Annotated in this window: 105 protein-coding genes and 4 pseudogenes (1 of these 109 running past the window's edge); 57 read left to right on the forward strand and 52 right to left on the reverse strand. The window is 63.5% G+C overall.

Features of this window, described 5'->3' with window-relative positions; all coding sequences use genetic code 11:
* Positions 1-45 precede the first annotated feature (45 nt).
* Positions 46-1,047, forward strand: coding sequence for a polysaccharide deacetylase family protein (locus tag J6497_RS08785; protein WP_225703860.1), 1,002 nt, complete (start codon positions 46-48; stop codon positions 1,045-1,047).
* A gap of 14 nt (positions 1,048-1,061) precedes the next feature.
* Positions 1,062-1,619 (forward strand): dihydrofolate reductase, encoded by a 558-nt coding sequence (locus J6497_RS08790; protein ID WP_225703861.1) that lies wholly within the window; start codon positions 1,062-1,064, stop codon positions 1,617-1,619.
* A gap of 118 nt (positions 1,620-1,737) precedes the next feature.
* Here J6497_RS08790 and J6497_RS08795 read toward each other — a convergent pair whose 3' ends face one another.
* Both J6497_RS08795 and J6497_RS08800 read right to left on the reverse strand, forming a co-directional pair.
* Complete coding sequence (locus tag J6497_RS08795) at positions 1,738-2,190, reverse strand: DoxX family protein (protein ID WP_225703862.1); 453 nt, start codon at positions 2,188-2,190, stop codon at positions 1,738-1,740.
* A 104-nt stretch (positions 2,191-2,294) separates the two neighbouring features.
* A complete protein-coding gene (locus J6497_RS08800; protein ID WP_225703863.1) occupies positions 2,295-4,604 on the reverse strand; it encodes an NADP-dependent malic enzyme in 2,310 nt (769 codons plus the stop codon).
* A 244-nt stretch (positions 4,605-4,848) separates the two neighbouring features.
* Here J6497_RS08800 and J6497_RS08805 point away from each other — a divergent pair, with 244 nt between their 5' ends.
* On the forward strand, positions 4,849-6,828 hold the full coding sequence (locus tag J6497_RS08805) for an aq_1923 C-terminal domain (RefSeq protein WP_225703864.1): 1,980 nt from the start codon (positions 4,849-4,851) through the stop codon (positions 6,826-6,828).
* A gap of 106 nt (positions 6,829-6,934) precedes the next feature.
* Here J6497_RS08805 and aspS read toward each other — a convergent pair whose 3' ends face one another.
* Complete coding sequence (gene aspS / locus J6497_RS08810; RefSeq protein WP_225703865.1) at positions 6,935-8,707, reverse strand: aspartate--tRNA ligase; 1,773 nt, start codon at positions 8,705-8,707, stop codon at positions 6,935-6,937.
* Between the two features lie 190 nt (positions 8,708-8,897).
* Here aspS and J6497_RS08815 point away from each other — a divergent pair, with 190 nt between their 5' ends.
* From J6497_RS08815 to J6497_RS08845, 7 genes and pseudogenes are all read left to right on the forward strand, one after another.
* A complete protein-coding gene (locus J6497_RS08815; RefSeq protein ID WP_225703866.1) occupies positions 8,898-10,376 on the forward strand; it encodes a protein adenylyltransferase SelO in 1,479 nt (492 codons plus the stop codon).
* An 85-nt stretch (positions 10,377-10,461) separates the two neighbouring features.
* Entirely contained in the window at positions 10,462-10,665 is a 204-nt protein-coding gene (locus J6497_RS08820) for a hypothetical protein (protein WP_225703867.1), read from the forward strand.
* Between the two features lie 71 nt (positions 10,666-10,736).
* Positions 10,737-11,198: pseudogene (locus J6497_RS08825) on the forward strand (NuoB/complex I 20 kDa subunit family protein); the annotation flags it as partial.
* 446 nt (positions 11,199-11,644) lie between these two features.
* The gene (gene chrA / locus J6497_RS08830; RefSeq protein WP_225703869.1) at positions 11,645-12,877 is read left to right on the forward strand and encodes a chromate efflux transporter; all 1,233 of its coding nucleotides are present in this window, start codon (positions 11,645-11,647) and stop codon (positions 12,875-12,877) included.
* A 599-nt stretch (positions 12,878-13,476) separates the two neighbouring features.
* Positions 13,477-14,631 carry a ribonuclease D gene (gene rnd, locus J6497_RS08835; RefSeq protein WP_225703870.1) on the forward strand — a complete coding sequence of 385 codons (1,155 nt, stop codon included), beginning with the start codon at positions 13,477-13,479 and terminating at the stop codon, positions 14,629-14,631.
* Positions 14,632-14,757: 126 nt separating this feature from the next.
* On the forward strand, positions 14,758-15,822 hold the full coding sequence (locus J6497_RS08840) for a LysR family transcriptional regulator (RefSeq protein ID WP_225703871.1): 1,065 nt from the start codon (positions 14,758-14,760) through the stop codon (positions 15,820-15,822).
* 528 nt (positions 15,823-16,350) lie between these two features.
* Positions 16,351-16,554 carry a cold-shock protein gene (locus tag J6497_RS08845; protein ID WP_028165888.1) on the forward strand — a complete coding sequence of 68 codons (204 nt, stop codon included), beginning with the start codon at positions 16,351-16,353 and terminating at the stop codon, positions 16,552-16,554.
* Between the two features lie 87 nt (positions 16,555-16,641).
* Here J6497_RS08845 and purN read toward each other — a convergent pair whose 3' ends face one another.
* Both purN and purM read right to left on the reverse strand, forming a co-directional pair.
* Positions 16,642-17,295 (reverse strand): phosphoribosylglycinamide formyltransferase, encoded by a 654-nt coding sequence (gene purN, locus J6497_RS08850; protein WP_225703872.1) that lies wholly within the window; start codon positions 17,293-17,295, stop codon positions 16,642-16,644.
* Positions 17,292-18,365: a phosphoribosylformylglycinamidine cyclo-ligase gene (purM, locus tag J6497_RS08855; protein WP_225703873.1), complete on the reverse strand. Its 1,074-nt coding sequence runs from the start codon at positions 18,363-18,365 to the stop codon at positions 17,292-17,294. The genes purN and purM overlap by 4 nt, the downstream gene beginning before the upstream one ends.
* Before the next feature lie 156 nt (positions 18,366-18,521).
* On the opposite strand from purM, the gene J6497_RS08860 reads away from it, so the two are divergent.
* The 5 genes from J6497_RS08860 to J6497_RS08880 all read left to right on the forward strand — a co-directional run bounded on the left by J6497_RS08860 (position 18,522) and on the right by J6497_RS08880 (position 24,787).
* Positions 18,522-19,064, forward strand: coding sequence for a CDP-alcohol phosphatidyltransferase family protein (locus tag J6497_RS08860; protein WP_225703874.1), 543 nt, complete (start codon positions 18,522-18,524; stop codon positions 19,062-19,064).
* Positions 19,065-19,082: 18 nt separating this feature from the next.
* Positions 19,083-19,760, forward strand: coding sequence for a P-loop NTPase family protein (locus J6497_RS08865; protein WP_225703875.1), 678 nt, complete (start codon positions 19,083-19,085; stop codon positions 19,758-19,760).
* Positions 19,761-19,991: 231 nt separating this feature from the next.
* Positions 19,992-22,172 (forward strand): RNA degradosome polyphosphate kinase, encoded by a 2,181-nt coding sequence (locus tag J6497_RS08870; RefSeq protein WP_225703876.1) that lies wholly within the window; start codon positions 19,992-19,994, stop codon positions 22,170-22,172.
* 21 nt (positions 22,173-22,193) lie between these two features.
* Positions 22,194-23,696: an exopolyphosphatase gene (ppx, locus tag J6497_RS08875; RefSeq protein ID WP_225703877.1), complete on the forward strand. Its 1,503-nt coding sequence runs from the start codon at positions 22,194-22,196 to the stop codon at positions 23,694-23,696.
* Between the two features lie 257 nt (positions 23,697-23,953).
* Positions 23,954-24,787: a TonB C-terminal domain-containing protein gene (locus tag J6497_RS08880; protein WP_225703878.1), complete on the forward strand. Its 834-nt coding sequence runs from the start codon at positions 23,954-23,956 to the stop codon at positions 24,785-24,787.
* Positions 24,788-24,889: 102 nt separating this feature from the next.
* Here J6497_RS08880 and J6497_RS08885 read toward each other — a convergent pair whose 3' ends face one another.
* Together J6497_RS08885 and ndk are read right to left on the reverse strand one after the other, a co-directional pair.
* Entirely contained in the window at positions 24,890-25,729 is an 840-nt protein-coding gene (locus J6497_RS08885; protein WP_225703879.1) for a TerC family protein, read from the reverse strand.
* A 64-nt stretch (positions 25,730-25,793) separates the two neighbouring features.
* Positions 25,794-26,216, reverse strand: coding sequence for a nucleoside-diphosphate kinase (ndk, locus tag J6497_RS08890; protein ID WP_225703880.1), 423 nt, complete (start codon positions 26,214-26,216; stop codon positions 25,794-25,796).
* Positions 26,217-26,566: 350 nt separating this feature from the next.
* Between ndk and J6497_RS08895 the strand changes: the two genes are divergently transcribed.
* From J6497_RS08895 to J6497_RS08905, 3 genes are all read left to right on the forward strand, one after another.
* A complete protein-coding gene (locus J6497_RS08895; protein ID WP_225703881.1) occupies positions 26,567-26,806 on the forward strand; it encodes a sulfur globule protein precursor in 240 nt (79 codons plus the stop codon).
* A 192-nt stretch (positions 26,807-26,998) separates the two neighbouring features.
* Positions 26,999-27,181: a hypothetical protein gene (locus tag J6497_RS08900; protein WP_225703991.1), complete on the forward strand. Its 183-nt coding sequence runs from the start codon at positions 26,999-27,001 to the stop codon at positions 27,179-27,181.
* Positions 27,182-27,294: 113 nt separating this feature from the next.
* Positions 27,295-29,157, forward strand: coding sequence for an ABC-F family ATP-binding cassette domain-containing protein (locus tag J6497_RS08905; protein WP_225703882.1), 1,863 nt, complete (start codon positions 27,295-27,297; stop codon positions 29,155-29,157).
* 844 nt (positions 29,158-30,001) lie between these two features.
* On the opposite strand, the gene J6497_RS08910 is transcribed toward J6497_RS08905, so the two are convergent.
* From J6497_RS08910 to J6497_RS08920, 3 genes are all read right to left on the reverse strand, one after another.
* The gene (locus tag J6497_RS08910) at positions 30,002-30,553 is read right to left on the reverse strand and encodes a hypothetical protein (protein ID WP_376708182.1); all 552 of its coding nucleotides are present in this window, start codon (positions 30,551-30,553) and stop codon (positions 30,002-30,004) included.
* A 190-nt stretch (positions 30,554-30,743) separates the two neighbouring features.
* Positions 30,744-31,196 carry a DNA polymerase III subunit chi gene (locus J6497_RS08915; protein WP_225703883.1) on the reverse strand — a complete coding sequence of 151 codons (453 nt, stop codon included), beginning with the start codon at positions 31,194-31,196 and terminating at the stop codon, positions 30,744-30,746.
* Positions 31,197-31,201: 5 nt separating this feature from the next.
* Positions 31,202-32,704, reverse strand: a complete 1,503-nt coding sequence (locus tag J6497_RS08920) for a leucyl aminopeptidase (RefSeq protein ID WP_225703884.1) — start codon at positions 32,702-32,704, stop codon at positions 31,202-31,204.
* 352 nt (positions 32,705-33,056) lie between these two features.
* On the opposite strand from J6497_RS08920, the gene lptF reads away from it, so the two are divergent.
* The 8 genes from lptF (at position 33,057) to J6497_RS08960 (ending at position 42,903) form a co-directional block, all read left to right on the forward strand.
* The gene (gene lptF / locus J6497_RS08925; protein ID WP_225703885.1) at positions 33,057-34,223 is read left to right on the forward strand and encodes an LPS export ABC transporter permease LptF; all 1,167 of its coding nucleotides are present in this window, start codon (positions 33,057-33,059) and stop codon (positions 34,221-34,223) included.
* Positions 34,220-35,317 (forward strand): LPS export ABC transporter permease LptG, encoded by a 1,098-nt coding sequence (gene lptG / locus J6497_RS08930; protein ID WP_225703886.1) that lies wholly within the window; start codon positions 34,220-34,222, stop codon positions 35,315-35,317. The genes lptF and lptG overlap by 4 nt, the downstream gene beginning before the upstream one ends.
* A complete protein-coding gene (locus J6497_RS08935; RefSeq protein WP_225703887.1) occupies positions 35,317-37,806 on the forward strand; it encodes an LPS-assembly protein LptD in 2,490 nt (829 codons plus the stop codon). Before lptG ends, J6497_RS08935 begins: the two co-directional genes overlap by 1 nt.
* 68 nt (positions 37,807-37,874) lie before the next feature.
* Positions 37,875-38,807 carry a SurA N-terminal domain-containing protein gene (locus tag J6497_RS08940; RefSeq protein ID WP_376708187.1) on the forward strand — a complete coding sequence of 311 codons (933 nt, stop codon included), beginning with the start codon at positions 37,875-37,877 and terminating at the stop codon, positions 38,805-38,807.
* A 2-nt stretch (positions 38,808-38,809) separates the two neighbouring features.
* Entirely contained in the window at positions 38,810-39,814 is a 1,005-nt protein-coding gene (gene pdxA / locus J6497_RS08945; protein ID WP_225703981.1) for a 4-hydroxythreonine-4-phosphate dehydrogenase PdxA, read from the forward strand.
* Positions 39,811-40,677 carry a 16S rRNA (adenine(1518)-N(6)/adenine(1519)-N(6))-dimethyltransferase RsmA gene (rsmA, locus tag J6497_RS08950; RefSeq protein ID WP_225703889.1) on the forward strand — a complete coding sequence of 289 codons (867 nt, stop codon included), beginning with the start codon at positions 39,811-39,813 and terminating at the stop codon, positions 40,675-40,677. The genes pdxA and rsmA overlap by 4 nt, the downstream gene beginning before the upstream one ends.
* Positions 40,678-40,689: 12 nt before the next feature.
* Positions 40,690-41,748 carry an alcohol dehydrogenase gene (locus J6497_RS08955; RefSeq protein ID WP_225703890.1) on the forward strand — a complete coding sequence of 353 codons (1,059 nt, stop codon included), beginning with the start codon at positions 40,690-40,692 and terminating at the stop codon, positions 41,746-41,748.
* 240 nt (positions 41,749-41,988) lie between these two features.
* Positions 41,989-42,903 carry a hypothetical protein gene (locus tag J6497_RS08960; RefSeq protein WP_225703891.1) on the forward strand — a complete coding sequence of 305 codons (915 nt, stop codon included), beginning with the start codon at positions 41,989-41,991 and terminating at the stop codon, positions 42,901-42,903.
* Positions 42,904-42,909: 6 nt separating this feature from the next.
* Here J6497_RS08960 and gmk read toward each other — a convergent pair whose 3' ends face one another.
* From gmk to J6497_RS09005, 9 genes are all read right to left on the reverse strand, one after another.
* Positions 42,910-43,575, reverse strand: a complete 666-nt coding sequence (gmk, locus tag J6497_RS08965; RefSeq protein WP_225703982.1) for a guanylate kinase — start codon at positions 43,573-43,575, stop codon at positions 42,910-42,912.
* Between the two features lie 6 nt (positions 43,576-43,581).
* Entirely contained in the window at positions 43,582-44,469 is an 888-nt protein-coding gene (locus J6497_RS08970; RefSeq protein WP_225703892.1) for a YicC/YloC family endoribonuclease, read from the reverse strand.
* Between the two features lie 119 nt (positions 44,470-44,588).
* Entirely contained in the window at positions 44,589-45,851 is a 1,263-nt protein-coding gene (gene mltG, locus J6497_RS08975; protein WP_225703893.1) for an endolytic transglycosylase MltG, read from the reverse strand.
* Positions 45,852-46,121: 270 nt separating this feature from the next.
* Positions 46,122-47,387, reverse strand: a complete 1,266-nt coding sequence (gene fabF, locus J6497_RS08980) for a beta-ketoacyl-ACP synthase II (protein WP_225703894.1) — start codon at positions 47,385-47,387, stop codon at positions 46,122-46,124.
* Between the two features lie 96 nt (positions 47,388-47,483).
* Positions 47,484-47,723, reverse strand: a complete 240-nt coding sequence (locus J6497_RS08985; RefSeq protein WP_002716125.1) for an acyl carrier protein — start codon at positions 47,721-47,723, stop codon at positions 47,484-47,486.
* A 293-nt stretch (positions 47,724-48,016) separates the two neighbouring features.
* Entirely contained in the window at positions 48,017-48,754 is a 738-nt protein-coding gene (fabG, locus tag J6497_RS08990; RefSeq protein ID WP_225703895.1) for a 3-oxoacyl-[acyl-carrier-protein] reductase, read from the reverse strand.
* A 39-nt stretch (positions 48,755-48,793) separates the two neighbouring features.
* The gene (gene fabD / locus J6497_RS08995; RefSeq protein WP_225703896.1) at positions 48,794-49,747 is read right to left on the reverse strand and encodes an ACP S-malonyltransferase; all 954 of its coding nucleotides are present in this window, start codon (positions 49,745-49,747) and stop codon (positions 48,794-48,796) included.
* Positions 49,748-49,886: 139 nt separating this feature from the next.
* Positions 49,887-50,912, reverse strand: coding sequence for a fatty acid desaturase family protein (locus J6497_RS09000; protein ID WP_225703897.1), 1,026 nt, complete (start codon positions 50,910-50,912; stop codon positions 49,887-49,889).
* Positions 50,909-51,625 (reverse strand): TetR/AcrR family transcriptional regulator, encoded by a 717-nt coding sequence (locus J6497_RS09005; protein WP_225703898.1) that lies wholly within the window; start codon positions 51,623-51,625, stop codon positions 50,909-50,911. Before J6497_RS09005 ends, J6497_RS09000 begins: the two co-directional genes overlap by 4 nt.
* Before the next feature lie 338 nt (positions 51,626-51,963).
* On the opposite strand from J6497_RS09005, the gene rpsF reads away from it, so the two are divergent.
* The 4 genes from rpsF to rplI all read left to right on the forward strand — a co-directional run bounded on the left by rpsF (position 51,964) and on the right by rplI (position 54,425).
* Positions 51,964-52,437, forward strand: coding sequence for a 30S ribosomal protein S6 (gene rpsF, locus J6497_RS09010; protein ID WP_225703899.1), 474 nt, complete (start codon positions 51,964-51,966; stop codon positions 52,435-52,437).
* Between the two features lie 5 nt (positions 52,438-52,442).
* A complete protein-coding gene (gene rpsR / locus J6497_RS09015) occupies positions 52,443-52,682 on the forward strand; it encodes a 30S ribosomal protein S18 (protein ID WP_027583809.1) in 240 nt (79 codons plus the stop codon).
* Positions 52,683-52,809: 127 nt separating this feature from the next.
* The gene (locus tag J6497_RS09020) at positions 52,810-53,781 is read left to right on the forward strand and encodes a DUF2232 domain-containing protein (RefSeq protein WP_225703900.1); all 972 of its coding nucleotides are present in this window, start codon (positions 52,810-52,812) and stop codon (positions 53,779-53,781) included.
* 41 nt (positions 53,782-53,822) lie between these two features.
* A complete protein-coding gene (gene rplI / locus J6497_RS09025; protein WP_225703901.1) occupies positions 53,823-54,425 on the forward strand; it encodes a 50S ribosomal protein L9 in 603 nt (200 codons plus the stop codon).
* Positions 54,426-54,591: 166 nt separating this feature from the next.
* Here the strand turns inward: rplI and J6497_RS09030 are convergent, their stop codons facing one another.
* Positions 54,592-55,518: a hypothetical protein gene (locus tag J6497_RS09030; protein WP_225703902.1), complete on the reverse strand. Its 927-nt coding sequence runs from the start codon at positions 55,516-55,518 to the stop codon at positions 54,592-54,594.
* Positions 55,519-55,772: 254 nt separating this feature from the next.
* Between J6497_RS09030 and J6497_RS09035 the strand changes: the two genes are divergently transcribed.
* Positions 55,773-57,023, forward strand: a complete 1,251-nt coding sequence (locus J6497_RS09035; protein ID WP_225703903.1) for a cyclopropane fatty acid synthase — start codon at positions 55,773-55,775, stop codon at positions 57,021-57,023.
* 2 nt (positions 57,024-57,025) lie between these two features.
* Here J6497_RS09035 and J6497_RS09040 read toward each other — a convergent pair whose 3' ends face one another.
* The gene (locus J6497_RS09040; RefSeq protein WP_225703904.1) at positions 57,026-57,175 is read right to left on the reverse strand and encodes a hypothetical protein; all 150 of its coding nucleotides are present in this window, start codon (positions 57,173-57,175) and stop codon (positions 57,026-57,028) included.
* A 174-nt stretch (positions 57,176-57,349) separates the two neighbouring features.
* Between J6497_RS09040 and J6497_RS41195 the strand changes: the two genes are divergently transcribed.
* The 11 genes from J6497_RS41195 to J6497_RS09090 all read left to right on the forward strand — a co-directional run bounded on the left by J6497_RS41195 (position 57,350) and on the right by J6497_RS09090 (position 70,324).
* Positions 57,350-57,472 carry a hypothetical protein gene (locus J6497_RS41195; protein ID WP_256378872.1) on the forward strand — a complete coding sequence of 41 codons (123 nt, stop codon included), beginning with the start codon at positions 57,350-57,352 and terminating at the stop codon, positions 57,470-57,472.
* 270 nt (positions 57,473-57,742) lie between these two features.
* Entirely contained in the window at positions 57,743-59,242 is a 1,500-nt protein-coding gene (locus tag J6497_RS09045; protein ID WP_225703905.1) for a replicative DNA helicase, read from the forward strand.
* A gap of 42 nt (positions 59,243-59,284) precedes the next feature.
* Positions 59,285-60,514 carry an alanine racemase gene (gene alr, locus J6497_RS09050; protein ID WP_225703906.1) on the forward strand — a complete coding sequence of 410 codons (1,230 nt, stop codon included), beginning with the start codon at positions 59,285-59,287 and terminating at the stop codon, positions 60,512-60,514.
* Between the two features lie 33 nt (positions 60,515-60,547).
* The gene (locus J6497_RS09055; RefSeq protein WP_225703907.1) at positions 60,548-61,318 is read left to right on the forward strand and encodes an exodeoxyribonuclease III; all 771 of its coding nucleotides are present in this window, start codon (positions 60,548-60,550) and stop codon (positions 61,316-61,318) included.
* 962 nt (positions 61,319-62,280) lie between these two features.
* A complete protein-coding gene (locus tag J6497_RS09060; RefSeq protein ID WP_225703908.1) occupies positions 62,281-63,006 on the forward strand; it encodes a sulfite exporter TauE/SafE family protein in 726 nt (241 codons plus the stop codon).
* A gap of 92 nt (positions 63,007-63,098) precedes the next feature.
* Positions 63,099-64,556 carry a DNA repair protein RadA gene (gene radA, locus J6497_RS09065; protein WP_225703909.1) on the forward strand — a complete coding sequence of 486 codons (1,458 nt, stop codon included), beginning with the start codon at positions 63,099-63,101 and terminating at the stop codon, positions 64,554-64,556.
* 172 nt (positions 64,557-64,728) lie between these two features.
* Positions 64,729-65,358 (forward strand): CvpA family protein, encoded by a 630-nt coding sequence (locus J6497_RS09070; protein ID WP_225703910.1) that lies wholly within the window; start codon positions 64,729-64,731, stop codon positions 65,356-65,358.
* A 62-nt stretch (positions 65,359-65,420) separates the two neighbouring features.
* Positions 65,421-66,932, forward strand: a complete 1,512-nt coding sequence (gene purF, locus J6497_RS09075; protein WP_225703983.1) for an amidophosphoribosyltransferase — start codon at positions 65,421-65,423, stop codon at positions 66,930-66,932.
* 44 nt (positions 66,933-66,976) lie between these two features.
* A complete protein-coding gene (locus tag J6497_RS09080; RefSeq protein WP_225703911.1) occupies positions 66,977-67,717 on the forward strand; it encodes an SDR family NAD(P)-dependent oxidoreductase in 741 nt (246 codons plus the stop codon).
* A gap of 124 nt (positions 67,718-67,841) precedes the next feature.
* On the forward strand, positions 67,842-68,969 hold the full coding sequence (locus J6497_RS09085) for an NHL repeat-containing protein (RefSeq protein ID WP_225703912.1): 1,128 nt from the start codon (positions 67,842-67,844) through the stop codon (positions 68,967-68,969).
* 116 nt (positions 68,970-69,085) lie between these two features.
* Positions 69,086-70,324 carry an ABC transporter substrate-binding protein gene (locus J6497_RS09090; RefSeq protein ID WP_225703913.1) on the forward strand — a complete coding sequence of 413 codons (1,239 nt, stop codon included), beginning with the start codon at positions 69,086-69,088 and terminating at the stop codon, positions 70,322-70,324.
* A gap of 74 nt (positions 70,325-70,398) precedes the next feature.
* Here the strand turns inward: J6497_RS09090 and J6497_RS09095 are convergent.
* The 4 genes and pseudogenes from J6497_RS09095 to J6497_RS09110 form a co-directional block, all read right to left on the reverse strand.
* Positions 70,399-71,644 (reverse strand): annotated as a pseudogene (locus J6497_RS09095) (TCR/Tet family MFS transporter).
* Positions 71,641-73,020, reverse strand: coding sequence for a ribosome biogenesis GTPase Der (gene der / locus J6497_RS09100; protein WP_225703914.1), 1,380 nt, complete (start codon positions 73,018-73,020; stop codon positions 71,641-71,643). Before der ends, J6497_RS09095 begins: the two are co-directional and overlap by 4 nt.
* A gap of 244 nt (positions 73,021-73,264) precedes the next feature.
* Complete coding sequence (locus J6497_RS09105; RefSeq protein ID WP_225703915.1) at positions 73,265-73,858, reverse strand: hypothetical protein; 594 nt, start codon at positions 73,856-73,858, stop codon at positions 73,265-73,267.
* A gap of 22 nt (positions 73,859-73,880) precedes the next feature.
* Positions 73,881-74,534: a tetratricopeptide repeat protein gene (locus tag J6497_RS09110; protein WP_225703916.1), complete on the reverse strand. Its 654-nt coding sequence runs from the start codon at positions 74,532-74,534 to the stop codon at positions 73,881-73,883.
* 213 nt (positions 74,535-74,747) lie between these two features.
* Between J6497_RS09110 and J6497_RS09115 the strand changes: the two genes are divergently transcribed.
* Entirely contained in the window at positions 74,748-75,170 is a 423-nt protein-coding gene (locus J6497_RS09115; RefSeq protein ID WP_225703917.1) for an ester cyclase, read from the forward strand.
* A gap of 21 nt (positions 75,171-75,191) precedes the next feature.
* Here the strand turns inward: J6497_RS09115 and J6497_RS09120 are convergent, their stop codons facing one another.
* From J6497_RS09120 to J6497_RS09145, 6 genes are all read right to left on the reverse strand, one after another.
* Positions 75,192-75,527 carry a hypothetical protein gene (locus J6497_RS09120; protein WP_225703918.1) on the reverse strand — a complete coding sequence of 112 codons (336 nt, stop codon included), beginning with the start codon at positions 75,525-75,527 and terminating at the stop codon, positions 75,192-75,194.
* 1,903 nt (positions 75,528-77,430) lie between these two features.
* Positions 77,431-79,035, reverse strand: a complete 1,605-nt coding sequence (locus J6497_RS09125; protein ID WP_225703919.1) for a class I adenylate-forming enzyme family protein — start codon at positions 79,033-79,035, stop codon at positions 77,431-77,433.
* A 3-nt stretch (positions 79,036-79,038) separates the two neighbouring features.
* Entirely contained in the window at positions 79,039-79,860 is an 822-nt protein-coding gene (panB, locus tag J6497_RS09130) for a 3-methyl-2-oxobutanoate hydroxymethyltransferase (protein WP_225703920.1), read from the reverse strand.
* Between the two features lies 1 nt (position 79,861).
* Positions 79,862-80,446, reverse strand: coding sequence for an NnrU family protein (locus J6497_RS09135; protein WP_225703921.1), 585 nt, complete (start codon positions 80,444-80,446; stop codon positions 79,862-79,864).
* A gap of 395 nt (positions 80,447-80,841) precedes the next feature.
* Positions 80,842-81,447, reverse strand: coding sequence for a UCP034077 family protein (locus tag J6497_RS09140; protein WP_225703922.1), 606 nt, complete (start codon positions 81,445-81,447; stop codon positions 80,842-80,844).
* Between the two features lie 229 nt (positions 81,448-81,676).
* Positions 81,677-83,296, reverse strand: a complete 1,620-nt coding sequence (locus tag J6497_RS09145; RefSeq protein ID WP_225703923.1) for a peptide chain release factor 3 — start codon at positions 83,294-83,296, stop codon at positions 81,677-81,679.
* Between the two features lie 153 nt (positions 83,297-83,449).
* Here J6497_RS09145 and sugE point away from each other — a divergent pair, with 153 nt between their 5' ends.
* Positions 83,450-83,764, forward strand: a complete 315-nt coding sequence (gene sugE / locus J6497_RS09150; RefSeq protein WP_225703924.1) for a quaternary ammonium compound efflux SMR transporter SugE — start codon at positions 83,450-83,452, stop codon at positions 83,762-83,764.
* Between the two features lie 5 nt (positions 83,765-83,769).
* Here sugE and J6497_RS09155 read toward each other — a convergent pair whose 3' ends face one another.
* The 7 genes from J6497_RS09155 to J6497_RS09185 all read right to left on the reverse strand — a co-directional run bounded on the left by J6497_RS09155 (position 83,770) and on the right by J6497_RS09185 (position 90,287).
* Complete coding sequence (locus J6497_RS09155; RefSeq protein ID WP_225703925.1) at positions 83,770-84,774, reverse strand: inorganic phosphate transporter; 1,005 nt, start codon at positions 84,772-84,774, stop codon at positions 83,770-83,772.
* Between the two features lie 9 nt (positions 84,775-84,783).
* On the reverse strand, positions 84,784-85,428 hold the full coding sequence (locus J6497_RS09160; protein ID WP_225703926.1) for a DUF47 domain-containing protein: 645 nt from the start codon (positions 85,426-85,428) through the stop codon (positions 84,784-84,786).
* A gap of 201 nt (positions 85,429-85,629) precedes the next feature.
* Positions 85,630-86,598: a branched-chain amino acid ABC transporter permease gene (locus J6497_RS09165; RefSeq protein WP_225703927.1), complete on the reverse strand. Its 969-nt coding sequence runs from the start codon at positions 86,596-86,598 to the stop codon at positions 85,630-85,632.
* Between the two features lies 1 nt (position 86,599).
* Positions 86,600-87,463 carry a branched-chain amino acid ABC transporter permease gene (locus J6497_RS09170; protein ID WP_225703928.1) on the reverse strand — a complete coding sequence of 288 codons (864 nt, stop codon included), beginning with the start codon at positions 87,461-87,463 and terminating at the stop codon, positions 86,600-86,602.
* Between the two features lie 68 nt (positions 87,464-87,531).
* On the reverse strand, positions 87,532-88,752 hold the full coding sequence (locus tag J6497_RS09175) for an ABC transporter substrate-binding protein (RefSeq protein WP_225703929.1): 1,221 nt from the start codon (positions 88,750-88,752) through the stop codon (positions 87,532-87,534).
* A gap of 40 nt (positions 88,753-88,792) precedes the next feature.
* Positions 88,793-89,539, reverse strand: a complete 747-nt coding sequence (locus tag J6497_RS09180; RefSeq protein ID WP_225703930.1) for an ABC transporter ATP-binding protein — start codon at positions 89,537-89,539, stop codon at positions 88,793-88,795.
* On the reverse strand, positions 89,532-90,287 hold the full coding sequence (locus J6497_RS09185) for an ABC transporter ATP-binding protein (protein ID WP_225703931.1): 756 nt from the start codon (positions 90,285-90,287) through the stop codon (positions 89,532-89,534). Before J6497_RS09185 ends, J6497_RS09180 begins: the two co-directional genes overlap by 8 nt.
* Before the next feature lie 335 nt (positions 90,288-90,622).
* Here J6497_RS09185 and J6497_RS09190 point away from each other — a divergent pair, with 335 nt between their 5' ends.
* Together J6497_RS09190 and J6497_RS09195 are read left to right on the forward strand one after the other, a co-directional pair.
* A complete protein-coding gene (locus tag J6497_RS09190; protein WP_225703932.1) occupies positions 90,623-91,225 on the forward strand; it encodes a PAS domain-containing protein in 603 nt (200 codons plus the stop codon).
* A gap of 123 nt (positions 91,226-91,348) precedes the next feature.
* On the forward strand, positions 91,349-91,483 hold the full coding sequence (locus J6497_RS09195; protein WP_376708188.1) for a hypothetical protein: 135 nt from the start codon (positions 91,349-91,351) through the stop codon (positions 91,481-91,483).
* Here the strand turns inward: J6497_RS09195 and J6497_RS09200 are convergent.
* The 4 genes and pseudogenes from J6497_RS09200 to J6497_RS09215 form a co-directional block, all read right to left on the reverse strand.
* Positions 91,419-91,685: pseudogene (locus J6497_RS09200) on the reverse strand (sigma factor); the annotation flags it as partial. The gene J6497_RS09195 and the pseudogene J6497_RS09200 sit on opposite strands and share 65 nt — an antisense overlap.
* 81 nt (positions 91,686-91,766) lie before the next feature.
* Positions 91,767-92,147, reverse strand: coding sequence for an ArsC family reductase (locus J6497_RS09205; protein ID WP_376708183.1), 381 nt, complete (start codon positions 92,145-92,147; stop codon positions 91,767-91,769).
* Between the two features lie 70 nt (positions 92,148-92,217).
* Positions 92,218-92,721, reverse strand: coding sequence for a cytochrome P460 family protein (locus J6497_RS09210; RefSeq protein ID WP_376708184.1), 504 nt, complete (start codon positions 92,719-92,721; stop codon positions 92,218-92,220).
* Between the two features lie 17 nt (positions 92,722-92,738).
* Positions 92,739-93,786: pseudogene (locus J6497_RS09215) on the reverse strand (alpha/beta fold hydrolase).
* A gap of 157 nt (positions 93,787-93,943) precedes the next feature.
* On the opposite strand from J6497_RS09215, the gene J6497_RS09220 reads away from it, so the two are divergent.
* Positions 93,944-95,485 carry a winged helix-turn-helix domain-containing tetratricopeptide repeat protein gene (locus J6497_RS09220; RefSeq protein ID WP_225703985.1) on the forward strand — a complete coding sequence of 514 codons (1,542 nt, stop codon included), beginning with the start codon at positions 93,944-93,946 and terminating at the stop codon, positions 95,483-95,485.
* Between the two features lie 20 nt (positions 95,486-95,505).
* Here J6497_RS09220 and J6497_RS09225 read toward each other — a convergent pair whose 3' ends face one another.
* The 5 genes from J6497_RS09225 to J6497_RS09245 form a co-directional block, all read right to left on the reverse strand.
* Positions 95,506-95,937 carry a DUF1801 domain-containing protein gene (locus tag J6497_RS09225; RefSeq protein WP_225703935.1) on the reverse strand — a complete coding sequence of 144 codons (432 nt, stop codon included), beginning with the start codon at positions 95,935-95,937 and terminating at the stop codon, positions 95,506-95,508.
* Positions 95,938-95,968: 31 nt separating this feature from the next.
* On the reverse strand, positions 95,969-96,448 hold the full coding sequence (locus tag J6497_RS09230) for a DUF1801 domain-containing protein (protein WP_225703936.1): 480 nt from the start codon (positions 96,446-96,448) through the stop codon (positions 95,969-95,971).
* A gap of 17 nt (positions 96,449-96,465) precedes the next feature.
* The gene (locus tag J6497_RS09235) at positions 96,466-96,897 is read right to left on the reverse strand and encodes an SRPBCC family protein (protein ID WP_225703937.1); all 432 of its coding nucleotides are present in this window, start codon (positions 96,895-96,897) and stop codon (positions 96,466-96,468) included.
* Positions 96,894-97,217 carry an ArsR/SmtB family transcription factor gene (locus J6497_RS09240; RefSeq protein WP_225703938.1) on the reverse strand — a complete coding sequence of 108 codons (324 nt, stop codon included), beginning with the start codon at positions 97,215-97,217 and terminating at the stop codon, positions 96,894-96,896. Before J6497_RS09240 ends, J6497_RS09235 begins: the two co-directional genes overlap by 4 nt.
* A 178-nt stretch (positions 97,218-97,395) precedes the next feature.
* Positions 97,396-98,718, reverse strand: coding sequence for a dicarboxylate/amino acid:cation symporter (locus J6497_RS09245; RefSeq protein WP_225703939.1), 1,323 nt, complete (start codon positions 98,716-98,718; stop codon positions 97,396-97,398).
* A 221-nt stretch (positions 98,719-98,939) separates the two neighbouring features.
* Between J6497_RS09245 and J6497_RS09250 the strand changes: the two genes are divergently transcribed.
* The 4 genes from J6497_RS09250 (at position 98,940) to J6497_RS09260 (ending at position 102,480) form a co-directional block, all read left to right on the forward strand.
* Positions 98,940-99,809 (forward strand): SDR family oxidoreductase, encoded by an 870-nt coding sequence (locus tag J6497_RS09250; protein ID WP_225703940.1) that lies wholly within the window; start codon positions 98,940-98,942, stop codon positions 99,807-99,809.
* A 409-nt stretch (positions 99,810-100,218) separates the two neighbouring features.
* Positions 100,219-101,331 (forward strand): MFS transporter, encoded by a 1,113-nt coding sequence (locus J6497_RS09255; protein ID WP_283844406.1) that lies wholly within the window; start codon positions 100,219-100,221, stop codon positions 101,329-101,331.
* On the forward strand, positions 101,226-101,624 hold the full coding sequence (locus J6497_RS41200; RefSeq protein ID WP_312010254.1) for an MFS transporter: 399 nt from the start codon (positions 101,226-101,228) through the stop codon (positions 101,622-101,624). The genes J6497_RS09255 and J6497_RS41200 overlap by 106 nt, the downstream gene beginning before the upstream one ends.
* Positions 101,625-101,724: 100 nt before the next feature.
* Positions 101,725-102,480, forward strand: coding sequence for a GntR family transcriptional regulator (locus tag J6497_RS09260; protein WP_225703941.1), 756 nt, complete (start codon positions 101,725-101,727; stop codon positions 102,478-102,480).
* Between the two features lie 59 nt (positions 102,481-102,539).
* On the opposite strand, the gene J6497_RS09265 is transcribed toward J6497_RS09260, so the two are convergent.
* Both J6497_RS09265 and J6497_RS09270 read right to left on the reverse strand, forming a co-directional pair.
* Positions 102,540-103,649, reverse strand: coding sequence for a Zn-dependent alcohol dehydrogenase (locus J6497_RS09265; protein ID WP_225703942.1), 1,110 nt, complete (start codon positions 103,647-103,649; stop codon positions 102,540-102,542).
* A gap of 26 nt (positions 103,650-103,675) precedes the next feature.
* Positions 103,676-103,999, reverse strand: a complete 324-nt coding sequence (locus J6497_RS09270; RefSeq protein ID WP_225703943.1) for a DUF6166 domain-containing protein — start codon at positions 103,997-103,999, stop codon at positions 103,676-103,678.
* 194 nt (positions 104,000-104,193) lie between these two features.
* On the opposite strand from J6497_RS09270, the gene J6497_RS09275 reads away from it, so the two are divergent.
* The 3 genes from J6497_RS09275 to J6497_RS09285 are packed head-to-tail and all read left to right on the forward strand — an operon-like array spanning position 104,194 to position 105,566.
* Complete coding sequence (locus J6497_RS09275) at positions 104,194-104,985, forward strand: sterol desaturase family protein (protein WP_225703944.1); 792 nt, start codon at positions 104,194-104,196, stop codon at positions 104,983-104,985.
* Between the two features lie 5 nt (positions 104,986-104,990).
* Positions 104,991-105,383 (forward strand): hypothetical protein, encoded by a 393-nt coding sequence (locus tag J6497_RS09280; protein WP_225703945.1) that lies wholly within the window; start codon positions 104,991-104,993, stop codon positions 105,381-105,383.
* A 12-nt stretch (positions 105,384-105,395) separates the two neighbouring features.
* Positions 105,396-105,566, forward strand: a complete 171-nt coding sequence (locus tag J6497_RS09285; protein ID WP_225703946.1) for a hypothetical protein — start codon at positions 105,396-105,398, stop codon at positions 105,564-105,566.
* A 26-nt stretch (positions 105,567-105,592) separates the two neighbouring features.
* Here J6497_RS09285 and J6497_RS09290 read toward each other — a convergent pair whose 3' ends face one another.
* A complete protein-coding gene (locus tag J6497_RS09290; RefSeq protein ID WP_225703947.1) occupies positions 105,593-106,258 on the reverse strand; it encodes a DUF429 domain-containing protein in 666 nt (221 codons plus the stop codon).
* A 164-nt stretch (positions 106,259-106,422) separates the two neighbouring features.
* Here J6497_RS09290 and J6497_RS09295 point away from each other — a divergent pair, with 164 nt between their 5' ends.
* Positions 106,423-107,310, forward strand: a complete 888-nt coding sequence (locus tag J6497_RS09295) for a LysR family transcriptional regulator (protein ID WP_225703948.1) — start codon at positions 106,423-106,425, stop codon at positions 107,308-107,310.
* Between the two features lie 141 nt (positions 107,311-107,451).
* Complete coding sequence (locus J6497_RS09300; protein WP_225703949.1) at positions 107,452-108,894, forward strand: FAD-binding protein; 1,443 nt, start codon at positions 107,452-107,454, stop codon at positions 108,892-108,894.
* Between the two features lie 19 nt (positions 108,895-108,913).
* Here J6497_RS09300 and J6497_RS09305 read toward each other — a convergent pair whose 3' ends face one another.
* The gene (locus tag J6497_RS09305; protein ID WP_225703950.1) at positions 108,914-109,870 is read right to left on the reverse strand and encodes a LysR family transcriptional regulator; all 957 of its coding nucleotides are present in this window, start codon (positions 109,868-109,870) and stop codon (positions 108,914-108,916) included.
* A 92-nt stretch (positions 109,871-109,962) separates the two neighbouring features.
* Here J6497_RS09305 and J6497_RS09310 point away from each other — a divergent pair, with 92 nt between their 5' ends.
* Positions 109,963-110,829 carry an NAD(P)H-dependent oxidoreductase gene (locus J6497_RS09310; protein WP_225703951.1) on the forward strand — a complete coding sequence of 289 codons (867 nt, stop codon included), beginning with the start codon at positions 109,963-109,965 and terminating at the stop codon, positions 110,827-110,829.
* Positions 110,830-110,859: 30 nt separating this feature from the next.
* On the opposite strand, the gene J6497_RS09315 is transcribed toward J6497_RS09310, so the two are convergent.
* Positions 110,860-113,831, reverse strand: partial view of a DEAD/DEAH box helicase gene (locus J6497_RS09315; protein WP_225703952.1) — the 3' portion only. Its footprint extends 364 nt past the window's final position; 2,972 of the gene's 3,336 nt are visible here — the last part of the coding sequence; the start codon falls outside the window, past its right edge; it ends in the stop codon at positions 110,860-110,862.

Genomic DNA, 113,831 nt, shown 5'->3' on the forward strand with positions numbered 1-113,831 from the left:
GTGTTGGATACCTCTATCCGCACGATAGCTCTAGGGAACACAACCATGCGCATTGCGGCAGGTCTGATTTTTGCGGGTGCGGTTTCGCTGCTTTCGTCGACTGCGGCTTGGTCGCAGACTCCACCCGCCGCCAAAGCTGCTCCCCCCACCAAGGGCGCGAACGCCGCTCCGCCTCCTGCACAGCAGGCGGCCGCTCCGCAGGCGGCACCTGCGCCGGTTCCTGCCGCAGCCCCCGCCCAGCCACCGCAGCCCGCGCGCGCTCCTTGCAACAATCCGAATGCACTCGGCGTCGGTCGCACAGTCGAGATCGACACCACGGGCGGCCCCGGCTTCGGCTTCGAGCATTTCAAGCAGCTCGACTTCCTGCGCGACCACGAAGTGGTCCTCACCTTCGACGACGGCCCGTGGCCGACCAACACGCCTGCCGTGCTGAAGGCGCTGGCGGACGAATGCACCACCGGCATCTTCTTCCCGATCGGCAAACACGCGACCTACCATCCCGAGATCCTCAAGCAGGTTTACAACGCCGGACACACCGTCGGCGCCCACACCTGGTCGCATGCCAACCTGAACAACAAGAAGCTGACCGAGGACCAGCGCAAGGATGAGATCGAGAAGGGTTTCTCCGCGGTCAAATGGGCGCTCGGCGTCTCGCCGGCACCGTTCTTCCGCTTCCCGGCGCTGCAGCATCCGCCGGAAATGGTGACCTATCTCGGCACCCGCAACATCGCCATGTTCTCTTGTGACCTCGACTCATTCGACTTCAGGGCGAGCAAGCCGCAGGCGGTGATCGACACCGTGATGAAGAAGGTCGACAAGCTCGGCAAGGGCATCATCCTGATGCACGACTTCCAGAAGCACACCGCGGAAGCCCTGCCCGAACTGTTGAGTCGCCTGAAGGCTGGCGGCTACAAGGTCGTCGCGATGCGCGCCAAATTCCCGGTGCAGACGCTGCCGCAATATGACCAGGAGCTCATCAAGGACGCCAAGCTGCCGACGGTGACCGCGCGGCCGGTCAACAGTGTCGTAACGACGGTCCCCGAATAGCGTCACGCGTCATCGTGCCGGCGTTGCGTTTCGAAGGCTATGTCATCGTCTCCGCCGATGGACGGCTGGCCAACGCCGATAACGTGATGCCGAACGAATTGAAGTTCGAGGGCGACAAGAAGTTCTTCTCGGCCGCGCTCGATCGCGCCGACTTGATCGTGCATGGCCGCAATTCATACGAGGACCAGCCGAACTCGCCGCAGCGAAAGCGCATCATCGTAACGCGCAAGGTGCGCGCCACCGCGTCCGATTCCGCAAATCCGATGGCCACGCTCTGGAATCCTGCCGGCGCCTCGTTCGAGACGACGAGCACGAAAGCGGGCGTCACCTCCGGGACCGTCGCGATCATCGGCGGCCCTTCGGTGTTCGATATGTTCATGGACCGCTACGACACCTTCTGGCTGTCGCAGGCGCCGCGGGTGAGGCTGCCCGACGGCGAGCCCTGTTTTCCCGGCGTCCCTGCCCGCTCGCCGCAGCAAATCCTCGCATCCCACGGCCTGCAGCCCGGCGAGCCAAAGCTGCTGGAGCCGGATCAGGATGTCACCGTCACGCCGTGGCGGCGCGACGCTTAGGTATCCTAGCCCGTGTGAAGCGCCAGCGTAACCCGGGACCGCTCGCAACACGGACAGAGCGTCCCGGGTTATGCGTTCCGCTCCACCCGGGCTACAAGCTCTCTTCACCTCTCTCTAGTTAGACGTCGCCGTAGGCAGCCTCGGCGTTGCGGGGTGTTCGGCCGTAGCCGGCGAGGATGAACAGCGCGCCGATGATCGACAGGTTCTTCAGCGCCTCCATCAGCGTATGGGCATTGTCTGGCGCAGGCTGATTCCAGAAATCGTGGAAGTAGTAGGTCGCGCCGATCACGAGGATGATGAGCAGGATCGAGAAGAAGCGTACCAGCCAGTTCAGCGCGATCATCAGGCCGGCGATGATCTCGAACGCCCCGACCGAGATCGCAATCAATTGCATGATCGGCATTCCCGCCATGCTTTCGAGCTGCTGCGCATAGGATACTGCAAATTCGGGAATGGTGACCTTGGCTGCGAAGGAATCCGCGGTCGCCTGGATCGCCAGCAGCTTGCTTGCTCCCGAATAGATGAACAGCACGGCGAACAAGACTCGTCCGAAAGCAATGAACCCCGGCATGGTCGTCCCCATTGATCGCAGTCATGAACCAAGCGCGGAACGATTATGGTCGTTCCGCCCGCTGCGAGCAATCGAATCCGACTGTACCGAATGCTCCTTGCCTTCTAGCCGAACAAGGTCGGCTGTGCGCGGCCCGCGCGCTCCTGCGCCTCGACGGCGGCGACCGCCGTCATATTGAGGACACCTCGCGCCGTCACCGACGGCGTGAGGATATGCGCCGGCCGGGCCGGGCCGATCAGGATCGGGCCGACGGGAAGCGCGTCGCCCAGCGACTTGATCATCTGGTAGGCGATATTGGCCGCATCGAGGTTCGGCATGATCAGGATATTGGCCTCGCCTTCCAGTTTCGAGCCCGGCAGCACCAGATCGCGCATGGTCTGCGACAGCGCGGTGTCGCCCTGCATCTCGCCGTCGGCCTCGATCTCCGGATGCTTCTCCTTCAGGAACTGCGTGGCGCGCCGCATCTTGCGCGAGGATTCGGTGTCGTAGCTGCCGAAATCGGAATGCGACACGAACGCGACCTTGGGCTTTAGACTGAAGCGCTGGACATGGATCGCCGCGAGCGATGCCATCTCCGAGAGCTCTTCCGGGCTTGGATTCGGCCGTACCTGCGTATCGGCGATGAAATAGGCGCCCTTGGTCGAGATCATCAGCGCCAGCGCCGCATAGTCGCTGACGCCAGGCAGGAAGCCGATGATCTCGCGCACGTGGCGCAGATGGCTCATGTAGCGGCCCTCGACGCCGCACAGCATGGCATCGGCCTCGCCGCGCACCACCGCGAGCGCCGCAATCACCGTGTTGTTGGTACGCACCACCGTGCGCGCGGCATCCGGTGTCACGCCACGCCGTCCGGCAGCCTCGATATAGGACTGCACATAGGAACGGTAGCGCGGGTCGTCCTCGGGATTGACGAGGTCGAAATCCTTGCCGGCCTTGATGGCAAGGCCAAACCGCTTGATGCGGGTTTCGACCACCGAGGGCCGCCCGACCAGGATCGGCCGCGCCAGCTTCTCTTCCAGCACCACCTGCGTGGCGCGCAGCACGCGCTCATCCTCGCCTTCGGCATAGATTACGCGCACAGGCTGCGTCTTGGCCTTGGCGAACACCGGCTTCATGACAAGACCAGAGCGGAAGGCGAAGCGCTCGAGCAGCGCGGTATATTCATCGAAGTTCTTGATCGGCCGCGTCGCCACGCCCGATTCCATCGCTGCCCTCGCCACCGCCGGCGCGATGCGCAGGATCAGGCGCGGGTCGAATGGGCTCGGGATCAGCGAGCCCGGCCCAAAGCCCTGCGCCTCGCCGCTGTCGAAGCGCGATGCCACCGCATCGGACGGCGGATCGCGCGCGAGCTGCGCGATCGCGTCCACCGCCGCATGCTTCATCGCCTCATTGATCGCGGTCGCGCCGACGTCGAGCGCGCCGCGGAAGATGAAGGGAAAGCACAGGACGTTGTTGACCTGGTTCGGAAAGTCCGAACGTCCCGTGCAGATCATGGCGTCGGGGCGCGCTTTCCGCGCCTCGTCCGGCATGATCTCGGGCACCGGGTTGGCGAGCGCCATGATCAGCGGCTGCTCCGCCATCTGCTTTGCCATTTCCGGCTTCAGCACATTCGGCGCCGAGAGCCCTAAGAAGATGTCGGCGCCGCCGATCACGTCCGCCAGCACCCGCGCATCGGTCTTCTGCGCGTAGACAGCCTTCCAGCGGTCCATCAAGGTGTTACGACCCTCATGCACGACGCCGTCGATGTCGCAGACCCAGATGTTCTTGCGCTGCGCCCCCATCGACACCAGCAGATTGAGGCAGGCGATCGCGGCCGCACCGGCGCCGGAGCAGACGATCTTCACCTCGGAGAGCTTCTTGCCGTTCAGCAGCAACGCGTTGACGATGGCAGCGCCCACGATGATGGCCGTGCCGTGCTGGTCGTCGTGGAAGACCGGGATCTTCATCCGCTCCTTGAGCTGCGTCTCGATCTCGAAGCATTCAGGCCCGCGGATGTCCTCCAGATTGATGCCGCCGAAGGTCGGCTCCAGCGCCGCCACCGTCTCGACCACGCGCTCGATCGTGTCGGCCTTGATCTCGATGTCGAACACGTCGATGCCGGCGAATTTCTTGAACAGCACCGCCTTGCCTTCCATGACCGGCTTCGAGGCCAGCGGGCCGATATTGCCGAGCCCGAGCACTGCAGTACCGTTACTGACCACCGCGACCAGATTCGCGCGCGCCGTCAGCGAGGCGGCTTCGGCGGGGTTGTTCGCGATCTCCGTGCAGGCTGCGGCCACGCCAGGCGAATAGGCGAGCGCGAGGTCGCGCTGGTTGGCGAGCGGCTTGATCGCCTGAATCTCAAGTTTGCCCGGTCGCGGCAGCCGGTGATAGGCCAGCGCCGCGGAATGAAGATCTTCAGAAGAGGATGACATCGTACTCTCGCGTTTCCGGCCTCAAGCTCTTATTCTGTGCGGGTCTAACAAGGCCAGTTGTCCGGTAGATAGAGCCCGGATGTGAAGCACGCCGAGCCCCCTTGATGCAACATCGGATAGCACCCCCGTCAACAACCGTCCGGCGGCGCAATATTTGAAGCCTTATCGCCCTTTCCTTCCCGGGTCATCTCCTTGAGAACATGGCAATTTGTTCCCCGCATGATCGAAATTCGGAGCTGAGTGGATGATACGGATTTTGATCGGCCTGATCGCCGCGGTCGTGGTCGCCGCGGCCAGCCTGCTCGGCTTCAATCTCTACGTGCAGCATCGCATGACCAGCGGCATCGAGGCGGCCTTCGCGCAGGTCCGCGCCGCCGGCGGCAAGGCCAGTCACGGCAAGGTGACGGTGGATATGTTGGCGCGCACCGTCACAGTCGTGGACATCATAGCCGAATCTGCGGCGCAACCACCGGCGCGGCTGAAGATCGCAAGCCTGATCGCCACCGGCATCCGCCAGCCCGATCGGGCGCGCGTCTCCGCCGAAAGCATCGAACTGGCCGACATCGAGCTGGCAACGGAGGTGACCGACCAGGTACCGGCCAAGGTCACCTACAAGGTGCCGCGCTTCGCAGTGAAGGATTATTCCGGCCCCTCCAGCCCGGCGCAACTGCCGGCCTCGGAATCCCTGATCGACATCTATCGCTTTGCGCTCCAGCAATTCACCGTCGTCGCCGCCTCGTCGGTCACAATCCCCTCGCTGAGCGGCACGATCAATGACGGCGCGGGGACGCTAGGCGGCGGCGAGTTCGCCTATTCGGGCATTGCGCTGCAGGACATTAAGGATGGCAAGGTCGCCAGCACCAAAGTGGACGGGTTCACCTTCGCGGTGAACGCGCCACAGGCGGGCCGGCGCGAGAAGCTGACCGGCACTCTCTCCAATCTCGTCGCGCATGATTTCGACGCGACAGCGGCCGGCACTGTGCTCGATCCCGAGAGGTCGAACGACGACAGCTATCACCGCGTCTACCGGCAAGTCTCGGCCGGCCCCTATGTGCTGACCTCCGACAAGGGCATGAGGGCGCAGATCGACAGCATCACGATCGACGATATCGCGGTACGCCCCTCAAGGCTGCAATTGGGGGCGATCTTCGCGCTCATGCCGCAGCCCGGAGCCGGCCCTCCGACCCAGGCCCAGGCGCGCGAGGTCATGGAGAAGATGGCCGGCCTCTATGAGGGCATTCGCATCGGCAATGCGGAATTGCGCGGACACGCGATGCGGACGCCGCAAGGACCTTTCAAGCTGGCGGCGATCCGCGCCAATTTGGAAGATGGCCGCGGCCAATTAGCGCTTGAGGGACTGGAGGTCGAGACGCCAAAGGGGCCGTTCAGGTTCGACCGTTTTGCGTTGAACTCTTTCGACATCCCGCAACTGATGCGTTTCGCGGCGCGCGCCAACGCAGGGTCGAAGCCCACGCCGGAGGAGATCTTTAGGTTATTCGGGGTGTTCGAAGGCGTCGAGATCAAGGGCGCCGCCACGCCCTTCCGCAATACCAACAAGCTCATCAACATCGACACCATCAGCCTGGGCTGGGGCCAGTTCGTCGGCCCCGTCCCCAGCAAGGCGCATCTGGTCGCGAAGCTGAACGTTCCGATCGATGCGACCGATCCGGCGATGCAGCCGCTTGCGGCGGCCGGCATCGACCGGGCGGCCATCGACATCGATCTCGGCGCAGGCTGGACCGAGCAGTCAGGCGCCTTCGTGCTCGCGCCCGCGAGGCTCGAGATCGGCAACCTCGTGAAAGCATCGGCCCGCGTTGCGCTCACCAATGTGCCGCGTGGTGTGTTCTCCACCGATCCGGCACAAGCCGCAAACATGGCAACCCAGATCGAAGCAGGAGCCATCGAGTTCACCTTGCGCGACAGCGGCTGCGTCGATCTTGCGGTCGCGCAATATGCCGGCGCTCGGAACGTCAGTCGCGAGGCCGCGAGAGGCGCCATCACCGACCAGATCAAGGCGTTTGGCCAAACCATCGCCGCCGCCAACCCCGACGCCGCCGCCGCGGTAGACGCCGTGATCCGCTTTGTCGAGACCCCGGGACAAACGCTGATCATCAAGCTGACGCCACTCGGCAAGGTGCCGGGACTCCAACTCGTTCAGCTCCTCAAGACCGACCCGCTGATCGCGCTCGCGCAATTCCGCATCGAGGCGTCGACCGGGCTCTGAGCCGAGTGCCGTAGCCTGGGTGGAGCGCCAGCGTAACCGGGACCGCTCGTAAACTCTGACGCAGATGCCCCGGGTTACGCGTTCCACTCCACCCGGGCTACGAGCATCACTTGTTCGGCAGGTTGACCCTGATGTGAAGCTCGCGGAGCTGCTTGGTCGTCGCTTCCGACGGCGCGCCCATCAGGAGATCGACCGCCTGCTGGTTCATTGGGAACAGCGAGATCTCGCGCAGATTCGTGGTGCCGCACAACAGCATCACGATGCGATCGAGCCCTGCTGCCATGCCGCCATGCGGCGGCGCGCCGTACTGGAAGGCCCGGTACATGCCGCCGAAGCGCTCGACCACGTCCTCTTCGCCATAGCCCGCGATCTGGAACGCCTTCACCATCGCTTCCGGCTTGTGGTTACGGATGCCGCCGGAGGCGATCTCGTAGCCGTTGCAGGCGATGTCGTACTGGAACGCCTTGATCGTCAGCGGATCCTGCGTCTGCAGCGCTTCCAATCCGCCCTGCGGCATCGAGAACGGGTTGTGCGAGAAGTCGATCTTCTTGTCTTCCTCGTTGTACTCGTACATCGGGAAGTCGACAATCCAGGCGAGCTCGAACCGGTCCTTGTCGATCAGGTTCAGCTCCTCGCCAAGTTTGGTCCGCGCAAGGCCGGCGAACTTCCAGAACTTGTCGGGCTCGCCGGCGACGAAGAATGCCGCGTCGCCTTCCTGAAGGCCGAGCTGTTCACGAACCGCAGCGGTCCGTTCGGGGCCGATATTGTTGGCAAGCGGACCGGCGCCCTCGCCGCCTTCGCGCCAGAAGATGTAGCCGAGTCCCGGCTGGCCTTCGCCCTGCGCCCAGGAGTTCATGCGGTCCGCGAAGGCACGGCTGCCGCCACCCTTCGCCGGGATCGCCCACACCTGGTTCTTCGGGTCCTCCAGCATCCGCGCGAACACCTTGAAGCCGGAGCCGCGGAAATGCTCGGAGACCTCCTGCATCACGATCGGGTTGCGCAAATCGGGCTTGTCGGTGCCGTATTTGCGGATTGCTTCGGCAAACGGAATGCGCGGCCAGTTCTTCGTCACCGGCTTGCCTTTGGCAAAATCTTCGAACACGCCAGTGATGACGGGCTCCATCGCTGCGAATACGTCGTCCTGGGTCACAAAACTCATTTCGACGTCGAGCTGGTAGAACTCGCCCGGCAGGCGGTCGGCGCGCGGGTCCTCGTCGCGGAAGCAGGGCGCGATCTGGAAATAGCGATCGAAGCCCGACATCATGATGAGCTGCTTGTACTGCTGCGGCGCCTGCGGCAGCGCGTAGAACTTGCCAGGATGGATGCGCGAGGGCACCAGGAAATCGCGCGCGCCCTCTGGCGAGGATGCCGTCAGGATCGGCGTCTGGAATTCGAAGAAGCCCTGCTCCTTCATCCGCTTGCGCATGGAATCGACGATCGCGCCGCGGGTCATGATGTTCTGGTGCAGCTTCTCGCGACGCAGGTCGAGGAAACGGTACTTAAGCCTTATGTCCTCAGGATATTCCTGCTCGCCGAACACCGGCAGCGGCAGCTCGGCGGCGGGGCCGAGCACCTCGATCTCGCTGACATAGATCTCGACCTGCCCGGTCGGAAGTTCCGGATTATCGGTACCTTCAGGGCGGCGGCGGACCTTGCCGTCCATCCGCACCACCCATTCGGAGCGCAGCTTCTCGGCATCGTGGAACGCTGCCGAATCCGGGTCCGCCACGCATTGGGTGATGCCGTAATGGTCGCGCAGGTCGATGAACAGCACGCCGCCATGGTCGCGAACGCGATGGACCCAGCCGGAAAGGCGGACCGTCTCGCCGATATGGCTCTCGCGGAGCGCGCCGCATGTATGTGACCGGTAGCGATGCATGGACTTCCCAAACAGATGTCGGAGGGTTCGAATCGGGCGGCCAATGGCCTGCCTGAATTTGCGCAGGGTTTACCCGAGGCCGCGAGGGGCGGCAACCGAGGGAACGCCCTGTTTTGCGCCCGAACCGGACATTTTCGGCCCCTTGGCGCGAAGTGTTTGCCTATTGGCGGCCCGAGCCTATCTTTAGGCTATGACGGTGCATTTCCCCTTCCAGAACACCTATGCGGCGCTGCCGGCGAACTTTTTCGCCCGCGTTGCGCCCACCCCGGTTGCCGCTCCGCGCCTGATCAAGCTCAACCGGCTGCTTGCGGTTCAACTCGGGCTTGATCCGGATCTGCTGGAAACCCCGGAGGGTGCGGAAATCCTCGCAGGCAAGCGCCTGCCCGAAGGCGCCGATCCCATCGCGATGGCCTATGCCGGCCACCAATTCGGCCATTTCGTTCCGCAACTCGGCGACGGCCGCGCCATCCTGCTCGGCGAGGTCATCGACCGCGACGGCGTCCGCCGCGACATCCAGCTCAAGGGTTCCGGCCCGACCCCATTCTCCCGCCGTGGCGACGGCCGTGCGGCGCTCGGTCCGGTCCTGCGCGAATACATTGTCAGCGAAGCGATGTTCGCGCTGGATATTCCGACCACGCGTTCGCTCGCCGCCGTCATCACCGGCGAACAAGTGATCCGCGAGACCGCGCTTCCCGGCGCGGTGCTGACGCGTGTGGCAGCGAGCCATGTCCGCGTCGGCACCTTCCAGTTCTTCGCCGCCCGCGGCGATGCTGATGGCGTGCGCGCCCTCGCCGACCACGTGATCAACAGGCACTATCCGGACCTGGCCAAAGCCGATCGCCCCTATCACGCGCTGCTCGAAGGCGTCGTTGCCCGCCAGGCCGAACTCATCGCGCGCTGGCTCCTGGTCGGCTTCATCCACGGCGTGATGAACACCGACAACACCTCGATCTCAGGCGAGACCATCGACTACGGCCCGTGCGCCTTCATGGACGACTACAATCCCGCGCAGGTCTATAGCTCGATCGACGAGATGGGCCGCTACGCCTATGCCAACCAGCCGCGGATCGCGCTCTGGAATCTGACGCGTCTGGCCGAATGCCTGCTGCCGCTGTTCTCTGACGACAAGGAGAAGGCGGTCGAGCAGGCGCAGTCCATCCTTGGTGATTTCTCCGAGAAGTTCAGCGCGGCCTACGTGGCCGGTCTACGCAGGAAGGTCGGCCTCTTCACCGAGCGCGACGGCGACGAGGCGCTGATCCAGGACTTCCTCGAAGCCATGGCAAAAAACCAGGCCGACTTCACCCTCACCTTCCGCCGCCTCGGCGACGCCGCTCTGGATGCATCAGCAGATGAGAAGGTCCGCGCGCAGTTCATGGATCCGCAAGCCTTCGACGAATGGGCCAAGCGCTGGCGCGACCGCCTCGCACTTGAGCCGCAATCGCCGTCCAAGCGCCAGTCCGCCATGCACGCCGTCAACCCCGCCTTCATCCCGCGCAATCACCGCGTCGAAGCGGTGATTGCGGCTGCGACGAACGATGACAACTACGCACCGTTCGAGGAACTGTTGACGGTGCTGTCAAAACCCTACGACGACCAGCCGCAATATGCTGCCTACGCTGACCCGCCGCTGCCCGGTCAACGCGTGCTGCAAACCTTCTGCGGAACGTGAGATAGCTTGGTCGCATTCCTGTTTAGCAACAATTCGCCCCTTCAGTCGTTGGCCGGACTCTGACCGGCCAGCGATGGAGCATGGCATGAACAAGCGCGATCACGATCCGGGAACTCCGATAAAGCGCGTCGAGCCGAACGGCGTCGAGCCTGAGTTCTCCGAGGATGATCTTCAAAGGCAGCAATTCGGGCCGCGCGGCGTGCCCGGGCAACCTGACCCGGCAACGATGACGCCGCAACGGGCCAAGAAGACGCCGGAGAACGCCGATTCAGGCGGCCATACCGCCTGAGTGTTGGAAGTGCCTTTGGGAGACCACTTATGCTGGACACCCAGCCGCTTCTGGAAAACGTACAGTACAACCTCGATGACCGCGGCTACTTTGTCGCGCCGCTCGACGATCTCGTGACATGGGCAAGGTCGGGTTCGTTGATGTGGATGACCTTCGGCCTTGCCTGCTGCGCAATCGAGCAGATGCAGGTGTCGATGCCGCGCTATGACGTCGAGCGCTTTGGCGCCGCGCCACGGGCTTCGCCGCGACAATCCGATGTCATGATCGTCTCGGGAACCCTCTGCAACAAGATGGCTCCCGCCTTGCGCAAGGTCTATGACCAGATGCCGGAGCCGCGCTACGTGATCTCGATGGGTTCCTGTGCCAATGGCGGCGGCTATTATCACTATTCCTATTCGGTTGTCCGCGGCTGCGACCGCATCGTTCCGGTGGACATCTACGTTCCGGGTTGTCCGCCGACCGCGGAGGCCCTGCTCTACGGCATCCTGCTGTTGCAGAAGAAAATCCGGCGCACCGGCAGGATCGAGCGATGATGATTGCTCGAGTCACGAATGAATGGAACGGGGCCCGGTGTGCCTAGGAGTCCGAGCCCCATAACCTCAACAACCTGGCCGCCAAGCTGTTCGGCTACGTGCGTACGCTAGCGCAACGGGCACACTCGGTATTGATCTGCCGCAACTGCCGCGGCGAGCTTTTCACCGCGTCGCCAAGGCTGATGCTCTTTCCGCTAGATACTCGGCCATCCCATTGAACTCATGCGCGGAGACAAGGCGCCGGAACTGCGGGAGAGGTCGGAGTCTGCGCGAGCGGCACGCGGACGATACATGGCAATCAGTTCACTTCAATACCAAGCAAATTTCTCAGTCCCCCCAGTTTTCGGAAAACGATATCGTGAACCGATAGCGCGGCACGAATTTGTCCTGGTATTGTCGCGCCTGTTTCGGATCATGCGCGCCTCGGGCGATGGGAATTCTGGGCGATGAACATTGAACGGACTGCAGATAGCGAAGCTAAGCCTTCGCCCCAGCGCGCGGGTTCGCCGCTCGAAGTGCTCCTGGTCTTCCTCAAGCTCGGGCTGACGTCCTTTGGCGGCCCGATCGCCCATATCGGTTATTTTCGCAGCGAGTTCGTCGAGCGCCGCAAATGGCTCGACGAACAATCCTACGCGGATCTCGTGGCGCTCTGCCAATTCCTGCCGGGTCCGGCGAGCAGCCAGGTCGGATTTTCGCTCGGATTGATGCGTGCCGGCTATCGCGGTGCGCTGGCGGCGTGGACGGGTTTCACGCTGCCATCCGCTATCGCGCTCCTGCTATTTGCCTATGGCGCCAGCGCATTGAGCGGACCGGTCGGAACAGGGCTGGTGCACGGCCTGAAACTCGTGGCGGTCGCGATTGTCGCTCAAGCGGTATGGGGCATGGCGCGCACGCTGTGCCCCGACCGGGAGCAGGCCTCGATCGCGACGATCGCTGCGGTCATCATCCTGTCCAGCACGTCATCGGTGGCACAGATCGGCGCCATTCTGCTCGGCGGCATCGCCGGATTGTGGCTCTGCCGCGCAGCGCAGCCGAGCGGCGAAAGCCATTTCGCCGTGCCGGTGTCGCGCGCCGCCGCGCTTGCCGCGCTGGCAGCATTCCTGATCCTGCTCCTTGGCGTACCGATCCTTTCGCGGTTATGGCCTTCTTCGGGCATGGCCTTGTTCGACGCATTCTATCGCTCCGGCGCCCTCGTCTTTGGCGGCGGTCATGTCGTGCTGCCGCTGTTGCGCGAGGCAGTAGTGACGCCGGGTTGGGTCGGCGACGACGTGTTTCTGACCGGCTATGGCGCGGCCCAGGCCGTCCCCGGACCGCTCTTCACCTTCGCGGCCTATCTCGGTGCCGTCGTCAAGACGTCGCCGCACGGCGTCGCCGGCGCCATCATTGGCTTGCTCGGCATATTCCTTCCGGGCGTCTTGGTCCTCCTCGCGGCGCTGCCGTACTGGGATAGTTTTCGCAAGCGCGCCGGCGCCCAGGCAATGATGCGCGGCGTGAACGCCGCGGTCGTCGGCGTCCTCGGCGCGGCGCTCTACAATCCGGTGTGGACCAGCACGGTCCAGACACCTGCGGACTTCGCGATCGCCCTCGTCGGATTTGTGCTGCTGATCGCCTGGCGCGCACCGCCGCTCGTGGTCGTCGCCTTCAGTGCCATCGCCGGCATAGGCGCGGCGGTCCTGTGACGCTCCTGTCGGCGCCGGCTGGGCTCCCGACCAGCGCGTTCCGTCCCTGGCCCGTGTTTTCCCGGATAGGGCTCCGCTCGCCTTCGGGTTTAGGGTGAAGCGTTCATGTAGGCATATTCACGTTCGCCCGGCAGCCAACGCTGCCGGGCTTTTCGTTTGAATACGTCGAGCAGCGCGGTTGGCCGCCCCGCGGGATAAGCACGCAGACCCGCCATTAACCCCTCGTCCACCATCTCGGCGGCCGGCGTCCGGTAACCAAATCCCTTAACAGACCGTCAATCCGATCCCGACAAGTCTAGCGACTTTATTAGGGAGATTGCCGATGGAAGCCTTTGCTCTTGAATTCGTGGGAATAGCGATGGTGGCGCTCTGCCTGGTCGTGCTCGCAATGCCGGCCGCACGGCGGCCCTCCAAGCACGGGCGTCGCGAGTAAGGCAGCGCCCGACCACCGTTTTGTGCGCCGCGCCGCCTACCTGACGCGCTCGTAATCTGTTCCCCGCCGTATGGCCTGAGCCTATGCGGGGCCAGAATTGCAGCCAAGCCCCTTGACATACCTGCACTTTCGGCAGAACGCGTGTCGGAAGCGTCATGGACTGTTCATGGATCTGATTACTACCACCTGGGAACTGCAGGCGGCCTGCGACCGCTTGGCCGCCCACCCCGTCATCACCGTCGACACCGAGTTCCTGCGGGAGACGACCTACTACCCCCTGCTCTGCGTGCTGCAAATGGCGAGCCCGGACGAGGCGGTCGTGATCGACGCGCTCGCTCCCGGCATCGACCTGACACCGTTCTTCGAGTTGATGGCCAACGAGAAGGTGCTGAAGGTCTTCCACGCCGCGCGGCAGGACATCGAGATCGTCTGGCACCGCGCCAACACCATCCCGCACCCGATCTTCGACACGCAAGTTGCGGCCATGGTGCTCGGCTATGGCGACAGCATCGCCTATGACCAGCTCGTCGAGCGCATCACCGGCCATCGGCCGGACAAGACCCACCGCTTCACCGACTGGTCGCGCCGGCCGCTCAGCGCCGAGCAGATCCAATACGCGGTCTCCGACGTCACTCACTTGCGCGACGTCTTCACCGCGCTCGATGCCGACCTGAAGAAACGCGGCCGCAACGATTGGGTCAGCGAGGAGATGGAGATCCTGACTTCTCCGCGTACCTATGACTTCCATCCGGAGCGCGCCTGGGAGCGGCTGAAGACCAGGGTGCGCAAGCCGCGCGAACTCGCGGTGCTGATCGAGGTCGCCGCCTGGCGCGAGCAGGAGGCGCAGAGCCGCGACGTGCCGCGCTCGCGCGTGCTGAAGGACGAGGCGGTCGGTGATATCGCAACGCATGCGCCGACGACGCTGGAGAAGCTTGCCAACCTGCGCTCGCTGCCGAAAGGATTCGAGCGCTCGAAATGGGGCGCGGACATCATCGCCGCCGTGCAACGCGGCCTCGCCCGCGATTTCGCGAAACTGCCGAAGATCGAGAAGCCGCGCAACAATACCAATGGCGCAGCGATCGTCGAACTCTTGAAGGTGCTGCTCAGGATGACCTCCGAGCGTCACGCGGTTGCAAGCAAGGTGATCGCGACCGTTGACGATCTCGAGCAGATCGCCGGCGACGATCATGCCGACGTTGCCGCCCTGCACGGCTGGCGGCGCGAATTGTTCGGCGAGTCCGCGCTCAAGCTCAAGCACGGCCGCCTCGCGCTTGCGATCGACAAAGGGCGTGTCGTTAAGGTGGAGCGCAGCAAGGAGTAGCCGGGTAGTTGTCGCCTTGCGCAGACCCGGCGGACTTATGTTGAAATTCCAGGTCGCAAGCAACACTTTGTGCACGTTCATCCCATAGGTTGCGGCATCATCCCTCTACACGGGACAAGAAACGGTATGCCGCACGATCTGGCCGGCAGCGCTGCGCCCATGCAGCGCAAGAAACTTGAAGATGCGCTTCGCCCTGCGTGGGGAGATTTGCGGGTATTCCTGCTGTGCGCGCGGAACCGCAGCTTCGGACGCGCCGCCGACCTGCTCGGTGTGCCAGCGACCGCCGTGATGCGCAAGATCGACAAGCTCGAGGACGATCTCGGCTGTAAGTTGTTCTCGCGCGACGAGGCACAACTGACGCTGACCGGCGAAGGACGCGCGCTGCTGTTCGACGTCGAGCAGATGGAGCGTCTCAGCCTCAACATCGCCAGGCGTGCGCGAGCACCGGGAGAGGTGAGCGGCAGCGTGCGGATCGCCGTGACCGAAGGACCCGGGAACTTCTGGGTGCTGCCGCGGCTGATCACGTTCGAGCGGACCTACCGCAACATCATCGTCGACCTGCGCTGTGTGTCCGGCTGCGCCGAAGTTCCGCGGCAGGAGGCAGACATCTCGCTTCGGATCGAGCGGCCGAACGATCCTGAATTGATCGCCACAAAGATCGGCCGGTTGCACATCTGCGCCTTCGCCTCGAAGGCCTATCGCGATGCCTATGGCCTGCCGACATCGCTCGACGAGCTGAAACACCACCGCACCGTCAAGCAGGACGGCGTGCCGCATGGCGATGGCACCTATAAGCGCATCCTTGGCGTGGACTCGCTGGAGGGCATCGTTGGCATCTCCACCAATTCCAGCGTGGCCGTGCTCTACGCCGTCGAACAGGGCGCGGGAATTGGCTTCCTGCCGAGTTCGGTGATTGCGCTGGGGGCACCGGTGGTCGCGGTCGACCTCGGCATCAACCATCAATTGGATCTATGGCTCTGCTATCATCGCCAGTTCCGCCACTCGGACCGCCACAGGCTGATGATCGAATGGCTGAAGAGCATCTTCGATCCCAAAGTTTATGCCTGCTTCCGCGACGAATTCATCCATCCCGACGCACTGACGCCGTTGATGGTGGGATCGCGCGAGCATTTTGGATTGCAGAACTACGTGGCGCCAAGGCCCTTCCCGATCGAGGCAACTACCACTTGAATTCCACGCCGACGGTCCCCTGCCGAGGCTGACGGTGATGTCGCCAAAGTTCTGCGCGATGTTGTCGGCGAATTTGCCATAAGCCGCCCCAAATGCCCATGTCAGGCCGCGGCTGCCTCTGACGAAGCTTGCTCGCGACGGCGCCATGAGCAGCCCATGCATTTAATTCCCGACGCGCGCCTGAAAAATGCGCAAAAAAAGCCATCAATATCGGCCGATTTGCCCCGACCTCGCCGCGAGCGGCAATTGGGCGGCCTTGCGCGCTTCGTCCTAAGCACCGGCATTGTTGTGCATCGGCCATAGGGGTTGCCGCGGCGCACTGATTTTCCGTGGCGCACCAGAGGCTTGCTAACTCGCGATTTTCGTGTTGCAATCTCAGGCACAATCGGATTTGGCCGCTCGACTGTGCGTTTCGTGACCTCGAAGTCTAAGAATCGGAATTTGATCAGACTGCCGGAAGCCGGTTTGTGGCGTGGCACGCACAATGCGTGGCCGCGTCTTTTTTGTGTCTAGACGAGGAGACAGGCGATGCCGAAGGGTACCGTCAAGTGGTTCAACCCGACCAAGGGTTATGGGTTCATCAAGCCGGCCGTCGGCGACAAGGACGTCTTCGTCCACATCTCGGCGGTTGAGCGTGCGGGACTCTCTACGCTCAACGAAAACCAAACCATCGAGTACGACCTGGTGGAGAACCGCGGCAAGGCATCCGCGGAAAACCTCAAGGTCTCCTAGACTTCAGTCACGATCCGCTCAGGCAATCTTGATTGCTACCCCCGGCATCACCCCGGGGGGATTTCTTTGACGGACGCGGACGTCGTACTACGTCGCCGCGGGCGAAATCAGCGTGCCGCCTGACGCTGTGCTTCCCGCTGTCTTGCAGACATCGCCCTCGAGCCTGAGCCTGTCGCTCGCAAGCAGCCGCAGTGCTTCCGGATAGATTTGGTGCTCGATCTGGATGACGCGGGCCGCCAGCGTCTCCGGCGTATCGTCATCGGCCACCGCAACCGCGCCCTGTACCACGATCGGCCCGGCATCGGTCTCCGGGATCACGAAATGCACGGTGGCGCCTGAGATCTTCACCCCGGCTTTGAGCGCCTGGCCATGCGGATCGAGGCCGGGGAAGCACGGCAACAGTGAGGGATGGATGTTGAGCATCTTCCCGTACCAGCGCTGCACGAATTCCGCCGTGAACAGCCGCATGAAACCGCCGAGGCAGATCAGCTCCACGTTCTTCTCGTCGAGCGCGCGCTGCAGCATCGCCTCGAAGGCGGCGCGATCCTTGCCGAACGGCTTGCTCTCGATGACGATGGTCGGGATGCCGCTTGCGCTTGCCTTGGCGAGGCCCGCGGCATCGGCGCGGTTGGAAATCACCACGGCGATCTCGGCCGGGAAGTCCTGCGCCTTCGCAGCCTCGATCAGCGCGACCATGTTCGATCCGCGCCCGGAAATCAGGATGGCGACGCGGCGCTTCATTGCGAAAGATCGAGGTGGCCGTTGTAAACAACGCGATGCTCGCCCGCCGCGTGGATCACCTCGCCGAGCAATGTCGCGGTCTCGCCGCTGGCGGTGAAGACCTCCATGACCTTATCGACCGCATCTGCCTTCACGATCGCGATCATGCCGATGCCGCAATTGAAGGTGCGGAGCAGTTCCAGCTCGGCGATGCCGCCCTGCTCGGCCAGCCATTTGAACACCGGCAGGACCGGCAGGCGGGCGAGATCAATGCCGACACCCAGATGCTTCGGCAGCACGCGCGGAATGTTGTCGGTGAAGCCGCCGCCGGTGATGTGGGCCAGCCCCTTGATCGCCCCGCTCTCGCGGATCGCACGCAGGCAGGATTTGACATAGAGCCGGGTCGGCGTCAGCAACGCTGCCCCAAGCGTCATAACCGGCGAGAACGGCGCCGGCGCATCGAAGCTGACGCGCGACTGCTCGACGATCTTGCGTACCAGCGAAAATCCGTTGGAATGGACGCCCGAGGAAGCAAGCCCGATCACGGCATCGCCGATGGCGATCTCCGGCCGCGGCAACAGCGTGCCGCGCTCGGCGGCGCCGACCGCAAACCCCGCGAGGTCGTAATCGCCATCCTTGTAGAGCCCCGGCATCTCGGCGGTTTCGCCGCCGATCAGCGCGCAGCCGGATTCGCGGCAGCCTTCGGCGATCCCGGCGACGATGGCGGCGGCCACCTCCGGATCGAGCTTGCCGCAGGCAAAGTAGTCGAGGAAGAACAGCGGCTCCGCCCCCTGCACGACGAGGTCGTTGACCGACATCGCCACCAGGTCGATGCCGATCCCGTCATGCAGCCCTGTCTCGATCGCGATCTTGACCTTGGTGCCGACACCATCGGTCGCTGCGACCAGCACGGGGTCCTTGAAGCCGGCCGCTTTCAGGTCGAACAGGCCGCCGAAGCCGCCGATCTCGGCGTCCGCGCCGGCGCGCGCCGTGGCGCGGACCATCGGCTTGATCAGATCGACCAGCCGGTTGCCGGCATCGATGTCGACGCCGGAATCCGCGTAAGTGAGGCCGTTCTTGCGCTCGGTCATGCAAATTTCCAGTTGAAGACGGCTGGTTACGAGGAATTCCGGCCCCGCGCAATGGCTCGCAAGACAGGCGGCGGTATACTATGTAGATAACCGGCTCAGCCCCCAAAAGGGCCGAATCTTCCGTGAATTCAGGCCGGTAGCCGGGAAGCGACCGAGTTGAGCATTCCGAATATCATCACCCTGGGCCGCATCATCCTGGTGCCGGTCATTGTCTGGGCGATCGTCTCCAGCCAGATGGAAATCGCCTTCGCGATCTTCGTGATTGCCGGTGTCAGCGACGCCGTCGACGGGTTCCTCGCCAAGCGGTTCAACATGACGAGCGAACTCGGCGCCCTGCTCGATCCGCTGGCCGACAAGGCGCTGTTGGTGTCGATCTATGTGGCGCTCGGGATCTGGGGCGCGGTGCCGCGCTGGCTTGTCATTCTCGTGGTGTCCCGCGACATCATGATCGTGGCGGCCGTGATCGTGTCCTGGTTGTTCGACAAGCCGGTCGAGATAAAGCCGCTGATGGTCTCCAAACTCAACACGGTGGCTCAGGTCGCGTTCGCGGCGCTGGTGCTGGCCTCGCTCGGTTTCGGTTTCCAGCCAAGGCCTTACGATCTGATCCTGATGGGATTTGTCACCATCTTTACTTTGGTTTCCGTCTCCCTCTATCTCGTAGAGTGGGTGCGGCACATGAGCACGATCGAAGCGCGCTAAACCCTGGAGAGTTTTTGCGTGGCAGGTAGCGTTCATCCTCGTCAGCTCGCGTTGGCGCTACCGCACGCGGAGAGCCTGACCCGCGACGACTTCCTCGAGGGAGCGGCCAATGAGGCGGGCCTCGCTCTGATCGAGAGCTGGCCGGACTGGCCGAACCGCATCATGCTGCTGGTCGGCCCGGAAGGATCAGGGAAAAGCCACCTCGCCGCGATCTGGGCCGAGCGTGCCGGCGCACGCTCGACATCGGCGCACGCGCTATCGGCCGAGAGCGTGCCGGCGGATCTCGCAACCGGTGCACTCGTGGTCGAAGACTTGAAACCGTACGGCTTTGACGAGCGCGCGATGTTTCACCTGCTCAATCTCGCCCGCCAGGACGAAGCCTTCGTGCTGATGACCGCTCGCATTCCGCCGTCGGCGTTCGAGATCGAATTGCGCGACCTCCGGTCGCGGCTGCGTGCAGTGCCGACCGTGTCATTGTTGCCGCCAGACGATCTCCTGTTTCGCGGGCTGATCATCAAATACTGTACCGACCGCCAGATGACCGTGGACGAATCATTGGTGAGCTATCTCGCCAGCCGGATCGAGCGCTCCTACGCCGCCGCCCGTCAGGCGGTGGAGCTGCTTGATACCGAGGCGCTGCGGCTCGGCCGCCCCGTGACGCGGGCGCTAGCGGCGGAACTGTGGCGCAACGCCTGATGCGTGCGGCGGCTTGACGATGCCGGTTTCCGGAACGTCAATGTCATCGAGACGTCATCCACTTATCACATGGCTTGCGCTGCATTTGTTTAGGAGCATGATCCGGAAAAGTGGAAACCGGTTTCCGAAAAGATCATGCTCAAACAAAGAGATAAGATCATGATCCGATTTCGTTTAATCGAATCATGATCTGGCGGCTCCGGCCCTGACCTCGAATGGATCGAGAACTTCATGGAATCGGCACAACCTATTGAAGCACAAGAGAAAGAACGGGTTTCTGAAAGTCTGCCGGCGATCGCGACAAGCCCCGAACGCTTCATCAATCGCGAGCTTTCCTGGCTGCATTTTAACCGTCGGGTGCTGGAGGAGGCCGTCAATTCCGGCCATCCCGCGCTCGAGCGGGTGAGATTCCTGTCGATATCCGCCAATAACCTCGACGAGTTCTTCATGGTCCGCGTCGCCGGCATCAAGGCGCAGGTTCGTGAAGGCATCCCCGAGCGCAGCCCCGACGGTCTGACGCCATCCGAACAGCTCGTCCTGATCAACCAAAGCGTTTCCAAGCTCGCCTCCGATCAGCAAGCGATCTGGAGCAACCTGCGCACGATGCTCGCGGAAGTCGGCATCGACCTCGTCGACGGGCGAGACGTCACCAAGACGGAGCGGGCCTGGATCGAGGATTATTTCCTGCACAGCATCTTCCCGCTGCTGACGCCGCTCGCGATCGATCCGGCGCATCCCTTTCCGTTCATTCCCAACCTGGGCTTCACGGTAGCACTGCAATTGTTTCGGATCTCAGACGGCAAGGCGATGAACGCGCTGATCCGTATGCCCGGCAAGATCGACCGCTTCATCCGCATCCCCAGCGAAGGGCGGCTGCGCCTGATCACGCTGGAGCAGGCCACCGGACTCTTCATCGGACGTCTGTTCCCGGGCTACACGGTCAATGGCCAGGGCGCCTTCCGTGTCATCCGCGACTCCGAAATCGAGATCGAAGAAGAAGCCGAGGATCTGGTCCGCACGTTCGAGACCGCGCTGAAGCGGCGCCGGCGCGGATCGGTGATCCGGCTGGAGATCGAGGCCAAGATGCCGGAAGAGCTGCGCCTGTTCGTGCAGCACGCGCTCAACGCCGCCGACGACGAGGTTTTCCTGGTCGACGGCGTGCTAGCCATGAACGAGCTGTCGCAACTCACCCGGCTCGACCGGCCCGATCTCGAATTCACCCCCTATGTGCCGCGCCATCCCGAGCGGGTGCGCGACCATGGCGGCGATATCTTTGCCGCGATCCGGCAGAAGGACCTGATCGTCCACCACCCCTACGAGTCCTTCGACGTCGTGGTGCAGTTCCTGCAGCAGGCCGCCCGCGACCCCGACGTCGTCGCCATCAAGCAGACGCTCTATCGCACCTCGCAGAATTCGCCGATCGTGCGCGCGCTCGCCGAAGCGGCCGAGGCCGGCAAGTCGGTCACGGCGCTGATCGAGCTGAAGGCTCGCTTCGATGAGGAAGCCAACATCCGCTGGGCGCGCGACCTCGAACGCGCCGGCGTGCAGGTCGTCTACGGCTTCATCGAACTCAAGACCCACGCAAAACTATCGATGGTGGTGCGCCGCGAGGGCAGCAATCTCACGACCTATGTCCACACCGGCACCGGCAACTACCATCCGGTGACCGCGCGCATCTACACCGATCTCTCCTACTTCACCTGCGACCCGATCATCGGCCGCGACGCTGCGCGCGTGTTCAATTACGTCACCGGCTATGCCGAGCCGAGCGACATCGAAAAGATGGCGGTGTCGCCGCTCACGCTGCGCAAGCGTATCATCGAGCACATCCAGGGCGAGATCAGTCACGCGCGCCACGGCCGACCCGCCGCGATCTGGATGAAGATGAACTCGCTCGTCGACCCCGACATCATCGACGCGCTCTATGAAGCATCGCAAGCGGGAGTGCCGATCGAGCTCGTGGTGCGCGGCATCTGCTGCCTCAGGCCGGGCATGCCAGGACTTTCCGAGAACATCCGCGTCAAATCGGTGATCGGCCGATTCCTCGAGCACGGCCGAATCTATTGCTTCGGCATGGGATACGGCCTGCCGAGCGCAAAAGCGGCTGTGTATATCTCATCCGCCGACATGATGCCGCGGAACCTCGACCGCCGCGTCGAAGTCCTGTGCCCGCTGCAAAATCCCACGGTTCATCAGCAGGTTCTCGAACAGATCATGGTCGCGAATCTGAAGGATACCGAGCAGAGCTGGCGATTGTTGCCCGATGGATCGTCAACGCGTATGAAGGCCGCGAAGGGCGAAGAGCCTTTCAACCTTCATAACTACTTCATGACGAATCCGAGTCTGTCGGGCCGTGGAAAGTCTCTCAAGGAATCTTCGCCGCGCCGGCTTACTCGCCGCAACGAGCGCTAGCCGCCACAAGGGGACTTTCCGGTGAAGCGACCGCGCAAGCGCGCTACCAGCGTCGCTGTCATCGATATTGGCTCGAACTCGGTGCGTCTCGTGGTCTACGAGTCGCTGTCGCGCAGCCTCATCACGTTGTTCAACGAGAAGGCGCTGTGCGGGCTCGGCCGCGAGGTGCAGAGCACAGGGCTTCTCGCGGAGGATGCGGTCGCAAAGGCGCTGACGGCGTTGCGGCGGTTTCGCGCGCTGTGCCGGATCCAGAGGGTCGGCCGCGTCTATGCGATCGCGACGGCCGCCTGTCGCGACGCCAAGAACGGTTCCGATTTCATAGCCGAGGCTGAACGCATCTGTGGAACCCGAATCGAAATTCTGTCGGGTCCGCGGGAGGCGAAACTCTCCGCTTTGGGCGTCGTCTCCGGCGTGCACAAGCCTGACGGCATCGTCGGCGATCTCGGCGGCGGCTCGGTCGAACTGATCGACGTCAAGGGCAATCGCGTCCACAGCGGCGTGACGCTGCCGCTCGGCAGCCTCGCGCTGCAGGATCTCTCGGACAAATCGCTGAAGCGCGCCGAACGCATCGTGCGCAACGAACTGTCTGAGGTTCCGCAGCTCAAGGCAGGCCGCGCCCGGACGTTTTACGCAGTCGGCGGCACCTGGCGCGCGCTGGCGCGCATCCACATCATCCAGAGCGGCTATCCGCTGAAGGTGATGCACGGCTATTCGATTCCCGCCGCCGACGCGCTCGATTTCGCACAGCGCTTGCGGCGCCTGGCGGCAACCAACATGCTCGCCAACATCGAGGCTGTGGCCGACGCACGGCGCCCGCTGCTCGCCTACGCCGCGCTGGTTCTTGAATACGTCATCCGGGTGGCGAAACCGAAGACGATCGTGTTCTCAACCTTCGGCGTGCGCGAAGGCCTGTTCTACGAAATGCTGCCGCCATCCGAGCGCGCCAAGGATGGCCTGATCTGCGCGGCGCAGACGATGAACGGCCTGCTCTCGCGGTCGGCGCGCCACGCCGAGGAATTGATCGCATGGACCGATCGGCTGGTGCGCGTCGTGAGGCTGCGCGAGAGCGACGAGGACCGCAGGCTGCGCCATGCCGCCTGCCTGTTGTCGGACATCGGCTGGCGGGTGCATCCCGATCACCGCGGCGAGGAGACGCTCAGCCTCATCACTAACGGCAATTTCGGCTCCATCACCCATCAGGGACGCACCTTCGTCGCGCTGTCGGTGTTCTACCGCTACGCGGGCTTGAGCCTTGAGAACGAGCCGCCGGAAATCGTGCAGGAGATGGTGCCGCATACGATGCTCGAACGCGCCCGCCTGCTTGGCGCCGCATTTCGCGTCGCCCACCTGATCTCGGCGGCACGGCCTGGCGTGCTGCCCGCAACACATTTCCGCACCGACGGACGTAAACTCATGCTGGTGTTCGAGCACCAGATGGTCGATCTCGTCGCCGACCGCGTCGGCAGCCGCTTCAAGCAGTTGGCGCGTCTGGTTGGACGTTCGGGTTCGATCGTACGGCGCTAGAGCATGATCCGGAAAAGTGTGAAGCGGTTTTCCGAAAAGATCATGCTCAAACAATAACCTAGAGCGCGATGATTCATACTCATCTCATCGCGCTTTAGACCGTACAGCATTTGCTTGAATTGGCGGTGCCGTAGCCCGGATGAAGCGCGAGCGTAATCCGGGGTTCGCTCGCAACGCAGACGCAGGTGTCCCGGGTTACGCGTTCCGCTCCAACCGGGCTACATGCTGTCCGCCCATCGCGGCATGGTGGAGGAGCGATGCAGGACGTCCAGACTTTTCAGCGATACGCCGCGCTCGAGGATTGGCGCGAGCGCTGGTCGGCCGTGGCGACGATTGTCGTCGCTCTGCTGCTGGCGCTCAGCCTGTTCGCGCTGATCTGGATGGCCCTCCATAGCCCGGAGCCGGCGCGGCGCGAGCCGACGATCATCCAGCTTCTGTTTGTTCCTCCGACGCCTCCGCAGCGGCCTCCGGAGCCGGCCAAGGAGACCGTGCAACGCACTCTGCAGGCGCCACCACCCGTCCCGGTCCCCCCGAAGAAAGTGGTCAACAATCGTCGGGATTCGGTCGCGGCGGCGCCGATACCGAAGCCCGGGCCGCCGCAGCCGAAAACAAAACTGCCCGCAGTGGCCGATCCCTTGAGCCTGGACGCGCCTCCCGATTGGAGGCAGGCCTCTCTGCCGAAGGGAGCCAACGCCGGCAATACCATCGGCGGGGACGGTGAGAACGGCGGAGGCAGCGGCTGCGGCAGCGCCGGCCCCTATCTCACCATCATCACGTCGCAACTCCGCAACGTCGTCACCCGCAACGAGAGAACGGATAGCCGCAGGTACCAGGCTCAGGCCCAACTCTGGTTCGACGAGCTGGGAAATGTGCAGCGAAGCCAGCTCGTGCGATCAACTGGCACTGCGGATATCGATGCCACCGTCACAAAGCTGCTGAAGGGCATCAATATAGGCAGGGGGATGCCGCAGTGCGTCCAGCCGATTACAGTCTGGATCAGCCAGCCCTGGACGGGCGTCTTCAATGGCGCCGACAACAATCCGGTCACGCCAAGCCATGTCGAGGTGTGGCGAACGTTTCGCCGTCCCTAAAGCACGATCCCCTCCACCTCACCTCTCCCGCGCTCGCGGGAGAGGTCGCTGCGCTCGAAGAGCGCAGCGGGTGAAGGGGCTCTCTCCTCGCGGTCGGACAGATCAGGCCGCCTTGGCGGCCCGCTCGGCGTGATGCAGCGCGCGCCGGCGCCAGATCGATCCCGCGATCAGCACCACGATGACGCCAAGCAACGCCAGCGCGATCTCGCCGCCATGGCCGCCGCTGGCAAAATGCGGACCGATGCCGAGCGCGCCCAGCCAGGAATCGAGCTTGTCGCCGACCGGTCCGATAAACAGCGCATCGAGCTTCGGATCGACCGCCGGATCGGTCGCGATCACATCGCCGGCGATCCACCCGAGCAGCGCCGCGCCGGCCCAGACCAGCACCGGCAGCCTGGTGAGCAGCGCCATGATCAATGCCGCGCCTGCGACGATCAGGGGCACACTGATCGCAAGGCCCAAGACTAGAAGCGGCACGCTGCCATTGGCGGCGGCGGCAACCGCGATCACGTTGTCGAGGCTCATGACGATGTCGGCGATGACGACGATCTGCACCGCCGCCCACAGATGCGCGGCCGCATCCACGCTGTCCTCATCCTCCTGTTCGGGGACGAGCAGCTTTGCCGCGATCACGATCAACGCCAGGCCGCCGACGAGCTTGAGGTAAGGGAATTCCATCAAGGTCGCGACGATGCCGGTGAAGATGATGCGCAGAATCACCGCGGCCGCCGCGCCGAAGATCATGCCCCACAGCCGCTGCCGCGGCGCCAGGCCCCGACAGGCGAGCGCGATCACCAATGCGTTGTCGCCCGACAACAGCACATTGATCCAGATGATCTTGCCGACGGCGACCCAGAAGGTCGTGGTCGCCATCTCGCTCTTGAACTGCGTGAAGAAAGCCGCGAGATTCGCAGGATCAGTAATCTGCCACAGCCAGTCCACAGCGCTTCCCTTTCGGCCTTGCGGCCGCCCCTCACGCGGCGCTCAGCCCGCGATCTTGTTCCGTTTAGCCGACGATCTCGTTGCCGGAGAAGAATTGCACGATCTCGATCGCGGCCGTCTCCGGAGCGTCGGACCCATGCACGGAATTCTCGCCGATTGATTTCGCATGGAGCTTGCGGATCGTGCCTTCGGCGGCCTTGGACGGGTCGGTCGCGCCCATCACGTCGCGATACTTGGCGATCGCTCCCTCGCCTTCCAGCACCTGGACCACGACCGGGCCGGAGGTCATGAACTCGACCAGCTCGCCGAAGAACGGGCGCGCCTTGTGGACGGCATAGAAGGTCTCAGCCTGCTCGCGGGTCATGCGAATCCGCTTCTGGGCCACGATCCGGAGCCCGGCCTTCTCGATCAGCGCGTTGATCGCGCCGGTCAGGTTACGCGCCGTCGCGTCGGGCTTGATGATCGAGAAAGTGCGTTCAATCGCCATGCTATCGTCCTTGCAAACGCTGGTTAACGAGTTGCGGGGCTTATATCGGCGTGATCCCGCGACGGCAAGCGACCCGGTGTCGCCCCGGCGTTTGGTTTGGGCGCAATCCGGTGATCAGGATCAGCGTCGGTCCCGAGGCCCCGCAGGGCAACCGGCTCGGATTACGACAATTTCACGAACGTGAACCCATTCTGTAGCCGCCATCGCGCTTCCGTTCAGATCGCGCGGCCTAAGCTACTCATCAATCGGACGCCTTCGAAGCTCATCCGCACGGCCAATGCGAAGGCGTCACGGGAGACATTGTCACTGCCGGGCGCTTCCGATGGGCGCCGCAACTCGAGGAGATGACCATGCTACGCAAATTCTCGCTTGTCGCTCTTGCCGCAGCCTCGCTTGGCGCTGCTGTGCTGGCGCCGACCGCCGCCACCGCGCGGGACGGTTGGCATGGCGGCTGGCGTCACGGCTGGGGCTGGGGTCCGCGCGTCGTTGTCGGTGGCCCCGCTTACTACGGCCATGGCGGCTGCTATGTGCGGCGCCTGGTGCCGACCCCCTGGGGTCCCCGCTGGCGCCTGATCAACCGATGCTATTGACCTGACCTGCACTCCCCCCAGACTTGAGCGCCCCGGCCACAACGCCGGGGCTTTTTTTGCGTATGGAACCCGCGGGCTTGCTACCTGCGAGCGAGGGCACGCAGGCGCAACGAACCGGAAACAAATTCGGCCTTTGGGACTTGACCTTGCGAGATTTCATTCAAGCAAGGCGAGGCGGAACTCGCCGAGAGATTGATCATGAATAGCCGAAGCCACGCTGATTTTGAGCTGCTCGATCACAAGACCTGCCGGTCGATTTGCGACGCGGTCGGCGAACGGCTGCAGCAAAGCTTGCGCCCGGAAACATCGCTGACCTCTCAATTGCAGCAGCTGCTGGACGAGATGCGCCGGCGCGAGGAGGACAGCCTGCATTGAAAGAGGCGTCCCTCGCGGCTGGGCCCGGACAACTTCTGCGAAGCTGAGAAGCTGGAGCATAATTTACCGAGGTGGTGGGTTGCGTTTGGCGGCCGCTCCGGTGACAACGCCGCATGCTCACCATCTCCGACATCTCCGTCCGGATCGCCGGGCGGCTTCTGATCGAGAACAGCTCGGTACAGATCATTCCCGGCGCCCGTGTCGGCTTTGTCGGCCGCAATGGCGTCGGCAAGTCGACGCTGTTTCATGCCATCCGCGGCGATATTCCGCTTGAAGCCGGCAGCATCACCATCCCCCCGCGCTGGCGGATCGGCAGCCTGGCGCAGGAGGCGCCCAATGGTCCGGAAAGCCTGATCGAGATCGTGCTGAAGGCAGATCTCGAACGCGATGCGCTGCTGCGCGAAGCCGAGACTGCGCAGGATCCGCACCGGATCGCCGAAATCCAGACCCGGCTTGTCGATATCGATGCCCATTCCGCCCCTGCCCGCGCGGCTGCAATTCTCAGCGGCCTCGGATTTTCGGCGGCCGACCAGGCGCGGCCATGCGCCGAATTTTCCGGCGGCTGGCGCATGCGGGTCGCGCTCGCTGCGACGCTGTTTGCGGCACCGGACCTGTTGCTGCTGGACGAGCCGACCAACTATCTCGACCTCGAAGGCACGCTGTGGCTGGAGGACCATCTTGCGCATTATCCGCGTACCGTGATCGTGATCAGCCATGACCGCGATCTGCTCGATACTTCGGTGGACCAGATCCTGCATCTCGATCACGGCAGGCTGACGCTCTACAAGGGAAGCTATTCGTCGTTCGAGGAACAGCGCGACGCGCGCGAAATGCTCGATGCAAAACACGCCAAGCGGCAGGCCGAGGAGCGCAAGCGGCTGCAGGCTTTCGTCGACCGCTTCAAGGCCAAGGCTTCAAAGGCGCGCCAGGCGCAATCGCGCATGAAGATGCTGGAGCGGATGAAGCCGGTCACCGCCCTGGTGACACAGGACGTGCACGAGATCTCATTCCCAGTCCCAGAGAGGACACTGTCGCCGCCGATCATCGCCGCCGATGACGTCGCCGTCGGCTATGATCCGAACAGGCCGGTGCTGAACCGGGTGACGCTGCGCATCGATACCGACGACCGCATCGCGCTGTTAGGTGCCAACGGCAACGGCAAGTCGACCTTGGTGAAGCTGCTCGCGGGCCGGCTCGCGCCGTTCTCCGGCAGGATCACGCGCGCCGAAAAGCTCTCGGTCGGCTATTTCGCGCAACATCAGGTCGATGAGCTCAATCTCGACGGCTCGCCTTACGACCATATCCGCAAGCTGATGCTGGATATGCCGGAGAGCAAGGTGCGCGCCCGCGTCGGCGCGATCGGCTTTTCCGGCAAGGCGGGCGATACGCTGGTGAGGAGCCTGTCGGGCGGCGAGAAGGCGCGGCTGCTGCTTGGCCTTGCCACCTTTGCCGCTCCCAACATGATCATCCTGGACGAGCCGACCAACCATCTCGACATCGACAGCCGCGCCGCGCTCGCCGAAGCGATCAATGATTTTCCTGGCGCCGTGCTGATGGTCTCGCACGACCGCTACCTGATCGAGGCTTGCGCCGAGCGGCTTTGGGTCGTCGCCAACCACACCGTGACGAGCTATGACGGCGATCTCGACGACTACCGCAGGACGGTGCTGTCAGCGAATGAGACGCGCCCCGCTTCGCGCGAACGCGGCAGGGAGAGCCCCAAGCCCGAGCGTCCGAAAGGCGAGAAGCGTATCCCGCTGAAGCAGCGGATCGCGCAGGCCGAGGCCGAGATCGAACGCATCACCGGCATCATTGCCAAGATCGACGCGGCGCTCGCGCTGCCGGACCTGTTCACGCGCGATCCGAAGCAGGCGGCGCAACTCGCCAAGGCGCGCGCGGGCGCAGAAAGCGCGCTGCAGCGCGCCGAGGAAGAATGGCTCGACGCCAGCTCACTCTCGGATGAAGCGGCGGGTTAGCCTAGCCCATGCGTCCTCATCCCGAGGAGCCGCGAAGCGGTATCTCGAGGGATGGGCCACGAGCTCCTCACTCTCCGTCATTCCGGGGCACGCGAAGCGCGAGCCCGGAATCCATTTCACCGCATGCTCCGCGGTTGGATGGATTCCGGGTTCGTCCTTCGGACGCCCCGGAATGACGGAAGAGAAAAATTCACCAGCGATTCCAACGTGATTTGCCCCGTCCAGCCCTCGCACGAAAAACATTCCGCTTCCGCCGTCGGGCAAATCAGCACTATGACTCCGCGCGTCTCATCCGATTGAGGGGCGGCTCGCGATCGTCACGAACGTTGCGGTGAGATGCGGTGGACGGGAGTGTTGCGACTGACGAGCGCGGCACTCACGGACGGCGAAGTCGTGTGGTTCTGGCGCCCCGACGCTGGCGCTAAGCTTTGTGGATCGAGTGTCCGCAGAGTGACGGTGGCAAGAAAGCCCGGTCACCGGGAAGAGCACGAAGTAAGCCGTAAACCACTGCGCAGGGAAAGCCGGTGTTGCTCCGGTTGACCTGTGGTCCTACCCCGTGCTTTTTGTTGCACGGGGCCCACGGGTGCGACCGGCACCCGGCTTTCCCTGCGCCCTCACTTCGATGCGAGGGTGGAAAGTGCAGCAAAGCTCGGGCAATGCGTCGCGAGAACGCGAACGCACATCCTCACCGCTGTTTGAAATTCAAATCAGATATCTCCCGTCGTCCTGGCTACCCATAACCACCGTCGTGTGTTCCGCTGCAACCGCTTGCTCGCACCACAATAACCCCCGTGGTTATGGGTCCCCGCTTTCGCGGGACGACAGCGGATAGCCCTCGCCAGCCTTACGTCGCCGGCGGCTTCCTCGCCCTGGACTTGCCGGCCTTCGGCTGCGGCGCGGGCTCTTCAACGCGCTCGATCGACGACAAGCGGCCGGCTCTGAACGTGTAGATGCCGGCGCGCGGCCCGTGCGTATAGGTGATGACGGCGAGGCGATCGCCGCGCGCATTGTTGGAGACGTTGACATTGTCGGGCGCGCCGATGCCGCGCACCACATCGCACTCGGTATGTCCAAGCGCGACCGACCCGACGTTCTGCGGCGGTGGTGCACCGGCTGCGCCGTCGGCGAGCGCATTGGCATTCGCAGGTCCCGCTCCCGCTGGCGCCATCCCAGGGCATCCACCCTCGGCGCTGACCATGTCTTCGGCGGTGACCGGCTTGGTCGGCGTCAACGGCGGCGTCTCGATCGAAACGTTGCGGATGAACGTCCGGCCGGGCCGCGAGAACCACTCGGCATCCTTTGAGAAGATATCCGAGCCGCTGGAACAGCCAGAGACGACCGGCGCAAGCAGAAGGAGGGCCAGCAGCGGTTTCCGAGTAAGTGTTCCGTCTCGCACGATCGATTGGGCTCCCGTCTCTACCCTCTTGTCCCGCCGCGCCTTCTTTGCGCGAAGCGGTATCCAAGTGTCACGCGCGGTGCGCGTCTTTGCCCGAAAAGGCTTGTCCCAACATCCCTTTGCGGCATGACCGTGGCTGCCTGCCGACTCCGGGACACAAGTTGCAAATTATCATTAATTTCGCAACCTTCTATTGCCGGCGCTGCCAGCGGCCGCGCTCGTCGGTCTGCCAGTAGGTCACCTCGAACCCGCGTGCCTTGCAGGCGGTCCAGCTCTCCCGCGCCGCCGCCACCGCCTCAGTATCGTCGCCGTTGAACACCAGCACCACCCGCTCGTAGCTGTCGCAGTCTTCGGGAAGCGCCGCGTTGTCGACCAGGAAGCGCACATTGGCGCGGTTCGGATTACCGTCATCGATTGCGAGGATGATCGGTTGGTCCGATGCATCGGCGACACGCCAGGTGGCGTGCGGCAGGAAGGAATCGTCGCTATAGGTCCACAGATGCGCATCGAGCGCCTCGGCCCGCTCCAGCGAAGTCGATTGCACGACCACGCGCCAGCCGCGCTCCAGCGATTTCTCGAGCAGCGGCGGCAGCACGCTCTCCAGCGACATCCCCTGCAGATGATAGAACAGGACGTCGGTCATCCCTGCTATTTCTTTGCCTCGTAATAGTCCGCGACCAGGCGTTCCAGCAGGCGAACGCCGTAGCCCGAGCCCCAACTTTGATTGATGTCGGTCTTCGGCGCGCCCATCGCGGTTCCCGCGATGTCGAGATGCGCCCAGGGCGTGCCGTCGACGAAGCGCTGCAGGAACTGCGCCGCAGTGACCGAGCCGCCGTGGCGGCCGCCGGTATTTTTCATGTCGGCGAATTGCGAATCGATCAGCTTGTCGTATTCGGGGCCGAGCGGCATGCGCCACACGCGCTCGCCGGTCTCTTGCCCAACCTTGATGAGCCGATCGGCCAGTTCGTCATCGTTGGAGAACAGGCCGGCATGCTCGGTGCCGAGCGCGACCATGATCGCGCCGGTGAGCGTCGCCAGGTCAACCATGAATTTCGGCTTGAACTTCTTGGCCACGTACCAGAGCACATCGGCAAGCACGAGCCGGCCTTCGGCGTCGGTGTTGATGATCTCGATGGTCTGGCCCGACATCGACTTGACGATATCGCCGGGACGCTGTGCGTTACCATCGGGCATGTTCTCGACAAGGCCGATGGCGCCGACCGCGTTGACCCTGGCTTTGCGCGCGGCAAGCGCATGCATCAGCCCGACCACGCAGGCCGCGCCGCCCATGTCGCCTTTCATGTCCTCCATGCTTCCGGCCGGCTTGATCGAGATGCCGCCGGTGTCGAAGCAGACGCCCTTGCCGACGAAAGCCACCGGCTGTTCGCTCTTCTTGCCGCCGTTCCAGCGCATGATGACCACGCGGCCGGGCCGCGCCGAGCCCTGCGCGACGCCGAGCAGCGCGCCCATGCCGAGCTTGGTCATCGCCTTGACGTCGAGCACCTCGACATTGACGCCGATCTTGCGGAGTTGGCTGGCGCGGCGCGCGAACTCCTCGGGATAGAGCACATTCGGCGGCTCGTTGACGAGGTCGCGCGCGATGACGACGCCCTCGACAACGGAGGCGTCAGGCGCAAACGCTTTCCGCGCGGCGGCGACATCGTCAGTCGCGATCGAGACGTCGGCGCGCACCGGTTCGTTCTCGCCGTCCTTCTTCTTGGTCTTGTAGCGATCGAATTTATAGGCCCGGAGCCGGATACCGGTGGCGATGGCGGCCGCCTGCCCCACCTTCATCGCGCCATCCGGCAACTCGGCGATCACCGTGACGGTATTGGTCGCCGCGTTCAGCTTGCCGGCAGCGACGCCACCGAACTTGAGAAAATCCTTCTCCTTCAGCGCCGAGGTCTTACCGGTTCCGATGACGATCATGCGCTCGGCTTTGATCCCCTCTGGCGCCAGGATGTCGAGAGCGGCGCCGCTCTTGCCCTTGAACCGGTTGGCCGCCGCCGCCCGCTTGACCGTGTCCATCGCCTTCCCGAGCGCCTTCTCAGTCGCCGCGCCGAATTTCAGTGCCTCGTCGCAAAACACCACCATCAAGCCCCGGACGGGCGCGGAAAACGGGACAAAGCCGACCTTTACGGCGTCGGACATAGGAAAATCCTCCAGAATCAGGGCTGTCGCGGGCGGGGAGCCGGCATGGGCATGGTAGTACGTGGAATGTCGGTTCGCGGCGGTCCAGATCGGTCAGCCGCGGGGTTGATCAACACTATGGCCTGCCAGCCGCCGCACTGCCAAGCGCGGCGTGGCGGGAAGGCCACAAAGGGGAATAATTAACCATATGGAAGGAGTGCCTTGGCTCAGCCATTTTGTTGACGGATCAAAGGGATGGTAATGAGAGAGTGACGGCTGGACGGATAAGCGGCACGGCCAAAGGGGAGCCCTTATAAAGGGATTGGTCGGGAAGCTGCGCGTTTTGGCGCGCCAAGTGGGACTTGCGGCATCGATGGGGTCGATTGACAGGTATATTTTCCGCACGACGCTCGCGTCGTTTGCGGTAGTCCTGATCAGCCTCACCGGCGTGATCTGGATTACCCAGGCGTTGCGCGGCATCGACCTGATGACCAGCCAGGGTCAGACCATCGTCACCTTCCTCGGCATCACTGGCCTGGTGATTCCGGCGCTCATCCTGATCATCGCGCCGATCGCCCTGATGATCGCGGTCTCGCACACGCTGAACAAGCTCGCGACCGATTCCGAGATCATCGTGATGAACGCCGCGGGCTTTTCGCCATTCCGCCTGTTCCGTCCATTCTTCTACGCAACCTGCGTGGTCGCCGCGATGGTCGCCTTCATCGGCGCCTATCTCGCCCCCGACGGCATGCGGCGCATCAAGCAATGGGACGCCGAGATCACTGCCGACGTGCTCACCAACATCCTGCAGCCCGGCCGCTTTGCCCAGCTCGACCAGAACCTGACGATTCGGATCCGTGAACGCCTGCCCGGCGGCGTGCTCGGCGGCATCTTTGTCGACGATCGCCGCGACCCCAAGGAGCGCGTCACCATCATCGCCGACCATGGCACGGTGCTGAAGAACGAGAATGGTTCGTATCTGGTGCTTGAGGACGGCAACCTGCAGCGGTTCGAAGCTGGCAAGCGCGACCCGGCCCTCGTCGCCTTCGGCCGTTACGCCTTCGACATGTCGAAATTCTCGAGCCAGCGCGACGTCACGCTGGGGATTCGCGAGCGATATCTTTGGGAGTTGATCTGGCCCGCAGCTGATGATCCGACCTTTGATCAACTGTCCGGCCAGTTCCGCGCCGAATTGCATGATCGCTTCATGGCGCCGATCTATCCGTTCGCGTTTGCCGCACTCACATTTGCCTTCCTGGGCGCACCCCGAACCACGCGCCAGAGTCGTAATTTCTCGATCGGCGGCTCGGTTCTGGCCGTGCTCGGCCTACGCATGGCCGGATTCGCCTGCTCGGTGATGGCAGTGAAATCGTCGCTCGCCGTCGGCGCACAATACCTGATGCTGCTGTGCGGCATCGGTGTTGGACTCTGGATGATCATCGGCGGCGTGGTGGTGGAGCCCCCTGCCGGATTGATCGAGGCCATCAACAAGTCGAATGCGCGGCTCGCGCGCCTGTTCGGAAGGCCGGCCACCGCATGAGCATGGTCACCAACACGCTCGGGCGCTATTTCGCCGGCCGCTTCGTGATCTCGGCCGTCGGCGTGTTCGTCGGCATTTTCGTGCTGCTCGTCCTGGTCGATTACATCGAGATGGTGCGCAAGACCTCCGGACTGGTCACGGCTTCCGCGATCACGGTCGCCGAGACCTCGCTATTCCGCGTGCCGCAGCTGCTCGAGAAGCTGATGCCGTTCTGCGTGCTGATCGGGGCCATGACCTGCTATCTTGCGCTGTCGCGCCGGCTCGAGCTCGTGGTTGCGCGCGCCGCCGGCGTTTCGGCCTGGCAGTTCATCGCACCCGCGCTGGCGAGCGCGATCGTGCTCGGGATCGCAGCGACCACCGCCTACAATCCGATGTCGGCAAACCTGCGCGAACTCTCCAAGCAGATGGAGGCGGAGCTGTTCGGCTCGGCGCCCGGCGGCGGCATCCAGGACGCCTCCGGCTTCTGGCTCAACCAAGTCAACAGTGACGGCCAGTCGATCATCAACGCGGCCCGCAGCGAGCAGCAAGGCGTGCGGCTGACCGGGCTGACCGTATTCCGATTCGATACCGAGCTGCAGTTCAAGGAGCGAATCGAAGCGCGCGAGGCCTCGCTCGAAGAGGGCCGCTGGGTGTTCAAAGGGGTACGACGATACTCTCTCGACAGACCTCCGGTGGATCAGGACACCTTCTACCTGACAACGACGCTGACGCCGGCCCAGGTCCGCAACAGCTTTTCCACTCCGGAAACTGTGTCGTTTTGGCAACTACCAAACTACATCCGTTCGTCGGAGAGCTCGGGCTTCGCGACCGCAGGCTACCGGCTGCAGTACCACAAGCTCATTGCACAGCCGTTTTTGCTGGCTGCAATGGTGCTTTTGGCCGCTTCGGTGAGCTTGCGCTTCTTCCGGTTCGGCGGCGTGCAAAAGATGGTTTTGAGTGGCGTGGGTGCGGGCTTTCTGCTCTACGTGCTCTCGAAAGTAACTGAGGATTTGAGCAAGGCTGAGTTGATGCATCCCATCGCTGCGGCGTGGTTGCCCGTGTGCGTAGGCGGCCTCACCGGTTTCTTGGCCTTGCTGTATCAGGAGGACGGGTAGTGGCCGTTGTCGCCGCCCGCCAGTTGAGATCGCCTGTGTTCAGGCGGCGCAGTCTCGTGCGCCGTCAGCGAACCCGCTTGGCCGGCTTCCTGCTAACACTGACCGTCGGGTTCATTCTTACGGGGACGATCAGTGCTGGCCTGACCACGCCTGCGGCCGCGCAAAGCTTCACCTACAATCCGCGGCCACCGAGGCCGACCCCGCCCCCGCCCCGCAATGACGGGCAGATGCTCGTGCAGGCGACCGAGGTCGATTACGACTACAACAATCAGCGCGTCTCCGCGGTAGGCAACGTGCAGATGTTCTACAACGGCACCAGCGTCGAGGCCGACAAGGTCATCTACGACCAGAAGACCAAGCGCCTCCATGCCGAGGGCAACATCCGCTTCACGGATGCGCAGGGCAAGATCACCTACGCCAACATCATGGATCTCAGCGACGACTACCGGGATGGTTTCGTCGATTCCCTGCGCGTCGACACCGAAGATCAGACGCGCATGGCGGCGACCCGCGCCGATCGCTCCAGCGGCAACTACACGGTATTCGAGAACGGCGTCTATACGGCCTGCGCGCCGTGTAAGGACGATCCGAAGAAGCCGCCGCTGTGGCAGGTCAAGGGTGCCCGCATCATCCATAACCAGACCGAGAAGATGCTCTATTTCGAGAACGCCCAGCTCGAATTCTTCGGCGTTCCGATGGCGTATATGCCCTATTTCTCGACCCCTGATCCGACCGTGAAGCGCAAGAGCGGCTTCCTGATGCCAGGCGTCAGCCAGGCCTCGACCTATGGCTACGCCGTCGAGGTCCCCTATTATTTCGCGCTCGCGCCGGACTATGACGCGACCTTCAACCCGCGCTTCACCTCGCGCCAAGGCGTCTTGTTCCAGGGCGAATTCCGCCAGCGCCTGTTGGACGGGTCTTACTCGATCCGCGCTTACGGCATCGACCAGCTCGACCAAGGCGCCTTCGCCGGCCAGCCGGGCGACCGCCAATTCCGCGGTGGCATCGATACCAAGGGCCAGTTCGCGATCAACGACAAGTGGGTCTGGGGCTGGGACGGCGTGCTCCTGTCCGACTACTTCTTCTTCTCGGACTATCGGCTCGCCCAGTATCGGGACCCGTTCGCATCGTTCCTGAGCCTGCCGACAGAAGCGATCTCGCAGCTCTATCTGACCGGCGTTGGCAGTCGCAGCTTCTTCGATGCGCGCACGATCCATTACCTGAGTTTCTCCGGCAACCAGAGCCAGGTGCCGGTGATCCATCCGGTGATCGACTATAACAACGTCATCAACAGCCCGATCTTCGGCGGCGAGTTCAGCTACAAGGTGAACTTCACGAGCCTGACGCGGGACGAGGCGGTCTTCGACCCGATCACGACGCTCGCCAATACCAACGGCCTGTGCCTCACGGCATCCGCCGATCCACTGGCCCGCCTGCCCTCGCAATGCCTGTTGCGCGGTTTCCCGGGCACCTACACCCGCCTGACGGCCGAAGCGCAATGGCGGCGATCGTACACCGACCCAATCGGCCAGATCTGGACGCCGTTCGCGATCCTTCGCGCCGACGCGATCGATGCCTCGGTCTCGAACCAGCCCGGCGTCTCGAACTTCCTTCCGGTCGGCGATACGCAGGCGCTGCGCCTGATGCCGACCGTCGGCCTCGAATATCGCTACCCGTTCATCAACGTGCAGCCGTGGGGCACCACCACGCTCGAGCCGATCGCACAGGTCATCATCCGCCCGAACGAGACCTACGCCGGCAAGCTGCCGAACGAGGACGCGCAGAGCCTGGTGTTCGACACCAGCAACCTGTTCTCGGTCGACAAGTTCTCCGGCTATGACCGCGTCGAGGGCGGCGGCCGCGCGAATGTTGGCGTGCAGGCGACCACGCAGTTCGATCGCGGCGGCGCCGTCAAGGTGCTGTTCGGACAGTCCTACCAACTGTTCGGCATGAACTCGTTCGCTGTCGCCGACGTGACCAATACCGGCCTCGATTCCGGCCTGCAGAATCCGCGTTCCGACTATGTCGGCAGCGTCAGCTATTCGCCCAACCGAACCTACACATTCAGCGTCCGCTCGCGCATGGACGAGGCGACCTGGAACATCAACCGGTTCGAGGCCGAGGGACGCGCAAATTTCGATCGTTGGTCGGTCAGCCTGCTGTATGGTAACTACGCGGCCCAACCGGAACTCGGCTATCTCACCCGTCGCGAAGGCATCCTGACCAGCGCCTCGGTCAAAGTCGCGTCGAACTGGGTGGTATCGGGTTCGGCCCGTTGGGACCTTGAAGCGAACAAAATCAACCAGTACGTGATCGGTGCGGGCTATGTGGACGACTGCTTCGTGCTGGCCGCGAACTATATCACCTCCTACACCTATTCCGCCGGCACAACGCCGCCGGTCCTCAGCCACGCGTTCATGCTGCAAATCGGGCTGCGGACCATCGCGAACTCGACGACGTCGTCGAGCAGCGCGAGCGGCCTTCAGTAGAGTGTGATCCGCACCTCCGAAATTCGGTGCGAATTGGTTGATATGGCTGAGATGACCATATGGCTGAGATGACCATGACGACGTTGCCCCTCCGCCTTTTGGCCTTGGCTCCTGTTTGCGCGCTCGCGCTGATGCTCTGCGGCACTTCGCCGCTGAAGGCGCAGACCGTAGCCGTCATGGTCAATGGCGAGCCGATCACCAACTACGACATCGAGCAGCGCACCAAACTGAACTTCCTGACCACCCACAAGCACTCGGCGCGGCAGGACGTGATCGAGGAACTGATCGACGAAAAGGTGAAGATCAAGGAAGCCAAGAAATTCGGCGTCGACCCCTCCTCCTCCGACATCGATCAATCCTACGCCGCGATGAGCGCGCGGATGCGGATCTCGCCGGAGCAATTGACCAAGTCGCTGGAGAGCCAGGGCATCCGCGCCGATACGCTTAAGGCCCGCATCAGGGCCGACATGGTTTGGACCAGCCTGGTGCGTGGTCGCTATAAGGAAAGCCTCCAGGTCGGCGAAAAAGACGTTGCCGCCGCCGCGCAGGAAGGCGGCGAAAAGACCGAGATCGAAGCCTTCGAATACAAGATGCAGCCGATCGTGCTGATCGTGCCGCGCGGCTCCACACCGGCACTGGTCGAAGCGCGCAAGAAGGAAGCAGAGGGGCTACGCGAACGCATCACGAGCTGCGACGAAGCCAACTCCTATTTCAAGACCATACCGAACGCGGCGATCCGCGACACCGTGACCAAGACAACGGCCGACCTGCCGCCGCCCATTCGCGAGGTGCTCGACAAGACGCCGATCGGCCATCTCACGCCGCCTGAGATCACCAAGCAGGGCGTCGAGATGGTCGTGCTGTGCGGTCGCAAGACCACGATGATCGACTCGCCGAAGAAGAAAGAAATTCGCGAGAAGATGTACGCCCAGAAATATGAGGCGAAATCGAAGGCCTATCTGCAGGAAGTCCGCAAATCGGCCATGATCGAATATCGCTGATGATGTCGAAGCCCCTTGCGCTGACATCCGGCGAGCCCGCAGGTATCGGCCCCGACATTGCGCTCGCCGCATGGTTGCGACGCGACCAACTGAAGCTTCCGCCGTTCTATCTGCTCGGTGACCGCGATTTCCTCGCCGATCGCGCCCACCGTCTTGGCATTGCGGTCGAGCTTGCCAACGCCTGCCCCGAGGAGGCGCTCAGCACGTTTGCAAGAGCCTTGCCTGTCGTACCGACCGGCAGGTCGGCGACGGCGCGGCCGGGCACGCCGGATGCAGCCAGCGCGGATGCCGCGCTATCCTCGATCCGTTGCGCGGTCGCCGACGTCATGGCCGGCAAGGCCGCCGCTGTGGTCACCAACCCGATCGCCAAGAACGTGCTCTATCGCGCCGGCTTCGGTCACCCCGGCCACACCGAATTCCTGGCTGAGCTCGCGGCCAAGGACGGGATCGCGCCACAGCCTGTGATGATGCTGTGGTCGCCCGAACTCGCCGTCGTACCCGTGACGATCCACCTTTCGCTGCGCGAAGCGCTTGCATTGCTCACGACCGACCTGATCGTCTCGACGGCCCGCATTGTGGTGGCCGACTTGAAGGCCCGGTTCGGGCTTGCCCGTCCACGGCTCGCGGTGTCGGGCCTCAATCCGCATGCCGGCGAAGATGGTACGCTCGGTAGTGAAGATATCGAGATCGTGGCATCGGCTGTGGAAATCCTGCGCAGCGAAGGTATCGACGTCCGCGGACCGCTGCCGGCGGATACGCTGTTCCACAAGGCGGCGCGCGCCACCTATGACTGCGCGATCTGCATGTATCACGACCAGGCACTGATCCCGATCAAGACCATCGCTTTCGAGGACGCGGTCAATGTCACGCTGGGCCTGCCGTTCGTCCGGACCTCGCCGGATCACGGCACGGCATTCGACATCGCCGGCACCGGCCGTGCCAATCCGTCGAGCCTGATCGCGGCACTGCAGCTGGCCGCGAGGATGGCCGCGACGACGCCTGAATGAGCGCAATCGACGATCTGCCGCCGCTGCGCGACATCATTCGCGAACACTCTCTGTCGGCGCGCAAGTCGCTGGGTCAGAATTTCCTTCTCGACCTCAATCTCACCGCGCGGATCGCGCGCGCTGCGGGTCCGCTCGAAGATTCGACAGTGATCGAGGTCGGCCCCGGCCCAGGCGGCTTGACCCGGGCACTGCTCGCGCTCGGCGCAAGACGCGTGATCGCCATCGAGCGCGACGAACGGGCGCTGGCAGCGCTTGATTACATCGTCAAGCGATACCCGGGACGGCTCGATATCGTGCATGCCGACGCGCAGCAGTTCGATCCCCGTCCCCTGCTCGATGGCGGCAAGGCAAAGATCGTCGCCAACCTGCCCTACAACATCGCGACCCAGCTTCTGGTCGACTGGCTGTCGATCGAACCGTGGCCGCCCTGGTACGACATGATGGTGCTGATGTTCCAGCGCGAGGTCGCCGAGAGGATCGTCGCGCAGGAGAACGATGAAGCCTATGGCCGGCTTGCCGTGCTCGCCAACTGGCGCACTGAGACAAAGATCCTGTTCGACATCTCGCCCGCGGCATTCGTGCCGCAGCCGAAGGTCACCTCGTCGCTGGTACGATTGATACCACGCGCCACGCCTGAGCCCTGCGACCGCCGCGCGCTGGAACAGGTAGCCGCCGCGGCCTTCGGCCAGCGCCGCAAGATGCTGCGCCAGAGTCTGAAGTCACTCTCGGTCGATCCGGCTCGACTCGCTGCGGCGGCACATATCGATACCACCCGCCGCGCCGAAACTATTCCCATCTCCGGCTTTGTTGCCATGGCCCGTGAATTGGCCAATATACGAAACACAACATCGAACGTTGCCTAAGGAGTGAACGCCATGGCGCAAATGGTACGCCAGTCCCTCGTCAAATTTGATGCGCCATTGTGCGAGACCATCGTTGAGACGCCGAAGCCGCAGGGACGCGAAGTCCTGGTCCGCATCGAGCGTTGCGGGCTCTGCCATTCCGACCTGCATATCCAGGATGGTTACGCCGATCTCGGCGGCGGCAAAAAGCTCGACACCACACGCGGCATGACGCTGCCCTTCACGCTCGGCCACGAAATCGCAGGTGTCGTCGACGAGGTCGGCTCCGATGTTTCCTCCGATCTGATCGGGAAGAAGAAAGCCGTCTTTCCCTGGATCGGCTGCGGCCAATGCCGCGACTGCCTGAACGGCGATGAGAACCTCTGCGTCAAGCAGCGTTTCCTCGGCGTCTCCATCGATGGCGGCTTCGCCAGCCACGTGCTGGTGCCCGACGCAAAATACCTGCTCGACTACGATCCGCTGCCCGTCAATCAGGCAGCCACGCTGATGTGCTCGGGCGTCACCGCCTACGGCGCGCTGAAACGACTGGTCGACCGGCCGCGGCAGCGCAACCTCCTGCTGATCGGCCTCGGCGGCGTCGGCATGATGGGTCTTTCGTTCGCGCAGGCGATGTTCAAGCAACCGATCTCGGTCGCCGACCTCAGCCCGGCCGCGCGCGAGACGGCACTGCAGAACGGCGCAGCGCTCGCTTACGACCCGGCCGAGCCCGACGTCGTCAAACGTATCCTGAAGGAAACCGAAGGCGGCTTTGACGAGGTGGTCGATTTCGCCGGCAACGAGAAATCCATGGCATTCGCAGTCTCTGTGCTGGCGCGCGGCGGCAAGATCGTGGTCTCGGGCCTGATGGGCGGCAATTTCAACCTGCCGATGGTGCAATGGGTCTATAAGCGCATGACCATCGAAGGCTTCATGGTGGGAACGCTGGCCGAGGGCCAGGAATTGATGGCGCTCGCGCGTGCCGGCAAGATCAAGCCGACGCCGATGCGAGAGGAACCGATGGCCGACGTCCAGAAGTGGATCGACCAGTTGCGCGCCGGCAAGGTCGTCGGACGCATCGTGCTGAAGAACTGACCGTCCTCTCGGACCGTTCCGGCTTGGAGACTTTCGGCGGCCCGACGGCTGCGTCGGCCGCTGGACCGCGTCCAAGCACTAGCGAGATCTGCCCATCTTCTTCAGCCCCGATTTGCCGCAATTGAGGTGACCGGCAAGCCCCAATTAAGCCCTGCCCGCTCCGGATTTGCGGCGCATTGCGACCCAACTTCCTACCGAGAGTTAGGAGTTAAAGGGTAGCGGATGTTACCGGGGAAGTAGATGTCAAAGCGTACCGCGAAATTTGTCTCAGCGCTCTTTGCCACGGTTCTGGCGGGCGCCAGTCTTACTGCGAGCGCGGAGAACGGCGCAGAAACCGTCGACAACACCAAGACCGCCGACAATTGCCTATCAGCCCCGAAGGGACCGACACCGACGGGCGGCCATTGGTATTACCGGCTCGATCGCGCCAATAAGCGAAAATGCTGGTATGTGCGCCAAGAGACCGACAAGGCGCCAAAGGCCGCGTCCGCACAGCAGGAATCGCCGCCGCCGGCCGAAACCGCCACCCCGCCCCAGCCAGCCGCCAGCATGAGCCCGTCGGTCGCAGATGCACGCGCTGAGCTAACTTCACCGCAGGCGGACACGAAGCAGAAGCCAACTTCCGCATTCGACAATGCGCCATCAACTGTCAGCTCACCCGGTTCCGGCTCGCTGGTCTCGGCGCGCTGGCTTGACCAGTCGAGCATGGCTTCGCCCGGTGGCACCAAGGTTGCCGCTACCGATACGGCCGCAAGCCCGCCCGATGAGCCCGAGGCAGCACCACAATCGCCGCCGGCGGCCGCCGCTCCCGCGCATTCGACGGCTGAGAAGCCATCGACCTCAACGCAGACGCTGTTGTTCATCATGGCGGGCACGCTTGCACTCGCAGGCCTGGTCGGCGGCCTGATCTTCCGGCTCAACCGAGCGAGCACGCCCCCCTACGAGGTCGACAATGAATGGCGAGCACCGTGGGACCGCGACCACGGCGAGCGCGCGCCGCAGCTCGCTGCCCAGCATAACGAGATCCCGCCGCGTCCGGTCGAACCGCCGCGCCCGCGTCACGTCGAAGCGGCGCAGCCGGAGCCTTCATTCGAAGATACGCAGCGGCAGATCAAGGAAATGCTGGCGCGTCTCGCGAAAAGCGCGACGGCCTAGGTTCAATTACTTCTCGAGCTGACGCTGCAGGTTGCGAACGAACTCGGTCAGGCCGGTGCGGCGCTCGCGCTTCAGCCGCTCCGCCTTCAGGATCGACTGCACTTCGGCGAACGCGTGATCGACATCCTGATTGATGACGATGTAGTCGTACTCGGCCCAATGGCTGAGTTCGTGGGTGGCGCGATTCATCCGCTCGCGGATCACCTCTGCGGCATCCTGCGCGCGGGTGTGCAGCCGCTTCTCGAGATCGGCCGCCGACGGCGGCAGGATGAAGACGCTGACCACATCGGCGCGCGCCTTCTCGCGCAGCTGCTGGGTGCCCTGCCAGTCGATGTCGAACAGCACGTCCTGTCCGGCCGATAGCGCTGCCTCGACCGGTCGGCGCGGCGTGCCGTAGCGATTGTCGAAGACCGTCGCCCATTCGAGCAATTCGCCCTGCTCGACCATTTTCTCGAATTTCGCCTTGTCGACGAAGAAGTAATCGCGCCCCTCAACCTCGCCCGGCCGCATCGGCCGGGTCGTCGCCGATACCGACATTTTCAGGCCGGGCATCCGCTCGATCAACAGCCGCGACAGCGTGGTCTTGCCGGCGCCGGACGGCGATGACAGCACGAACATCAGCCCGCGCCGCTCGACCCCGTCAAACCCGTGGGCCTCTCCTTGGGCCACCATCATGCCTCACTCCAGATTCTGAACCTGCTCGCGGAACTGCTCGACCACGTTCTTCATCTCGAGCCCGGTGTTGGTCAGCTCGATATCGTTCGATTTCGAGCAGCAGGTGTTGACCTCCCTATTGAACTCCTGCGCCAGGAAATCGAGCCGGCGTCCGATCGATCCACCTTTGCCGATCATTTCACGCGCTTGCGCGATGTGGGACGCGATGCGGTCGAGTTCCTCGCGGATGTCGGCCTTGGTCGCGATCAGGATCGCCTCCTGGCTCAGCCGATCCGCATCGAACCGGTCGGAGGTTTCAAGCAGCACCGCGACCTGTTCGGTGAGCCGCGCGCGGATCGCCTCCGGCTTGCGGCCCGGCGCCGCCTCCGCCTTCTTGGCGAGCCGCTCGATCTCATCCATACGCTGGCTCAGCACTTGCCCGAGCGCTGTGCCCTCGCGGCGGCGCATCTCGACGAGATGGGCAAGCGCCTGCTCGAAGGCGAGCGCGGCGGCCTCTCTTGCCGCCTTGTCCTCGGCTTCGTCGCTTTCCGGCTCGACCACCTCGATCACGCCCTTGATGCCGAGCAGCCCGTCGATGCTCGGCGCCACCGCGTCGATTTTCTGTGCCAGCGTACCCGCGACCTTCACGATCGAGGCCAGCACGTCTTCGTTGATGCGCACCGCCGACACCGCATTGGCGCGCTTGACATTGAGATTGGCATAGACGGTCCCGCGCGACAGCACTTCGCTCGCGCGCTTCTTCACGACCGATTCAAGCTCGTCCCAGCCCGGCGGCAGCCGCAGCCGGAGGTCAAAGCCCTTGGCATTGACCGACTTCAGTTCCCATTCGAATGTGTAGGGACCGCTCGCGCCATGGCTTCGGGCAAAACCGGTCATGCTCGATAGGGCCATCGCATAAGACTTTCTTGCAAGAGATGTGAGACTCGCTGAAACGCGATCGACCTTAAGCCGATCTACTTGAAAGTGGAACTAGGTTCGCGCCGTCGCGCCCGTCCCAACTTGACGTTGGATCAGCGCTGGACCACAGGCGGCGACGTCGTCGACTGTGCCGCGCCCTGGCGCGGGGGCCTTGCCGGCTTCTTCGAGTTCGTCGGCGGCTTCGGCGTGGTCGTAGTAGCGGTCGGATTGGTGTCGGCCGGCGCAGCGGCGGCGGGCGGCGGCGGATCGTCTGCCGGTTCGACCGTGTCGTTCTGGATCTGCTTTTCCATCGAACGCAGCTTCGCCACGTTCTTTTGGTGCTGATCGTAGGTCTCGGTGAAGGCATGCCCGCCGCTGCCGTCGGCAACGAAGAAGAGATCGCGGGTGCGCGCCGGATTGGCTGCTGCTTCCAGCGAGGCGCGGCCGGGATTGGCGATCGGGCCTGGCGGCAGGCCGTCGATGACGTAGGTGTTGTAGGGCGATGGCTGGGCGATCTCGCTGCGCTTGATCGGCCGCCCCAGCGTTCCCTTGCCGCCGACCAGGCCGTAAATGATGGTCGGGTCCGACTGCAGCTTGATCTTCTGCCGGAGACGATTGACGAACACCGCCGCGACGCGGCTGCGTTCATCGGCCCTGCCGGTCTCCTTCTCAACGATCGACGCCAGCGTCACGAGCTGCTCCGGCGTCCTGACCGGAATGTCCGGATTGCGGCGTTCCCAGATTTCCGCCAGCACGCGCCTCTGGGTCTGCTGCATGCGCTGGATCACCTGCTCGCGCGTGGTGCCGCGCGGGAATTTATAGGTCTCCGGCAACAGCGTGCCCTCGCGCGGTATCTCGCGCACCGAACCCGTGAAGATGTCGTTGTCCGAGAGCCGCGTCACGATCTGCTCGGAGGTCAGGCCTTCGGGAATGGTAACTGCATGCTGCACCACCTTGCCTTCGACGATGGTGCCGATGACGTCGCGCAGGCTTGCGCTCTTCTGGAACGAATATTCGCCGGGCTTGAGATCGGAACTTGCCTTCATCGCAAACACGCTGCCGATGAAGACCCAGGGATTGACGTCGATCACGCCCTCACGCTGCAGGATGTCGGCGATATCGCGCTTGCCCGCCCGCTGCGGAATGTTGACGATCTTGTCCTCCGGCAGCGGCCCCGCCGCTTCCAGGGTCTGCTTTCCGTAGTAATAGGCGGTGCCGGCCCCGATCATCAGAAGGATCAGGAGAGTGATGATGGCGTTGCCGACCACGACGAATGGATTGCGGGCACGGTCCGACCGTTTCGGCGGCGGCGGGACCTGTTCAGGCTCCAGCGCGGCGCGCGGGCTTCGCGGTGAAATGGGCGGCCTCTCACTCATCGATTCGACCTGAATCCTGCCGGTTCAATCGTGGCCTGACAAATCTAAAATCCTGCCAATATGATCGATATTATACGAGTATGCGCCCGCGCCTAGAAGTCATAGGCGATTGCGGCAAAACGGTGAAGTGGCTGCCATCCGCCTGTCGGAGGATGATCCGGAAAAGTGGAAACTGGTTTTCCCTCGCGACAAGCTTGCAGCGTTTGCGTGGAGATCATGCTCGAACAAAGAGATCAGATCATGGCCCGATTCGATCAATCGGATCATGATCTAGTTGATCACACGCTGCAGGATCACGGAAGCGTTAGTGCCTCCGAAGCCGAACGAGTTGGACAACGCGACATTGATCTCGCGCTTGCGCGGCGCGTGCGGCACGAGATCGATCGCCGTCTCCACCGACGGATTGGCGAGATTGATGGTCGGCGGCGCCACGTTGTCGCGAATCGCGAGGATACTGAAGATCGCCTCGATCGCGCCGGCGGCGCCGAGCAGATGTCCGGTCGACGACTTCGTCGACGACATCGACACTTTCGATGCCGCGTTGCCGAGCAGCCGCTCGACTGCGCCAAGTTCGATCTCGTCGCCGACCAGCGTCGAGGTGCCATGGGCGTTGATGTAATCGATATCGGACGGCGTCATGCCGGCGCGCTTCAATGCCGCCGACATGCTGCGGAAACCTCCGTCTCCGTCCGGCGAGGGCGAGGTTATGTGGTAGGCATCGCCCGAGAGCCCGTAGCCAACGACCTCCGCATAGATCTTCGCGTCGCGCTTTTTCGCGTGTTCATATTCCTCGAGCACGACGATGCCGGCACCTTCGCCCATCACGAAGCCGTCGCGGTCCTTGTCGTAGGGACGCGACGCCTTGGTCGGCGTCCCGTTGAAGGCGGTGGACAGCGCGCGCGCCGCGCAAAAGCCGGCCATGCCGATCCGGCAGATCGGCGACTCCGCGCCGCCCGCCACCATGACCTCGGCATCTCCCAGCGCGATCAGCCGCGCGGCATCGCCGATCGCATGCGCGCCCGTCGAACAGGCAGTGACGACCGAATGGTTCGGCCCCTTCAGGCCGTGCTCGATCGAGACATAACCGGATGCCAGATTGATCAGCCGGCCCGGAATGAAGAACGGCGACACCTTTCGTGGACCGCGCTCCTTGAGCAGCACCGCCGTGTCGGCGATGCCCGAGAGGCCGCCGATGCCGGAGCCGATCAAGGTGCCCGTCGCGCACTTGTCCTCTTCGCTCTCCGGATGCCAGGCGGCATCGTCGAGCGCCTGCTTCGCCGCGCACATCGCGAAGATGATGAAGTCATCGACCTTGCGCTGGTCCTTCGGCTCCATCCACTGGTCGGGATTGAAGGTGCCCTCGCTGCCATCGCCGCGTGGCACCACGCAGGCGACCTGGCTCGGCAGGTCGGAGACATCGAAGGTCTCGATCCTGCGCGCCCCACTGCGGCCCTCAAGGATACGTGCCCAGCTGGTGTCGACGCCACAGCCGAGGGGTGTAACCATGCCCAGCCCCGTGACGACAACACGTCTCATATCAAGACCTCCGTCCCGAAATGCGCGGCGAATAGCAAGAAACCGGGGGACCGCCTGACAACGGTCCGTCCGGCTTCGTCGGCACCGCGAAGGGCGTCAGCTTTTCGCGTTCTTCTCGAGAAACTTGGTCGCGTCGCCGACCGTCAGGATCGTCTCCGCGGCGTCGTCGGGAATCTCGCAACCAAATTCTTCTTCAAATGCCATGACGAGCTCGACGGTGTCGAGACTGTCAGCGCCGAGGTCATCAATGAAACTTGCACTGTCGACCACCTTCTCCGGCTCAACGCCAAGGTGCTCGACCACAATCTTCTTTACCCGCTCGCCAATCTCACTCATCGTTCACCCTCGTGCTTGTTCCATTGGACCCGACCCCAAGACGATACGAGCCATCGTGGTCGTGTAGTTTCCCTAAGCTGTCGCGCATAGTCTTGATTCGGCGGTCGTGGCCGACTAAGTCCCGGCGAACGGCAGGCGTCGCCACGCCAATATACAGGGTTTCAACATCCTGCAATGGCGTTCTTTGCCCATCCGCGGCTGGTTCGGTTATCATAAATCCCTCACCTTGACTATAAGCCCCGCCCATCCCCCGGTAGGGCATTCCGCCACGCAAAAACGCTCCGGTAACCCGCTCAAAACATGGCCATTCCGCCATTGACGTGAATCGTCTGTCCGGTCACGTAGGCGGCCTCGTTGGAAGCGAGATAGACGGCTGCGGCGGCGATGTCTTCGGGCGTCCCGAGTCGCGCCGCAGGAACCTTAGCCAGGATGGCCTCGCGCTGCTTGTCATTCAATGCATCCGTCATCGGCGTCTTGATGAAGCCCGGCGCAATGCAATTGGCAGTCACGCCACGCTTGGCATATTCGGCGCCCAGCGTCTTGATCAGGCCGATGATACCGGCCTTCGACGCGGTGTAGTTGGCCTGGCCAGGATTGCCGGTGACGCCGACGATCGAGGTGAGGGCGATGATGCGGCCGAAGCGCTTGCGCATCATCAATTTGGTCGCGGCGCGCGCGAGGCGGAACGTCGCGGTCAGGTTGATCGCGATCACCTCGTCCCAATCCTCGTCGCGCAACTGCACGAACAGATTGTCGCGCGTGATCCCGGCATTGGCGACCAGGATGTCGAGCTGCCCCAGCGCAGTTTCCGCCGCGGGCACCAGTGCCTCGACTTCGGCACTATTTGAGAGATTGCATGGCAGGACGTGAACACGCTCACCGAGCTTGGCCGCGAAAGCATCCAGCACCTCGCGCCGCGTGCCCGAGATCGCAACCGTCGCGCCCTGCGCATGCAGCGCCTGCGCGATTGCGCCGCCGATGCCGCCGGTCGCGCCGGTGACCAGCGCGGTCCTACCCGTCAAATCGAACATTATTATCTCCTCTCGGCTCTCCTGGAGCCGGATCATGCTTCAGGCCGAAGCGGCCAACGCATCCTTGGCGGCGGCGATATCGCCGGGCCCGCTGACGGAAATCCCGACCGCGCCGTCGGCGATGCGCTTGACCAGACCGGTCAAGACCTTGCCAGCGCCGATCTCGAAGAAGCGCGTCACGCCATTGCTTGCCATATAGGCGACCGACTCGCGCCAGCGCACCGTGCCGGTGACCTGTTCGACCAGCCGGCGGCGGATCTCGTTGGGATCGGTGATGGCGCTCGCCAGCACGTTGGAGACCAACGGCGCAGCCGGCGCCTTGATGGTGATACCGGACAACGCCTCGGCCATGGCGTCAGCTGCTGGCTGCATCAACTTGCAATGGAAGGGAGCCGACACCGGTAGCAGCATCGCGCGTTTGGCGCCCCTGCTCTTGGCGATCTCGACCGCACGATCGACGGCGGCCTTGTCGCCGGAAACCACAACTTGTCCGCCGCCATTGTCATTGGCAGCCTGGCACACCTGGCCCTGGGCGGCCTCGTTGGCGACCGCCATCGCCGCTTCATAGTCTAGGCCGAGCAGCGCGGCCATGGCGCCGACGCCAACGGGCACCGCCTTCTGCATCGCTAGGCCACGGGTGCGCAGCAGGCGCGCGGTATCGCTGACGCTGAGGCTGCCGGCAGTGGCCAGCGCGGAATACTCGCCGAGCGAATGGCCCGCGACAAAGGCAGCGTCGCGACCGACCGAGAACCCGGCCTCGGTCTCCAGCACCCGCAGAGTCGCGACCGAGACCGCCATCAGCGCCGGCTGCGCATTCTCGGTGAGCTGCAGGGTTTCGGCCGGACCATCCCAGATGATCCCGGTCAGCTTCTCTCCCAGCGCGGCGTCGACCTCGTCGAACACCGCCCGGGCCACTGGAAAGGCATCGGCGAGGGCCTTGCCCATGCCGACCGCCTGCGACCCCTGCCCCGGAAAAGTGAATGCTGCCGTCATGGCGCTCCCAACCTGTTTGGGCACGACCTCCGGGAAAGCTGACTTCCGCTCTCCGGATCATGCTCTGGACGGGCGCGTAAGACACTGTCCGGGGCTCAGATGTCAAGCCGCGTTGCGGCATTGGGACAAGGACTGTCCCCTAGAACCCGCCGGCCCTCTGGTCCGCGCCCGCTTCCGCGCCAGTCCTCGCCCGGCGTGCGCTGCTCACCAATTGCCCCGGCCGATCCTCATGGTCCGGCTTCGCGGTCGCCAGTCTCAGCACCGCGAGATAACCTGGCTGCACCTCCATCTGGCCGGCATGCCGGCTTTCGCTGAGAATGCGGTGAACCCGTGGCAGGTTGTAGCACGGCACATAGAACAGCAGATGATGCTCGAGATGATAGTTCACGTTATAGGGGGCGATGAACAGTCGCTCGAGGAAGCCGGCGTGCGTGGTCCGGGTGTTGCGCAAGGGATCACCGCTATCGGGAACAACGGCGTGCTCGGCGATATTGCGGATCCGGGTGATCACCATCATCCAGGTGAGCAGCGGAACCAGCCATAGCAGTGGATAAGCCCACCACACGCCGGCAGCCCCAAGCCCCGCAAACAGGAGCCCGTTGACGATGAACTGCGGCCCGAGCTTTTCCCAGAAATGCGCGGCGCGCCGCCGCCATGGCCATTGCTTTGGCCCGAGCGCATTGAGCAGTTGCGCCCTGCGCTGCTGATAGCCGGTCTGACCGGTGATGTCGCGAATGAACTTGCGCCGGTAGCTCAGCTTGGTGATCGGAAACGGCGCCGACAGCACGAGGTCGGGATCATCCTCCTGCTGCGTCCGCGCGTGATGTTGCAGATGATAGCGGCGATAGGCCCGCGTCTCAGCAAAGATCGGATAGGCGCAGAACCATTGGCTCAATGTCAGGTTGGTCTTCTCGTCAGCGGAAAGGCATCCGTGCGCGCCGTCATGCATCAGGATTGCAAGCCCGAGCTGGCGCGAGCCGATGATCGCGACGGCGAGGAGATATGTCAGCGGATTGGGCCACCACGCCACCAGCGCGATCGCGCCAAATATCAGCGCCCAGGCATGCGCAATCAGTGCGATGCCCTTCAACGTTGAGCGCTGGCGGACCGCGATCAACTGATCTTCGGTCAGGAAGTCGCGGGCACGGATCCGAAGCGCGGTCATGACGAAGCCTCCTCGTCGCGTGAGGTGGGAGTGGACGTGCTGGGATCGCCGACCAGGCGCAGGCGCCTGTTGTCGCCGTCGGATATGGCGGTGGCCTGCTCGCCCAGCACGCGCAGCATTTCGCTGCACAGTTCCTCCGCCGAGCGGCCCATCGCATAGCCTTCGAGGATGACACCGATCGCAACCGCCCAGAACCGCCGCGAGGTCGCAGCGGGATCGCGCAGCGTGCGCCAGCCGTGCCGCTCGATCTGCCCCGCATAGGCGCGCAGCCCTTCGCTGTGCAGTCGCTCGATGGTGCGCTCCACCAGCGGCGCCAGATCCTGCCGGCGTCGCGTCAGGGTCAGCGCTTCCGCAAAGAAGGCGACCGAATCGGTCGCCGTTACCGTCTCGACCAGCGCCCGCGTGTAGTCCCGCGGTGTCTCTGCCCGCAGTGCAGCCTCCTCCGCCGCACGCGCCACATAGAGCATGTCGCGGCAGGCGGCCTCGACGAAGAGCGCTTCCTTGGTGCGGAAGTAGTAGGTGATTTGGCTCGGAAAGGCGTCCGCAGCCGCAGCGATATCGGTGATCGAGGCGCCGGCGAGCCCCTGTTCCTTGAACAAGCGGCTTGCGGCGTCGAGCAGCAACGAACGCATCTTGCGCCCGGCCGCACGCGTGGCTCGGACGGCATGTCTTGGATCGCTGGCCGACGATTCGGAAGTCGGTCTGGCCGCCATTGGACGTCTCCGTGATTTATTTGTATGATATACAAACAAATAAATCAAGACCGAACTGGACGAACCGATCCGGTCGCAGATAGCCCTGCCAATGCGCCAAAAACCTCGCCCGGCAACCTTGCCAAGACGCGCAAAATCCTTATAAAGCCCGCCATCCGTGGTCCCTGGCCGGGAGCTGAACGGACGGTCTCAGCAATCTCACTCGTTGATTTTGATGTGGCAGGGCCAGTCGGCCCGTCGTCCCGTGCTTCCGCCTTCTGAGCAACGTCGAGTCCTTTCCGAAGGTCTCGAAGGGCTTGTCGCCGGGAACCGCGCCAACGACTTTAGAAAGGACATCCATGCCTCTTTACGAGCATGTTTTTCTCGCGCGCCAGGACGCGAGCACCCAGCAGGTTGACGAGTTGACCGCGCAGATGACCGGCATCGTCGAACAGGCGGGCGGCAAGGTCACCAAGACCGAGAGCTGGGGCGTGCGCTCCCTCACCTACCGCATGAACAAGAACCGCAAGGCGCATTTCGTGTTGATGAACCTCGACGCGCCGTCTTCCGCGATCAGCGAGATCGAGCGGCAGGAGCGGATCAGCGAGGACGTCATCCGCTATCTTACCGTGCGTGTCGAGGAACTCGAGGAAGGTCCGTCGGCGATGATGCGCAAGGCCGACCGTGACCGTGAGCGCGATGATCGCGGCGGCTTCCGCGGTGACCGCGAGGGCGGCGGCTTCCGTGGCGATCGCGACGGCGGCGGCTTCCGGGGCGACCGTGGCCCGCGCCGGCCGCGTGACGAAGAAGCAGCAGCAGCGACCGAGGAGTAAGAATCATGGCCGAAGCCGGTGCCCGCCGTCCATTTTTCCGTCGCCGCAAGTCCTGCCCGTTCACGGGTCCGAATGCGCCGAAGATCGACTACAAGGATTCCAAGCTGCTGATGCGTTATGTTTCCGAGCGCGGCAAGATCGTGCCGAGCCGCATCACGGCCGTGTCCGCCAAGAAGCAGCGTGAACTCGCCCGCGCCATCAAGCGCGCACGCTTCCTCGGCCTCTTGCCCTACGTGATTCGCTAATCGATCGGGTCCGCAGCACCTCGCGCGCTGCGGACCATTTACTCATAAGGCTTCCGGGTCGTCCGGTCGCCGATGGTTGGGGTTCTCGAGCAGAACCCCTAACCGCTCGAAAGGAGCGGGACAGCTGATGATCGCGACGTTGTTGATTGCTATCGCTGCCGGCTGCACGTCGGCGTTGATGTTCGCCTCGCTGGTTTCGGGCGCGCTGATCTCGCTATTGCTGTTTTGGCTGGCGCCGCTGCCATTGATGATGGCCGGGCTCGGCTGGGGTCCCCTCACCGCAAGCGTTGGCGGGATTGCGGCCGCGCTGGGGCTCGGCGCGATCTTCGGCCTGCCCTATTGCATCACCTTCGTCATCATGGTTGCGCTGCCGGCCTGGTGGCTCGGGCACCTCGCGCTGTTGGGACGCCCGATTGCCGACCCGAACCCGGATAGCGGACCTGCGCCGTCGTCCGCCAAACTCGAATGGTATCCAGTCGGCCGCAACCTGCTGTGGATCGCGGGCTTTGCCGTGCTCACCACGATGGCGGCCCTGCTCACGCTGGGCACCGACGCCGCCGGCATCGCGGCCGCCATGAAACGCGGCTTGATGCGGGTTCTGGACTCGCGGACGGTGACGGCGAACGGCGATATGGAACGCGTGGTCGACGCAATGGTGGCGGTCGCGCCGCTCGCCGCGGTCATCGTCACGATGATATCGCTGACGATCAATCTCTGGCTGGCTGCCCTGATCACGGCGACCTCGGGCCGCCTGCGACGTCCATGGCCCGACCTGCGGGCCACGGCGCTGCCGGCGATGACACTGGTGGCCTCGTGCGTCGCCATCGCCCTCTGCTTCACCAGCGGACTATTGGCCATCCTCGCACAGGTCATAACCACCGCCCTCATGGTGGCTTATGCGCTCACCGGTTTTGCCGTCCTGCACACGGTAACGCAATCGCTCAATAGCCGCGCATTCTGGCTGAGCTGCGCCTATGTCGTGGTCGTGATCTTCACCTGGCCTGTGGTGGCGATGGTGATGCTCGGGATAGCGGATGCGCTGTTCGGATTGCGCCAACGCTATCTGCGGAGCAGGCCGCCACCGCTCCCTGCATCCTGAACTCAACCGATCACCCAAACCAAGATTGAAGGAGAATCAATATGGAAGTCATTCTTTTGGAACGTGTCGCCAAGCTCGGTCAGATGGGCGAGGTCGTGAAGGTGCGCGACGGCTTTGCGCGTAATTTCCTCTTGAAGCGCGGCAAGGCGCTGCGGGCCACCGCCGATAACCGCGCCAAGTTCGAGGGCATGAAGGCCGACCTCGAGGCAAACAACATCAAGGCTAAGTCCGAAGCCGGCAAGGTTGCCGAGAAGATCGACGGCCGCGAGATCGTGATCATTCGCCAGGCCTCCGAAAGCGGTCAGCTGTTCGGCTCGGTCTCGGTGCGCGACATCGTCGCCGCGCTGGCGACCGACGGCATTATTGTCAGCCGGCCGCAAGTCTGGCTGGACTCGCCGATCAAAGTCATCGGCCAGCAGAAGGTGACGATCGCCGTCCACCCCGAGGTCGAGACCAGCGTCACCATCATCATCGCGCGAAGCGCTGACGAGGCCGAGCGCATCAAGCGCGGCGAAGACATCTCGACCCGCCAGGAAGACCAGGACGCCGCAGCCGAGGCCCTTGCCGCCGCCGGCGAGTTCTTCGATCCGGAAGCGCAGCACGAGGAGCCGGCGGAGCCGGCACCGGCTGCCGAGGAGAAATAAGCCTCTATTTACGGCAAGACAAAAGCCCGGCCTCGATCAGGCCGGGCTTTCGGATCGGGGCTGCCGCCCTTGAACAGGTCTGCCGCGGAACTGCGTTTTTATCGCGAGGTCGGAGGTTTCGGCGAGCTGGTCGGCGCAGCCGACCTGGAAGGCGACGTGGACGCCGTCACTGCTGAGTTGCAGGCGGCGCCGGAGCAGCAGCGGACGGGTTTCCCGACGGCTCAGGCGCGCTCGGAGCTGCAGCAGGCGACGCGGGCGTGGTCGGCGGAGCAGGCGTCAGCTCGCCGCCGCCGTTCTCCTTCGGCGCATCCACCCTGGCCGTATCCGGCTTGCTCTCCGAAGCAGGCTTGGCGCTTTCGGATGGCTTGTCGACGTCGCCCTTGCTGCCGTCGACCTTGCCAGCGTCGATCTTGGCGGCATCGTCTTTCGGCGTCGCGTCCGTGGCCGGCTCGGATTGCTTAGCAGGCTCAGGCTTGATTTCCTCGCTGGGCTTACCCCGCTTGCCCAGCTTCTGCTTTGCACCCGGCTTAGGCTCGGTGGCCTGCTCCAGGTCGGCCGCGTCAGGAGCCGCCTCGCTCGGCCGCGGTGACCGCTTGGAATTGCGCTTGTGCCGCCTGCCCTCGCCTTGTGGGTTGAGGCCGTCGGCGTCGGGCTTGGCGGCCTGCTGCGCATCGGGTGCAGGCTCAGGCGTACTCCACGGGAACAAGAATCTGCGGCTGGGCCGCTCCGGTTCCGGAGGATTGGCCGGGCGCGCGGCTTCCTGGTGCTTCGCATCCTTGCCGTGCTTGGCCTGATCCTGCCGGCCCTGATGTCGCGTATCGGAGGCGCCGTTGGAAACGAGGTAGGACGCAAGCAGCGAGGCCATATCGCTGCTGGTGGTGTAGTGCTGACGGAGGAACCCCGGCAGCCCCGAAGCGCTGACGCTCTTGAGCAGGCCGCGCGCGGACTTGTGGCAGGCGCTGCAGGTACCGGCAAAGATCTGCGAGGGACTTTTGCCTGCCTCAAGGTTGGTCGGCTGGGCGTGCGCCGAGTTGGCCGCAACGCCGGCGACAAGAACAATCACCGTCGCGAAAATGAGCGCTCGGCCCGACATCCCCCATTCTCCTGATCCTGGAAGCGCCTCCGGCCCTGCTCGACCCGGTCGCGGCGGGCTTCTTTTAGCCGATTATCGGGCGAATGGAAGCACAGTTGTGACGCATCCACGCAATTGTCACATTCGGGAATATCCGCTTTGACTACAACGCAATAGCGCTTCCCCCCGATCACACCTATCGTGATGTTGACTCACATTGGAACCATTTGTTCCACTGCGCGTCAGGGGTAACGGCCGGTCGCTATGGTGGTTCGATGGACCGTTTGTTGCGTTATTTCTTGGGGCAGTTCATTCGCCGTGGCGCGCTTACGGTCACGACCGCAAGCGGAGCGAAGATAACCTGCGGCGACCGCGCCACGCAGCCGGTCTCGGTGCGGTTCATGACCGCAGCTGCGGAGCGACGTGTGTTGCTCGATCCCGAACTCAGTCTCGGCGAAGCCTACATGGATGGCAGCTTCGTCGTCGAGAATGGCTCGATTGCGGATGCGCTTGCGATCCTGATGGATCAGCCGGACATGCTGCCGCGCTGGGCCAAGCCGCAATGGTTCCTGCGCTACCTCGGAAGGCACCTTTGGCAATTCAATCTGCGCGGCCGGTCGCGGCGCAACGTCGCTCACCACTATGACCTCGACGGCCGGCTCTATTCCCTCTTCCTCGACGCCGACAAGCAATATAGCTGCGCCTATTTCGAGACGCCGGATGCGACGCTGGATGACGCCCAGCTCGCCAAGAAGCGCCATCTTGCCGCCAAGCTCGTGGTGCGGCCGGGCCAGCGCGTGCTTGATATCGGTTCCGGCTGGGGCGGGCTTGGCCTCTACCTCGCCGAAATGACGGGCGCCGACGTCACCGGCGTCACGCTCTCCACCGAGCAGCTCCAGGTCTCGAACGCGCGGGCAGCGGAGAAGAACCTGTCGCAGTCGGCGCGCTTCCTGCTCCAGGACTATCGCGACATCCCCGGCCCGTTTGACCGCATCGTCTCGGTCGGCATGTTCGAACATGTGGGCGTCGACTTCTACGAAACCTATTTCCGCCGCTGCGCCGAACTGCTGACCGACGACGGCGTAATGGTGCTGCACTCGATCGGCCGGTCCACGGGGCCTGACGTGACGAGCCCCTGGATCGAGAAGTACATCTTCCCCGGCGGCTATATCCCGGCGCTCTCCGAAGTCATGCCCGCGATCGAGAAGGCCGGGCTCCTGGTCTGCGACATGGAGATCCTCCGCCTGCACTACGCGGAGACCTTGAAGGCCTGGCGCGAGCGCTTTATGGCGCGGCGCGAAGAAGCCGTCCGCCTTTATGACGAGCGGTTTGCGCGGATGTGGGAGTTCTACCTGGCGGCGTCCGAAATGTCGTTCCGCAAGCAGAACATGATGAACTTCCAGCTCCAGCTCACCAAGCGGCAGGGCGTCGTGCCGATCACGCGCGACTATATCGGCCAGGAAGAGGCCAGGTTGCGCGGACTCGAGCAGCGCGCGCGGCCGCGGCTGCAACTGGCTGGCGAATAAGTTCAATTGCGGAAGCTGAAGACCGAGCCGTAACAGGGAGAGAGTACGGCCGGACGCGCGAGCTGCGCCTCGACGGCGGCGAGCACATGCTTGTCGCAGGGAACATTGCGGATTTCCGGGCGCGATGTCTCTTCCATGGCGTCGATCAGCATCGACAGCCACCGCCGGTCGCCCTGTTCCGATTGTCGGATATGAAACCGCTGGCTCATCGCTTTAACTAACCCGAAACCCTTTGGTCCGTTCCCGCCTACCCTGCCGCAATAAAAATCATTCCCATGTGATCTGGTTCACAAGGTGGAGGGGCGGTTTGGGCGTAGATCACCGCCATGTCCCACGAGACCTACAGATCCTTGTTCGATCCGCCGCGCGACCTGAAAACGGACTACGCCCTGATCGCAGTGGGCATCGTCGCCGCTTTGGTTGCGTTCGCCTATCTCATCCTCACCTGAGATAGCGGGCCGAACACGCGCCGTTCCCTTGGACGTTGGTCCGTCCAGGGAGAATTAGGTTCAGCCTGCCCAAAAACTTTCCTCACGACTCGCCGCCCGATCCTGAAATCCGTCAAGCGTCATGCCGCCTTACTGCGTGATTCACACTTCGCTTGTGTGAATCGTGAATAAGGCGCATGGGCACTTCCGCTTCCGGCAGCGGTGGCGCTTTATCGCCGCCCCTGATCGGGGAATCCCAATAGCGGCGAAATCCGAAGCATAATCCCGTCCATGGCAACTGATTCGAACGTCCTCAAGCTCGCGCCCGAGCCGGGAAACCCGGCCTATCGCAGCGCACCGCACAATATCGAAGCGGAACAGGGCCTGTTGGGCGCCGTCCTGGTCAACAACGACGCCTTTTACCGCGTCTCGGATTTCCTCGAGCCGAAGCACTTCTTCGAGCCGCTGCACCAGACGATCTATGAGACCGCCGGTAGCCTGATCCGCATGGGCAAGGTCGCCACCCCCGTGACCCTGAAGACCTTCCTGCCGGCGGAGACCGACATTGGCGGCATGACGGTCGCCCAATACCTCGCCCGCCTCGCGGCCGAAGCGACCACGATCATCAATGCCCAGGATTATGGCCGGACCGTCTATGATCTGTCGCTGCGGCGCGACCTGATCCGGATCGGCGAGGACATGGTCAACGTCGCCTTCGACGCACCGGTGGATTTCGCGCCGCGCGCCCAGATCGAGGACGCCGAGCGGCAGCTTTACGAACTTGCGGAAACCGGCCGCTATGACGGCGGCTTTCAGCGCTTCGCCCAGGCGCTGACGGTGGCGGTCGACATGGCCGCGAAAGCGTTCCAGCGCGACGGCAAACTGTCGGGCATATCCACCGGCCTGCGCGACCTCGACGCCAAGATGGGCGGCCTGCAGTCGTCGGACCTCATCATCGTCGCCGGCCGCCCCGGCATGGGCAAGACCTCGCTCGCGACCAACATCGCCTACAACATCGCCAAGGCCTATGAGGGCGAGGTGCAGGCCGACGGCACCATCAAGGCGGTCCACGGCGGCGCAGTCGGCTTCTTCTCCTGCGAAATGTCGGGCGAGCAGCTCGCCACCCGTATTCTCGCCGAGCGCACCGGCATTCCTTCGAGCCACATCCGCCGCGGCGGCATCACCGAGATGGATTTCGAGAAGATCCGCGAGTGCTCGATCGAACTGCAGTCCCTGCCCTTCTATGTCGACGAGACCGGCGGCCTGTCGATCTCGCAGCTCACCGCACGGGCGCGGCGGCTGAAGCGGCAGAAGGGTCTCGACCTCATCGTCATCGACTACATCCAGCTCTTGCAGGGATCGGGCAAACGCGGCACCGACAACCGCGTCCAGGAAATCACGGAGATCACGACCAGCCTGAAGGCGCTGGCCAAGGAATTGAACGTTCCGGTGATCGCGTTGTCGCAGCTGTCGCGCCAGGTGGAAAACCGCGACGACAAGCGTCCGCAGCTTTCTGACCTGCGTGAATCCGGCTCGATCGAGCAGGACGCCGACGTGGTGCTGTTCGTGTACCGCGAGGAATACTACCTCGCGAACAAGGAACCGCGCGCCGGCACGCCGGAATACGAGAAGTGGCAGCTTGACATGGACCTCGCCCACGGCAAGGCCGAAGTCATCATCGGCAAGCAGCGCCACGGCCCGACCGGCACGGTCGAACTGCACTTCGAAGCCAGCGTGACGCGGTTCGGCGATCTCGCCCATGACGGTCAATTGCCGGACCGGTCCTATTGATGCGCGGTTGAACCGATGCGGCCGCCCGCGTAAAACGGCTTCATGAACGTCGCCTCCGATCCGAAATCGATCCCGCTGAGCTCGCCACTTACGCCCGACGCAAACCAGCTCGCGGTGCCGCCGACTGCCACTGGTGTCCTGACCGTTGATCTCGACGCCATCATCGCCAACTGGCGCAAGCTCGAGAAGACCGCGGTTCCGGCCGAATGCGGCGCCGTCGTGAAGGCGGACGGCTATGGTTGCGGCGCGGCACAGGTTTCGCGGGCATTGGCCGGCGCCGGCTGCAAGACCTTCTTCGTCGCCAATGTCGAAGAGGCGCGCGCCGTCCGCGAGGCGGCGCCGTCTGCCACCATCTATGCGCTCGGCGGCTTCTTCCAGAACACCGGCGACAGCTACGCCAAGATCGACTGCCAGCCCGTGATCGGTGACCTCAACGAACTCGCCGAATGGGACGTGTTCTGCCGCCGCTCCGGCTGGTCGGGCGGTGCCGCTGTCCACATCGACACCGGCATGAACCGGCTCGGGCTTACGATCAACGAAGCGCAGGGCATTATCCCGCGCATCAATGCCGGCGATCACGGCATCACGCTGGTGATGAGCCACCTCGTCGCAGCCGAGCAGCTCCACAATCCGATCAACGCCAGGCAGCTCACGACCTTCCGCGAGATTGCGAGCCTGTTCACCGGCGTGCCGGCATCGCTTGCGAACTCCTCCGGCATTTTCCTTGGCCCCCAATTCCAGTTCGATCTGGCACGGCCGGGAGCTGCACTTTACGGCGTCAACCCGACGCCCGAGGCCGACAACCCCATGCGGCCGGTGGTCGATCTCAAGGCCCGCATCGTGCAGATCCGCAACATCGATCGCGGCGAGACCGTCGGCTATGGCGGCACCTGGACCGCGCGGCGGCCGACGCGATTGGCGGTCATCTCGGTCGGCTATGCCGACGGCTATTTCCGTGCGGCAGGCTCGAACGACGGCACGCGCGGCGCCGAGGTGGTGGTCGCTGGCAAGCGCTGTCCGATCGCCGGCCGCATTTCCATGGACCTGATTGCCGTCGACGTCACCGAACTCGACAAGAATGCCGTGCGGCGCGGCCACATGGTCACCCTGATCGGCGAAGGCATCACGGTCGACGAACTCGCGCATCATTTCGGCACCATCGGCTACGAGGTGCTGACCAGCCTCGGTCCGCGTTATGCGCGCATCTACACGGGCGGCAATCCCACGGAGGAGGCGGCGCCGCCTGCCGATTCCGGCAATGCGCCCACCTGATCGGGCCGGCACGGATCGCGGTCGCCTCGACGCATGAAGATCGCGACCTTCAACATCAACAATATCAACCGCCGTCTGCCGAACCTGCTGCGCTGGCTGCGCGCGGCAAAGCCTGATGTCGTCAGCCTGCAGGAACTGAGGGCGGCCGATACCGAGTTTCCGTTTCGCGCAATCGAGGAGGCCGGCTATGGCGCGGTTTGGCGCGGGCAGAAGACTTGGAACGGCGTTGCGATCCTTTCGCGACAAGCCGAGCCGGTGTTGATCCGCACCGCCCTGCCCGGCGACCGCACGGACAACGAGGCGCGCTATATCGAGGCCGCGGTCAAGGGCATCATCGTCACCAGCCTCTATTTGCCGAACGGCAATCCGCAACCGGGACCAAAATTCGACTACAAGCTCGCTTGGTTCAGGCGGCTGCGCGCGCACGCCGCGAAGTTCCTCAAAGAAGATATTCCGGTCGTGCTCGCCGGCGACTACAACGTCGCGCCGACGGAGCTCGACATCTATCCGACGCGGTCCTGGGACAAGGATGCATTAATCCAGCCGAAGAGCCGCGCGGCGTATAAGGCGCTCGTCGACCAGGGCTGGTGCGACGCGATCCGCACGCTGCATCCGGCAAAGCCGATGTTCACCTTCTGGGACTACAAGCGCAACCGCTGGCCGCGCGATGCGGGGCTGAGACTCGATCATCTGCTGCTCAGCCCCACACTCGCACCGCGCCTGACGAAGGCCGGCGTCGACCGCGATATCCGAGGTGAAGAAGGCGCGAGCGACCATGCTCCGGCGTGGATCGTGCTGCGGTGATTATGCCGTAGGATGGGTAGAGCGCAGCGAAACCCATCGCGATGAAGCAAGCCGCACGAATGATGGGTTTCGCTGCGCTCTACCCATCCTACGATTGTCGTCCCGTCGAAAGACGGGACCCATAACCGCAGGCCTTCGTGATGTGCTCCGCTGCAACCGCTTGCTTGGACCACAACGACTCCCTGTGGTTATGGGTCCTGGCCTTCGCCAGGACGACGGGGTTGGTTCTGATTCAACTGTCAAACAGCGGAGGGGATGTGAGTCTATATTCTCGCGGCATGAAGTGCCCGAGTTTTGCGTCTCGTTTCACCCTCTCATCGAGTAGAGGGCGCAGGGAAAGCCGGGTGCCGGTTGCACCCGTGGGCCCCGTGCGACAAAAAGCACGGGGGTAGGACCACAGGTCAACCGGAGCAACACCGGCTTTCCCTGCGCAGTGGTTTACGGCTTACTTCGTGCTCTTCCCGGTGACCGGGCTTTCTTGCCACCGTCACTCTGCGGACACTTGATCCACAGAACTTAGCGCCAGCGTCGGGGCGCCAGAACCACACGACTTCGCCGTCCACGGATAGTCACGCTCGTCAGTCGCAACACCCGCGTCCACCGCATCCCACCGCAACGTTCGTGACGATCGCGAGCCGCCCCTCATTCGGGTGAGACGCGCGGAGTCATAGCGGTGATTTGCCCGACGACGGAAGCGGAATGTTTTTCGCGTGAAGGGTGGACGGGGCAAATCACGTTGGAATCGCTGATGAATTTTCCTCCGTCATTCCGGGGCATCGCGAAGCGATGAGCCCGGAATCCATTTCGCCACCTGCGCCTGAGGCCCGATGGATTCTCTGATGTGCAATTGCACATCATAGCTCGCGCTTCGCGCGCCCCGGAATGACGGAGAGTGTTCAGGACGCGACATCCCGAAAGTTGCTAGGCTGTCTTCCCCCTGAACGAGTCGCGGACACTATCTCGTGGGCTACCTCTTCGTCCTCATCGTCGGTCTGATCGCCGGCACCCTTTCGGGCATCGTCGGCACGGGATCGTCGATCATGCTGATGCCGGTGCTGATCTATGAGTTCGGGCCGAAGCAAGCGGTGCCGATCATGGCGGTCGCCGCGGTGATGGCGAATCTTTCGCGCATCCTTGCCTGGTGGCGCGACGTTGATTGGCGGGCCTGCGCCGCCTACTCCATCACCGGCATCCCGGCCGCGGCGCTTGGTGCGCGCACGCTGCTGGCGCTGCCCTCTCGCGCGGTCGATATCGCGATCGGCCTGTTCCTGATCGCGATGGTGCCGGTGCGGCACTGGCTGGCGCGGCATCAACTGAAAGCGCAGTTGTGGCATCTCGCGCTGGGCGGCGCCATCATCGGCTATCTCACGGGCATCGTGGTCTCGACCGGGCCTTTGAGCGTGCCGCTCTTCCTGTTCTATGGCCTCACCAGGGGCGCATTTCTTGCCACCGAGGCCGCAAGCTCGCTCGGCCTTTATTTGAGCAAGTCGGTGACGTTCGAACGTTTCGGCGCACTCACTGCGGACGTCGCCCTGAAAGGCCTGATCGCCGGCTCGTCGCTGATGGCGGGAGCTTTCGTCGCCAAGCGCTTCGTGCTGCGGCTCGAACCGGATGTCTTCCGCGTAATCATGGACGGCATCATGCTTCTCGCCGGCGCATCGCTGTTGTGGTCGGCGGCAAGTCACTAAATCGGCGCCCACTCATCCCCGCGATCTCGGCATCGTCGGGCTTCATTCCATGCTATGGGAAGATTGATTCGAACCTCACGCCCTCCACCAGCATGGCCAAAAGCACCCTCTCCTTTGTCTGCCAGAATTGCGGCGCGGCGTATAATCGCTGGCAGGGCAAGTGTGAGTCCTGCAGTGAGTGGAACACGCTGGCGGAGGAGGACTCGACCGGCAACGTGCCGGTGTCGATCCGCTCCAAGCGCAAGGGACGGACGTTTGCGCTGGAGTCGCTCTCCGGCAAGAGCCACGACGCTCCCCGCCTCTCCTCCGGGATGGTCGAGCTCGATCGCGTCACCGGCGGCGGTTTCGTGCGCGGGTCGGTGCTGCTGGTGGGCGGCGATCCCGGCATCGGCAAGTCGACGCTGCTGACGCAGGCGACCAGCATGCTGGCGCGTGCCGGGCACCGCGCGGTCTACATATCAGGCGAGGAAGCGGTGGCGCAGGTGCGGCTGCGCGCCGAGCGGCTGGGGCTTGCGAATGCGCCGGTGCAGCTCGCTTCCGAAACCTCGGTCGAGGATATCGTCTCGACGCTGTCCGAAGGCACCGTGCCGCGCCTGATCGTGATCGACTCGATCCAGACCATGTGGACCGACACGGTCGAATCCGCGCCCGGCACGGTGACCCAGGTCCGCGCCTCGGCGCAGGCTCTGATTCGCTTCGCCAAGAAGACCGGCGCGGCCATCATCCTGGTCGGGCATGTCACCAAGGACGGCCAGATCGCGGGCCCTCGCGTGGTCGAGCACATGGTCGACGCGGTGCTGTCATTCGAGGGCGAAGGCTCGCAGCAGTTCCGCATCCTGCGCGCGGTCAAGAACCGCTTCGGCCCGACCGACGAGATCGGGGTGTTCGAGATGACGGGGCTGGGCCTGCGCGAGGTCTCCAACCCTTCCGAATTGTTCCTTTCCGAACGCGATCTCGGCAGTCCCGGCACCGCCGTCTTTGCCGGGATCGAGGGCACCCGCCCGGTGCTGGTGGAATTGCAGGCATTGGTGGCGCCGACCTCGCTCGGCACGCCGCGGCGCGCGGTCGTTGGCTGGGACCCGAGCCGGCTCTCAATGGTGCTGGCGGTGCTGGAGGCGCATTGCGGCGTGAAACTCTCCGGCCACGACGTCTACCTGAACGTCGCGGGCGGCCTGCGCATCCAGGAACCCGCCGCCGACCTTGCCGCGGCTGCCGCGCTGGTATCCTCGCTCGTCAACGCTCCCCTGCCAACGGATGCGGTCTATTTCGGCGAAGTTTCGCTGTCCGGCGCCATCCGGCCGGTGGCGCAGACCTCGGCCCGGCTGAAAGAGGCGGCAAAACTCGGCTTCGGCCGCGCCGTGCTGCCCGAATCGGCCCGTGGCGATGTCAGCGATGCCGGCCTTGCCCTGAATAGCGTCGGCGGACTGACCACGCTGGTGGCCGAGATCGCCGCCCGCGGCACGCCGAGGGGCAATCACCAGACCCAGCGAGACGCCGAACCCGTTGAGAAAAATGCCACACCGGCCCGATTCCGTCGCGAGAAGGGCTAAAGCAGGGTGACCTTGATCGCCCTCGCCGCTATACATCGCGCCGCGCGGGGTAGGTGCTTTCCGGCCTTGCCGGAGCTGCCATAACCCCGTCAGCTAGGACGGAACCGAAACGCCGATTCGCCGGCAGCTGAGCCTTGCAGACCTAAGAAGAACGAGCGGACCTGACCAGCCGATGCCGATAACGATCCTCGATCTCGTCCTGCTCGCGGTGATGCTGATCTCGGGCCTGCTTGCGATGGTGCGCGGCTTCATGCGCGAGATCCTGTCGATCGCGGCCTGGGGCGCGGCGGCGCTGGTCACGCTTTATGCTTTCTCGAAGCTTTTGCCGACTGCCAAAACTTACTTCAACAACGACACGGTCGCAGCCGTCGTAGTGGTCGCCGGCACGTTCATTGGTACCCTGATTGTGGTGTCCATCATCACGGTGCGGATCTCCGACATGATCCTGGATTCGCGCATCGGCGCGCTCGACCGCACGCTCGGCTTCCTGTTCGGGCTGGCGCGCGGGCTCCTGATCGTGGTCGTCGCCTTCCTGTTCTTCAGTTGGCTGGTTCCTGACAAGCAACGGCCGGACTGGGTGACGGGCGCAAAATCCCGCGTGGTGCTGCAAGGAACCGGGGATTGGCTGATGTCGCTCTTGCCTGACGACCCCGAGAACACCATCTTAAAGCGGTTCAAGAAAAACAAACCGGAAGACGACCAGACTGACGCCGAACCTGCCGCGCCGGCGTCGAGCGATGGCTATAGTAAACCTGCCCGCGACAGCCTGAAAAAGCTGATCGAAAAACCTGCGGGCCGTTAAACCTTGACTTAGGCTTGCTGGACTAAACCCAGCGCAGGCCACAAAGAAAGGCGATGAACGCGATGCAATCCCCTTCCGATCACGCCGAGCAACTTGATCCCGCTTCCGGGCCCATCGAATTGCAGGATGATCTCGAAGGCGACACGCTACGCGAGGAGTGCGGCGTGTTCGGCATTTTCGGCCACCCCGAAGCCGCCGCCATCGCGGCGCTCGGATTGCACGCCCTCCAGCATCGCGGCCAGGAAGCCTGCGGCATCGTCACCTTCGATGGCAGCCGCTTCCATTCCGAGCGCCGGCTCGGCCTGGTCGGCGACACCTTCTCCCGCCGCGAAGTGATCGAGCGCCTGCCCGGCACAGTCGCGGTCGGCCATGTACGCTATTCCACCACCGGCGCCACCATCCTGCGCAACGTGCAGCCGCTGTTCGCCGAACTCAACGCCGGCGGCTTCGCGGTCGGCCATAACGGCAACCTCACCAACGGGCTGTCACTGCGCCGCGAGCTCGTGAAGAACGGCGCCATGATGCAGTCGACCACCGATACCGAGGTGATCCTGCATCTGGTCGCGCAATCCAAGCGCAGCCATTTCATCGACCGCTTCATCGAGGCGCTGCGCGCGATCGAAGGCGCCTATTCGCTGGTCGCCCTGACCAACAAGAAGCTGGTCGGCGCGCGCGATCCGCTCGGCATCCGCCCCTTGGTGCTCGGCGACCTCGACGGCCGGCCGATCCTGACCTCGGAGACCTGCGCGCTCGACATGATCGGCGCCAAATATGTCCGCGACATCGAACCCGGCGAGATCATCGTGTTCGACGAGAACGGCGCCCACAGTCACAAGCCGTTCCCGCCGAAGCCGCCGCGGCCGTGCATCTTCGAATACATCTATTTCTCGCGGCCCGACTCTATCGTCGGCGGCCGTTCGGTCTATGAGGTGCGCAAGGCGTTCGGTGCGCAGCTTGCCCGCGAGAGCCATCCGGACATCGACGTCGTGGTGCCGGTGCCGGACTCCGGCGTGCCTGCCGCAGTCGGCTACAGCCAGTATTCCGGCGTGCCGTTCGAGCTCGGCATCATCCGCAACCACTATGTCGGCCGCACCTTCATCCAGCCGACCCAGAGCGTGCGCGAGCTTGGCGTGCGCATGAAGCATTCGGCCAACCGCGCCGCGATCGAAGGCAAGCGCATCATCCTGATCGACGACTCGCTGGTGCGCGGCACCACCTCGAAGAAGATCGTGCGCATGATGCGCGACGCCGGCGCCCGCGAGGTGCATTTCCGCCTTGCCTCCCCGCCGATCCTCTATCCCGACTATTACGGCATCGACCTGCCCGACCGCGGCGGCCTGCTCGCGGCGACGCACACGCTGGAGGAGATGCGCGAGATCATCGGCGCGGACTCGCTCGCCTTCCTATCGATCGACGGCATGTATCGCGCCATGGGCTATCCCGCCGGCCGCGATCCCGCCAACCCGAAATTCGCCGACCACTGTTTCACGGGCACCTATCCGACGAACCTCACCGACCACAGCGAATCCGAGCCGCAGCCGCGGCAATTGTCGCTGCTGGCGGAGGCGAGCTAGTTGTCGTCCCGGCGAAGGCCGGGACGACGTAAGAGACTACTCGAATGACAAAGCCCCTCGCCTTCCGCATCGCCCTCGTCACCGGCGCCTCACGCGGCATCGGCTATGCCACCGCGCTCGCGCTGGCGAAGGCCGGCGCGCACATCGTTGCGGTGGCGCGGACCCAAGGCGGGTTGGAGGAACTCGACGACGAGATCCGGCAAAGCGGCGGCAGCGCCACGCTGGTGCCGCTCAGCCTGACCGATTCCGACGGCATCGCACGCCTCGGCGCCGCGCTGCATGAGCGCCACGGCAAGCTCGACATCCTTGTCGGCAATGCCGGCGTCGCCGGGCCCTCCTCGCCGCTCGGCCATATCGACCTGAAATCGTGGAACGATGTGATGGCGATCAACGTGACCGCCAACTTCCAGCTCATCCGCTGCATGGAGCCGCTGCTCAAAGTATCCGATGCGGGACGCGCGGTGTTCATCACCTCGGGCGCGGCCAACAAGGCGCTCGCCTATCTCGGCCCGTACGCCGCGTCGAAGGCCGCGCTGGAAACGCTGGCGCGCGTCTGGGCCAACGAGACGGTGAGCACCAAGCTGCGCGTCAACCTGTTCAACCCCGGCCCGATCCGCACCCGCATGCGTGCCGCCGTGTTTCCCGGTGAGGACCCGATGGATCTCGACACGCCGGAACAGGCGGCGGAATTCATCGTGCCGATGTGCATGCCTGAGTGGAACGAGACCGGCAGGTTCTTCGACTACCCGACGCGCAAGCTGATGAGCTTTCATCCGCCGGCGTAGTTCTTCCGTCGTTGCGAGCGAAGAGAAGCAATGACAGCGGCTGACAGTTGACACCCTTCCCGCCCCGCGATTGACTGCTACCTGAGCGGGCAAACCGCGAACAAGAAAATCACGGGAGGCAGTCATGACGCCGAGGCTCAATCGCGCGCGCTTCACCCTTTTCGCATTCGTCTCAACCTGTATCGCCTGCTTCTGCGTGTCGGCGCCGTCGCATGCCGGCGACATTCCGACCTTCGCGGTCGATGCGACCTGGCCAAAGCCGCTGCCGAACAATTGGATCCTCGGACAGGTCGGCGGCATCACCGTCGACTGGCAGGGCCACATCTGGGTGATCCAGCGCCCGCGCTCGCTGACCGATGACGAGAAAGGCGCAACGCTCAATCCGCCGCGTTCGAAATGCTGTGTCCCGGCGCCGCCGGTGCTCGAGTTCGACGCCGACGGCAATCTCTTGCGCGCCTGGGGCGGGCCCGGCGACGGCTATGAATGGGTCGGCCGCGAGCACGGCATCGAGGTCGACGAGCGCGGCTTCGTCTGGGTAGGCGGCAATGCCGACAATGACAACGCGATCCTGAAATTCACGCTCGACGGCAAGTTCGTCTCCCAGATCGGCAAGATCGCGCCGAGCAAAGGCAGTAGTGATACCACCCAGCTCGGCAAGCCTGCGGAGACCGCGATCGACAAGGAGGCCAACGAGATCTTCGTCGCCGACGGCTACGGCAACCGCCGCGTGATCGTGTTCGATGCCACCACCGGCGCGTACAAGCGGCATTGGGGCGCCTACGGTCATCCGCCCACCGACGACAAGCAGCCGCCCTATGATCCGAAGGCACCGGTCGCCCAACAATTCGGCAATCCCGTGCATTGCGTGAAGCTCGCCAATGACGGGCTGGTCTATGTCTGCGACCGCATCAACAACCGTATCCAAGTGTTCAAGAAGGATGGGACTTTCGTCAAGGAGTGGGTCTTTGAAAAGAATACGCTCGGCAACGGCGCGGTGTGGGATATCGCGCTCTGGCCCGATCCGAAACAAATGTATCTCTTGAGCGCCGACGGCGAGAACAACGAGATCCGGGTCATCAGGCGCGACGATGGCACCGTGGTCGGCAGTTTCGGCCGCAGCGGTCGCAATGCCGGGCAATTCCACTGGGTCCACGCCATGGCCGTCGACGCCAAGGGGAACGTCTATACTGCCGAGGTCGACAACGCCAAGCGCATCCAGAAATTCAAACTGACCTCCGATGCGCTACGATAAGCGCATTGCCGGACGGCGCGAGACAGGATAAGCGGAACCTGAGATCGTCCCATCGATCGCGCCGCTGGCGAAAGGCCCCGAAAGAGGGCCATGCCGGCATTAACAGGAGGGAACACATGAAAACGACGCTCGCGCGGCGCTACGCCGCGCTATTGGCTTGTGCCGGATTGGGTCTTGCGACCCCGGCCTTCGCCCAGAACAAGGCTCAGGACAAAACCGTCAAGATCGGCGTGTTGAACGACATGTCGAGCCTTTACGCCGACATCGGCGGCGCCAACTCGGTCGCCGCGGTCAATCTCGCAGTCGAGGATTCCGGCCTGCGCGCCAAGGGCTGGAAGATCGAGGTGCTGAGCGGCGATCACCAGAACAAGCCGGACGTCGGCGTCAACATCGCCCGGCAATGGATCGACAACGAGAAGGTCGACGTCATCGTCGATACGCCGAACTCGGGCGTCGCGCTGGCAGTCAGCAACCTCGTCAAAGAGAAGAACGCGGTGCTGCTCAACTCGGGTGCGGCCACCGCCGATCTCACCGGCAAGGCCTGCACGCCGAACACGATCTCCTACACCTACGACACCTACATGCTCGCCAACGGCACCGGCAAGGCGCTGACCAAGGCCGGCGGCAATAGCTGGTTCTTCCTGACCTCCGACTATGCCTTCGGCCATGCGCTGGAGCGCGACACGGCCGCGGTCGTCTTAGCCAATGGCGGCAAGGTGCTGGGCGGCGTGAAGCATCCGCTCAATACATCGGACTTCTCTTCGTTCCTGCTGCAGGCGCAGTCGTCGAAGGCAAAGGTGGTCGGGCTTGCGAACGCCGGCGGCGACACCACCAACTCGATCAAGCAGGCATCGGAATTCGGCATCGTCGCCGGCGGCCAGAAGCTCGCAGCGCTCTTGCTCTTCATCACCGACGTGCATTCGCTCGGCCTGAAGACGGCGCAGGGCCTGACGTTTACGGAATCCTTCTACTGGGACATGAACGACAAGACCCGCGAATGGTCGAAGCGTTTCGCCAAGGTGTCGCCGAAGGGCATGATGCCGTCGATGACGGTCGCCGGCAATTACGCCGCCGTGCTGCATTACCTCAAGGTGCTCGACGCGATGGGCGGCAACACGCATGATGGCGCCAAGACCGTTGCCAAGATGAAGGAACTGCCGACCGACGATCCCCTGTTCGGCAAGGGCCCGCTGCGCGCCGACGGCCGCCGCATCATCCCGGCCTATCTGTTCGAGGTGAAGAAGCCGGAAGAGTCCAAATATCCGTGGGACTATTACAAGCTGGTCGCCACCATCCCGCCGGAAGACGCGGCCAAGCCGCTGGAAGCCAGCGAATGCCCGCTGGTGAAGAAGTAAGAGTCCGTAGGGTGGGTTAGCCGCAAGGCGTAACCCACCTTTTCTCTCGCAAGCAGATGGCGGGCTACGCTACGCTAACCCGCCCTGCTTCTTAACGTCAGCGACGCCACCGCGAGCGCCAATAACAGCAGCGCTGCTGCGAGGAAGAACGGCGCGCCCGGCAGTTTGAACGGCGCGCTCGCGCCGATGAAATAGGCGAAGGTCAGCGTGAACAGGAACGGTCCGACGAGCTGGGACACGCTCTGCACGCTGTTGGTGGCGCCCTGGAGCTGGCCCTGCTGCTCGGGCGCGACGAGCTGGGTCATCAACGCCTGGACCGCCGCGCCCGCGACACCCCATAGCGCCATCACGGGAATGCCGAACCAGGACAATGTCCCCGTCGGGGCGCTCGCGAAGATCAGGAAGCCGACCGCCCCGCAGGCGAGCCCGAACAGCAGCGCCCGCCGCTCGCCGAAGCGGCTCACGATCGGTCCGATCGCCGCGCCCTGCACGATCATCTGGCAGAGGCCGACCAGCGCAAGCGTTGCGCCGACGGTCGCGGTGTCCCAGCCGTAGCGATAGGTCGCATAGAGCACGTAGGTCGAGGGCAGCACGACGTGCGCGAGCTGGGCGAAGAAGTTCGCCAGCGAGAGCCCTGCGAGCACGCGGTCCGAGCCGAGCAGATGCAGCGCGCCGATCGGATTGGCGCTCTTCCAGCGGAATGGCGAGCGCCGCTCGCGCGGCAGCGACTCCGGCAGGATCAAGAGACCATAGAGCCCGTTGGCAAAGCTCAGGCCGGCAGCGACCCAGAACGGCAATCGCGGATCGATGCCGCCGAGCAGACCACCGAGCGCCGGCCCCAGGATGAAACCAGCACCGAAGGCGACGCCGATCTTGCCGAACATCGTGGCGCGCCGCTCCGGCGCGGTGACGTCGGTGATATAGGCAAAGGCGGTCGAGACGCTCGCCGAGGTGATGCCCGAAATCACGCGGCCGATAAACAGCCAGACCAGCGACGGCGCCGCAGCCATCAGCACATAGTCCGCGGCGAGGCCGAAGTTCGACAGCAGCACCACCGGACGGCGCCCGAACCTATCGGACAATCCGCCGAGGATCGGCGAGAAGAAGAGCTGCATCAACCGCCCAGGCGGTGCCGAACAGCCCAAAGATCCGCGCCGCGCTCGCCGTATCGTTGTCGACGAAGCCCTCGATCAGTTTCGGCAGGATCGGAATGACGATGCCGAGCGCCAGCATGTCGAGCAGGACGGTGCCGAAGATGAAGATCGCGGCGCCGCTGCGCCTTTGCGGTGCGTCGACGATGGCGGCCGCCTCTTCGCTCATGACAGGCGCTTGCGCTTGTGGGCGAAGGGGTTGGCCTTTTCGCGCAGCGTGATGCGCACCGGCGTGCCCGGCAGGTCGAAGGTTTCGCGCAGCGAGTTGGTGAGATAGCGCAAATAGGATTGCGGCACGGCGTCGGCGCGCGAGCAGAACAGCACGAAGCTCGGCGGCCGCGCCTTGTTCTGGGTGATGTAGTTCAGCTTCAACCGGCGGCCGGAGACGGCAGGCGGCGGGTTGGCCGCGATCGCCTGCTCGAACCAGCGGTTGAGCGCGGCGGTCGAAACGCGCTTGTTCCAGGTGGCATAGGCCTCCTCGATCGCCTTCATCAGGCGATCGACGCCCTCGCCCGTCAGCCCGGACACCGCGACAATCGGCACGCCCTTCACCTGCGGCAGCCAATGATCGGCATCGGCGCGCAAGGCCGAAATCAGGTTCGGCTTGCGCTCGACCAGGTCCCATTTGTTGACCGCGAGCACGATCGCGCGGCCCTCGCGCTCGACCAGATCGGCGATGCGCAGGTCCTGCTCCTCGAACTTGTTCTGCGTGTCCATCATCAGCACGACGACTTCGGCGAAGCGCACCGCGCGCAGCGCATCCGCAACCGAGAGCTTTTCCAGCTTCTCCTCGATCCGCGACCGCCGCCGCAAGCCCGCGGTATCGAACAGGCGGAAGTCGCGGCCCTGCCACTTGATTTCGACCGCGATGGAGTCCCGCGTGGTGCCGGCTTCCGGGCTGGTCAACAGGCGCTCCTCACCGACGAGGTGATTGATCAGGGTCGACTTGCCGGCATTCGGGCGGCCAATAATGGCGACGCGGATCGGGCGCTGGCCGACGTCCTCATCCGATTCCGGCTCCTCATCTTCGGCGCCTTCGTCTTCGGTACGCTCGGGCATCAACGCGCTCAGCGCGTCGTAGAGCTCGCCCATGCCCTCACCGTGCTCGGCGGAGATCTGGACGGGATCGCCGAGCCCCAGCGCATAGGATTCCATCGCGCCAAGCTCGCCATGCTTGCCCTCGGCCTTGTTGGCGATGAGCACCACCGGCTTGTTGGCGCGGCGGGCGAAATCGGCGAAGGCGCGGTCGGTCGGCGTCACCCCGACCCGCGCGTCGATCACGAACATCAGCGCGTCGGCAAGGCCGATCGCGATTTCCGTCTGCTCCTGCATGCGCGCGGTCAGCGAGCCCTTGGCGCCCTCGTCGAGACCTGCGGTATCGATGATGGTGAATTCGAGATCGCCGAGCCGCGCCTGCCCCTCGCGGCGGTCGCGCGTTACGCCGGGCTCGTCATCGACCAGCGCGAGCTTCTGCCCGATCAGCCGGTTGAACAGCGTCGATTTTCCGACATTGGGCCGGCCGATGATGGCGATCGTGAAGGACATGGATCATCAAAGCGCTGTTCGCGGAAATGCGTGTCAACGAAGTCTAGCAGGAACTAGGTGGTCTCCCTCTCCCCGCTCTTGCGGGGAGAGGGTTGGGGTGAGGGGCTGTCTCCGCGAATACGGTAGGCGCCGAATTCGTGGAGGCCCCCTCACCGGGAATTCAAGCTGCGCTTGAATTCCGACCTCTCCACGCAAGCGGGGCGAGGTGAAATCGGGGCTGACCTGACGCGAAAGGTCATCACACCTAACGCGTAAAACCGCCGCTCGGCAACGGGGCCGGGAATGGCGCAGCGGATTGCTGTGTGGGCTGTGCAGGTGCAGGTGCAGGTTGAGCGGCCGGTTGAGCCGTCTGATCGGGCGGCGGCGCGGTGGTGCGCTTGCGCACCATCCTCTTCGGCTTCGGCTCCGGTGGCAGCGCTGCGGCCGCGCCCTCCTCGGACGGCGCGGCGTCGGATTCGGCGGCGGCCGGCTCGGCCGCAGGTGCCGTGCTGGTGGTGGCGGCCCTGCCCTTGCCCGTGGCCGACCGCTTCGACTTCGCCTGCTCCGGCGGAGGCTCGGGTGGCGGAGCAGCAGCAGCGGCGGCAGCCTGCGCGTTCTGCTCATCGATCTGCTCTTGCCGCGAGCCCTTGTACAATTCCTTCGGCACCCCCTGCTCTAAGCCCGGCACGCCATCGGGGAACACCGGCTTGCGCTCGCCCGGCAGCTTCTTCTTGGTGTCCAGAAAGTCGAGCAGGTCCGACGGATCGAAACTGGACAAGCCGCCGCCCCCGCAGCCGGCCAGCACGCTGCAAAGCGCGATGGCCACAGTGGCTGCGATCAGGCGTTGCGAGCGGCGCATGGGCGATCCCTCACTCAACTCGTTAGCTCTTGGCGACCGGCGGCAGCAGGGCCTGCAACGCCTCGGCACGCGAACGCAGGCTCGGCGGCGTCTCGGCATCGTTGGCGATCAGGTCGAGCCACTGCCGCGCCGCGGCCGCATCATTGGCGCGGTAGGCCGACAATGCCAACAACTCGCGCGCCGTGTGACGGAAGGTCGAGTTCGCTGCCGTGGCGGGCTCGAGCCGCTGCAGCATGTTCTGATAGGTTGTGCTTTCCAGCAGCAATTGCGCGGCGCGAATCCGCGCCAGATCCTGCTCCGCCACACCAACGCTGCGGTCGGCTGCGATCTCGTCATACATCTTTGCGGCCGCCTGCGGATTGCGGTTTGCGACCTCGGCAGCCAGACGCAGCCGCGCCAGCATGCGGTAGCCGGCCGGCGCCTTGGCGGCCAGATCAGCGAACGCGGCCTCCGCCTCGGTGTGCTTGTTCTGTTCGGAAAGCTCGACGGCCCGGTCGAAGGCAGCCCCCGCCTCGGCTGCCTTCTGGCCCTGGAGGTATTCGTAGCCGCGCCAGCCGCCCACCCCGGCGACGATCAGAATCGCGAGCGCAATGATCAGAAGGGAATACTTGTCCCACAGCTTCTTGAGCTGTTCGCGACGCAGTTCCTCGTCGACTTCATTAAATAATTCAGACACTTAAGGCTATCCCATCCCCGAAGGGCGAAGCAAAACGCCGGCGCGGCAGGCGCGCCCGATCCCCACATCGCGGCGGCGTTACCCTAATGATATGGCGGTGGCAAGGCAAAGCGAGGCAGATCAAAGCGTTAACGGTGGAAGGTTGCCTGCCCTCTTCGGGGATAGCGTAGGAACCGATTGCCCCCAGATGTCTGTGCGCAGAAGGAGGCCGTCGTGACGCCGCAACATCTCTCCAAGGTTTATCGAGGCTACATCATCTGTCTGAACGCGCAGGACTGGAAGAGCCTGGGGCGGTTCGTGCACCACGATGTACGCCACAATGGTCGGCAGATCGGATTATCGGGTTATCGCGAGATGCTGGAGAATGACTTTCGCCAGATCCCGGACCTCTCCTTCAATATCCAGCTCTTGATCTCGGATCCGCCTTACGTGTCGAGCCGGCTGCTCTTTGACTGCACGCCGACGGGAGAGTTTCTCGGTCTCAAGATCGACGGGAAGCAGGTCTCTTTCACCGAGAACGTCATCTATGAATTTCGAGAAGCCAAAATCGTGGAGGTTTGGTCGGTAATCGACAAGCCGGCCATCGAAGCCCAGCTTCGATTTTCCATTAACCAGCAGCAAGACGCTGCGCAATGAAATGACAGCACTCCAATGAGGCTAAGAGGGCGGCTGCGTCTCGGAGAACATGTCGACAATCTTGTTGGTCATGCCATTCACGATCAGCACCTGGTCTTTCATTTTCACGTACATGTAGTCCCGCAATTCGGGTATTTGCGAAAGAACCGGTGTTGGCAGCGATTGCGCCTTCACGCCTTTTGGTAGTTTCGCGCCGATAGTTGGGGTGAAGTCCTTAGCGGATTTGGTGGCCGCCAGCCGAAATTGGACCTCGTTCTGCTCGGTCAGCACGGCCTTGCGAATGTTCTCGCGCTGCTGGTTTGTGAGATTGAGTTTCGGTAGCGATGGATTCTGCGGCACTTTTGTGCCGTTGCTCAATTCGACCGCCCCTTGCGCTCTCGATTGCGCCGGCGAAAGCGCGATAACGCCGAGTATGATCGCGAGCAGGGCGACTACACTGGGAGCTCTCATGGCGTGACATCCTTTCCGGATACGCCGCCCCTCAAGGTAACGGACAGATTGTTTGTCCGTTCCGCGCCAGGCCCCGGTGATGCTCTTGCGGCAACTTCGTCACGGTGCGGTGCAGTTCGACCGGGCCACGACGGCAAGTGGCGCTCCACGCGACCGAATGCGTCGTAGTACCAGTCGAGTCCCCCATCCGGCTTAGATGGCCCGTCCCGCAATAGTGGCCTGATAGCTATGGATCTGCTTGGCCGTTGTGAGCGCCGCAAAAGTCGCGGCCAAAATGAATGCTATTGAAAAAGCGATGAAAACAAAACGTGGTGTCATTGAATGGGCTCCCTTTCAGGATACCCCCACGCCAAATCTAACGTGAATTCCCAGGCCTTCAAGGCGTGCACGGGTGAGGGCCACGCCTGTCGCTAAGGGCAGAGCGTCGGCTTCTCTCGCAAAGCGTGGGATGGTCACGCCGTGCGCTTGCCGTTTGCCCTTAGGTCAGCTGTGTTCCAGCGGGGCGATGGAGTTGTCAGTGCGATTTGTGACGACGCCTTACGAGACGATAGACGCCATACCCGACTGCAATAAGAGCAAGAGGAAGTCCAGCGCCAGCGACAGGCCCCGGAGCGCCCTGGACGACACCAGGAGCGCCATGGACGCCACCATCGGTCCAATTGGTAGGGCTGCCACCTCCGTTGACGACGTAACCGGTGGTGGTCGCGATCCCTAACACAGCCAGTCCGCCAAGAACGCTTTTGAGAGACCCAAAGCGTGTGAATTTCGACATCCAAGAAAACATGAGTATTAATCTCCTCGGCCCGCGATTTAATTAATTAACATTTCGTGATAATAATAGCAATATTAAATCAGCATAATAATATCAATATTAAATCCGCTACGCAGCCGCGACATTGCAAAGCAACACAGCCTCCAATTGATCGGTGGCTGAGTGCTCGCCCCCATCAACCCCATGGTCGGGGCGACGCCCAGGCGTAAATCCCCGATTTTGCGCCGCAGCTGGCCAATATCACTTGGTGCGCCGCTTCAGTGCGGCGTCCACGCTCGGGCGAAATGTTGCGAGGGAATCGGTTGGCGTCGGGAAGTCGCGTTCGTCCGCTCTCCGACGGCGGGAAATCGCTTCTGACATCTCGATTGCTGGCAGGGTGGTCGGCCGAGACAGTCGGTCTAGTTCTGCCCTGAGGCGGACGACCTGCCCGTGACGAGTTGCCAAGTCGTGGCTTATGCGGAGCAGCGCAATGAGAAGATCGCATTCTTCCATGGCGTTGAATCCTGGCTATCAGTCGTTAAGCGGCCGCTGCCGCAATCTCTGGTCCATTGTCAGCGTTCAAGCGAACAGGACGTCCTCGAGTCCCTCACGGTCGTTCAGCCGCACGTAGACGTCGACGATATGCTGCATGGCGTTTGACATCGCACTCGCTCAAGAAATTCGATTGAACCTTGAAGGTGACGGGAAATGCCGTCGGTCCTGTAGAGTAATTAAATAGCGGTGGCGCCGGGCGCGCTTGCCTCGACCTAGCGCCCAGCTGATCGGACGTCGGACGGTAGGCAAGGAGTATACCCCATAAAAGCCTGTTCGAGGAAGTAGCGCAACTGCGATGACACCTTCGGCCGGCATCTGGATTCCACGTACGCATCAGCCAAGGTCGGCATTTTCTGCCTCACGAGGCTAGAGCATGATGAGATTAGATCGGGTTGCCTCCCCGATGCATGCTGCGCTCCCTCTCCCGCTTGCGGGGGAGGTGAAGCGAGCTCGCGGACACGCCGATTCAACCAAGTGGCATCATGCTCTAGGAGGCTCCCCGCCTCACGCCGGCGCTGTCATGCTTGCGAGGACCTCGCGCAACTGCCGCTTGATCACCTTGCCGTTGGCGTTGCGCGGCAGCGGGTCGCGTGTGATCGCCATCGTCTCCGGCACCTTATAATCGGATAGCCGCTCGGCGCACCAGGCACGCAAAATTTCGGCGCCGACGTCGTCACGGGTAACGACCACCGCATGCACGCGCTCGCCCAGCACCGGACAGGGCTTTGCGATGATCGCGCTCTCCACGACCGCGGGATGGCCTGCCAGCACCGACTCAACCTCGGCCGAATAGATCTTCAGGCCACCGCGGTTGATCATGTCCTTTGCGCGGTCGAACACCCGGACGAAATCGTACGCGTCGATCGAGCCGAGATCGCCGGAGTGCCAGAAGCCTGCGGTGAAGCTCTCCGCGGTCGCGTTCGGATTGTTCCAGTAGCCCTTGATGACCGAGCCACTACGGATCCAGATCTCGCCAATCTCGCCGCGCGGCAACTCGCGGTGATTGCTGTCCATCACGATGATTTCGGCGCCGGGGCACGGCAGGCCGACGCTGTCGATATGCGCGGTGGTCAACTCGCCGGGCATCAGCGTCGAGGGTGATGTGGTCTCAGTGGCGCCGTAACAATTCGCGAGCTTCAGCCCGGGAATTTTCGCGTTCAATCGCTCGATCGTCGCGACCGGCATCGGCGCGCCGCCGAAGCCGCCGATGCGCCAGTTCGAGAGATCGTAGCTGTCGAAATCCGGCTGCAGCAGACAGAGATTGTACATCGCCGGCACCATCACCGTGTAGGTGACGCGCTCGCGGGAGGCGACCTTCAGATATTCCGCTGCCTTGAACTCGGGCATGATGATCAGCGCGCCGGCGCAGCACGCCATGGTCGTGATATTGGCGACCGCACCGGTGACATGCGCCAGCGGCACCGCCGCGATCGAGCGATCCGCCGCCGTGAGTTTCAGGGTGGACACGAACACCATCGACGAATGGACGATGTTGCAATGGGCGAGAAGCGCGCCTTTCGGCTTCCCCGTGGTGCCGGACGTGTAGAGGATCATCGCCGTATCCTCTTCGCCGACCACGGCGGGCGCCTCTGATGGCGCATTGTCAAGCAGCGCGGCGAATTGCGATGCGCTATCGTCGCTGACCGAAATCCGATGCTTCAGGTCGGGGACGTCGGCCGCGTCGGGCACGCGCTGGGCAAGCGTCGCCTCGTGGATCAAAAGCTTGGCGCCGCAGTCACTGAGGACATAAGCGATCTCCGGCTTCTGCTGCCGCGTCGATAGCAGCACGGTGACGAGGCCCGCATGCGCGGCTGCGAACATCGTCAGCACGAATTCGATGCGATTGCCGAGCAGCACCGCAACACGATCGCCGGCGCGCAAGCCGAGCTTCTGCAATCCGGCCGCAACCTGCGCGGATTGCTGCACGACCTGGCGCCAGGTCATCCGCCTGTCGCCGCAAATCAGCGCCTCGCCGTCAGGGTTGTTGGCGGCAGCCTCCGCTATCATCGCCCAGATGCTCTTTGACCGCTCGCAAAACACCGGTACGACGCGATCGCCGAAGCGCGCTTCGAGCCGCATGTCCGGAATCGAATGCCCTGACCAGTCCATCGGCTAGCTCTTCTTCATCTCGTAGACATGCTCTGGCCCAGGGAATTTGCGCGAGCGGACGTCGGCGGCATAGCCCTCGATGGCGGCTTCGATCGAGGGGCCGAGATTGCCGTAGCGACGAACGAATTTCGGCGTGCGCGGCGACAGCCCGAGCATGTCCTCGAGCACCAGAACCTGGCCATCGCAGGCGGCGCTCGCACCGATGCCGATGGTGGGAATGGCGATCTCTTGCGTGATCTTGCGCGCCAGCGGCTCGGCCACCGCCTCGATCACGACCGAGAAGGCGCCGGCTTCCGCAATCGCCTTGGCGTCGCTCTCGATCGGCGCCCAATTCCTCTCGTCGCGCCCCTGCGCACGGAACGAGCCGAGCGTGTTGATCGACTGCGGCGTCAGCCCGATATGGCCCATCACGGGAATGCCGCGCTCGGTCAGGAATGCCACCGTCTCGGCCATGCGCGCGCCGCCCTCGAGCTTCACCGCGCCGCACTCCGTTTCCTTCAAAATCCGCACCGCGGAATGAAACGCCTGCTCCTTTGACGCCTCATAGGAGCCGAACGGCATGTCCACCACCACGAGCGCGCGCTGCGAGCCGCGCATCACCGCGCGTCCCTGCAGGATCATCATCTCCAGCGTGACCGGCACGGTGGTCTCGAGCCCATGCATGACGTTGCCAAGGGAGTCGCCGACCAGGATGACGTCGCAGTAGCGGTCGACCAGCGCGGCCGTGTGCGCATGATACGAGGTCAGCATCACGATCGGCTCGCCGTTCTTGCGGGCGAGGATATCGGGTGCGGTCTTGCGCTTGATGGCTGATTGCACGGACATTTTAAGCTCCAACGACGGGGACGCCAATCACGACCGGATGGAACGCGAAGGCCAGTGCGACATAGGCGATGGCGCCAACGGCGACCGCGATCGCATCATTGCCGGCGCCGCCGACCGGAATCGGCGGGCCGCCGGCGTCGGCGCGATGTTTCAGTGAGATGCGGTCAAACACCGCCCAGGCCAGGAACGAGCCGAACAGGATGATCGAGCCGAGATCGCCATTGGCGAGCAGATGCGCCGCGGCCCATAATTTGATGCCGGCGAGCATCGGATGTTTCAGCGTCGTGTAGATGCGGCCGCGGATGTAGGAGGCCACCACCAGGATCACCGCCGGCAGCATCAGCGCGATGGTGATGTGCTTCAGAAACGTCGGCGGGTACCAGACATCGATCCAACCCGTCGCGCGATAACGGGCAAATCCCCAGATGATCAGCGCGAGCCCGACCGCGGAAACCAGGGAATAGGCGACCTTGTAGCCACCCTCGCCCATCGCATCGGTGAACCGCGCGCGCAAGTCGCGCTGGGTCGTGAGCGTATGGACGGCGAAGAACAGGACCAGTCCCAGGATCATCACCAGCAGTCCCACGATCACCCTCCCTCGGCGTGGTGCAAATTTATTGAGCTTCGCGTATCATCTTAGAGGCAGGTTGTGCAATGCGTCAGGCGGTATCGCGCCGTCGACATTACCTCCTGCTTTCGAGGGAGGTCGCGCAGCGGTCTTGAGAGTCACCTCTCCCGCTTGCTTGCGGGAGAGGTCGGCGCACCCGGATCGGCGCTTCGCGCCGTCCGAGTACAGGCTCCGCGCCGGGTGGGCTCTCTCCGCACGAAGAGTCCCGCCGTGGAGAGAGCCCCCTCCCCGGCCCTCCTCCGCAAGCGGCGCAAGCGGGAGAGGGAGCGCAGTGTCCATCGCAGATAAAGCTGGATCCTTCAAATTGCCGTTCGCGAACTTTGCCCGCGCCACGGAATGACGCCGCACGGGAGCTACGGCTTTTCCGCCTGCTTGCTCAATTCGCGATTGTCGACATAGCGGATGGCAATCGGACGGCCGGCGAGCGCGCCGCCGAGGCCGTTGCTGAATTTGAGCGGCAGGCAGGCCTTCAGCGATGCGTCGATCGCGTTCAGGTAGATGGTGCGGGTATCTGCGGGAACGCCAGCAGTGGCAAAGGTCATGCGGGGCGTCGCGATCATTTCGCCGGAGCGCTTGAAGCTGAAACGGACCGACATCTGCATGCCCTCGCGCGCGTCGTCGGCCGGCGGCGGAGTCCAGCAGGAACGCAGCGCCGCGAAGAGATCGCCAATGTTATCGAGATCGTGATCGGGCTTCTTGTATTTCTCGGCCTGGTTCTGCGGCGGCACGGTCAGGATCGTGACCTGCAGGTTCTGGCCATAGGGATAGTCCATCTCTGGTATGCACGGCCCATGGTTGAGCACGCTGCAATAGGACGGCGTGCAGGGGCCCTCGTCCAGCACGCTGCAGGGCGTATGCGCGAACGGCACCGGATTGGTCTGCTGCCGACGCTCCGCAGCGTGGCTTCCAGAAATTCCGAGCGCGATGAATGCGAGGCAGATCATGACGCGTCGCAGCATGAAGCAGAGACCCTTTGGATGCCGCCATCACAAAAATGAGGGCAGCAATCGGGGCTATCAAGCTGGCGAACGTTCACTTCCTTGCGTTCGGAGGTTCCGCCCGCACTGCGGTCATCGCCCGACTTGATCGGGCGATCCAGTATTCCGGAGACGGTCGTGTCACACCGAGAGGCCACCGCGTACTGGATCCCCCGCCTTCGCGGGGGATGACTGCCGCAGCAAGCGGCCCTTACCCCTTCCGCTTGACGTCCTTGACGTTGGAGAAGGTGATGCCCTCGGCGCGCTCCTGGGTGTAGCCGAGATAGAATTCGTTCCTGGCCATGAACACGGGATCGCCGTCGACATCGTCGGCGATACCGGAACTGTTGGAAGCGATGAACGCATCGAGCTTCTTGCGGTCGTCGGAGGAGATCCAGCGCGCGAGCTGGAATTCCGACACCTCGAACTCGACCGGCAGCGAATATTCCGCATCGAGCCGCGCCTTCAAGACATCGAGCTGCAGCGGGCCGACCACGCCGACCAGCGCCGGCGCGCCGTCGCGCGGGCGGAACACCTGCACGACGCCCTCCTCCGACATCTGCTGCAAGGCTTCCTTCAGCTTCTTCGCCTTCATCGCGTCCGTCAGCCGTACGCGACGGACGATTTCCGGCGCGAAGCTCGGCACGCCGACGAACGTCAAATCCTCGCCTTCGGTGAGCGTATCGCCGATCCGCAGCGTGCCGTGGTTGGGAATGCCGACGACGTCGCCGGCAAAGGCTTCGTCTGCCACCGAGCGGTCCTGGGCGAAGAAGAATTGCGGGCTCGACAGGCTCATGTTCTTGCCGGTGCGCACCAGCTTCGCCTTCATGCCGCGGCTGAGCTTGCCCGAGCAGAGCCGCGCGAATGCGATGCGGTCGCGGTGGTTCGGATCCATGTTGGCCTGGATCTTGAAGACAAAGGCGCTCATTCGCGGCTCTGCAGCTTCCACCTTGCGCAGATCGGAATCCTGCGCGCGCGGCGCCGGCGCGAATTGCCCGAGCCCTTCCAGGAGATCGCCGACGCCGAAATTGCGCAGCGCGCTGCCGAAATAGACCGGCGTCAGATGTCCCTCGCGGAAGGCATCGAGCTCGAACGGCTTGCAGGCCTCCGACACCAGCGCGAGCTCGTCCTTGATCTCGGCGACATCGAGATTGGGATTGCGGCTGGCGAGATCGGCGATGTCGATCTGCTCGGCCTGCCCCGTCTTGGCGCCGCCGCCTTCGAGGAGGCGCACGCCGCCGTTCCTGATATCATAGGTGCCCATGAAATCGCGGCCGCGGCCGACCGGCCAGGTCATCGGCGTGGTGTCGAGCGCCAGCGTCTTTTCGATCTCGTCCAAGAGATCGAAGGTGTCGCGGCTCTCGCGGTCCATCTTGTTGATGAAGGTGATGATCGGGATGTCCCGCAGGCGGCAAACTTCGAACAGCTTGCGCGTGCGCGCCTCGATGCCCTTGGCGGCGTCGATCACCATGACGGCGGAATCGACCGCGGTCAGCGTACGATACGTGTCTTCCGAAAAGTCCTCATGGCCCGGCGTGTCCAGAAGGTTGAACACATGGCCCTGGAACTCGAAGGTCATCACCGAGGTGACCACCGAGATGCCGCGCTCGCGCTCGATCTTCATCCAGTCGGAACGCGTGTTCCGCTGTTCGCCCTTGGCCTTGACCTGGCCGGCGAGATTGATGGCGCCGCCGAACAGCAGCAGCTTTTCGGTCAGGGTGGTCTTGCCGGCGTCCGGGTGGGAGATGATCGCAAACGTGCGCCGCCGCGCCACTTCTTCGGCAAGCGCGGAACGGGACGGCGATTCGGCTGTCAGGGCAAGGTCGGACATGGCGGGAGCGTTTGGCAGGGAAACCAGTGTCAATCAAGCCCATATGGTGATTGCAGAACGCCAAGGCCAGCCCCACATGGGCGCACGGAAGGACGACCTTCCTGTTCACCATGTCAGCCGCGGGGACGACCCTGCCTTATTCGGAGGGTCGTCATGGCCTGGACCATCCTGTTCGTCGCCGGTCTGATGGAGATCGGTTGGGCGATCGGGCTCAAATATACCGAAGGTTTCACGCGGCTCGTTCCATCGGTGCTGACGCTTCTGAGCATGGCCAGCAGCATCGTCCTGCTCGGGCTGGCGCTGAAGACGCTCCCGATCGGAACCGCCTATGCGGTGTGGACCGGCATCGGGGCGGTGGGAACGGCAATGCTCGGCATCGTCCTGTTCGGCGAACCGGCCACAGCGCTTCGGCTTTCGAGCATCGGACTGATCGTGGCGGGCATCATCGGCCTCAAGCTGGTAACCTGATCGGATCAACGCAGCACCAGAACCGCCCAATAGGTCACGGCCGCAACCGTGGCGGCGGCCGGAATGGTGATGACCCAGGCATAGACGATCGAGCTTGCGACGTTCCAGCGCACCGCCGAGACCCGGCGCGCCGCACCGACGCCGACGATGGCGCCGGTGATGGTGTGGGTGGTGGAAACGGGAACCCCGAGAAAGGTCGCCATGAACAGGGTGGCCGCGCCGCCGGTCTCCGCGCAAAAGCCCTGCATCGGCGTCAGCTTGGTGATGCGCAGGCCCATGGTGCGGACGATGCGCCAGCCGCCCATCAGGGTGCCCAGCGCCATCGCCGCCTGGCAGGCCAGCACCACCCAAAACGGAATGTGAAACTCTTCGCCGAGATGCCCCTGCGAATAGAGCAGCACGCCGATGATGCCCATGGTCTTCTGCGCGTCATTGCCGCCATGGCCGAGCGAATAGAGCGAGGCGGAGGCGAATTGCAGGATGCGGAAGGCGCGGTCGACCGCGAACGGCGTCGAGCGCACCGACAGCCAGGACACGATCGCGACCAAGACCAGCGCCAGCAGGAATCCGATCAGCGGCGACAGCACGATCGCAAGCAGCGTCTTGGAGAGACCGCTCCACACCGCCGCCGAGAGCCCCGCCTTCGCCATGCCGCCGCCGACCAGGCCGCCGATCAGCGCATGCGAGCTCGACGAGGGAATGCCGAGCGCCCAGGTGACTACGTTCCAGACGATGGCGCCGACGAGTGCGGCGAAGATCACGGTGGCATCGACGACCTCGGGCTCGATGATTCCGGTGCCGATGGTGTTGGCGACGTGCAGTCCGAATATGGTGAACGCGACGAAGTTGAAGAATGCCGCCCAGAACACCGCGAAATGCGGCCGCAGCACGCGAGTCGAGACGATGGTCGCGATCGAATTCGCGGCGTCGTGCAGGCCGTTCAGGAAATCGAACAACAGGGCGACCGCGATCAGGATCACCAGGACCGGCAGACCAAACGTGGCGTCCACGTCCCTGCCCTACACTTGCTCGATCACGATCGAATTGATCTCGTTGGCGACGTCGTCGAAGCGGTCAGCGACCTTTTCGAGGTGATCGTAGATCTCGGCGCCGACGATGAAATCCATCGTGTTGGCGTCGCGATGCTTGAGGTAAAGCTCCTTCAGCCCAATGTCGTGGAGATCGTCGACCCGGCCCTCGAGCTTGGTGAGTTCCTCAGTGATCTGCGTCAGCATCGAGACGTTGCTGCCGATCGACCGCAGGAGCGGCAGCGCGCGCCCAACCAGATTGGCGCATTCCACGATCAGCGTACCCATCTCGCGCATCGGCGGCTCGAACGTGCGCACCTCGAACAGCACCACCGCCTTGGCGGTCTGCTGCATCTGGTCGACGGCGTCGTCCATGGAAGTGATAAGGTTGGTGATATCACCGCGGTCGAACGGGGTGATGAAGGTGCGGCGGACGGCGGTCAGAACCTCGCGGGTGATGTTGTCGGCGTCGTTCTCGAACTGGTTGACGCGCTGACAGTGGACCGGCGTCTCGTCCCCACCCTTCAGCACGTCCTGCAACGCCATCGCGCACTGGACGGCGGTCTTGGCGTGCCGGGCGAACAGGTCGAAAAACCGCTCCTCCCTGGGCAAAAAGGCTCGAAACCAGCGCAGCATAGGGTCAAATCCATCGTTCCGGAGCGACCGCTCCGCCACCTGTCACAAAACTGTCATATAACATTCTGTGCAAGCGTGGCCAGCCGCCCGCCGACGGAACCGGGTCATCCACCGCTTTGTAGAAAGTGGGCCTCGATGCCTTCAAAGGCCCAACGCAACGGGATTGCGTTGGGCTCCAATCGAGCGGGCCGGCCGATAGTCCTACAGCGACCGCCTGAGCAAACGCGCGAGCTCGCCGATGATGCCGCGGCGGAATGTCAGCACGCAGGCGACGAAGATGACGCCCTGGATCACCGTCACCCACTGGCCGTAACCGGCCAGATACTGCTGCATGGCGATGATGATGAAGGCGCCGACCACGGGACCGAAAATGGTGCCGAGGCCGCCGACCAGCGTCATCAGCACGATTTCGCCCGACATCGACCAGTGCACGTCGGTCAGCGAGGCGTTCTGAGCCACGAACACCTTGAGCGAGCCGGCAAAGCCCGCCAGCGTGCCGGAGAGGATGAAGGCGAGCAGCTTGTACTGGTCGGTCTTGTAGCCGAGCGAGATCGCGCGCGGCTCGTTCTCGCGGATCGATTTCAGCACCTCGCCGAAGGGCGAGTTGATGGTGCGGTAGATCAGCAGGAAGCCGCCGAGGAAGCCGGCGAGCACGACGTAATACAGCACTGTCGGCTTGGAGAGGTCGAAGAGGCCGAACAGATGGCCCTGCGGAATGCCCTGGATGCCGTCTTCACCATGGGTGAACGGCGCCTGCAGGTAGATGAAGTAGAGAAGCTGGGACAGCGCCAGCGTAATCATCGAGAAATAGATGCCCTGCCGGCGGATCGAGACGTAACCGGTGATGATGGCAAGCCCGAAGGAAGCGGCCGTGCCGATGATGATGCCGAGCTCCGGCGGCAGCGCCCACACCTTCAGCGCATGCGCTGAGACGTACCCGGCCGTCCCCAGGAACATCGCATGGCCGAACGAAAGCAGGCCGCCATAGCCGACCAGCAGGTTGAAGGCGCAGGCGAGCAGCGCAAAGCACAGCGCCTGCATCACGAAGAACGGATAGATGCCGGTGAGCGGCACGACGGCCAGCAGCACAGCCATCAGAGCGAAGGCGACCATCTCGTCGCGCATGGCGCGCGGCGTGACCGGCAGGGTATCGTCGGTGAGTGCTGACATATCAGGCCGCCCGTCCGGTCAGTCCCGTCGGCTTCACAAGCAGGACCAGCACCATCAGGACGAACACGACGGTGTTGGAAGCCTCGGGGTAGAAATACTTGGTCAGCCCCTCGATCACGCCGAGCGCAAAACCGGTGATGACCGATCCCATGATCGATCCCATGCCGCCGATCACCACCACCGCGAACACGACGATGATCAGGTCGGCGCCCATCAGCGGCCGCACCTGGTTGATCGGCGCCGACAGCACGCCCGCGAGCGCCGCAAGCCCGACGCCGAGGCCGTAGGTGAGCGTGATCATCCTGGGCACGTTGATGCCGAAGGCCCGCACCAGCGTCGGATTCTCGGTCGCGGCGCGCAGGTAGGCGCCAAGCTGCGTCTTCTCGATCAGGAACCAGGTGGCCACGCATATCACCAGCGAGAACACGACCACCCAGCCGCGATAGACGGGTAAGAACATGAAGCCGAGATTCATGCCGCCCCGGAGCGCATCAGGGATTTGATACGGCAGGCCGGAGGAGCCGAAATAGTTCTGGAAGACGCCCTGGATGATCAGCGCGATGCCGAAGGTGAGCAGCAGGCCGTAGACATGGTCGAGCCCGGACAGCCATTGCAGCATGGTCCGTTCCAGGATCATGCCGAAGATGCCGACCACGATGGGCGCGATGATCAGCGCCCACCAATAGTTGATGCCGGCGATGTTGAGCAGGAAATAGGCGCAGAAGGCGCCCATCATGTAGAGCGCGCCATGGGCAAAATTGATGATGTTGAGCATGCCGAAGATCACGGCAAGCCCGAGGCTGAGCAGCGCGTAAAACGAGCCGTTGATCAGTCCCACCAGTAGCTGTGCGTAGAGAGCCTGCATCGCTTGGCCTTCGCTCCCCTTCCCCCCGAATGGAGCCCACCGGCCTTACCGCCGGCGGGCGATGATAGTTACTTCTTGAGCAGCGCGCACTTGCTTTCGGAAAGCGGCGTGAACGCCTGGTCGGCCGGAACGGTGGCGACCAGCTTGTAGAAATCCCACGGACCCTTGGATTCCGAGGGCTTCTTCACCTCGAACAGATAGGCCGGATGGATCGCGCGGCCGTTCGGCTGGATCTCGCCCTTGCCGAACAGATCATCCTCGGTCGGCATCGACTTCATCTTCTCCACGACCTTGACGCCGTCATGCGGATTGCCGCCGAGCGCCTCGAGCGCCTTGAAGTAGTGACGCAGCCCCGCATAGACCCCGGCCTGCACCATGGACGGCATGGCATGGTTCTTCGACCGCTCCCCGAACCGCTTGGAGAAGGCGCGGGTCTTGTCGTTCATGTCCCAGTAGAAGGTCTCGGTGAAGTTCAGGCCCTGCGCGGTATCGAGGCCGATCGCCTTGACATCGGTGAGAAACAACAGAAGCGCCGCGAGCTTCTGGCCGCCCGAGACGATGCCGAACTCAGCAGCCTGCTTGATCGAGTTGGTGGTGTCGCCGCCGGCGTTCGCAAGGCCGATGATCTTGGCCTTGGACGATTGCGCCTGCAGCAGGAAGGACGAGAAGTCCGAGGTGTTGAGCGGATGCTTCACGCTACCCAGCACCTTGCCGCCGTTGGCGGTGATGACGGCCGTGGTGTCGCGCTCCAGCGCGGCGCCGAAGGCGTAGTCGGCGGTGAGGAAGAACCAGCTGTCGCCGCCGGACTTCACCAGCGCCTGCCCGGTGGAATGCGCCAGCATGTAGGTGTCGTAGGTCCAATGCACCGTGTTCGGCGTACACTGGGCGTTGGTCAGGTCCGAGGTCGCCGCGCCCGAGTTGATGTAGACGCCGTTCTTCTCCTTGATGACGTTGTTGACGGCGAGCGCCACGCCGGAATTCGGCACATCGACAATAACGTCCACCTTGTCAACGTCGAACCACTGCCGCGCGATGGTCGAGCCGATGTCGGGCTTGTTCTGGTGGTCGCCGGAGATGACGTCGATCTTCCAGCCTTTTGCGAGCAGTCCGGAGTCCTCAACAGCCATCTGCGCCGCGAGCGTCGAGCCGGGTCCGCCGAGGTCGGAATAAAGCCCGGACTGGTCGGAGAGCGCACCGATCTTGACGGTCTTGTCCTGGGCAAGCGCGAGGCCAGCCGAGGCAAGCGTCATGGCGGTGCCGAGCAGCAGCGCCGAAATCCTGTTCTTCATATGACTGTTGTCCTTCTTGCTTTTCTTGATGTCGGCAATCTCAGACGCCGAGATAAGTATGGAGCTTGTCCATGTTGGCGGAGAGCTCCGAATTGGCAAAACCGTCGATCACCTTGCCATGCTCGACAATGTAGTAGCGGTCCGCAACCGTCGATGCGAAACGGAAATTCTGCTCGACCAGCAGAATGGTGAAGCCCTCCGATTTGAGCCGCGCAATGGTGTGGCCGATCTGCTGGATGATGACGGGCGCGAGGCCCTCGGTCGGTTCATCCAGCATCAGGAAACGTGCGCCGGTGCGCAGGATGCGCGCGATCGCGAGCATCTGCTGCTCACCGCCGGACAGCTTGGTGCCCTGGCTGGTGAGGCGCTCCTTCAGGTTCGGAAACAGATCGAAGATCTGGTCGAGCGACAGGCCCCCTGCGCGCACCGTCGGCGGCAGCAGCAGGTTTTCGCGCACGTCCAGGCTTGAGAAAATGCCGCGTTCCTCCGGACAGAACGCGATGCCCATCCGCGCGATCCTGTCGGAGGACGCGCGGATGATCTCCTGGTTCTCGAAGCGAATCGAACCGGAGCGCTTACCGATGATTCCCATCACCGATTTCAGCGTGGTCGTCTTGCCGGCGCCGTTGCGCCCGAGCAGCGTGACCACTTCGCCGGCGTTTACGTTGAAATTGATGCCATGAAGGATGTGGGATTCGCCATACCAGGCCTGGAGGTCCTGGACGGCCAGCACCGGCGCCGCCGCCGGCTTGGCGGCTGGCGCTTGGGCCATTTTCAACTCAGGCATGACCGGCTCCCAGATAGGCTTCTTTCACGCGCTCGTCCTTGGAGAGGTCGGCATAGTGGCCCTCCGCGAGCACCTGCCCTCGCGTCAACACGGTGATGATGTCGGAGAGGTTCGCCACAACCGAGAGGTTATGTTCGACCATCAAGATGGTGTATTTCGCGGAGATGCGCTTGATCAAGGCGGCGATCTTGTCGATGTCCTCATGACCCATGCCGGCCATCGGCTCGTCCAGCAACATCATCTCCGGGTCGAGCGCAATCGTCGTTGCAATCTCAAGGGCGCGTTTGCGGCCATAGGGCATCTCAACGGCGGGAATGTTGGCGAACTCGCTCAAGCCGACATCGTCAAGCAGCTCCAGCGCACGCGCGTTGTAGCGGTCGAGCACGCTTTTGGAACGCCAGAAATCAAAGGAATTGCCGTGCTGGCGCTGCAAGGCGACGCGGACATTCTCCAGCGCCGTCAAATGTGGAAAAACGGCCGAGATCTGAAACGATCGCACCAATCCGAGACGCGCGACATCGGCCGGCGGCATCGCCGTGATGTCCTGTCCCTTATATGTAATCCGGCCCGCGGACGGTTTTAGGAATTTTGTCAGGAGATTGAAGCACGTCGTCTTGCCGGCCCCGTTGGGCCCGATCAAGGCATGGATGCTGCCGCGACGTATTTTCAACGCAACGTCGCGTACGGCGAAGAAACCCGCGAATTCCTTGGTTAATCCGTGGGTCTCGAGAATGAACTCGTCGGCCAAACAATTTCCCCGTCGGCCTCACCGCGGTTTTCGCGCGTGGCCAAGTTTCTTCCTGATCCGGCTGGTTTTCCGCGACCCCGGAAACCAATCCCGGACCGCCGCCCCCGGCGGCGGAATATGCCGATGCGACAGGGGTTAGGCAAGGCGGAAAGCTGGGCATCGAGGACGCACCCTCGTCGGTTCCGTCTGCTCCGATAGTCGAATTGCAACCACACCCGACTTGTCGCTTCGGAAAGCCGCCATTAACGGTATTTTGCTGCGCAGCCAAGCCTTCATAGAATATTTCCGCGTCAAACCGATGCTCAGGCCATTGGTCCTGGGACGGATTTTCGACCTTGGAATTTGAGAGCGTCAATTCATCGATCGTGAAATCGATCCGGCAGCGCGATCTGCTGAACGCCTGGCTCAGGCTGTACGCCCGTGACCAATCGACGCCGCGCGTCGAGGAGTATGAGCCGGAGCGACTGGATGATGAGAGGCTGGACCTCGTCCACTACACGGTCGAGGCAAAGCAACAGCCACCGCGATTGACGATCGAAAGCGAGGGCACGCGGATGGCGCACGCCTACGGCCACACCGGAAAGGGCCGCGCTCTCGACGACTATCTGGGCCCGCGCATCGCGCCGATCGTGATGCCGGTCTACTACGAATGCATCGCGCGCGGCCTGCCGGTCTACACGATCGCCCATATCGACGACATCTATGGACGGCTGGTGGCCTATGAGCGGCTGCTGCTGCCGTTCAGTGAGGAGGGTAAGATCACCCGCATCATCGCCTCGCTGAAGACGATCTGCGAGGACGGCCATTTCGAGATCAAGAACCTGATGCGCGGCGCAGACAAGCTGCCAGTGCCAAAGCTGCGCGCAGTCATCGATCGCGATCTCTTCCATCGCGCGCCCGGCCGCATCGCAGCCGGCGACGAGCTCGAATTCGAATAGTGCGCCCGCCGGCCGATTGACGCAAATAGCTTGCCCTGCAAACCTCGCCCCTTCGCGAAATCGGAGGGCGCGACCGTGCTACGTAGAGCGACACCGGAGCGACTGAGTGCGTTCTCCGACGGTGTGTTTGCCGTGCTCATCACAGTGCTGGTCTTGGAATTGAGACCGCCCGAGCGGCCCACTTTCGAGGCGTCATCGCGATCCGCGACAACCAGGTTGAAAGGCTGGACTCGCCGCGGAAATCGGCAAGATGCGTGAACGCCCGGACATAGGTTTACTGGACGACGTCCTCGGCCTCGCCGTCGTTGTGTAGGATGCCGCGGGCCAGCCGATAGAGCCTGCGGTTGTTGGCCTTGATGATGGCGCGAACGGCCGCCTCGTCACGGGCCAGTGCGCGCTTGACGAGTTCGGCGTCACCGGCAGCAGCCGGCACCGTGTTGGATGTAGTGGCCCCTTGCATGGCAGTCTCGCCCTCGGTTGTGGCGGACACGAGTGTTAGATGCGGCTGAGGCGCAGAGGTTCCCGAAAATCTATCGGCGCCCTACCCCTTGCGGCCGCGCGATTTCACTTCCCTGGCGTAGATATCTTCCTTGAAGCCGACCAGCAGTTTGCCGCCGAGATCGAGCACCGGTCGCTTGATCATCGACGGCTGCGCCGCCATCAGCGCCAGCGCCTTGCGCTCGTTCAGTCCTTCCTTGTCGACATCGGGCAATTTCTTGAACGTGGTGCCAGCCCGGTTGAGCAGAGTCTCCCAGCCGACCTCGTCGCTCCATTGCTTGAGCCTATCCTTGGCGATGCCGGCCGTCTTGTAGTCGTGGAAATCATAGGCGACGCCATGGCCATCGAGCCACGCGCGCGCCTTCTTCATGGTGTCGCAGTTCTTGATGCCGTAGATGGTGATGCTCAAGGCTATTCCTCGCATGCGTTGCGAGAAGAAAATAGCTTCGCAACGGATGTTGCGCCAGATCGTGGACCACGCCTCCTGTGAATTCTCAGCGTCCGTATCGCGTGAAGACGTAATCGTGGTCCTTCGCGTGGGCTTCGTGGCAGGCGAAGCAGGTCTTGTGCTGGGCCTCGTCCACGGGCTTGCCATCGACGAACCGGCCAAAGCCCCAGCCGCCAGTCGTGGCGTATTTGGCGGAATCCTTGACCATGACCTGAACGGTGGTGGGAGAGCCGGTGATGAAGGCGCCATCGAGACCTTCGACCGGGACATGCTTCCAGGCCAGCTTGACGAAGACCGTGCCGTCCGGAAACGGCAGCGCGCCGCCCTGACTGGCCTTGACCGCGGTGCCATTGCCGAGGACGCCCCGGAGTTCATCGAGAGCGACCTCCTGCCCGACGGCGATCAGCTTCCAGTCGCGATAGCCTTCGGGAATCCTGACGCCGAAGATCGGCGACGCCCCATCATCGGCAAGGCTCCTGGCGAATGGCGCCGCAGTCCCAGCGAACGTCACCATGAGGGCCGCCAAGGCCCATTTCAGATTCTGTCGCATCTGTTCGAACCCCGCGATCAGCCGTTGTCGACATCGATGACCGCCTGTGCAAAGGCCTGTGGGGCCTCTTGCGGCAGGTTGTGGCCGATGCCGCCGGTGATCAGGCGGTGCTCGTACTTGCCCGAGAATTTCTTGGCGTAGGCGCTCGGTTCGGGATGCGGCGCGCCGTTGGCGTCGCCTTCCATGGTGATGGTCGGCACAGTGATAACAGGGAATGTCGCGAGCTTCTTCTCCAGATCATCGTATTTTGCTTCGCCTTCGGCGAGCCCAAGCCGCCAGCGGTAGTTATGGATGACAATCCTGACGTGATCCGGGTTGTCGAAGGCATCAGCGCTGCGCTTGAAGGTGGCGTCGTCAAAATTCCACTTTGGCGAAGCCAGCTGCCAGATCAGCTTGGCAAAATCGTGCTGGTACTTGTCGTAACCTTGCTGTCCGCGCTCGGTGGCGAAATAGAACTGGTACCACCATTGCAGCTCAGCCTTCGGCGGCAGCGGCATCTTGCCGGCCTCCTGGCTGCCGATCAGGTAGCCGCTGACGGAGACCATCGTCTTGCAGCGCTCCGGCCAGAGAGCGGCGACGATGTTCGCCGTGCGCGCGCCCCAGTCGTAACCGGCAAGCGTCGCCTTCTCGATCTTGAGCGCATCCATCAACGCGACGATGTCGGCCGCGAGCGCCGCCGGCTCGCCGTTTCGGCAATGTCGCGTCAGAGAGGAAACGCGTGGTGCCGTAGCCGCGCAGGTAAGGAATGATCACACGATAGCCGGCAGACGCCAGGAGCGGCGCGACATCGACATAGCTGTAGATGTCGTAAGGCCAGCCGTGCAGCAGGATCACCACCGGACCACCAGCAGGTCCCGCTTCGGCGTAGCCGACATTGAGCAGGCCGGCGTCGATCTGCTTCAACGGGCCGAACGAGGTATGCGCGCCCGCCCGTGCCGCGGGCAGCGTCGCCTTCTTGGCGCCCTGCGCATGGGCGGATCCGATCAGGCCGAGCTGGGCGGCGGCGAAGGTTCCGGCGGCAACGCCGAAGAAACGGCGGCGGCTCTGGCTGACATCGTGGGACATGGCGATCTCCGGTTCGAACTGGCGACCTATTGCCCTTTCTCGGCTATGGCCGCTTGGAGATTAGTTGGATTTATCCTTCAGACGGCTTTGATTTTTGCCTCAGCCGCCTTGTGCTAGGTTCGCCGCGACTCCCGTGACAGCCGGCAGGCCTTGGAATTTGCTTTATCATTTCAACGACTTCGTTCTGGATACCGACCGCCGCGAGTTGCGCCGGAGCGATAACCTTGTCGCCGTCGAGCCGCAGGTGTTCGATCTTCTGGAATTCCTGATCCGTTCACGCGATCGTGTCGTCAGCCGCGATGACCTGCTCGCCGCCGTCTGGCGCGGGCGGATCGTCTCGGAGGCGACGCTGAGCAGCCGGCTGAACGCCGCTCGCGCGGCGATCGGCGACAATGGCGACGAGCAGCGGCTGATCCGCACGCTCCCGCGCAAGGGCATTCGTTTCGTCGGCGAGGTCCGCGAGCAGGCGGCCAATGAGAGTACAAGCCCGCCCGTTGCCGCCTTCGAGGGCCCGTCGATCGCGGTGCTCCCGTTCACCAATATGAGCGGCGATCCCGAGCAGGAGTATTTCGCCGACGGAATCGCCGAGGACATCATCACGGCGCTGTCGCGCTGCAGCGGGCTTGCCGTGATCGCGCGAAACTCCTCCTTCACCTACAAGGGCAAGGCGGTTGATATCCGCCAGGTCGGCCGCGAGCTCGGCGTCGGCTATGTGCTGGAAGGCAGCGTTCGCCGCGGCGGCGATCGCATGCGGATCAGCGGCCAGCTCATCGACGCGACGTCGGCCGCCCATCTCTGGGCCGATCGCTTCGACGGCGACGCGCGCGAGGTGTTCGACCTGCAGGACCGCATCACCGAAAGCGTTGTCGCTGCGATCGAGCCGACGCTGCATCTCGCCGAAGCCGAGCGCCGCCGGCCCGCTCCGCCGAGCGAGCTCGACGCCTACGACCTGCTGCTGCGCGCCTACAGTCTTCGTTACGAGTTCACCGCCGAGAGCATTGCGGCGGCGATCGACTGCCTCGACCAGGCGCTGGCGATCGATCCCGCCTACGCGCCGGCGATGGCGGCTTCCGCTTATTGCCATGCACTATGCCATTTCCAGGGCTGGCTCGGGCCGGACGAGGCATATCGCAGCAAGGCCGTCACGCTGGCCTGGCGCGCGGTCGAGCTCGCGCCGAACGATGCGCAGGTGCTGTGGATGGCGGCGTTCGCGATCTGGAACATGGCCGATGAAATCGAGCCGGCACGCGAATTGTTCAACCGCTCGCTTGCGATCAACCCGAATTCCGCGATGGCGTTGACGCTCGGCGGTTGGATCGAGGCGATGCGCGGCAATCAGGGCGCTGGCCGCGCCATGATCGAGCGGGCGCAGCGGCTCAATCCGCGCGACCCGCGCGGCTGGTTCGCCTCCGGAGCGCTCGCGATCTGCGCGATCCTGGACGAAGATTTCTCTGAGGCGATCATCTGGGCGGAAAAGGCGCTGGCGCAGAACCGCCGCTTCGCGGTGGCGTTGCGCGTCCTGGCCGTGGCGCTGGTGAAGACCGGCGAGCAAGACCGCGCGGCACAGGTCGCGCGGGAATTGTTGAAGGTCGAGCCGGACTTTTCGATCGCGGGCTTCCTGTCGCGAATCCCCTTCCCGGTCGAGCCGATGGCGCGGACCTATGCCGAGGCGCTTCGGGCCGCCGGCGTGCCGGAATGACGCGCCTTCGCCACTACGCCTTAAACCCTCTTTGATTTCTTCTTAGAGCGGTTCAATGCCACGGCAGCGCGAATGAGCGCCTTCAACGCCGCTTCGTCGATCTTGTCACCCTCATGGAAATCGATCGCACGCCTGGTGTTGCCTTCAAGGCTGGAGTTGAAGAGGCCCGAAGGGTCCTCCAATGCGGCGCCTTTGGCGAAGGTCATCTTCACGACACTCTTGTAGGTCTCGCCCGTGCAGATGATTCCGGCGTGCTCCCACACCGGCACACCTCTCCACTTCCACTCCTCGATCACTTCGGGATCGGCCTGCTTGATAAGCTTTCGGATTCGAGCGAGCGTCTCGCCCCGCCAATCGTCCAGCTCCCTAATTCGCGCATCTATCAACTGAGAGGGAGAATCTCCCTCTTCCTTCGCGCTGCTCTTCTTCATGCTTGCTGTAGCTTTCTTCATGATCGTTGCCGCTCATCCTCACATCGGCCGCTTACGTCCATTCGCCGGGCAACTGGCTGGCTTGCTTTACCCAGGCGGCGAACTGAGCTTCATCAAGCTCGTCGTCCTCGTGAATGTCGAGGTAGCGCGTATCCTTGCTCTTGGACTCGCCGGGCGGAACGGGACGCAGCGACCTGCCGCGGAAGAAAGCCACCTTGACGTACTTCGTGAAGCAATGGATGCCGAGGAACCAGCCTTGGCCCTCGACGCCGTAAAGCGGCGAGTTCCATTTGACCGCTTTGCGCACGCCGGGGACAGTGCGCGTGATAAGCGCATCCAGGTGCTCCCCGACGTTCCGTTTCCAGCCCGGCATGGCCGCGATATAGGCCTGCACGGGGCCGTCGCCGTCGGCCTTCGCGATCTGGGGGTTGCCGCCTGCGAGCAAGGTCGGCTTGGCCGCTTTCGCCGCGACCCGCCTGGCGACCGTCTTCTTCGCGACCTTTGGTGACTTGCTGGACGTCCTGTTGGCCATTGCAATCACTGCAGACTTCAATCTGTCCGCGCCAGGACCTGTTCCAGATTCGCAAAGAACTGCTGCCATCCGGCGTGGGCGCCGCCGTAGGCCTGCTTCTGATCCGGCCGGAAGCCCGACTGCTCCATGCGCAAATGGGTCCCCGTGCTCGTTGGGGTGAGCGTGAAGGTCACCACACTCTTCAGATTGAAGGCGGCATCGTCGTGCGCAAAATTCCAGGTGTAGGACAGCGCCTTGTTCGGCTCGATCGCGAGGACCTCGCAGTCCAGCACGCCGCCCCACTCGCCGCGAAGATTGAAACGGTGACCCACGACAGGCTTGAAGTCGCTCTTCATGAGCCATTCCTCGATGAGATGCGGTTGCGTGAGCGCGCGCCAGATCTTTTCCGGAGGATGCGGTATCTCACGTTCGACAATGACGGAGCGCGTTTCGGTCGCAGTATTGGTCATTGGTCCATCCTTTTCAGCAGATCTTCGAGGTGGTCGAACCGGCTTTGCCAGAAGCCGGCCATTTGGCTGGTCCAGTCGATCAACGAGGCCAAGGCGCCGAGCTGCGCGCTGTAGTGCGTCTGCCGACCTTCGTGGCGGTCGCGCACCAGTCCGGCCTGCTTCAGCACCCCAAGATGCTTCGACACCGCCGGCTGCGAGACCCCGGCCAGAGCCGTCAAAGCCCCGACCGTCTGCTCTCCCTCGCGGCACAGTCGCTCGAAGATCGCCCGCCGAGTCGGATCGGCGAGCGCTCTGAAGAGCTCATCGTGAGCGTTCGGCATTTGAGATCGATAACTCGATGGCTATTGATTGACGTATAACCATCGAGATATACGTTAGTCAAGCAGGCATAGGAGGCGACATGTCAGCACCGGAGCCGCCTCCGGCGCCCACCTGCCATATCCTGCTGGTTATGCATCACGCATTGTCGCCATCGGCCTGATGCGGCCGCCGCGCCGTCTAAGAGCCTCCGCCGGGCTCGAGCGCCTCGCCGAGTTCGAGCGGGTTTGCCATGGTCTCGTGCAGCTTCCGCTTGTCGAGCTCGCCCTCGGAAAGACTGATGACGACGCAGGCGACCCCGTTGCCGATCAGGTTGGTGAGCGCGCGGCATTCGCTCATGAACTTGTCGATGCCGACGAGGATGGCGAGCGACTGGATCGGGATGTCAGGCACGATGGACAGCGTTGCGGCCAGCGTGATGAAGCCGGCCCCGGTGACGCCGGACGCGCCCTTCGAGGTGATCATGGCAATGCCCAAAATGCCGAGCTCCTGCCAGATCGTCAGAGGCGTGTTGGTCGCCTGTGCCAGGAACAGCGTCGCCAGCGTCATGTAGATGTTGGTGCCGTCGAGATTGAAGCTGTAGCCGGTCGGGATGACGAGGCCGACCACCGAGCGCGAGGCACCGAGATGCTCCATCTTCTGGATCATCTGCGGCAGCACCGTCTCCGACGACGAGGTGCCAAGCACGATCAGAAGCTCGTCCTTGATATAGCCGATGAAGCGGATGATCGAGAATCCCGCAAGCCGCGCGATCGACCCCAGCACGATCAGGATGAACAGCGCGCTGGTCAGATAGAAGGTGCCGATCAGCGCCGCGAGATTCCAGAGCGAACCGAGCCCGTAGGCTCCGACGGTGAACGCCATGGCGCCGAACGCGCCGAGCGGCGCGACGCGCACGATGATACGGATCACACCGAAGAAAACTTTCGCCGCCTGGTCGATCGCGTAGGCAATCGGCTCGCCCACCTTGCCCATGAAGGCGATGGCAAAACCCGACAGGATCGATATCAGCAGAACCTGCAGGAGGTCGCCGCGCGCCAGCGCGCCGAAGAAACTGTCGGGAATGATCGCCATCAGATGGGCGACGATCCCCTCCTCCTTCGCCTTGGTCACGTAGGTTGCAACCGAATTGGGATCGATCGACGCCGGATCGATGTTGAAGCCCTTTCCCGGCTGCAAGGTCCTGCCGACGATCAGGCCGACCGCCAACGCCACCGTCGAGACGGTCTCGAAATAGATCAGCGCCTTCAGGCCGACGCGGCCGACGCGCTTGAGGTCGCCCATCGAGGAGATGCCGTGCACGACGGTGCAGAAGATCACCGGCGCGATCATCATCTTGATCAGCGCAATGAAGCCATCGCCGAGCGGCTTCATCTCCTTGCCGAGACCGGGATAGAAATGGCCGAGCAGGATGCCGAGCGCGATCGCGATCAGGACCTGGATGTAGAGGACCTTGTACCAGGGTTGGTGATGGGCGGCGGGGCGAATCGCTTCTGCTGTCATTGGGGCTCTGGGGATCGAGGGATCAGGATGGCGCCATCATGGAACGTGGTGACGCCGCGAACAATGCACGTTCCCGTTCACGGTGCCTTGCGGAATAGTCGCCCCTATCCTTGCTGCGTACCACGTTGCGCGAGCATAATCTTTCCAGAAAACCCGATGCTCACTTTTCCGGATCATGCTCTGGTGTACGGTTGGGCTTCGTGTGACGAGGGTCCTGACAGATGGATGACAAGCAAACCTCTGTAAAAGCCGGCCCGAGCGACGATGAACTCGCGCGGCATCCGACCGTGTTTGCAGCCGATGCGCTGCAGGACCATGTCGTGGTGATCTCCGGCGGCGCCGGCGGCATCGGGCGCGCGATCGCCTTTCTGTTCGCGCGGCTTGGCGCGCAGGTCGCTCTCGTCGGCCGCAACAAGGAAAAGCTTGACGCGCTCGCTGCGCAACTGGCCGCGCGTCACCTGAAAGCATCCACGCATGTTGCCGATATAAGGGAACCGGATGCGGTCGGCGCACTGTTCGACACGGTATGGGCGGCGCATGGCCGCGCCGATTGTCTCATCAACAGCGCCGGCGGGCAGTTTCCACAAGCCGCGATCGATTTCTCGATCAAGGGCTGGAACGCCGTCATCAACACCAATCTCAACGGCACCTGGTACATGATGCAGGCCGCCGCTCAGCGCTGGCGCGACCGGAACGCGCAGGGGAGCATCGTCAACATCGTGGTCGTCACCACGCATGGGCTTCATGGCATCGCACACACGATCGCCGCGCGCTCCGGCGTGATCGGCCTGTCGCGCGCGGTCGCCGTCGAATGGGCGCCGCTGAACATCCGTGTCAATTGCGTCGCTCCCGGCGCGATCGAGACCGAGGGCTGGAACGTCTACAGCGAACAAGCCCGCGCCGCGTATCCGCGCTCCAACCCTATGATGCGCGCCGGCTCGCCTTGGGACATCGCGGAAGCCTGCGTCTATCTCGCCGCCCCGTCGGGCAAGTTCATCACCGGCGAGACGCTGACGGTCGACGGCGGCGGCCAGCTCTGGGGCGAGACGTGGACGACGGGGAAGCCGGCGTATTTTCGCGACGAGGAGTAGATTTATTTGTGCGTCGTCCCGGCGAACGCCGGGACCATACCGCGTGATACCTCAAGAGACTTCAGTGGTAGTCACTTTTCACAAAACTACTTCCTGTGGTTATAGACCTCGGTCAAGCTCGGGACGACATCGTCACTGCGAGCGGAGCGAAGCAATCCATTGCGCCGCTCGCGGAGCATAGATTGCTTCGTCGTTTCACTCCTCGCAATGACGAGCTAGAGCCTCCGTTCAGATCTCGACCAGCTCTCAGCCATCATCGTCCTCGAAGGCGGGCGACCGATGTCGCCGGAGCCTGTCCGCTCGAGCCTGCTAATGCCCCGCAAAAAATGCCCCGTTGCACGTCATGCGGATATCAGTAATATGTCAGATATATACAAAAAACATAAAATGCATTTCGGGGAGGACGAACATGAGTAGCTTGACGACGGGCGGCTCCATCGGTCTGACGCGACCGCTCTCTGACGCCGCGACATCGACCGCACAGACATCTGCGATTGCTGCCCGCCTCGAGCGGTTGCCGCTCACTTCCTACCAGCGTGGAATCTTCGCGATCATCGCCACCGCCTGGTTCTTCGACAGCATGGATCTTGGCGCGCTCACCTTCGTGCTGGGCCCGATCAAGCAGAGCTTTGGCCTTTCAACCGCGGAAGCCGGCCTGCTCTCGAGCATGAGCTTCCTCGGCATGTTCATCGGCGCGGCGTCGGCGGGTATGCTGGCCGATCGTTTCGGCCGCACCCGCGTATTTCAGGTCAGCATGATCTTCTGGGGCCTGGGCAGCATCCTGTGCGGGCTTGCGCCTTCGGTGGAGACGCTGGCAGCTGCCCGCGTCCTGCTCGGCTTCGGCATGGGCATGGAGTTCCCGGTCGCGCAATCGATGGTCTCCGAGATCATTCCCGCCAAGCAACGCGGCCGCTACATCGCCTTGCTCGAGGGATTCTGGCCGCTCGGTTTCATTGCATCCGGCCTGCTATGCTACGCCGTCCTCTCGTTCGCTGACTGGCGATGGGTGTTCATCCTGCAGGGCATTCCGGCGATCTTTGTCCTGATCGTGCGTCGCTACGTGCCGGAATCGCCGCGCTGGCTTGCCGCCCATGGCGATGCCGCCGGCGCCGACCGGGTGATGTCGGAGATCGAGGCAAAGGTCTCGCAACGACTCAACGGCGCCGCGCTGCCCGCCCCTCGCCCACAATACGTCGAGGTGCCAACGACGCGTGGCCTCTCCACGCTGTTCGCGCCCGGCTATGCGCGCCGAACGGTGATGCTGTGGAGCCTCTGGTTCTTCGCCCTGCTCGGCTTCTACGGCCTGACGACGTGGCTTGGCGCCCTGCTGCAGGCCAAGGGTTTTCCGGTGACCAAGTCGGTGTTCTACACGATCCTGATCTCGCTGGCGGGCATTCCGGGCTTCCTCACCGCAGCGTGGCTGATCGAAAGACTGGGACGCAAGCCCACGCTGATCGGCGCACTGCCGGCGCAGCCATCGCCTGCTACTTCTATGGCGGAGCAACCAGCCAGACCCAGCTGATCGTCGCCGGTCTCTGCATGCAGTTCTGCGCCTTCGGGATGTGGTCGGCACTCTACGCCTACACGCCGGAGCTCTATCCCACCCATGTGCGTGCGACGGGTACCGGCTTTGCGTCGGCGGTGGGGCGCATCGGCTCTCTCATCGGTCCCTCGCTGATCGGCTTCATCCTGCCGGCTGCCGGACAGGCCGGTGTATTCGCGCTCGGCGCCGGCGCCTTTGTTCTTGCTGCCCTTGTCGTGCTCACGCTGGGCGAGGAAACCAAGGGTCGAACGCTCGAAAGCATCTCGCACTGACGGAGAGCATCGCGACTGCGCAGGCCGTACCGACGCCCGATTGACCCTCCTCGTCACGCGTGAAATATCGTTGTGACGAGCACAGGGAGAATCACGGCAGATGGCCGCGGACAGGCGAACCGGACGAGCCCGCACCACCAAGACCGCCAGGTCCAGGAAGAGCGAGCCGGGCTCCCGCGATGCGCTGCGCAGCGTCGAGCTCGAACGCGACGAGCGCGATCAGGAGACGTTGACCGACCGCGCCTATCGGCAACTTGAGGAGCTGATCGTCACCCTCGCCCTGCCGCCCGAGACCATTCTGTCGGAACAGTCGCTGGCGGCGAAACTCGGCATCGGGCGCACCCCGATCCGGGAGGCGCTGCAGCGCCTAGCCCGTGACGGCCTCGTCGTCATCCTGCCGCGACGGGGCATCCTGGTGTCGCAGATCAACCTCAGGACACAGATGCGCCTGCTCGAAGTGCGTCGCGAGCTCGAGCGGCTGATGGCCCGCGGCGCCGCCGAGCGCGCCACGCCGGAGGAAATCGCTCAATTCGCAACTATTGCCAGGGAAATGCGCCGCGCCTCCGATGAAGCCGACGACATAACCTTTATGCGGCTCGATCGCGCCTTCAACGAACTGGTCAGTCAGTGCGCGAGGAACGAGTTCGCCTCCCGCGCCATGGGCCTCATGCACGGCCTGTCACGACGCTTCTGGTACCAGCACTATCGGGAAGTCGGCGACCTGCCGCTGTCGGCGCGCCTGCATGCCGACGTCGCCGAGCGGATCGCCGCGCGCGATCCGGAGGAAGCGGCGAAAGCATCCGATCGCCTGCTCGACTACATCGAAAGCTTCACCCGCAAGACGATTGAGACGTGATCCGGAGCGTTTTCGAGCGAAGTGGCTGCCGGTCCGCGTGAAGAAAACGCGTCGAAAATCTAAAGCATCACGACGCTGCGGATCGCCGCGCCGCGCCGCAGTGCTTCGAACCCCTCATTGACTTGTTCGAGCGAGATGCGCGCAGTGATCAACTGATCGAGCTTGAGCCGGCCGTCGAGCGCAGCTTGCGCCAGCATCGGAAAGTCGCGCAGCGGCCGAGCGCCGCCATAGCTGGAGCGCCGGATGCGCTTTTCCTGCATCAGTGAGCCCCACCGGAACGCAACGTCCTGCGCGACATCGATCTTGCCCAGCCAGATAATTTCGCCGCCGGGACGCACCACCTCGCTCGTCATCCGAAAGGCGCACGCACTGCCGGCCGACTCCAGAACCACATCGACACCGCGACCGCCGGTCAACTCGCGCGAGAGATCGACCACATTCTCCGCGGCGGCATTGATCGCGTGCGTCACCCCAAGCTGCTTTGCCAGATTGAGCTTGTTGTCGTCGAGATCGACGGCAATGACAGCGCCGGCGCCAGCCATGCGCGCGCCTTGCACGGCGGCAAGGCCCACCGCGCCGCATCCGATCACCATCACGCTGTCACCGTAGTTGATGGCCGCGACGTTGAACGCGGCACCGACGCCGGTCATGACGCCGCAACCAATCAGGCAGGCTTGATCGAAGGGCAGCTCCTTCGGCACCACGATGGCCTGCTGCGCCGGCACGATGCAGTATTCAGCGAGCGCGCCGAGATACATCAGATGCTTGAGCTCGCGCCCGTCGCCGAGCCGTGCGCGGCTGCGTCCGTCGAACTGCACCGCGAGCGGCGCCTGTCCCAGGTAGGATTCGCAGAGGATCGGCAGATCGCGATCGCAATAGAAGCAATGACCGCAATGCGGATTCCAGGAGAGCACGACGTGGTCGCCGACACCGACGCCGCGGGCGTTCGCCCCGACCTGCTCGACGATGCCGGACGCTTCATGACCGAGCAGGATCGGCATCGGATTGCGCAAGCTGCCTTCGATCACCTCGAGGTCGGTATGGCAAAGCCCCACCGCCTTGATGCAGACGAGAACGTCATTGGGCGCGAGTTCGCCCGCCTCGACCGTTTCGATGACGAGCGGCGACTTCGGCGCATGCAGGACCGCCGCCTTGTATCTGAGCCCCACTTCCGGATCTCCCGCCCTGCCCTGTTTCAGGATGCCGCCCGAACAGAAATCGGATCCTTCCGCAACGCCACCAGCGCCGCGTCGATATCGGCTGAGCTCATTTCCCACTCATTGCCGAAATTGGCAACAACCGCCTTCATGAACGGCTCGACCAGCGCTTTTGCCGAGGCAGCATCGTTCAGGTGCTCGGTGAGGATTGCCAGCGACAATTGTCGCGGCTCTTCCCCCTCATAGCTCCATTCAAAACCGTTCGCGGTGTAGCGGTGCAGATCGAGCCGCTGGTCGAGCGGCCGTCCATCCACCGTGACTACGACTCCGTCGATGGTGCGGTCTCCGCAAAACCTCTTCATGGCTGCTCCTCCCGACGAGTTAGACTTTGAGCATGATCTTCGCGCAAACGCCTGGCGTTTGTCGCGAGGGAAAACCGGTTTCCACCTTTCCGGATCATGCTCCAAAGGTGTCACCCGCCGCCTTGCAGCGTTGATAGATGAATGATATATCAGGCTCAAGATCGAATGTCATCTCAGTTCGACGAGAGGCCGCCATGGAACTCGCAACAACCGTCATGTCTGATCGCCAGCGCCGCTACCGTGAGACCTACCGGGAGCGCGTTGCCGGCTGGTACAACGGCTGGCTGCACGTCTTCATCATCTACGCGATCGGCTTCACCGCTCTCTACATCTACATCGCCAATGTCCGCGACCTGCGTGCGTGGGAGCTGCTCATCGTGCCCGTGACTTTTCTCGGCGCGAACTTCTTCGAGTGGTGGATCCACCGCTACGTGATGCACCGCCCCTCGCAGATCAAGGCGTTCCGCGCGATCTATAACCGCCACACCTTGATGCATCACCAGTTCTTCACCGATCAGGAGATGCGCTTCGCCGACCATCACGACTGGCGCGTGACCTTCTTCCCGCCCTACGCGCTGGCGACCTTCACCCTGATGTCGATCCCGCTCGCAATCGCGGCCGGCACTATCATCTCGGCCAATGTCGGATGGCTCCTGATCGCGACGACGACGTCGATGTACCTGATCTATGAGTTCATGCACTTCTGCTGCCATGTCGACGAGAACTGGTTCGTTCGCAACGTGCCGATGGTGAACACGATCCGCCGTCATCACACCGCCCATCACGATCAGTCGATCATGATGGAGCGCAACATGAACCTCACCTTCCCGATCATGGACTGGCTGTTCGGCACATCGGATCTCGACCGCGGCCTGCTCGGTCACCTCTTCAACGGCTATGATACGCGCTTCGTCAAGCGCAACATGCGTAAGACCGCACGCACTCCGCGGATCGATCCGGCCGTGAGCTCGGTACCAGCGGAGTGATCGACATGGCCGGTGTCGAGCCGAACGGCCTCGCTCTGGTGCTGTTCGCAGCCGCCTTCGCAGCGTGCTGCCTCAGCTTCTTCACGCTGGTCGGCATGTTTCCGCCAAGCGCCAGGCCGCAATCGGTCGCAGGCTTGGCCGGCGGAGCGCTCGTGCTCGCCAATCTCGCGCTGCTGGTGATCCTGCTCGCGGGTCTAGCCTCGTTTGCGCACCAGACGCTGCGCTGGACCTCCGTCGTGGTGTTTGGCGGCCTGATCTTCCTGTTCATTCCCGCCGTGTTTCAGGTGATTCCGAGCGCGTGGCGCGACAGCCGCAGCGGGCTTGCCGTCCTTGGCCTTGTGCAGATGGCAGCGCTCGCGCTGCTGCTTTCCCCGCCGCAGGGAATGACCGCCTCATAGAGGAGTGTGCCGATGCCCTTCCCGATCAAGACAGCTCTATCGATCATCGTGCTGCTCGTCGCGTGCGCGGCCTATTTCTACCAGGACTCGATCGGGCAACACGGTCCAAAGATCGCGATCCTGTTGCTCGCTCCGTTCATGGTGATCGCGATGTGGATTTTCCCGGAAGTTACGCGGAAGTAAGAGCACCGGAACCTACGTTTAGCGTCTCAGTAATTGATCTCCATCCGCAAGCCCCGGACGTCGATCTCATCGCCGCCAAGACGCGCATTGCTGTCCCGCGCGGCGATCGCGCAGGCACAGGCATCGATCAAATCGTCGCGTCCGATCCCGGTGCTGCGACGTTGCGCCAGCCAGTGCGACAGCTTGACGAAGCCTCGCTCGACCAACAGTTTCAGGCGCTGCTCACGGCCCCGCTCCGACTTCTTGCCTTCCAGGCGGATCTGCTTGCCGAGATTTCGGAAGATCAGTTCCGGGTGCGCCTCGCCGATGGTCGCCTGACGTTCCGGCGTGATGAAATCGTCGACCTCCCTGATCTTGTCCCTGATGTTCCAGAGCTGGCAGGACACGCCCATACCCGGCCCCTCGTGCCGCCAATAGAACCGGTTCGCCGAAGCCTGATCCGGGAAATCCCAAAGATTGCGTCGCGCGCCGAGAAAGACCGAAGCGCCGACCAGCTCGCGGGCGCGCAAGTCGCACGTCCGGTGCCCCTTCATCGTCAGGCCGATCGGCATGTCAATCATGGCGCGCCTGTGCGCGGCCACGAGAAGCCGGTCCAGGCGCGGCGAATAATCGAAACCATGGTTACCCTGGTCATCAATCCAGGCCACCACCCAGCCGCCGCGAAAACCATCGAGACCTAGATAGCAGGGCACGTCCGCTCCTTAACTTCCTAAGATTATATTCTACGATGCAACAATTGACGCGGAGTGCGCGAGTTGACGCGACCGGGCCGCCAAGGCGCTCCGCCTGCTCTTGCGATCATCCATCGATATCAGCACTATCCTCTCGCATTTCGAGAAAATGCGGAGGCGGTTCGATGGAAGAAATCGAAGCCTTTCTGGCTGTTATCGAGACCGGCAGCCAGACGGCGGCGGCGCGCCGGCTCGGCCGCTCCGTGCAGGCGGTCAACCGCTCGCTACTGGCGCTGGAACGTAGCGTCGGGGTCGAACTCATCAGGCGCACCACGCGAAAATCCTTCGCCACCGAAGCAGGCCTTGCATTCTATCAGCGCGTCAAGCCGGCGTTCTCCGAGATCAGCGAGGCGCGCCTGGAAGCGGCGAACCGGCGGGCCGAACCGGCGGGCTTGCTCCGCGTGACTGCGCCGGTGCTGTTCGGCTCAACGTTTGTCGCCCCTGCGCTCGCGGACTTCATCGCGCGCTATCCACGCATCAGGGCCGACCTGCAAGGCTCCGACCGCCCGATCGATGTGGTCGGCGGCGGTTTCGATCTTGCGATCAGGATCAGGGACCTGCCGGACTCCTCGCTGAAAGCACGACGTCTCGGAGAGCTTCGCACGGTGGTCTATGCAGCGCCTGGCTATCTCGATCGCTACGGCCGTCCCCGCCACCCCGATGACCTCGTCCGCCACCAATGCATCCTGCACGGCGCCAGCGAAGGTGAGACTGAAGCGTGGCGGTTCCAGGTGCGCGGCCGCATCAGGAATGTGCGCGTGAGCGGTTGCTTCCGCACCGACAATGTCGCTGCGGCGCATGCCGCTGCCTGCCGTGGCCTTGGCATCGGATACGGTCCGTTCTGGCAGATCGCGGACCTGTTCGATCGCGGCGCGCTGGAGATTCTGCTCGAAGAGTTCGAGGCGCCGCGGATTCCGATTCAGGCGGTGTTTCCACCGAGCGGCATGCCGCCGGCGAAGACGCGGCTGTTCGCCGACCTGCTCGCGGAGCGATTGAAGCGCGAGCGCCTCTAAGACAGTGGCTTGATTTTCTCGATTTTCGGAAAGGTCTATTCCGCGCGGTGTTGATTGTTTCCCACGCTCCACGAACTCAACTTACAGACGGCTCAGCGCTGAATTTGCCCTTGCCAGGCCTTTCAAATCGAGGAGCACGTCATGTCCCCCGACAGACGCACGCTGCTGCGTGCAGGTTTTGGCTTTACTGCGGCATTTGCTTCCGGTGCTCACATGAACATACCAGCACAAGCCAATTCGAACGAGGGACCGCAGTTCAGGAGCGCGCTCAGCCATGACGAGGCCGTTCGCGCCGCAGTGGCAGATGATTTCGGCCGGATCATTCGCAAGCAGCCACGGGCGGTCCTCGAACCAGCCGAGAGCGATGACATCGCAAGCTTGATGCGATGGGCCGCCGAGCGCGGACTGAAGGTCGCAGCGCGCGGTCAGGGCCATTCGACCTACGGCCGTTCGCTGACCGACGGCGTTGTCGTCGACATGCGCGAGTTCAATCGCATCGGCGAAATCGAGACGGACCGGGTCGTGGTCGAAGCCGGGGCGACATGGCAGAGCGTGCTCGACGCGACGCTGGCGCGTGGGCTAACGCCGCCGGTGCTGACCAATTACCTTGGCCTGTCCGTCGGCGGCACGATCGCGATCGGCGGCATCGGCGGGACGTCGTCGCGATGTGGCATGCAGGCTGATCACGTGCTGGAATTGAGCGTCGTGACCAGCGACGGTCGCGAGCTGACCTGTTCGGCGGCCGAAAATTCCGATCTGTTCGATGCTGTCAGGGCCGGGCTCGGTCAATGCGGCATTATCACCCGCGCCAGCTTGCGCCTGGTGCGCGCGCCCGAGCGGGTCCGCCGCTATCAGCTCTTCTATCGCGGTCTCGCTTCCCTGACCGCAGATCAGCGTCGCATGTTGGCGGCGAGGCGTTTCGACCAATTGCAGGGCGCAGTCCTTCCCGACGGGAACGGCGGCTGGCGCTACCAACTCGATGGCGCGACCTTCTACAACCGCGATGCCACACCCGATGAAAGCACAGCGCTTGCCGGCCTCAGCGACGATCGCAGCAAGGCCGTGATCACCGACCTCACCTATCGCGAGGATGCGCTCGCCTTCGCCAAGTTCGAGAACCTGCTGCGGTCGAAGGGCCAGTGGTCCATTCCGCAGCCCTGGCTGTTCACCTTCCTGCGCGGCAGTAATGCCGAACAGGTGGCCCGCGAGATCATCGAACTGAGCAACGCGGATATCGGTCCATTCGGACGGATCACCTATTATCCGATGCAGACCGATGCGTTTCGCGCCCCGTTGATCCAGTTGCCAGGCGAGAGCATCGTGTTTTCGTTCAACGTGGTGCGTATCCCGTCCGACACCGACGCGGCCTCGATCGCGCGGATGGTTGCTGCGAACCGCGCGCTCCATGATCGCATTCGCAAGGCCGGCGGTGTCCTCTATCCAGTCAGTGCCTTTCCGATGTCGCCAGACGATTGGCGCGAGCATTTCGGGCCGAGATGGCCGCTGCTGCGCGACGCCCGGCGGCGCTACGATCCGCACAATCTGCTAACGCCTGGCTACAATCTGTTCCCGGATCAGGCGTGATCGGTTCGCAGTCGTGGCATCAGCGCTTCGGCGAAGACATTTTCATGCCGCGTGAACGCGGCGCCTCAATGCCCGGGATGGAGCCGATCTCGCGAGCGAGAAAATCGATCAGGAGCCGGACGCGGGCGATGCCGACGCGCTCCGGCACGATCAGCATATTCAGCGGGACAGGCAGCGGCGTATAGCGCGGCAAGACCGCCTTCAGCCGGTCGGCTTTCAGGAGATCGTCCACCAGCCATCGATGCGCGGGCGCGATGCCGCGACCGGCGACCATGGCTTCGCGCGCGGCAAGGCCGTGGTCGATGCGAAGCCGTCCGCCGAACGGCACCGCGTGGTGCTCACCGCGCGGTCCCTGCAGTTCCAGCATGTCACTGCCTGCGATGTTGGACATCCGGATGCCCTCGTGCTGTGCGAGATCTCGCGGGACGGAGGGCGTCCCGCGCGAGGCGAGATAAGCGGGCGCAGCCACCAGGAGCCGCTGGGACTGCCCGAGGGGGCGGAGCTTCATCGCGCTGTCGGTGAGCGGCCCCAGCCGCAGCGCGATGTCGACACCTTCACGGACGAGGTCAATGCGCTCGTCGGTCAAGCTGAGGTCGATCGCGATGTCGGGATATCGATCCTGAAACGCGAAGATCAATCGGCTGATGTGCAGCACGCCGATCGCCGCCGTGCAGGAAATCCGGATCGTGCCGGCCGGCTGGCCGCGCGCGCCGCGCGCCTCGTCGCCGGCCTGCTCCACCAAGCGCAGGATCTGGACGCAGTTGGCGTAGTAGCGGCTGCCCTCGTCGGTCATGGTGACGCGCCGCGTGGTGCGCGACAGCAGGGGCACGCCGACGGCTTCCTCGAGCTCGCGCAGGTGACGCGTGATGGTGGACTGGCCGACGCCGAGCTCGCGCGCCACCGCCGACAAGCTGCCCCGCTCGGCGACGCGGACGAAGCTGCGCATCCGCTCCAGCGTGATATCGGACTTATCCATTATTCGGCATAATCTTATGCATTATTGATGTGTAGTGGATCAGCACGACATCGTCTAGCTGAGGGTCAGTTTCTGCGAGGGATTATCGACCGATGAACGTGCTGCTTGTTTTCGCCCACCCCGAACCGCGTTCGCTCAACCGCGCGCTGCGCGATGTCGCCGTCGCCGAACTGAAAGCCCAAGGCCACCATGTGCGGGTGTCGGACCTCTATGCGCAAGGCTGGAAGTCGGAGATCGATCGTGCCGATTTCCCTGCGCTCGCAAAGGCCGCGCGCCTTAAGCCCGCAGCCGCCTCCGGCGAAGCCTTCGCAGTGGGCACACTGACCGACGACGTCAAGGCCGAACAGGAGAAGCTAATATGGGCCGACGTCCTGATTCTGCAGTTTCCGCTGTGGTGGTACACGATGCCAGCGATCCTGAAAGGCTGGGTCGATCGGGTCTACGCTTACGGTTTTGCCTATGGCGTCGGCGAGCACAGCGACAGGCATTGGGGCGACCGCTTCGGCGAAGGCACGCTCGCCGGCAAGCGCGCGATGCTGATCGTGACCACCGGCGGCTGGGAGGAGCACTACGGGCCTCGCGGCATCAACGGCCCGATCGACGACCTCCTGTTTCCGATCAATCACGGCATCCTCTATTACCCGGGCTACGAGGTGCTACCCCCGTTCGTGGCCTACCGCGTCGATCGTCTCGACGAGAAAAGCTTCGATCTCATCGCCGATCGTCTGCGCAAGCGGATGCGGACATTGGCAACCACGCCGCCGATTCCGTATCGACAGCAGAACGGCGGCGACTACCTGATCCCGAGCCTGCAGCTTCGCCCCGAGCTCGGCGATCCCGGCGCGACGGGATTTGCGCTGCATGTTGATAACGCATGCGCAGAAGGGATCGTCAACTCGGATCAAGACCGCCAGAGCTTGCCCAACGTTACGACCTCTCTCCTCGAGAAGGTGCGATGATGATGGACAGCCATCCCTGCGCGCGCTTCGCTATTCCTCAAACAGCGCACGCACGTCCTCCTCGGTGAGCGCCGAGCCGACGCGCCCCTCGCGGTCGAACAGGCTGTCGGCCAAGGCGCGCTTCCGCGCCTTGAGCTCGTCCATCTTCTCCTCGATCGTACCCGATGCCACCAGGCGATAGATGAAGACCGGCTTGTCCTGGCCGATGCGATGGGCGCGGTCGATCGCCTGTTCCTCGACGGCCGGATTCCACCAGGGATCGAAGATGACCACTGTATCGGCCGCCGTCAGGTTGAGCCCGACACCGCAGGCCTTCAGGCTGATCAGGAAGACATCGCTCTCGCCGTTCTGAAACTCTTCGATCGCGCGCTTGCGATTGGTGGTTTCTCCGGTCAGGACGCTATAGCGGATGCGCTCAGTTTCGAACCCGACCTTGATCAGGTCGATCATCGAGGTGAACTGCGAGAAGACAATGATCTTGCGGCCTTCGCTCAAGAGTTCCTCGACCATCTCCATCAGCCGGTCAAGCTTGGCTGAAGGCCGCACGACGCGATCGTCGAGCTTCAGGAGCGCCGGATCGCAGCAGGCTTGGCGCAGCCTGAGCAGCGCTTCGAGAACGATGATGTGGCTCTTGGCCAGGCCGCGCTCCTGAATCGCCTTGCGGACCTTGTCGGACATCGACAGACGAATGGAGTCGTAGAGGTCACGCTGGCTGCCCTCCAGTACGATGCGTTCGACGATCTCGCTCTTGGCCGGCAGCTCTGTCACCACCTCGGCCTTGGTCCGGCGCAGCAGGAACGGCTTCACGCGTTGAGCCAACGCCGCCGCGCGTCGTGTGTCGGTGCGCTTCTCGATCGGGATGCGCCAGCGGCGGCCGAAATCGGCCTTATCGCCGAGATATCCCGGATTGGCAAAGCTCATGATCGACCAGAGCTCGCCGAGATGATTTTCCACCGGTGTCCCCGTCAGGCAGAAGCGATGCTGCGCCTTGATGCCGCGCAGCCATCGGGTGGTCGCGGCATTGGGATTCTTGATCGTCTGCGCCTCGTCCAGCACGGCCATGTGCCAATCGCGAGACAACAGGACCTCATGATCCCGCGCAATCAACGGGTAGGTTGTCAGGACGAGATCATGTTCCGCAATGGTCGCGAAGCTTTGCTTGCGATCCGAACCGTGAAGCACGAGGACCTTCAGATCCGGCGCGAACTTCTGGGCCTCGCTGAACCAGTTCGTCATGAGGCTGGTCGGAGCGACGACAAGGGCGGGCTCCGTGAGGTGCCCCCGCGCCTTCTCCAGCGACAACAGCGCGAGGAGCTGGACGGTCTTCCCGAGCCCCATGTCGTCGGCGAGCACGCCGCCGAGGCCGCTCTCGCGCAGCAGATCGAGCCAGCCCACACCCTGTGCCTGGTAAGGTCGAAGCTCGGCCCGAAAATTCTCAGGCAAGGCCGGATTCGACAATTCGCGGCCTTGAAGCAGGTTGGCGAGGCGACGAAGATTGTCGGCACCGCGGAAAACAAACTCGTGGCTTTCATGTGCCAGCAACGGCAGGACGTCCGCGCGAGAAAGTCTGATCTTTTCGGAGGGATCTCCGAATATCCCGCTCAGCCGGAGGCTATGGAGCGCCAGCACCAGCGGGAGGAAGCGATCCGCGGCCAGCGACAGATGGCGGCCGTCGGCAAGCGGCAGATAGAAATGATCGCCCTGCTCGGCGAGTTGCTTGATTCGATCGGGTGTGAAATTCGGTGTCGCGACCAGGCCAGCCAGGATCGGCGCCAGGTCGCGCCGCTCGCCGTCGATCTCGACGCCGAGCGCCAGTTCGAACCAGTCGATGCCGCTGGATTCCAGTTCTGCATCGAAGGCGCCCGACGACGGCGCCAGCCGGTACGGAAAATCGTCGTCGACCAGGACGTCAAAGCCTTCCGCGCGCAGCTCGGGAACGCCGAATTCGAGAAAATCGAGCCAGGCGTGAGGCGCTTCCAGCGCCAGGTCGTAAGCGTGGCCGGCATCGAGAAACGGGTGCCTCAACCTCGCTTCACGAAAATCAAATTCCAATAGCCGCTTGCGCGCGCCTTTCTCCTTCGATCGACGCCGCGTGATCGTGTAGACTTCGCCGGCCTGAAAGGCCTCCAGCGGGTTCGCCTTTTCCGAAGGCTCGATCTCGACCGGACCGTAGCGAAAACTGAGATGGGCCACGCCGACCCGGTCGGGCCTGTCCTGGTAGTAGTATGCGCTCGAGCCCTCGCGCCCCCGCTTGAGCCGCAGGATCGGAATCGGAGCACTTTCGATCTTCACCGCGGCCGCCGGCGTTCCCGGCAGCACGCCAGGATGAAGCTCCGGCAGCCTCTCGCCGAGACGACGCGCCACTTCGGCGACCTGCGCACGCGGGATGGCAGGCGCCGACAGGAGCTGATAGGCGAGCCGCGGGGGCAGGCTCACTTCGACCGGGCCGATCACGCCTGCGCCTTCGTCGACATAGACCGGCGGCTCTGCATTCAACGCGATTGCTCCCGGCACGGTCAGTAGCGGGGAAACTCCCTGCTTGCTGAGCTGACGCCACTCGATGCGTCCCGCGCGCGGCTCTCCCCATTGTAACGGCGGTCCCTTGTGATCACGCCATAACGCGCGTCCGGTCGCGACGATCCGCTGCATGAGCTCGAGGGACCGCGGCCGAGCGCCGTAATAGCTATACGCGCCTGAACGTTTCGAGAGCTCGCCCAGGATATCGATGTCACTATCGCGGTAATATTTCGGCGCGCGTTCGGGCGAAAAATCGAACACGTTCGGACGCGCAACGCTCCCCCCGAACTTGCCGTCCCTGAGCAGGCGGAGCGAGAGCAGCGACACCGCCAGAAACGGCATTCGCGTACCGTCCTGGACGGGTTGCAGGCAATAGAGCAACCGTTGCGTCACGTCCGCGGGGTAGTCATCGCCGCGCATTGCCGCAGTACTGACAGTGTCAAGCCAAGCGACGACATCGTAAGGCAGAATCGGCATCGATGGCG

Source organism: Bradyrhizobium cenepequi (assembly GCF_020329485.1).
In the GTDB taxonomy this organism is placed as follows: domain Bacteria; phylum Pseudomonadota; class Alphaproteobacteria; order Rhizobiales; family Xanthobacteraceae; genus Bradyrhizobium; species Bradyrhizobium cenepequi.

What these genes read in the sequence shown, in the direction of transcription:
- J6497_RS08785 (WP_225703860.1), top strand. Translation starts at nt 46, where the DNA reads ATGCGCATTGCGGCAGGTCTGATTTTTGCGGGTGCGGTTTCGCTGCTT.
- J6497_RS08795 (WP_225703862.1), bottom strand. Translation starts at nt 2,190, where the DNA reads ATGCCGGGGTTCATTGCTTTCGGACGAGTCTTGTTCGCCGTGCTGTTC.
- J6497_RS08800 (WP_225703863.1), bottom strand. Translation starts at nt 4,604, where the DNA reads ATGTCATCCTCTTCTGAAGATCTTCATTCCGCGGCGCTGGCCTATCAC.
- J6497_RS08805 (WP_225703864.1), top strand. Translation starts at nt 4,849, where the DNA reads ATGATACGGATTTTGATCGGCCTGATCGCCGCGGTCGTGGTCGCCGCG.
- aspS (WP_225703865.1), bottom strand. Translation starts at nt 8,707, where the DNA reads ATGCATCGCTACCGGTCACATACATGCGGCGCGCTCCGCGAGAGCCAT.
- J6497_RS08815 (WP_225703866.1), top strand. Translation starts at nt 8,898, where the DNA reads ATGACGGTGCATTTCCCCTTCCAGAACACCTATGCGGCGCTGCCGGCG.
- J6497_RS08820 (WP_225703867.1), top strand. Translation starts at nt 10,462, where the DNA reads ATGAACAAGCGCGATCACGATCCGGGAACTCCGATAAAGCGCGTCGAG.
- chrA (WP_225703869.1), top strand. Translation starts at nt 11,645, where the DNA reads ATGAACATTGAACGGACTGCAGATAGCGAAGCTAAGCCTTCGCCCCAG.
- rnd (WP_225703870.1), top strand. Translation starts at nt 13,477, where the DNA reads ATGGATCTGATTACTACCACCTGGGAACTGCAGGCGGCCTGCGACCGC.
- J6497_RS08840 (WP_225703871.1), top strand. Translation starts at nt 14,758, where the DNA reads ATGCCGCACGATCTGGCCGGCAGCGCTGCGCCCATGCAGCGCAAGAAA.
- J6497_RS08845 (WP_028165888.1), top strand. Translation starts at nt 16,351, where the DNA reads ATGCCGAAGGGTACCGTCAAGTGGTTCAACCCGACCAAGGGTTATGGG.
- purN (WP_225703872.1), bottom strand. Translation starts at nt 17,295, where the DNA reads ATGAAGCGCCGCGTCGCCATCCTGATTTCCGGGCGCGGATCGAACATG.
- purM (WP_225703873.1), bottom strand. Translation starts at nt 18,365, where the DNA reads ATGACCGAGCGCAAGAACGGCCTCACTTACGCGGATTCCGGCGTCGAC.
- J6497_RS08870 (WP_225703876.1), top strand. Translation starts at nt 19,992, where the DNA reads ATGGAATCGGCACAACCTATTGAAGCACAAGAGAAAGAACGGGTTTCT.
- J6497_RS08880 (WP_225703878.1), top strand. Translation starts at nt 23,954, where the DNA reads ATGCAGGACGTCCAGACTTTTCAGCGATACGCCGCGCTCGAGGATTGG.
- ndk (WP_225703880.1), bottom strand. Translation starts at nt 26,216, where the DNA reads ATGGCGATTGAACGCACTTTCTCGATCATCAAGCCCGACGCGACGGCG.
- J6497_RS08895 (WP_225703881.1), top strand. Translation starts at nt 26,567, where the DNA reads ATGCTACGCAAATTCTCGCTTGTCGCTCTTGCCGCAGCCTCGCTTGGC.
- J6497_RS08905 (WP_225703882.1), top strand. Translation starts at nt 27,295, where the DNA reads ATGCTCACCATCTCCGACATCTCCGTCCGGATCGCCGGGCGGCTTCTG.
- J6497_RS08915 (WP_225703883.1), bottom strand. Translation starts at nt 31,196, where the DNA reads ATGACCGACGTCCTGTTCTATCATCTGCAGGGGATGTCGCTGGAGAGC.
- J6497_RS08920 (WP_225703884.1), bottom strand. Translation starts at nt 32,704, where the DNA reads ATGTCCGACGCCGTAAAGGTCGGCTTTGTCCCGTTTTCCGCGCCCGTC.
- lptF (WP_225703885.1), top strand. Translation starts at nt 33,057, where the DNA reads ATGGGGTCGATTGACAGGTATATTTTCCGCACGACGCTCGCGTCGTTT.
- lptG (WP_225703886.1), top strand. Translation starts at nt 34,220, where the DNA reads ATGAGCATGGTCACCAACACGCTCGGGCGCTATTTCGCCGGCCGCTTC.
- J6497_RS08940 (WP_376708187.1), top strand. Translation starts at nt 37,875, where the DNA reads ATGACCATGACGACGTTGCCCCTCCGCCTTTTGGCCTTGGCTCCTGTT.
- pdxA (WP_225703981.1), top strand. Translation starts at nt 38,810, where the DNA reads ATGTCGAAGCCCCTTGCGCTGACATCCGGCGAGCCCGCAGGTATCGGC.
- rsmA (WP_225703889.1), top strand. Translation starts at nt 39,811, where the DNA reads ATGAGCGCAATCGACGATCTGCCGCCGCTGCGCGACATCATTCGCGAA.
- J6497_RS08955 (WP_225703890.1), top strand. Translation starts at nt 40,690, where the DNA reads ATGGCGCAAATGGTACGCCAGTCCCTCGTCAAATTTGATGCGCCATTG.
- J6497_RS08960 (WP_225703891.1), top strand. Translation starts at nt 41,989, where the DNA reads ATGTCAAAGCGTACCGCGAAATTTGTCTCAGCGCTCTTTGCCACGGTT.
- gmk (WP_225703982.1), bottom strand. Translation starts at nt 43,575, where the DNA reads ATGGTGGCCCAAGGAGAGGCCCACGGGTTTGACGGGGTCGAGCGGCGC.
- J6497_RS08970 (WP_225703892.1), bottom strand. Translation starts at nt 44,469, where the DNA reads ATGGCCCTATCGAGCATGACCGGTTTTGCCCGAAGCCATGGCGCGAGC.
- mltG (WP_225703893.1), bottom strand. Translation starts at nt 45,851, where the DNA reads ATGAGTGAGAGGCCGCCCATTTCACCGCGAAGCCCGCGCGCCGCGCTG.
- fabF (WP_225703894.1), bottom strand. Translation starts at nt 47,387, where the DNA reads ATGAGACGTGTTGTCGTCACGGGGCTGGGCATGGTTACACCCCTCGGC.
- J6497_RS08985 (WP_002716125.1), bottom strand. Translation starts at nt 47,723, where the DNA reads ATGAGTGAGATTGGCGAGCGGGTAAAGAAGATTGTGGTCGAGCACCTT.
- fabG (WP_225703895.1), bottom strand. Translation starts at nt 48,754, where the DNA reads ATGTTCGATTTGACGGGTAGGACCGCGCTGGTCACCGGCGCGACCGGC.
- fabD (WP_225703896.1), bottom strand. Translation starts at nt 49,747, where the DNA reads ATGACGGCAGCATTCACTTTTCCGGGGCAGGGGTCGCAGGCGGTCGGC.
- J6497_RS09000 (WP_225703897.1), bottom strand. Translation starts at nt 50,912, where the DNA reads ATGACCGCGCTTCGGATCCGTGCCCGCGACTTCCTGACCGAAGATCAG.
- J6497_RS09005 (WP_225703898.1), bottom strand. Translation starts at nt 51,625, where the DNA reads ATGGCGGCCAGACCGACTTCCGAATCGTCGGCCAGCGATCCAAGACAT.
- rpsF (WP_225703899.1), top strand. Translation starts at nt 51,964, where the DNA reads ATGCCTCTTTACGAGCATGTTTTTCTCGCGCGCCAGGACGCGAGCACC.
- rpsR (WP_027583809.1), top strand. Translation starts at nt 52,443, where the DNA reads ATGGCCGAAGCCGGTGCCCGCCGTCCATTTTTCCGTCGCCGCAAGTCC.
- J6497_RS09020 (WP_225703900.1), top strand. Translation starts at nt 52,810, where the DNA reads ATGATCGCGACGTTGTTGATTGCTATCGCTGCCGGCTGCACGTCGGCG.
- rplI (WP_225703901.1), top strand. Translation starts at nt 53,823, where the DNA reads ATGGAAGTCATTCTTTTGGAACGTGTCGCCAAGCTCGGTCAGATGGGC.
- J6497_RS09030 (WP_225703902.1), bottom strand. Translation starts at nt 55,518, where the DNA reads ATGTCGGGCCGAGCGCTCATTTTCGCGACGGTGATTGTTCTTGTCGCC.
- J6497_RS09035 (WP_225703903.1), top strand. Translation starts at nt 55,773, where the DNA reads ATGGACCGTTTGTTGCGTTATTTCTTGGGGCAGTTCATTCGCCGTGGC.
- J6497_RS09040 (WP_225703904.1), bottom strand. Translation starts at nt 57,175, where the DNA reads ATGCTGATCGACGCCATGGAAGAGACATCGCGCCCGGAAATCCGCAAT.
- J6497_RS41195 (WP_256378872.1), top strand. Translation starts at nt 57,350, where the DNA reads ATGTCCCACGAGACCTACAGATCCTTGTTCGATCCGCCGCGCGACCTG.
- J6497_RS09045 (WP_225703905.1), top strand. Translation starts at nt 57,743, where the DNA reads ATGGCAACTGATTCGAACGTCCTCAAGCTCGCGCCCGAGCCGGGAAAC.
- alr (WP_225703906.1), top strand. Translation starts at nt 59,285, where the DNA reads ATGAACGTCGCCTCCGATCCGAAATCGATCCCGCTGAGCTCGCCACTT.
- J6497_RS09055 (WP_225703907.1), top strand. Translation starts at nt 60,548, where the DNA reads ATGAAGATCGCGACCTTCAACATCAACAATATCAACCGCCGTCTGCCG.
- radA (WP_225703909.1), top strand. Translation starts at nt 63,099, where the DNA reads ATGGCCAAAAGCACCCTCTCCTTTGTCTGCCAGAATTGCGGCGCGGCG.
- J6497_RS09070 (WP_225703910.1), top strand. Translation starts at nt 64,729, where the DNA reads ATGCCGATAACGATCCTCGATCTCGTCCTGCTCGCGGTGATGCTGATC.
- purF (WP_225703983.1), top strand. Translation starts at nt 65,421, where the DNA reads ATGCAATCCCCTTCCGATCACGCCGAGCAACTTGATCCCGCTTCCGGG.
- J6497_RS09080 (WP_225703911.1), top strand. Translation starts at nt 66,977, where the DNA reads ATGACAAAGCCCCTCGCCTTCCGCATCGCCCTCGTCACCGGCGCCTCA.
- J6497_RS09085 (WP_225703912.1), top strand. Translation starts at nt 67,842, where the DNA reads ATGACGCCGAGGCTCAATCGCGCGCGCTTCACCCTTTTCGCATTCGTC.
- J6497_RS09090 (WP_225703913.1), top strand. Translation starts at nt 69,086, where the DNA reads ATGAAAACGACGCTCGCGCGGCGCTACGCCGCGCTATTGGCTTGTGCC.
- der (WP_225703914.1), bottom strand. Translation starts at nt 73,020, where the DNA reads ATGTCCTTCACGATCGCCATCATCGGCCGGCCCAATGTCGGAAAATCG.
- J6497_RS09105 (WP_225703915.1), bottom strand. Translation starts at nt 73,858, where the DNA reads ATGCGCCGCTCGCAACGCCTGATCGCAGCCACTGTGGCCATCGCGCTT.
- J6497_RS09125 (WP_225703919.1), bottom strand. Translation starts at nt 79,035, where the DNA reads ATGGACTGGTCAGGGCATTCGATTCCGGACATGCGGCTCGAAGCGCGC.
- panB (WP_225703920.1), bottom strand. Translation starts at nt 79,860, where the DNA reads ATGTCCGTGCAATCAGCCATCAAGCGCAAGACCGCACCCGATATCCTC.
- J6497_RS09140 (WP_225703922.1), bottom strand. Translation starts at nt 81,447, where the DNA reads ATGCTGCGACGCGTCATGATCTGCCTCGCATTCATCGCGCTCGGAATT.
- J6497_RS09145 (WP_225703923.1), bottom strand. Translation starts at nt 83,296, where the DNA reads ATGTCCGACCTTGCCCTGACAGCCGAATCGCCGTCCCGTTCCGCGCTT.
- sugE (WP_225703924.1), top strand. Translation starts at nt 83,450, where the DNA reads ATGGCCTGGACCATCCTGTTCGTCGCCGGTCTGATGGAGATCGGTTGG.
- J6497_RS09160 (WP_225703926.1), bottom strand. Translation starts at nt 85,428, where the DNA reads ATGCTGCGCTGGTTTCGAGCCTTTTTGCCCAGGGAGGAGCGGTTTTTC.
- J6497_RS09165 (WP_225703927.1), bottom strand. Translation starts at nt 86,598, where the DNA reads ATGTCAGCACTCACCGACGATACCCTGCCGGTCACGCCGCGCGCCATG.
- J6497_RS09170 (WP_225703928.1), bottom strand. Translation starts at nt 87,463, where the DNA reads ATGCAGGCTCTCTACGCACAGCTACTGGTGGGACTGATCAACGGCTCG.
- J6497_RS09175 (WP_225703929.1), bottom strand. Translation starts at nt 88,752, where the DNA reads ATGAAGAACAGGATTTCGGCGCTGCTGCTCGGCACCGCCATGACGCTT.
- J6497_RS09180 (WP_225703930.1), bottom strand. Translation starts at nt 89,539, where the DNA reads ATGCCTGAGTTGAAAATGGCCCAAGCGCCAGCCGCCAAGCCGGCGGCG.
- J6497_RS09205 (WP_376708183.1), bottom strand. Translation starts at nt 92,147, where the DNA reads ATGCGAGGAATAGCCTTGAGCATCACCATCTACGGCATCAAGAACTGC.
- J6497_RS09210 (WP_376708184.1), bottom strand. Translation starts at nt 92,721, where the DNA reads ATGCGACAGAATCTGAAATGGGCCTTGGCGGCCCTCATGGTGACGTTC.
- J6497_RS09225 (WP_225703935.1), bottom strand. Translation starts at nt 95,937, where the DNA reads ATGAAGAAAGCTACAGCAAGCATGAAGAAGAGCAGCGCGAAGGAAGAG.
- J6497_RS09230 (WP_225703936.1), bottom strand. Translation starts at nt 96,448, where the DNA reads ATGGCCAACAGGACGTCCAGCAAGTCACCAAAGGTCGCGAAGAAGACG.
- J6497_RS09235 (WP_225703937.1), bottom strand. Translation starts at nt 96,897, where the DNA reads ATGACCAATACTGCGACCGAAACGCGCTCCGTCATTGTCGAACGTGAG.
- J6497_RS09240 (WP_225703938.1), bottom strand. Translation starts at nt 97,217, where the DNA reads ATGCCGAACGCTCACGATGAGCTCTTCAGAGCGCTCGCCGATCCGACT.
- J6497_RS09245 (WP_225703939.1), bottom strand. Translation starts at nt 98,718, where the DNA reads ATGACAGCAGAAGCGATTCGCCCCGCCGCCCATCACCAACCCTGGTAC.
- J6497_RS09250 (WP_225703940.1), top strand. Translation starts at nt 98,940, where the DNA reads ATGGATGACAAGCAAACCTCTGTAAAAGCCGGCCCGAGCGACGATGAA.
- J6497_RS09255 (WP_283844406.1), top strand. Translation starts at nt 100,219, where the DNA reads ATGAGTAGCTTGACGACGGGCGGCTCCATCGGTCTGACGCGACCGCTC.
- J6497_RS09260 (WP_225703941.1), top strand. Translation starts at nt 101,725, where the DNA reads ATGGCCGCGGACAGGCGAACCGGACGAGCCCGCACCACCAAGACCGCC.
- J6497_RS09270 (WP_225703943.1), bottom strand. Translation starts at nt 103,999, where the DNA reads ATGAAGAGGTTTTGCGGAGACCGCACCATCGACGGAGTCGTAGTCACG.
- J6497_RS09275 (WP_225703944.1), top strand. Translation starts at nt 104,194, where the DNA reads ATGGAACTCGCAACAACCGTCATGTCTGATCGCCAGCGCCGCTACCGT.
- J6497_RS09280 (WP_225703945.1), top strand. Translation starts at nt 104,991, where the DNA reads ATGGCCGGTGTCGAGCCGAACGGCCTCGCTCTGGTGCTGTTCGCAGCC.
- J6497_RS09285 (WP_225703946.1), top strand. Translation starts at nt 105,396, where the DNA reads ATGCCCTTCCCGATCAAGACAGCTCTATCGATCATCGTGCTGCTCGTC.
- J6497_RS09295 (WP_225703948.1), top strand. Translation starts at nt 106,423, where the DNA reads ATGGAAGAAATCGAAGCCTTTCTGGCTGTTATCGAGACCGGCAGCCAG.
- J6497_RS09300 (WP_225703949.1), top strand. Translation starts at nt 107,452, where the DNA reads ATGTCCCCCGACAGACGCACGCTGCTGCGTGCAGGTTTTGGCTTTACT.
- J6497_RS09305 (WP_225703950.1), bottom strand. Translation starts at nt 109,870, where the DNA reads ATGGATAAGTCCGATATCACGCTGGAGCGGATGCGCAGCTTCGTCCGC.
- J6497_RS09310 (WP_225703951.1), top strand. Translation starts at nt 109,963, where the DNA reads ATGAACGTGCTGCTTGTTTTCGCCCACCCCGAACCGCGTTCGCTCAAC.